Origin of the sequence: Mesorhizobium sp. M0500 (genome assembly GCF_040321165.1) — a bacterium.
Taxonomy (GTDB): domain Bacteria; phylum Pseudomonadota; class Alphaproteobacteria; order Rhizobiales; family Rhizobiaceae; genus Mesorhizobium.
The window spans coordinates 56,144-144,379 of sequence record NZ_JAMYRB010000014.1; the positions used below are offsets into that span (position 1 = coordinate 56,144).

The 88,236-nt window shown below is 62.9% G+C and carries 73 protein-coding genes, 1 tRNA gene and 1 riboswitch (1 of these 75 running past the window's edge); of the genes, 40 read left to right on the top strand and 34 right to left on the bottom strand.

Features of this window, described 5'->3' with window-relative positions:
- The 3 genes in view from NKI70_RS22655 to NKI70_RS22665 are tightly spaced (at most 29 nt apart) and all read left to right on the top strand, a layout consistent with a single transcriptional unit that may run on beyond the window.
- Positions 1-1,384, top strand: partial view of a TadA family conjugal transfer-associated ATPase gene (locus NKI70_RS22655; RefSeq protein ID WP_352455132.1) — the 3' portion only. Its footprint begins 125 nt before the window's first position; the window shows 1,384 of its 1,509 coding nt (coding positions 126-1,509); its start codon lies off the left edge, out of view; it ends in the stop codon at positions 1,382-1,384.
- 29 nt (positions 1,385-1,413) lie between these two features.
- Positions 1,414-2,427 (top strand): type II secretion system F family protein, encoded by a 1,014-nt coding sequence (locus tag NKI70_RS22660; RefSeq protein ID WP_023676935.1) that lies wholly within the window; start codon positions 1,414-1,416, stop codon positions 2,425-2,427.
- A gap of 9 nt (positions 2,428-2,436) precedes the next feature.
- Positions 2,437-3,453 (top strand): type II secretion system F family protein, encoded by a 1,017-nt coding sequence (locus NKI70_RS22665; protein WP_352698149.1) that lies wholly within the window; start codon positions 2,437-2,439, stop codon positions 3,451-3,453.
- Positions 3,454-3,569: 116 nt separating this feature from the next.
- On the opposite strand, the gene NKI70_RS22670 is transcribed toward NKI70_RS22665, so the two are convergent.
- Positions 3,570-4,391 (bottom strand): tetratricopeptide repeat protein, encoded by an 822-nt coding sequence (locus NKI70_RS22670; RefSeq protein WP_023676937.1) that lies wholly within the window; start codon positions 4,389-4,391, stop codon positions 3,570-3,572.
- Positions 4,392-4,513: 122 nt separating this feature from the next.
- Between NKI70_RS22670 and NKI70_RS22675 the strand changes: the two genes are divergently transcribed.
- The 5 genes from NKI70_RS22675 (at position 4,514) to pdeM (ending at position 10,475) form a co-directional block, all read left to right on the top strand.
- Positions 4,514-5,878 (top strand): leucyl aminopeptidase family protein, encoded by a 1,365-nt coding sequence (locus NKI70_RS22675; RefSeq protein ID WP_023676938.1) that lies wholly within the window; start codon positions 4,514-4,516, stop codon positions 5,876-5,878.
- A 69-nt stretch (positions 5,879-5,947) separates the two neighbouring features.
- Entirely contained in the window at positions 5,948-6,298 is a 351-nt protein-coding gene (locus NKI70_RS22680; RefSeq protein ID WP_023676939.1) for a MarR family winged helix-turn-helix transcriptional regulator, read from the top strand.
- On the top strand, positions 6,261-7,172 hold the full coding sequence (locus NKI70_RS22685; protein ID WP_084641121.1) for a C40 family peptidase: 912 nt from the start codon (positions 6,261-6,263) through the stop codon (positions 7,170-7,172). The genes NKI70_RS22680 and NKI70_RS22685 overlap by 38 nt, the downstream gene beginning before the upstream one ends.
- Before the next feature lie 67 nt (positions 7,173-7,239).
- A complete protein-coding gene (locus NKI70_RS22690) occupies positions 7,240-9,762 on the top strand; it encodes a ligase-associated DNA damage response DEXH box helicase (protein ID WP_023676941.1) in 2,523 nt (840 codons plus the stop codon).
- Positions 9,759-10,475, top strand: coding sequence for a ligase-associated DNA damage response endonuclease PdeM (gene pdeM / locus NKI70_RS22695; RefSeq protein WP_352680465.1), 717 nt, complete (start codon positions 9,759-9,761; stop codon positions 10,473-10,475). Before NKI70_RS22690 ends, pdeM begins: the two co-directional genes overlap by 4 nt.
- A 2-nt stretch (positions 10,476-10,477) precedes the next feature.
- Here pdeM and NKI70_RS22700 read toward each other — a convergent pair whose 3' ends face one another.
- Genes NKI70_RS22700 through NKI70_RS22710 form a run of 3 tightly spaced genes read right to left on the bottom strand, consistent with a single transcriptional unit; the run spans position 10,478 to position 15,086 of the window.
- On the bottom strand, positions 10,478-11,413 hold the full coding sequence (locus NKI70_RS22700) for a dimethyl sulfoxide reductase anchor subunit family protein (protein WP_023676943.1): 936 nt from the start codon (positions 11,411-11,413) through the stop codon (positions 10,478-10,480).
- A gap of 11 nt (positions 11,414-11,424) precedes the next feature.
- Complete coding sequence (locus tag NKI70_RS22705; protein ID WP_352455137.1) at positions 11,425-12,159, bottom strand: 4Fe-4S dicluster domain-containing protein; 735 nt, start codon at positions 12,157-12,159, stop codon at positions 11,425-11,427.
- Positions 12,156-15,086, bottom strand: coding sequence for a molybdopterin oxidoreductase family protein (locus tag NKI70_RS22710; protein ID WP_352698146.1), 2,931 nt, complete (start codon positions 15,084-15,086; stop codon positions 12,156-12,158). The genes NKI70_RS22705 and NKI70_RS22710 overlap by 4 nt, the downstream gene beginning before the upstream one ends.
- A 282-nt stretch (positions 15,087-15,368) precedes the next feature.
- Here NKI70_RS22710 and NKI70_RS22715 point away from each other — a divergent pair, with 282 nt between their 5' ends.
- Positions 15,369-16,271 carry a LysR substrate-binding domain-containing protein gene (locus tag NKI70_RS22715; protein WP_352698144.1) on the top strand — a complete coding sequence of 301 codons (903 nt, stop codon included), beginning with the start codon at positions 15,369-15,371 and terminating at the stop codon, positions 16,269-16,271.
- 5 nt (positions 16,272-16,276) lie between these two features.
- Here NKI70_RS22715 and NKI70_RS22720 read toward each other — a convergent pair whose 3' ends face one another.
- The 4 genes from NKI70_RS22720 to NKI70_RS22735 form a co-directional block, all read right to left on the bottom strand.
- Entirely contained in the window at positions 16,277-17,533 is a 1,257-nt protein-coding gene (locus tag NKI70_RS22720) for an Hsp70 family protein (protein WP_023676947.1), read from the bottom strand.
- A gap of 108 nt (positions 17,534-17,641) precedes the next feature.
- Positions 17,642-18,433: a TIGR02186 family protein gene (locus tag NKI70_RS22725; RefSeq protein WP_352589111.1), complete on the bottom strand. Its 792-nt coding sequence runs from the start codon at positions 18,431-18,433 to the stop codon at positions 17,642-17,644.
- Positions 18,433-19,356 (bottom strand): sulfite exporter TauE/SafE family protein, encoded by a 924-nt coding sequence (locus NKI70_RS22730; protein ID WP_023676949.1) that lies wholly within the window; start codon positions 19,354-19,356, stop codon positions 18,433-18,435. Before NKI70_RS22730 ends, NKI70_RS22725 begins: the two co-directional genes overlap by 1 nt.
- Before the next feature lie 192 nt (positions 19,357-19,548).
- A complete protein-coding gene (locus NKI70_RS22735; RefSeq protein ID WP_352724914.1) occupies positions 19,549-23,409 on the bottom strand; it encodes a peptidoglycan-binding protein in 3,861 nt (1,286 codons plus the stop codon).
- Between the two features lie 552 nt (positions 23,410-23,961).
- Here NKI70_RS22735 and NKI70_RS22740 point away from each other — a divergent pair.
- From NKI70_RS22740 to NKI70_RS22770, 7 genes are all read left to right on the top strand, one after another.
- Positions 23,962-24,423: a MerR family transcriptional regulator gene (locus NKI70_RS22740; RefSeq protein WP_023677331.1), complete on the top strand. Its 462-nt coding sequence runs from the start codon at positions 23,962-23,964 to the stop codon at positions 24,421-24,423.
- A gap of 230 nt (positions 24,424-24,653) precedes the next feature.
- Positions 24,654-26,450, top strand: coding sequence for an acyl-CoA dehydrogenase (locus NKI70_RS22745; RefSeq protein ID WP_352589117.1), 1,797 nt, complete (start codon positions 24,654-24,656; stop codon positions 26,448-26,450).
- Positions 26,451-26,688: 238 nt separating this feature from the next.
- Entirely contained in the window at positions 26,689-27,858 is a 1,170-nt protein-coding gene (locus NKI70_RS22750; RefSeq protein WP_023677334.1) for an acyl-CoA dehydrogenase family protein, read from the top strand.
- A 31-nt stretch (positions 27,859-27,889) separates the two neighbouring features.
- Positions 27,890-29,098 carry an acetyl-CoA C-acetyltransferase gene (locus tag NKI70_RS22755; RefSeq protein ID WP_352589120.1) on the top strand — a complete coding sequence of 403 codons (1,209 nt, stop codon included), beginning with the start codon at positions 27,890-27,892 and terminating at the stop codon, positions 29,096-29,098.
- Positions 29,099-29,110: 12 nt separating this feature from the next.
- Positions 29,111-31,330 (top strand): 3-hydroxyacyl-CoA dehydrogenase NAD-binding domain-containing protein, encoded by a 2,220-nt coding sequence (locus tag NKI70_RS22760; protein WP_352724915.1) that lies wholly within the window; start codon positions 29,111-29,113, stop codon positions 31,328-31,330.
- A gap of 82 nt (positions 31,331-31,412) precedes the next feature.
- A complete protein-coding gene (locus tag NKI70_RS22765; protein ID WP_352570363.1) occupies positions 31,413-32,057 on the top strand; it encodes a S24 family peptidase in 645 nt (214 codons plus the stop codon).
- A gap of 11 nt (positions 32,058-32,068) precedes the next feature.
- Positions 32,069-32,908: a thermonuclease family protein gene (locus NKI70_RS22770; RefSeq protein WP_352570364.1), complete on the top strand. Its 840-nt coding sequence runs from the start codon at positions 32,069-32,071 to the stop codon at positions 32,906-32,908.
- Here NKI70_RS22770 and NKI70_RS22775 read toward each other — a convergent pair.
- Complete coding sequence (locus NKI70_RS22775; RefSeq protein ID WP_352570365.1) at positions 32,871-34,526, bottom strand: lysine--tRNA ligase; 1,656 nt, start codon at positions 34,524-34,526, stop codon at positions 32,871-32,873. The genes NKI70_RS22770 and NKI70_RS22775 overlap by 38 nt on opposite strands.
- Before the next feature lie 246 nt (positions 34,527-34,772).
- On the opposite strand from NKI70_RS22775, the gene NKI70_RS22780 reads away from it, so the two are divergent.
- On the top strand, positions 34,773-35,183 hold the full coding sequence (locus NKI70_RS22780; RefSeq protein WP_023677339.1) for a tellurite resistance TerB family protein: 411 nt from the start codon (positions 34,773-34,775) through the stop codon (positions 35,181-35,183).
- A 14-nt stretch (positions 35,184-35,197) separates the two neighbouring features.
- Here the strand turns inward: NKI70_RS22780 and NKI70_RS22785 are convergent, their stop codons facing one another.
- Complete coding sequence (locus NKI70_RS22785) at positions 35,198-36,049, bottom strand: ABC transporter substrate-binding protein (RefSeq protein ID WP_352570366.1); 852 nt, start codon at positions 36,047-36,049, stop codon at positions 35,198-35,200.
- A 271-nt stretch (positions 36,050-36,320) separates the two neighbouring features.
- On the opposite strand from NKI70_RS22785, the gene NKI70_RS22790 reads away from it, so the two are divergent.
- The 3 genes from NKI70_RS22790 (at position 36,321) to NKI70_RS22800 (ending at position 38,553) form a co-directional block, all read left to right on the top strand.
- The gene (locus tag NKI70_RS22790; RefSeq protein WP_023677341.1) at positions 36,321-37,052 is read left to right on the top strand and encodes a helix-turn-helix transcriptional regulator; all 732 of its coding nucleotides are present in this window, start codon (positions 36,321-36,323) and stop codon (positions 37,050-37,052) included.
- A 97-nt stretch (positions 37,053-37,149) separates the two neighbouring features.
- Entirely contained in the window at positions 37,150-37,788 is a 639-nt protein-coding gene (locus tag NKI70_RS22795; protein ID WP_023677342.1) for an acyl-homoserine-lactone synthase, read from the top strand.
- A gap of 15 nt (positions 37,789-37,803) precedes the next feature.
- A complete protein-coding gene (locus NKI70_RS22800) occupies positions 37,804-38,553 on the top strand; it encodes an enoyl-CoA hydratase-related protein (protein WP_352570367.1) in 750 nt (249 codons plus the stop codon).
- A 24-nt stretch (positions 38,554-38,577) separates the two neighbouring features.
- Here the strand turns inward: NKI70_RS22800 and ppk2 are convergent, their stop codons facing one another.
- Entirely contained in the window at positions 38,578-39,480 is a 903-nt protein-coding gene (ppk2, locus tag NKI70_RS22805; RefSeq protein WP_352724916.1) for a polyphosphate kinase 2, read from the bottom strand.
- Between the two features lie 197 nt (positions 39,481-39,677).
- Here ppk2 and NKI70_RS22810 point away from each other — a divergent pair, with 197 nt between their 5' ends.
- The 3 genes from NKI70_RS22810 to NKI70_RS22820 all read left to right on the top strand — a co-directional run bounded on the left by NKI70_RS22810 (position 39,678) and on the right by NKI70_RS22820 (position 42,907).
- Positions 39,678-40,940, top strand: a complete 1,263-nt coding sequence (locus NKI70_RS22810; protein WP_352570369.1) for a sensor histidine kinase — start codon at positions 39,678-39,680, stop codon at positions 40,938-40,940.
- A 117-nt stretch (positions 40,941-41,057) separates the two neighbouring features.
- Entirely contained in the window at positions 41,058-41,783 is a 726-nt protein-coding gene (gene phoU / locus NKI70_RS22815) for a phosphate signaling complex protein PhoU (protein WP_023677346.1), read from the top strand.
- 116 nt (positions 41,784-41,899) lie between these two features.
- The gene (locus NKI70_RS22820; RefSeq protein ID WP_023677347.1) at positions 41,900-42,907 is read left to right on the top strand and encodes a magnesium and cobalt transport protein CorA; all 1,008 of its coding nucleotides are present in this window, start codon (positions 41,900-41,902) and stop codon (positions 42,905-42,907) included.
- Between the two features lie 126 nt (positions 42,908-43,033).
- Here the strand turns inward: NKI70_RS22820 and NKI70_RS22825 are convergent, their stop codons facing one another.
- Positions 43,034-43,558, bottom strand: coding sequence for a GcrA family cell cycle regulator (locus NKI70_RS22825; protein WP_023677348.1), 525 nt, complete (start codon positions 43,556-43,558; stop codon positions 43,034-43,036).
- Positions 43,559-43,913: 355 nt separating this feature from the next.
- Between NKI70_RS22825 and NKI70_RS22830 the strand changes: the two genes are divergently transcribed.
- From NKI70_RS22830 to NKI70_RS22840, 3 genes are all read left to right on the top strand, one after another.
- Positions 43,914-45,113 carry an aspartate aminotransferase family protein gene (locus tag NKI70_RS22830; RefSeq protein WP_023677349.1) on the top strand — a complete coding sequence of 400 codons (1,200 nt, stop codon included), beginning with the start codon at positions 43,914-43,916 and terminating at the stop codon, positions 45,111-45,113.
- A 14-nt stretch (positions 45,114-45,127) separates the two neighbouring features.
- Positions 45,128-46,039 (top strand): ornithine carbamoyltransferase, encoded by a 912-nt coding sequence (argF, locus tag NKI70_RS22835; protein WP_031211966.1) that lies wholly within the window; start codon positions 45,128-45,130, stop codon positions 46,037-46,039.
- Between the two features lie 162 nt (positions 46,040-46,201).
- Positions 46,202-47,212, top strand: a complete 1,011-nt coding sequence (locus NKI70_RS22840) for an Hsp33 family molecular chaperone (protein WP_023677351.1) — start codon at positions 46,202-46,204, stop codon at positions 47,210-47,212.
- 6 nt (positions 47,213-47,218) lie between these two features.
- Here NKI70_RS22840 and apaG read toward each other — a convergent pair whose 3' ends face one another.
- On the bottom strand, positions 47,219-47,611 hold the full coding sequence (apaG, locus tag NKI70_RS22845; protein ID WP_023677352.1) for a Co2+/Mg2+ efflux facilitator ApaG/CorD: 393 nt from the start codon (positions 47,609-47,611) through the stop codon (positions 47,219-47,221).
- 226 nt (positions 47,612-47,837) lie between these two features.
- On the opposite strand from apaG, the gene NKI70_RS22850 reads away from it, so the two are divergent.
- On the top strand, positions 47,838-48,992 hold the full coding sequence (locus tag NKI70_RS22850) for a glycosyltransferase (protein ID WP_352621865.1): 1,155 nt from the start codon (positions 47,838-47,840) through the stop codon (positions 48,990-48,992).
- Between the two features lie 36 nt (positions 48,993-49,028).
- Here the strand turns inward: NKI70_RS22850 and NKI70_RS22855 are convergent, their stop codons facing one another.
- Positions 49,029-50,219 carry an O-succinylhomoserine sulfhydrylase gene (locus NKI70_RS22855; RefSeq protein WP_352457731.1) on the bottom strand — a complete coding sequence of 397 codons (1,191 nt, stop codon included), beginning with the start codon at positions 50,217-50,219 and terminating at the stop codon, positions 49,029-49,031.
- 69 nt (positions 50,220-50,288) lie between these two features.
- A riboswitch (SAM riboswitch) is annotated at positions 50,289-50,366 on the bottom strand.
- 135 nt (positions 50,367-50,501) lie between these two features.
- Here NKI70_RS22855 and NKI70_RS22860 point away from each other — a divergent pair.
- On the top strand, positions 50,502-51,596 hold the full coding sequence (locus NKI70_RS22860) for a 2'-deoxycytidine 5'-triphosphate deaminase (RefSeq protein ID WP_352698137.1): 1,095 nt from the start codon (positions 50,502-50,504) through the stop codon (positions 51,594-51,596).
- A 16-nt stretch (positions 51,597-51,612) separates the two neighbouring features.
- On the opposite strand, the gene NKI70_RS22865 is transcribed toward NKI70_RS22860, so the two are convergent.
- The 5 genes from NKI70_RS22865 to chvE all read right to left on the bottom strand — a co-directional run bounded on the left by NKI70_RS22865 (position 51,613) and on the right by chvE (position 57,262).
- Positions 51,613-52,065 (bottom strand): hypothetical protein, encoded by a 453-nt coding sequence (locus NKI70_RS22865; RefSeq protein WP_352698135.1) that lies wholly within the window; start codon positions 52,063-52,065, stop codon positions 51,613-51,615.
- Between the two features lie 27 nt (positions 52,066-52,092).
- Entirely contained in the window at positions 52,093-53,085 is a 993-nt protein-coding gene (gene araD1 / locus NKI70_RS22870) for an AraD1 family protein (protein WP_292659523.1), read from the bottom strand.
- Between the two features lie 191 nt (positions 53,086-53,276).
- Positions 53,277-54,569, bottom strand: coding sequence for a multiple monosaccharide ABC transporter permease (mmsB, locus tag NKI70_RS22875; protein ID WP_352576990.1), 1,293 nt, complete (start codon positions 54,567-54,569; stop codon positions 53,277-53,279).
- Positions 54,566-56,098: a multiple monosaccharide ABC transporter ATP-binding protein gene (gene mmsA, locus NKI70_RS22880; protein ID WP_023677359.1), complete on the bottom strand. Its 1,533-nt coding sequence runs from the start codon at positions 56,096-56,098 to the stop codon at positions 54,566-54,568. The genes mmsB and mmsA overlap by 4 nt, the downstream gene beginning before the upstream one ends.
- Positions 56,099-56,197: 99 nt before the next feature.
- A complete protein-coding gene (chvE, locus tag NKI70_RS22885) occupies positions 56,198-57,262 on the bottom strand; it encodes a multiple monosaccharide ABC transporter substrate-binding protein (RefSeq protein WP_023677360.1) in 1,065 nt (354 codons plus the stop codon).
- 316 nt (positions 57,263-57,578) lie between these two features.
- Here chvE and NKI70_RS22890 point away from each other — a divergent pair, with 316 nt between their 5' ends.
- Complete coding sequence (locus NKI70_RS22890) at positions 57,579-58,568, top strand: LysR family transcriptional regulator (protein WP_352448650.1); 990 nt, start codon at positions 57,579-57,581, stop codon at positions 58,566-58,568.
- 312 nt (positions 58,569-58,880) lie between these two features.
- Here NKI70_RS22890 and NKI70_RS22895 read toward each other — a convergent pair.
- Positions 58,881-58,954: transfer RNA gene (locus NKI70_RS22895), tRNA-Gly, on the bottom strand.
- Between the two features lie 130 nt (positions 58,955-59,084).
- Between NKI70_RS22895 and NKI70_RS22900 the strand changes: the two genes are divergently transcribed.
- Positions 59,085-59,348 (top strand): DUF6460 domain-containing protein, encoded by a 264-nt coding sequence (locus NKI70_RS22900; protein ID WP_023677362.1) that lies wholly within the window; start codon positions 59,085-59,087, stop codon positions 59,346-59,348.
- 4 nt (positions 59,349-59,352) lie between these two features.
- Here the strand turns inward: NKI70_RS22900 and NKI70_RS22905 are convergent, their stop codons facing one another.
- Positions 59,353-60,255 (bottom strand): histone deacetylase family protein, encoded by a 903-nt coding sequence (locus NKI70_RS22905; protein WP_352698132.1) that lies wholly within the window; start codon positions 60,253-60,255, stop codon positions 59,353-59,355.
- Positions 60,256-60,305: 50 nt separating this feature from the next.
- Here NKI70_RS22905 and NKI70_RS22910 point away from each other — a divergent pair, with 50 nt between their 5' ends.
- Positions 60,306-61,730 carry an MATE family efflux transporter gene (locus NKI70_RS22910; protein WP_352698256.1) on the top strand — a complete coding sequence of 475 codons (1,425 nt, stop codon included), beginning with the start codon at positions 60,306-60,308 and terminating at the stop codon, positions 61,728-61,730.
- A 3-nt stretch (positions 61,731-61,733) separates the two neighbouring features.
- Here the strand turns inward: NKI70_RS22910 and NKI70_RS22915 are convergent, their stop codons facing one another.
- Both NKI70_RS22915 and NKI70_RS22920 read right to left on the bottom strand, forming a co-directional pair.
- On the bottom strand, positions 61,734-62,810 hold the full coding sequence (locus tag NKI70_RS22915; protein ID WP_352698130.1) for a quinone-dependent dihydroorotate dehydrogenase: 1,077 nt from the start codon (positions 62,808-62,810) through the stop codon (positions 61,734-61,736).
- Positions 62,807-63,157, bottom strand: a complete 351-nt coding sequence (locus tag NKI70_RS22920; RefSeq protein WP_352698129.1) for a DUF952 domain-containing protein — start codon at positions 63,155-63,157, stop codon at positions 62,807-62,809. Before NKI70_RS22920 ends, NKI70_RS22915 begins: the two co-directional genes overlap by 4 nt.
- Positions 63,158-63,283: 126 nt before the next feature.
- Between NKI70_RS22920 and NKI70_RS22925 the strand changes: the two genes are divergently transcribed.
- Both NKI70_RS22925 and NKI70_RS22930 read left to right on the top strand, forming a co-directional pair.
- Entirely contained in the window at positions 63,284-63,715 is a 432-nt protein-coding gene (locus NKI70_RS22925) for a hypothetical protein (protein ID WP_023677367.1), read from the top strand.
- Between the two features lie 118 nt (positions 63,716-63,833).
- Positions 63,834-64,496 (top strand): response regulator transcription factor, encoded by a 663-nt coding sequence (locus NKI70_RS22930; RefSeq protein WP_031211969.1) that lies wholly within the window; start codon positions 63,834-63,836, stop codon positions 64,494-64,496.
- Between the two features lie 3 nt (positions 64,497-64,499).
- Here NKI70_RS22930 and NKI70_RS22935 read toward each other — a convergent pair whose 3' ends face one another.
- Positions 64,500-67,988: a PAS domain-containing hybrid sensor histidine kinase/response regulator gene (locus NKI70_RS22935; protein ID WP_352698127.1), complete on the bottom strand. Its 3,489-nt coding sequence runs from the start codon at positions 67,986-67,988 to the stop codon at positions 64,500-64,502.
- 234 nt (positions 67,989-68,222) lie between these two features.
- Between NKI70_RS22935 and mscL the strand changes: the two genes are divergently transcribed.
- Together mscL and NKI70_RS22945 are read left to right on the top strand one after the other, a co-directional pair.
- On the top strand, positions 68,223-68,645 hold the full coding sequence (gene mscL / locus NKI70_RS22940) for a large conductance mechanosensitive channel protein MscL (protein WP_352635705.1): 423 nt from the start codon (positions 68,223-68,225) through the stop codon (positions 68,643-68,645).
- 111 nt (positions 68,646-68,756) lie between these two features.
- Positions 68,757-69,923: a pyridoxal phosphate-dependent aminotransferase gene (locus NKI70_RS22945; protein WP_352724917.1), complete on the top strand. Its 1,167-nt coding sequence runs from the start codon at positions 68,757-68,759 to the stop codon at positions 69,921-69,923.
- Between the two features lie 53 nt (positions 69,924-69,976).
- Here NKI70_RS22945 and hemA read toward each other — a convergent pair whose 3' ends face one another.
- Complete coding sequence (gene hemA / locus NKI70_RS22950; protein WP_352448656.1) at positions 69,977-71,254, bottom strand: 5-aminolevulinate synthase; 1,278 nt, start codon at positions 71,252-71,254, stop codon at positions 69,977-69,979.
- A 265-nt stretch (positions 71,255-71,519) separates the two neighbouring features.
- Here hemA and galE point away from each other — a divergent pair, with 265 nt between their 5' ends.
- Both galE and NKI70_RS22960 read left to right on the top strand, forming a co-directional pair.
- Positions 71,520-72,515 (top strand): UDP-glucose 4-epimerase GalE, encoded by a 996-nt coding sequence (gene galE, locus NKI70_RS22955; RefSeq protein ID WP_352724918.1) that lies wholly within the window; start codon positions 71,520-71,522, stop codon positions 72,513-72,515.
- A gap of 43 nt (positions 72,516-72,558) precedes the next feature.
- Positions 72,559-73,809: a D-amino acid dehydrogenase gene (locus tag NKI70_RS22960; RefSeq protein ID WP_352724919.1), complete on the top strand. Its 1,251-nt coding sequence runs from the start codon at positions 72,559-72,561 to the stop codon at positions 73,807-73,809.
- A gap of 36 nt (positions 73,810-73,845) precedes the next feature.
- On the opposite strand, the gene NKI70_RS22965 is transcribed toward NKI70_RS22960, so the two are convergent.
- The 7 genes from NKI70_RS22965 to NKI70_RS22995 all read right to left on the bottom strand — a co-directional run bounded on the left by NKI70_RS22965 (position 73,846) and on the right by NKI70_RS22995 (position 80,987).
- On the bottom strand, positions 73,846-75,216 hold the full coding sequence (locus tag NKI70_RS22965) for an FGGY-family carbohydrate kinase (protein ID WP_352724920.1): 1,371 nt from the start codon (positions 75,214-75,216) through the stop codon (positions 73,846-73,848).
- Positions 75,213-75,530, bottom strand: coding sequence for an L-rhamnose mutarotase (gene rhaM / locus NKI70_RS22970; protein WP_352724922.1), 318 nt, complete (start codon positions 75,528-75,530; stop codon positions 75,213-75,215). The genes NKI70_RS22965 and rhaM overlap by 4 nt, the downstream gene beginning before the upstream one ends.
- Positions 75,530-76,531 carry an ABC transporter permease gene (locus NKI70_RS22975; RefSeq protein WP_352448661.1) on the bottom strand — a complete coding sequence of 334 codons (1,002 nt, stop codon included), beginning with the start codon at positions 76,529-76,531 and terminating at the stop codon, positions 75,530-75,532. The genes rhaM and NKI70_RS22975 overlap by 1 nt, the downstream gene beginning before the upstream one ends.
- Positions 76,528-77,505, bottom strand: a complete 978-nt coding sequence (locus NKI70_RS22980) for an ABC transporter permease (protein ID WP_352572216.1) — start codon at positions 77,503-77,505, stop codon at positions 76,528-76,530. Before NKI70_RS22980 ends, NKI70_RS22975 begins: the two co-directional genes overlap by 4 nt.
- Positions 77,502-79,043 carry a sugar ABC transporter ATP-binding protein gene (locus NKI70_RS22985; protein ID WP_352724923.1) on the bottom strand — a complete coding sequence of 514 codons (1,542 nt, stop codon included), beginning with the start codon at positions 79,041-79,043 and terminating at the stop codon, positions 77,502-77,504. The genes NKI70_RS22980 and NKI70_RS22985 overlap by 4 nt, the downstream gene beginning before the upstream one ends.
- Positions 79,044-79,126: 83 nt before the next feature.
- Complete coding sequence (gene rhaS, locus NKI70_RS22990) at positions 79,127-80,122, bottom strand: rhamnose ABC transporter substrate-binding protein (RefSeq protein WP_352448664.1); 996 nt, start codon at positions 80,120-80,122, stop codon at positions 79,127-79,129.
- 55 nt (positions 80,123-80,177) lie between these two features.
- Positions 80,178-80,987, bottom strand: a complete 810-nt coding sequence (locus tag NKI70_RS22995; protein WP_023677380.1) for a DeoR/GlpR family DNA-binding transcription regulator — start codon at positions 80,985-80,987, stop codon at positions 80,178-80,180.
- Positions 80,988-81,174: 187 nt separating this feature from the next.
- Between NKI70_RS22995 and NKI70_RS23000 the strand changes: the two genes are divergently transcribed.
- The 3 genes from NKI70_RS23000 to ggt all read left to right on the top strand — a co-directional run bounded on the left by NKI70_RS23000 (position 81,175) and on the right by ggt (position 87,005).
- Complete coding sequence (locus NKI70_RS23000; RefSeq protein WP_352724924.1) at positions 81,175-83,277, top strand: bifunctional rhamnulose-1-phosphate aldolase/short-chain dehydrogenase; 2,103 nt, start codon at positions 81,175-81,177, stop codon at positions 83,275-83,277.
- Between the two features lie 125 nt (positions 83,278-83,402).
- Positions 83,403-84,695, top strand: a complete 1,293-nt coding sequence (gene rhaI, locus NKI70_RS23005) for an L-rhamnose catabolism isomerase (protein WP_352724925.1) — start codon at positions 83,403-83,405, stop codon at positions 84,693-84,695.
- 573 nt (positions 84,696-85,268) lie between these two features.
- Positions 85,269-87,005: a gamma-glutamyltransferase gene (ggt, locus tag NKI70_RS23010; protein ID WP_023677383.1), complete on the top strand. Its 1,737-nt coding sequence runs from the start codon at positions 85,269-85,271 to the stop codon at positions 87,003-87,005.
- Positions 87,006-87,069: 64 nt separating this feature from the next.
- Here ggt and NKI70_RS23015 read toward each other — a convergent pair whose 3' ends face one another.
- Both NKI70_RS23015 and NKI70_RS23020 read right to left on the bottom strand, forming a co-directional pair.
- Complete coding sequence (locus tag NKI70_RS23015; protein WP_292663955.1) at positions 87,070-87,411, bottom strand: hypothetical protein; 342 nt, start codon at positions 87,409-87,411, stop codon at positions 87,070-87,072.
- Between the two features lie 181 nt (positions 87,412-87,592).
- A complete protein-coding gene (locus NKI70_RS23020) occupies positions 87,593-88,042 on the bottom strand; it encodes a hypothetical protein (protein ID WP_352572214.1) in 450 nt (149 codons plus the stop codon).
- Between the last annotated feature and the right edge of the window lie 194 nt (positions 88,043-88,236).

Consider the following 88,236-nt stretch of genomic DNA (forward strand, 5'->3'; position numbering starts at 1 on the left):
GGCGCTGCCGCCATCCGGCGCGCCTGCCGCGCCGGCGGTTCGCCGTGCGGTCGAGCCGCCGCCATTGGCCCCGGAGCCGAAAAGTATCCAGCGCCAAAAGAGCGAAACCTACTACGACACCAAAAGCCAGGTCTTCGCCGCACTCATCGATACGATAGATCTGTCGCAGCTCGCCAAACTCGATCCCGAAAGCGCGCGCGAGGAAATCCGCGACATTGTCAACGACATCATCGCGATCAAGAATTTCGCGATGTCCATCGCCGAGCAGGAAGAGCTTCTCGAGGATATCTGCAACGACGTTTTGGGCTACGGGCCGCTGGAGCCACTGCTTGCCCGCGACGATATTGCCGACATCATGGTCAATGGCTCCAAGAACGTCTACATCGAAGTCAACGGCAAGGTCGAGCAGACCGGCATCCGTTTCCGCGACAACCAGCAGCTCCTCAACATCTGCCAGCGTATCGTCAGCCAGGTTGGCCGCCGCGTCGATGAATCAAGCCCGATCTGCGATGCGCGTCTTCCTGATGGCTCCCGTGTCAACGTCATCGCACCGCCCCTGGCTATCGACGGCACCGCACTTACCATCCGCAAGTTCAAGAAGGACAAGCTGACGCTCGACCAGCTGGTCAAGTTCGGCTCGATTTCTCCGCAAGGGGCCGAGATTCTCAAGATCATCGGGCGTGTCCGCTGCAACATTGTCATCTCGGGCGGTACCGGCTCAGGCAAGACGACGCTGCTCAATTGCCTGACCAACTATATCGACCGCGAAGAACGCGTCATCACCTGCGAGGACTCAGCTGAGCTGCAATTGCAGCAGCCGCATGTGGTGCGTCTCGAAACCCGTCCGCCCAACCTCGAAGGCGAGGGCGAAGTGACCATGCGCGACCTGGTCAAGAACTGTCTGCGCATGCGCCCCGAACGTATTATCGTCGGCGAAGTGCGCGGACCCGAAGTGTTCGACCTGCTGCAGGCGATGAACACCGGCCATGACGGCTCGATGGGAACGATCCACTCGAACAGCCCGCGCGAATGCCTCAACCGTATAGAGTCGATGATCGCCATGGGCGGCTATACGTTGCCGCAAAAAACCGTGCGCGAAATCGTCGTCGGCTCCGTCGACGTGATCATACAGGCTGCACGCCTGCGCGACGGATCGCGGCGTATCACCCACATCACCGAGGTGATCGGCATGGAAGGTGACGTCATCATCACCCAGGACATCGTTCTCTATAACATCAAGGGCGAGGACGCGAACGGCAGGCTGCTGGGCGAGCACGTGTCGACTGGGATCGGCCGTCCGCATTTCTGGGAGCGCGCCCGCTACTACGGTGAGGAGCAGCGCCTCGCGGTTGCGCTCGAGGCGATGGAGAAACGCGCTGATTGATCCGTCTGGAAGCGTGGGGGCCAGGGTCGATGTTCGGAATTGACGGCACCGTATTGGCATTCGTTGTGCTCGCCGGCTTCAGCGCCGGCGCTGTGGCCTATGCTTTCCTGTTCAACCGGATCAGCACCGAGAAGCAGGTCGGCAAGCGGCTTGAATCGATCAAGACCGCCGAGACGGATCGATCCGTCGTCAAGGCGTCGCGCGATCGCGTGGCGGAAGCGGCCAAGCGTCGCAAGTCCGTCCAGGATTCGCTGAAGGATCTCGATCAAAAGCAAAAGTCCAATCAGAGCCTGGTCAAGAAACCACCGCTGAAGATCCAAATCCGTCAGGCCGGCATGAAGATCTCGCTCGAGCGCTTCTATGTCTACTCGGCGGTCTGCGGCGTCGTCTTGACGGCTCTTGTTTATTTCATCGGCGCACCGCTGCTGGTCTTGCCGGCTGCGCTGCTGGTCGGCGTCTTGGGTCTGCCCCGCTGGTTCGTCTCGTTTCGCCGCGCGCACCGCGTCAAGGCGTTCCTCAACGAATTTCCGAACGCGCTCGATATCATCGTGCGTGCGGTAAAATCCGGCCTGCCGCTGAACGACGCCGTGCGCCTGATCGCCAACGAATCCCCCGAGCCGGTCAAGACCGAGTTCCGCCGCATAGTCGATTCGCAGCAAATGGGTTTGTCGATCCCCGACGCGGCCATGCGCATGCCAGAAACGATGCCGTGCACCGAGGCGAGCTTCTTCGGCATCGTCATCCAGATCCAGTCTCAGGCCGGCGGCAATCTTTCCGAAGCGCTGGGCAATCTTTCGCGCGTGCTTCGCGACCGCAAGAAAATGAAAGCCAAGGTCCAGGCATTGTCCATGGAAGCCAAGGCATCCGCCGTGATCATCGGCGCGTTGCCTTTCGTCGTCGCCTTTCTCGTCTATTTGACGAGCCCGAACTACATCATGCCCCTCTTCATCACCAGCACCGGCCATCTGATCCTCGGTTGTTCCGGCATCTGGATGTCGATGGGCGTCCTGGTAATGCGCAAGATGATGAATTTCGAAGTCTAGGACTCGCGTATGACCGATCACGTCATCAGAACTCTCACCGACCCGTCCCTGCTGATCGCACTGCTGGTCGGCATCGCGGTGTTTGCGACCGTCTTCACGCTGCTGCCCGCTTTTGGCGGGAACCAGCTCAAGGCGCGCATGAAATCCGTAGCGCTGGAGCGCGATGAGCTGCGCGCCAAGCAGCGCGCGCGGCTGGCAGTCGAAGCCGACCGCCGCCGCAGGGGCCTGCGCGAAGAACAGTCGGTCGGCATGCGCAATATTGTCGATCGCCTGGATCTCAGGCGTGCGCTGGCGGATGAAGGTACCTTGCAGAAATTGAAAGTGGCAGGTTTTCGCGGGCAAAATCCGCTGACGCGCTTCCTTTTCTTCCGTCTCGTCCTGCCCTTCATCGGCTTTGCATTGGCGGCGATGTATCTGTTCGTGCTCGGCGGATTGCCCGAGCAGCCGCTTTTCGTGAAGCTGTTCGTGTGCATCGTGGTAGCCTATGCGGGATTCTACGCGCCGGTGCTCTACGTCAACAACCGCGCTACCAAGCGCAAGCAATCGATTCAGATGGCGTGGCCGGACGCGCTCGACCTGTTGCTGATATGCGTCGAGTCCGGCATGTCGGTGGAAGCGGCGCTTCGCAAGGTCGCCGATGAGATCGGCGCGCAATCGGTGGCATTGGCGGAAGAATTCATCCTGACAAACGCCGAGCTTTCCTATCTGCAGGAGCGCAAGCAGGCCTATGAGAACCTTGCAAGCCGAACTGGCCTGGAATCCGTCAGGTCGGTGTCCCAGGCGTTGGTTCAGGCCGAGCGCTACGGCACGCCCGTGGCGCATGCGTTGCGGGTGCTTGCCAGTGAGAGCCGCGACATGCGCATGAATGCCGCCGAGAAGAAGGCGGCCGCGCTGCCGCCGAAGCTCACCGTGCCGATGATCCTGTTCTTCCTGCCGGTGCTGTTCGCCATCATTCTGGGTCCCGCCGGCATCCAGGTGAGCCAGCGCGGCATCTTTGGCGACCAGCCGAAATCCAGCAGCGAGTAGCGCCAGCGGCGTTGCCAGAAACGCTGATACGATTCAGAGCCACGCTGCCGGTGCAGCGCGGCTCTTTGCGTTAGACATGTTCCGGAATTCGCGCGCCGGTTCGGCGCTCGAAGCGGTCAGTTGGTGGCGGGCTTTGCCTTGTCCTGGTCCTTGAGCTGGCTCCAGGCATTCTGCTGCGCCAGCATCTGGCGAAGGTAAGCGACGTTAGCCTGCGCCTGATCCTGCGACAGCTCTTGCGAGGCGATCTTCTCAGCCTCGTCGAAACGGCCTTGCAGACCGACGACCAGCGCAAGGTTCTGGCGGACGCGGCTATCTGCATTCGGCTGCTGGGCGGCTGAGCGCATATAGGTTTCGGCCGTGCGCAAATCACCTTCCAGCACGTACGACATGCCGAGATTGGAAAGGATCGACGGTTCGTTCGGCCTGAGGTCAAGCGCCTTGCGATAGCCTTGGCGCGCCTCGTCCTTCTGGCCGAGCTGGTCGAGAATAGCAGCTTCCGCCGATACCAGTTTCCAGTCAGGATATTCGGGCGTCTGGGCGCGGCGCACGGCATCGAGAGCCGGTTCGAACTGTCCGTTGGCGGCAAGCGCCTTGCCATAGGCGGCGAGCACGTCGCGGTCCTTCGGCAGGGCGATCGCCAGCTTGCGCATCACCGCAAGCGATTGGTCTGCGTCGCCGTCCATCTGCAGCGCCGCGGCATAATTTGTCGCGATCCGCTTGTCGCTGGGGTTTTTCGAATAGGACTGGCCGAGCGCCATCGTAGCGTTGTGCAGTTCGCCCGCCGACATTGTTTCCAGCGGCTTGCCGCTTGGACGAGAAATCGAGCCAGTCGTCAATTTGCTGGTTCCGCAGCCGGCGACGCCTGCGGCAAGCGCCATCATCAACGCCGTGCTGATCAGCCTATTTGCGCTGGCGTTCATCCTGCGGTTGGTCGGCATCGGCACCAGGGCTCCGTTCATGCGCGTGACCATTTGCGAGGTCATCTTTCCTCCCGCAGAAATATTCTGTTAACCCTAACGGAGAGTTAAGAAACGCCGACTCGGAAGCCGGAGGCCAGCGAATGCCTGTCGAACTCGTCGAGAAAGAATTGAGCAATGCGCTGCCGGTCCATCTGGTGGCGAAGGATGCTCTGGCGGCGGCGGGCCTTGCGCCATCGTCGGTCGCCTGGGCCAAGGCCAACGGCTTTTCCGGCGAGGCTGGCAGGACGCTGATCGTGCCTGGCGACAACGGCGCGATTGCCGGAGCCCTGTTCGGCACCGGTGATGGCGAGGGCGCACTGGCCATCGGCGCACTAGCGAGAGCCTTGCCCGAAGGCGAGTGGCATTTTGCGTCCGCACCGGCCAAGCCGGAGCTTACGGCACTCGCCGTAGCGCTCGGCGGCTATGTCTTCACCCGCTACGGCAAGAAGCCAGGCAAGACGCTTCGCCTCGCGCTGCCGGCAGGCACCGACATTGCCCGCATCCGCCGCATCGCCAATGGAGTTTTCCTGGCGCGCGATCTGGTCAACACGCCGACCAGCGATATGGGCCCCGATCAGCTGGAAAAAGCCGCCCGAACCTTGGCCGCGACGCACAAGGCCGAATTATCGGTGACCAAAGGCGACGATCTTCTTACCGCCAACTTTCCGATGATCCACGCCGTCGGTCGGGCTTCTGCCGACGCGCCGCGCCTGATCGACATGATTTGGGGGCCGAACAATGCCCCCAGGATAACGCTGGTCGGCAAGGGCGTCTGCTTCGATACAGGCGGTCTCGACATCAAGCCGTCCTCGGGCATGCTTTTGATGAAGAAGGACATGGGCGGCGCTGCCAACGTGCTGGGCCTCGCTTCCATGATCATGGCCACCGGGCTGAAGGTCCGGCTTCGCGTGCTCATCCCGGCTGTCGAGAATTCGATAGCCGGCAACGCCTTCCGGCCAGGCGACGTGCTGGTGAGCCGCAAGGGCATCACCGTCGAAATCGGCAACACCGACGCCGAAGGACGGCTGGTGCTCGCCGATGCCTTGGCCTTGGCCGACGACGAAGAGCCGCAGATGCTGGTCGATATGGCGACGCTGACAGGCGCTGCCCGTGTTGCGCTCGGTCCCGACCTGCCGCCGTTCTACACCGGTGACGAGGCGCTTGCATCCGAGCTGGCGGACGCCTCCGTTGCGGTCGAGGATCCGCTATGGCGCATGCCGTTGTGGAAGCCCTATGACGCCAAGCTGGCGTCGAAGGTGGCCAACATCAACAACGTCACGTCGGACGGTTTCGCCGGCTCGATCACCGCGGCGCTTTTCCTGAAGCGCTTCGTGGAAAAGACCGCCGGCTGGGCGCATGTCGACATCTTCGCCTGGAACCCGTTCGACCGCCCGCACGGCCTTGCCGGTGGCGAAGCGCAAGGCATCCGGGCGCTGGAGCAGGTCATTTCGAACCGCTACGGCTGATTCTCGGGCATAGCCGACGAAGGTATTGACTGAAACGGAACCGAAACAATTTTCCGTCATGCTGGACGGATGTCGATTATCATGCGTCCAAGCCAGGCCTTGCGACTATGGCAACAGGTGGTGTTATCCGAGGTGCGTGACGACGCGCCCGATCTCACTATGCGCCAGACGGCGATCCTGTTCACCATCTATCTCGATCCGCCGCCGCACACGGTGCGGGGGTTAGCCGCCCGACTCAACGTCACCAAGCCGGTGATCACCCGTGCGCTCGATACGATGGGGGCGCTGAAACTGGTGTCGCGCCACCGCGACGAGCTCGACAAGCGCAACGTGCTGGTCAGGCGCACAGTCGAAGGCGCGCTCTTTGTCGAGCGCTTTGGCGATGTTATCATTGCCAGAGCCCAAGAGTTGCCCATTTGAACGAGTTGCCGATTTGACCGCCAGGGATGCCCGCCTCCATGCCTTCCGCTCCGATCTCGCCGACGCCAGGCTGACAGGCGAGGTCGCCGCCGACCGTTTCGTCGCCGGCCGGCCGGCTCGCATATCAGCCTCCGCGGCCGATGTCCGCAAGGCTCCGCGCCCGGATGCCGGCGTCGATACCCAGCTTCTGTTCGGCGAAGACGTCCTCGTCTTCGAGGACGTTGAGGGCTGGGCCTGGATACAGGCCGAGCGCGACGGCTATGTCGGCTATGTCGCCGACACTGTGCTGGGCGGTCGGGACCATGCACCCACGCATGTTGTCTCGGTGCCGCGCACTTTCCTCTATCCGGGACCGGATTTGCGGTTCCCGGTGAGCGGGGAGCTCTCGATGGGGTCAGCGGTAACAGTGAAAGGCGCGGCTGAAACACGCCGCACGTACTATGCTCTGCTGCCATCCGGCGAGGCGGTCATATCTGACCATCTCAGGCCTGTCGCCGAGGTTGCCCCCGACTACGTCGCGGTCGCCGAGGCGTTTCTCGGCACGCCCTATCTATGGGGCGGCGTTTCCGGCTTCGGCATCGATTGTTCCGGTCTCGTGCAACTTGCAATGCACATGGCTGGCAGGCAAGTGCTGCGCGACACCGACATGCAGGCGGCGACCGTCGGTGAACCGCTCGACCTCGGGCCGGATTTTGCCGGGTTGCGGCGCGGCGACCTGGTCTTCTGGAAAGGCCACGTCGCGATCATGACGGATCCGGAGACCATGATCCACGCCAACGGCCACACCATGCTGGTGTCGCGTGAAGGACTGAGGGAGGCGGTCGCCCGTATCGGCTATCTCTATGGCGGACCGACCGGGTTTCGCCGGCCGTAACGCGAATCGATCACCTTTTGTTCTGATTCTGCTTGGCGATTGCGCGCCGCCGCGCTACGTCTGGCGCGTGACAGAGCAGCCGCGCCTTGCCGAACAGAATGCCGCCGTCGTCCTGCCCGAGCCATTTGTCAAATGGTTTGAAGAAAAGGGCTGGTCGCCGCGCGCCCACCAGATCGATTTGCTGGCCAAAGCCCAGGGCGGCCGGTCGGTATTACTAATCGCCCCGACCGGCGCCGGCAAGACGCTGGCCGGGTTCTTGCCATCGCTGACCGAACTGGCCGGCCGGCCGAGGAGAAGGCCGGGGCAGGCGCATCGAGGCATCCACACACTCTACATCTCGCCGCTGAAGGCGCTGGCCGTCGACATCGAGCGCAATCTCGGCAAACCCGTCGCAGAAATCGGGCTGCCGGTCACCGTCGAGACGCGCACCGGCGACACGCCCGCACACAAGCGCCAGCGGCAGAAGCTGGCGCCGCCCGACATTCTCCTGACCACGCCCGAGCAATTGGCGCTGCTGATTGCCGCGCCCGATGCCAGGCGCTTCTTCGAGGACCTGCGCTATGTCGTGCTCGACGAATTGCATTCGCTGGTGACCTCGAAGCGCGGGCATCTCCTGTCGCTCGGGCTGGCCCGGCTGCGCTCGTTTATGCCCGCCCTGCAGACGATAGGCCTGTCGGCGACGGTCGCCGAGCCTGACGAATTGCGGCGCTGGCTGGTCAGCCAGAATCCACCGGGGCCGATGGCCGAACTGATCGTCGTCACTGGCGGCGCCAAGCCCGACATCTCCATTCTCGATTCGGAGGAGCGCGTGCCGTGGGCGGGACATTCGGCCCGCTACGCAACGCCGGAAATCTACAACGAGATCAAGCGCCACAAGACAACCCTGCTGTTCGTCAACACGCGCAGCCAGGCGGAGTTGCTGTTCCAGGAGTTGTGGCGGGTCAACGAGGAGACCTTGCCGATCGCGCTGCATCACGGCTCCCTCGACGTCGCGCAGCGCCGGCGTGTCGAAAAGGCAATGGGCGAGAACGCCCTGCGCGCCATCGTCGCCACGTCGACGCTCGACCTCGGCATCGACTGGGGCGATGTCGACCTGGTCGTCCATGTCGGCGCGCCGAAAGGTGCCAGCCGGCTGGCGCAGCGCATCGGCCGTGCCAACCACCGTATGGACGAGCCGTCCAAGGCGATCCTGATACCGGCCAACCGCTTCGAGGTGCTGGAATGCAGGGCGGCGCTCGACGCCAATTATCTCGGTGCCCAGGATACGCCGCCGCTGGTCGATGGCGGGCTCGACGTCCTGGCGCAGCACGTGCTGGGCTGTGCCTGCGGTGCGCCGTTCCATGCCGATGCGCTGTTCGAGGAGGTGCGGACGGCAGCACCCTATGCCGATCTCGATCGCCCGACATTCGATCGCGTCATCGATTTCGTCGCCACTGGCGGCTATGCGCTAAAGAACTACGAGCGCTATGCCCGCATCCGGTTGAACAAGGACGGACTGTGGCGGGTCTCAAATCCTCGCGTCGCCCAGCAATACCGGCTCAACGTCGGCACCATCATCGAAGTGCCGGCGCTCAACGTCCGCTACGTCCAGGCCGGCAGCAGAGGCGCGGCTTCGCGTGGCGGCCGGGTTCTGGGCAAGATCGAGGAGGCGTTCCTCGAAACGCTGACGCATGGCGACACCTTCATGTTCGCCGGCAAGGTGCTGCGCTTCGAAGGTATCCGCGAGAATGAGTGCTTTGTCTCGAATGCACCCGGCAGCGACGCCAAGGTGCCGTATTACGGTGGTGGCAAATTCCCGCTTTCGACGTACCTGGCCGAACAGGTCCGCGCCATGCTGGACGATCCGCAGCGCTGGAAGAAGCTGCCGGAGCAGGTCGCCGACTGGCTACGCTTCCAGGCCGACAAGTCGGTGCTGCCGAAACGCGACGATCTGCTGATCGAGACCTTTCAGCGCGGCAACCGCCACTATCTGGTGGCCTATCCGTTCGAGGGCAGGCTGGCGCACCAGACGCTCGGCATGCTGCTCACCCGCCGCCTCGACAGGGGGGGAGCCAAGCCGCTCGGCTTCGTCGCCACCGACTATGCGCTTGCCATATGGTCGCTGGCCGATATGGGCCATATGTTCAGGGCGAAGAAACCGTCGCTGGCTGCGCTATTCGATCAGGACATGCTGGGCGACGACCTCGAAGCCTGGCTCGCAGGCAGTTGGTTGTTGAAGCGCACCTTTCGCAATTGCGCGCTGATCTCGGGATTGATCGAGAAACGCCACCCGGGGCAGGAGAAGAGCGGCCGCCAGGTAACCGTGTCGACGGATCTCATCTACGACGTGCTGCGCAGCCACGAGCCCGACCATATCCTTTTGCAGGCGACGCGTGCCGATGCCGCGACCGGTCTCTTGGATGTCAGCAGACTTGCCGAGATGCTCTCGCGCGTCCAAGGTCGAATCATGCATAAGAACCTCGAGCAGATATCGCCGCTCGCCGTGCCGATCATGCTCGAGATCGGCAAAATGCCGGTGCACGGCGAGGCCGATGACACGCTGCTGATGGATGCAGCCACACTGGTCGAGGAGGCCATGGGGACGAAATGACTGTCGCGCTCGCCATGGCTGCGCCTCTGGCGGATGCGCGCGCTGTCCGTATCGCCGGCGAACGCGCGATCTGCGACCGTCGCGGCGTGCTCTATTTTCCCGAATTCCGGCTTCTGACCGTATCCGACCTGCATCTGGAAAAAGGCTCATCACTGGCCAGGCGCGGCACGCTGGTCCCACCTTACGACACCGGTGCGACGTTGCTCCGGCTACAGGCGGTGATCGCCGATTATCAGCCTGCGATCGTTATCAGCCTGGGCGACAGTTTTCACGATGGCGGCGGCGCCGCACGTATGCACGCGAGCTTTCGCCAAAGGCTGGAAGGGCTGATGGTCGGGCGCGACTGGTTCTGGGTCGCCGGCAATCATGATCCAGAAGCGCCGGCCGACTTGCCAGGCGAGACCGTGCGCGAGCTGGCCATAGGCTCGCTACTCTTCCGGCACGAGCCTTCGGCGGTGAGAGTGGAAGGCGAGATATCAGGCCACCTGCATCCTTGCGCCCGCATCGTGCAGCAAGGCCGTTCGGTGCGGCGTCGTTGCTTTGCCGGCGATGGCGGCCGCATGATCATGCCGGCTTTCGGCGCCTATACCGGCTCGCTCAACGTGCTCGATCGCGCCTATGCCGGGCTGTTCCGCCGCGAAACGCTGATGGCCTATATGCTTGGCACAGAGCGCATTTTCGCGATTTCCCACGCGATGCTCAGGCCGGGCTGAACCTACCTGCCGTAGTACAAAGTGACCGTGTGCTTGGCCTCGGCGAAGAACAGCCAGCGCTCGACCAGCATTCCGGCGAGTTGGGCGATTGCGGCGAGTATCGACAGTGCTGCCGCATAGGGCCACGGCAAGGCGAACGCCGCGACCAGCAGCAACGCGGGCAAAGCAAAGGCCAGCACCTGCGTGATCTGGCGGAGTTTAGCGCTGTGCTTGCGCGCAATGCGAAAGCCCATCTCCTTGAGCAGATAGTTTTCCTCGGTATGCGGCCATTCCAGCGACCGCACCGTGCCGCCGGAAAGCCCGGTTGCGGTGTTGGCATTGGTCGGGATCTCCAGCCTGTCATTGTATCGCCAGGTCGCCAGCTTCAAACCCCAGCCGAGCGCGGTCAGCAACAGGGCAGCCGCCAGAAGCATATTCGAGCCTGCGGCAAATCCCTGCAGCAGGGCGTTGAGCAGTACGCTGCCGGTCATCGCCGAAAAGACCAGGTAGGCGGGCAGGGTGAAGCGGCTGTGCCACTGGGCAATCGGCTTCAACGACGCGTAGATCATGCCGGTGGTGCAGACGGTTGCGACCGCGCCGATGGCAGCGAGCAGCCCGGCGACAGCCGCCCAGCCGCTCGTACGGCCGAGGACCACCCAGCCAATACCGAACAACCCCGCCGGCACGAAGGTGGCGACCGAGGCAACACCTTCGCGCGACAGCCATGAGCTACGCCATTGCGAGAAGGCACGCCAGGCGCGTTCGGGCCGGCCGAGATGGCCGGCCGACGACAGCAGGCCTGTCGAGATCAGGCCAAGCGCCAGCCCCATGCCGGTGAGGCCAAGCCAGAAATCGGGCGGGATAAAGCCCTGTCCGGCGAGCACGCCAAGCAGCGCGAGCAGGCCGTAACCGGCGCCCGTGGCCGTGGTGAAAAAGACGACGGAGAAGGCTGGATGCATGAAGGCACGGGTCAGTTCGAAAGCATGCGGTCGACCCAGCCGAGGAAGCCGCCTTCGGCCCGCACCGCTTCAAGCGCTGGCGCCGGCACCGATGCGGCGCGGGTGGTGTGGGCACGTGGCGGCAGATATTTGTTGGTCGGCTTATAGCCCATTTCCGGCATCAGATCGACACCGCCGCGCTCGGCCACCAGTTGCGAGATAGCGGATGCCGGATCGCCCAGATCGCCAAAATGCCGCGCGCTGGTCGGGCAAGCAGCGACGCAGGCCGGCACGCGATCTTCTTCCGCCAGATTGTCGTTGTAGATGCGGTCGACGCACAACGTGCATTTCTTCATCACGCCGACATTGGTGTCGAATTCGCGCGCTCCGTAGGGACAGGCCCAGCTGCACAGTTTGCAGCCGATGCATTTGTCCTCGTCGACCAGCACGATGCCATCCGACGCCCGCTTGTAGGAGGCGCCGGTCGGGCAGACCGTGACGCACGCCGGCGTCTCGCAGTGCAGGCAGGAGCGTGGGAAATTGACCGTGCGCCCACCCATCTCGGTCATGTGCTCATAACTGTGCACGCGGTTGAACCAGACGCCGTCGACATTGCCGCCATAGGGGTCGATGTCGGTTAGCGGCGCCATATGGCCGCCGGTGTTCCATTCTTTGCAGGCGGTAACGCAGGCCTGGCAGCCGACGCAGGTGTCGAGATCGATGACAAGGCCGAGCTTCTTGTCGGTATGGGTGGGAAGGCAAGTCATTTGGCAGCTTCTCTTTCCCGACGGAATTCGGCGCCGAAACTAAGCTTATCGGGCGGGGGCTCAAAATGCGGGGGCTGTCGGAACCGCTCGAACTGCGGTTCGGTGAAGCCTGCTTCCTCGTCTGCGCATTTGACGATGCGCACGCGCAGGTCGAACCATGCCGCCTGGCCGGTGACAGGATCGGAATTCGAATAGTGTTTGCCATTCGCATCGGCAGAGGTCTGGTCGCCGATGATGTGGTTGAGTAGAAAGCCGCGATTGGATTCGGCCGCATCATCCTTCAGCCCCCAGCTGCCGCGACGCTTGCCGATCGCATTCCACGTCCACACCGTATTGGCGTTGACGCCGTCGACCAGCTTGATCTGTCCTTTGACCTTGCCGTTGATGCTCTCGATCCACACCCAGTCGTCATCGACAAGCCCGAGGCTGGCGGCGGTCCGATCGTGCACGAACAGCCGGTTCTGGCTGGTGATCTGCCTTAGCCAGGCATTCTGCCCGCCCCAGGAATGGTACATGTGCATCGGCCGCTGCGTCAGCGCGTGCAGCGGATAGGCTTGGCTGTCGACCGCAGCCTCTTCGAAGGGCGCATACCAGAATGGCAGCGGATCCATATAGGTCTCGATGCGGCTGCGCTCCGCCTCCGGCGGCAGCACCCGGCCATGGCCGCGCGCCGCAAGGCGGAAGCGCTGCATCGGCTCCGAATAGAGTTGGAACACGATCGGCTCGGCTTTCGGGATGAAGCCCATGTTCTCGGCGAAGTCGAGATAGGAGCGGTTGGCCATCTTGTAGTAGCGCTGATCGGCGGCGAAGTCCTGGTGCCAGAAGCCGCCATTGTCGATGTAGCGCTGCAACTGGTCGGGATTGACGTCGCCCTTCCCGACCGAGGTCCCGTCCTCGCCGCGCCAGCCGGCGAGCGGACCGACACCTGGCGTGCGCTCGTGATTGACGATGTAGTCGGCATAGTCGCGGTATTTGGCGGAGCCGTCGTCGTCAACGAAGCCGGGCAGGCTGAGCCGCGCGCCGAGTTCGATCAGCACCGTCTGGAACGGCCTGACGTCGCGGTCCGGCTCGACGACGGGATGGCGGATGGCGTCGCCCGGCCCGTCGGCGTGGCTGATCGGCCGGTCGAGCAGACTGATACAGTCATGACGCTCGAGATAGGTCGTGTCCGGCAGCACCAGATCGGCAAAAGGCACGGTCTCGGAATAATAAGCGTCGGAATAGATGATGAACGGGATCTTGTATTCGCCCGATATGTCCGCGTCGGTCAGCATCGCCATCGTCTCGACGGTGTTCATCGACGAGTTCCAGGCCATGTTGGACATGTACATGAACAGCGTGTCGATCGTGTAGGGATCGCCGGCCCAGGCGTTACGAATGACCGTGTGCATGAGTCCGTGTGCGGCCAGCGGCGCATCCCAGGAATAGGCCTTGTCGATACGGATCGGTTTGCCGCCTCCGTCGATCAGCAGGTCTTCCGGCCCGCAGACGAAGCCGAGCGGCATGCCTTCGAGTGGTGTCATCGGCTTCACATTCTTGCCGGCGGGCTTTGGACCCGGCGGCGCGGACCGCGGATAAGGCGGTTTGAAGCGGAAGCCGCCCGGCACGTCCACCGTGCCGAGAAGCACCTGAAGCAGATGAATGGCGCGGCAAGTGTGAAATCCGTTCGAATGGGCCGAGATGCCGCGCATCGCATGCATCGACACCGGCCGACCCTTGATGGTCTCGTGCCGGCGGCCGGCCCAGTCCGTCCAGGCCACCGGCAGTTCGATTTGCTGTTCGAAGGCGACATGAGCGAGTTCTGCAGCAATGCGTCGGATGGTGTCGGCGGAGATGCCGCACCGGTCAGCGACGGCGTCGGGCGAATAGCACTCGTCCAGATAGCGGTCGGCGACGAGTTGGAAGACCGGCACGCATCGGCGGCCGTCGACGAGAACGCTGCCGGTCAGTGCGGGCTTTGCGTCGGTATCGCCGGCGTCGACAGGCATCTTCGCCACCCTGTCCCAAGCCAGCGGATTGCCGTCGCCATTGCGCATGAACAGCCCGTCATCGACAGCTCCAGGCTCCTGAACGACCAGGATGTGGGCATTGGTGTAGCGCAAGAGGTACTCGAGATCGATGCGGCCTGCCTTCAGCAATTCATGGATGAGGGCGAATACGAACAGGCCGTCGGTGCCGGGCCGGATGCCGATCCAGTCGTCGGCAATTGCATTATAGCCGGTGCGGCAGGGATTGATTGAAACCACCTTGGCGCCGCGCGCCTTGAGCTTGCCGAGGCCGATCTTGATCGGATTGGAATCATGGTCTTCGGCAACCCCGAACAGCATGAAATATTTGGTGTTGTCCCAGTCGGGCTCGCCGAACTCCCAGAACGAACCGCCAATCGTGTAGAGGCCGCCGGCCGCCATATTGACCGAGCAGAAGCCGCCATGGGCGGCAAAATTCGGCGTGCCGAACTGGCTCGCCCACCAGCCGGTCAGCGATTGCGACTGGTCGCGCCCGGTGAAGAAGGCAAGTTTCTTCGGATCGGTTCGGCGGATGTTCGAAAGCCGTTCTGTCGCGATCGACAAGGCTTCCTCCCACTCGATTTCGCGGAACTCACCCGAGCCGCGCGGGCCGGTTCGCAGTAGCGGCTTCTTCAGCCGGGCCGGGCTGTAATGCTGCATGATGCCGGCGCTGCCCTTGCCGCACAGCACACCGCGGTTGACCGGGTGATCCTTGTTGCCGTTGATGTAGCGGACCTTGCCGTCCTTGATATGGACGTCGATGCCGCAGCGGCAGGCGCACATATAGCAAGTCGTCTTGGCGACGCTGTCGGAGACATCGGGCGACGTATCGACGCCGTCGCCTTCAGCGGGCGGGCGGGTATCGGCGAGCGGCCGTTGGGATGGTGCTGAGTTGGCGCCGCGCAGCGGTCTGTTGGTCATGATCCGGCGATGTTTTTGCGTTCGGCGGCCTTGGCTCTCGTCTTCGGACCTGGGCCGCGCATGTAATGTTGTTCCGGACGATAGCGTTCACCGACGAGCCGCCACCGCAGGCTGCGGGACCAATGCGTGAACACCGATTTGAACAGCCTCACCAAATCTCTACCCTCGACTGTTCTGGCGCGACTTTTTTCCAATTTCGAGCCAAAATTTAGAACAAAGCAATCAATCTGTCTAACAAATTGCTCTTGTAATTCTAATCGGAGTTGCTTCTTAATTGCTGGCATGACTCTGGACCAATTGCGGATCTTCGTCGCCGTCGCCGAACGGGCGCACATGACCAAAGCGGCCGAGTTGCTGGGCATCTCACAGTCGGCCGCATCCGCCGCGATCCGCTCGCTCGAACTGCAGCATGGCGTCCAGTTGTTCAACCGCGTCGGCCGCAACATCGAGCTCGCCGAGACCGGACGCCGATTCTTGCCCGAAGCCAAGGCGGTCCTCGAGCGGGCTGCGGCGGCCCACAATGTGCTGGAGCATGTCTCGCAGACGATATCAGGCAGTCTCTCGATAGCTGCCAGCCAGACCATCGCCAGCTATTGGCTGCCGCGCCGGCTCGCCTCTTTCCACGAAGCCTATCCTGCCGTCAGGCTGAGTGTGAGCATTGGCAACACCAGGCAGGTCGAGACCAATGTACTTGATGGCGCAGCCGATTTTGGCCTGGTCGAGGGGCGCACCGAATCCGACATTTTGCGGCGTGCCAAGGTCGATATCGATCGCATGATGCTGGTCGTGGCGCGCTCGCACCCTGAGATCGCGGAAGTTTCGCCTGGACATCCCGACCTTGGCGGGCTTCGCTGGATCATTCGCGAAGGCGGGTCGGGCACACGCGAGGCGCTGGAGGACCTTGCCCGACGCGACGGGGTTTCGTTCGCGGACCTGCAGATATTCCTGGTATTGCCGAGCAATGAGGCTATTCGCCAGGCGGTCGAGGCCGGCGCCGGCGCCAGCATCATCTCGGAACTCGTCGTCGCCCGCGCGGTCGCCGAAGGCAGCCTGCGTTCTGTGCCGGTCGATCTGCCGAAGCGCGAATTTGCCATGATCACGCATCGCGACCGGCAGCCAAGCCTGGCCCAGATGGCGCTCAAGGCGCATCTTGGCGGCAAAGCTGAGAGATCCGCGCCGCTTTAAGCCGATCAGCCGAACTTCCGCTGCGCGTCGAGCGCCAGTCCAAGCCCGACCGAGCCGAACACATCGCCTTCGATTACCGACGCCTGCGGCACCAGCGCCAGGATCTGCTGCCTGGCCAGCGGGATCGCGGTCGATCCGCCGGTCAGGAACACCGCGGTGATGTCCGAGGCCTTCACCTGTGCGTCGCGGATGGTCTGCTCGACCGTAGCCGCAACACGCTCAATGTCCCTGACTATGGTGGCTTCGAGACCCTTGCGCGTGATTTCTGCCGTGAACCTCACCTCGGGCAGCGCGACCTCGACATCGGCCGACGATCGGTCCGTCAGCTCGATCTTGGCCTTTTCGACCAGCGCCGCCAGCGCATGGCCGTAACGATGCTCGACGATGTGGATGAAGCGCTCGACCAGGTCCGGGCGCTCCGCCTCGTAGCGGATCTGGCGCAGATGCGTCATCGCCCTCGCTGTGTAGACCAGGTTGATGCGCTGCCATGTCGCCAGCTCGATGAAGTAGCTCGCCGGCAGATTGCGCTTGCCGTCCTTGGTTGGCGTCAAATAACCGAGCTGCGGCATTACATGGGCGATGCTCAGCAGCCGGTCGAAATCGGTGCCGCCGATGTGGATGCCGCGGCTGGCCAGTATGTCGTCCTTGCGGTCGAGCGAGCGGGCGCGCTCGGGCGAGACCCGCACGATCGAGAAGTCGGACGTGCCGCCGCCCATGTCGACGATCAGCGCCAGTTCCTCGCGCGTCACCTTCTGTTCGTAATCGAGTGCCGCCGCGATCGGCTCGAATTGGAAGGCGATATGTTTGAAGCCTTGGGCGCGAGCGGCGTTTTCGAGTTGGTGCTCCGCCTTCGCATCGGCCTCGGCATCGTCGTCGACGAACTGCACGGGCCGTCCCAGCACGACGCTGTCGACCGCGTCATGGGCTTCTTCTTCCAGCTTCTTTTTCAGGTGGCCGACAAATAGGCCGACAATTTCCATGAAGCCGATCGAGCGCACCTTGATGCGCGTCTTTTCGTGAGCGAGCGAGCTGCCGAGCACGCTCTTCAGCGAGCGCATCAGGCGGCCTTCGATACTGTCCGTATAGTTGGCAATGGCGCGTCGCCCGAAATAGGTGAGGTTGTCCTCGAAATTGAAGAATACCGCACTGGGCAGCGTGACCTGGCCGTCTTCCAACGCCACCAGCCGCGGCTGCCCGTTCCTGACCACGCTCACGGTGGAATTCGAAGTGCCGAAGTCGATACCGGCAAATGCTGGTCGCATCGTGCGTTCCTGTAGTTCTGATTTGGGGAGCAGCAGCTCGTATCCGGTCGGGCCGGGGGTCGCGGTCTAACCCATACCCTCGGAAAGGGAAACCACTTTTACGAGAGTTCAGTCTTTCCTGAACACCAGTCTTCCGAGCCAGCCGGTCAGCATGGCCAGCGATACGGCAAAGACACCATAGAGGAAGGAATAGTCGTGCGCGACGCGGAAGATCGACTGTTCGAAACCGGACTTGCGGATTTCGAGCTGGGCGGAGCTTTCCTTGATGAACAAGCCGCTCTTGAACAGGAAGGCGCGGGCCTTATGGGTGCCGACCGGAACGTTTGGGGCGAGCCTGACGGTGGCGCGGAACAGGTTCTGCGACAGAAACTGCACACCGCCGACATTCTCGCTGTAGAGGCCGGTCGCCGCCTTGCGTTCGCGCAGCGCGGCGGTGAACTCCTCGATTGTCGCCGGGCTGTCCTCCGCGTCGGCGGGCTGCAAATAGAGGTTGGAGGCGCCAAGCGACAGCTGCTTGTAGCTGTTCGGATCGGTGACGTCCTGCAGCGGCCGCGTCGTCGCCACCGAATAGGAGACAGGTACGTTTTTGAAGGTCTCCGACTCCAGATTGACCCAGACGCCGAGCACCCGGTCCTTGCGGCGCACGACGACCGGCCGAGCCGGGCCTTCCAGCACGACGATCACGTCGTAGCGCCCTTGCCGCGCGACAAGCGGATCGGCATTTTCCAGCGAGCCGAAAATGGTCAGGTCGGCGCCGGAAAAGCCGGCGGTAATCGAGACATTGTCGGTGGAAAGGCCGATCTGGATGTTTTCGGTTAGTGGCGCCTGCGCCTTCGCCGATGGCGCAGCAGCCAGCAGCGACAGCAAGGCGGCGGCCGCGAGCGTCCTTAGGCCGGCCATCAGCTCAGGCCCACGCCGGACAGAGAATAGAGATTGGGCGGCGTGACGAAAAGATCGATGGCAAGCCGGATGGCTACCGCCAGCACGAGCAGCGCCAGCAGCGCCCTGAGTTGCTCGCCCCGCAGCCTCTGACCAGCCTTGGCGCCATATTGCGCGCCGGCGACGCCGCCTGCCATCAACAGGAAGGCGAGCATGACGTCGACCGTCTGGTTGGTGGTGGCGTGGACCAGCGTGGTGTAAGCCGAGGTGAAGATGATCTGGAACAGCGAGGTGCCGATGACGACGTTGGTCGGCACCTTCAAAAGGTAGATCAGGGCCGGCACCATGATGAAGCCGCCGCCGACGCCCATGATCGAGGACAGGAAGCCAATCGCCGCGCCCAGCCCAAGCACCGGAATGACGCTGACGAAGAGCTTCGAGGCCCTGAACCGCATCTTCAGCGGCAGGCGGTGGATCCAATTATGCTGGCCGGATTTCTTCAACACCGGTGCGGCGCCGCTGCGAGTGGCGCGCAGCGCATTGACGCTCTCGACCAGCATCAGTCCGCCGACGGTGCCGAGCAGCACGACGTAGAGCAGCGAGATGAACAGGTCGAGCTGGCCGAGCCGGCGCAGGAGCGCAAAGACATAGATACCACCGGTCGAGCCGACGATGCCGCCGGCTAAAAGCACGCCGCCGAGCTTGAAATCGAGCGTGCCGCGCTTCATGTGCGACAGGGCGCCGGAGAAGGAGGAAGCGATGACCTGGTTGGCGCCGGTGGCGACCGCGATTGCCGGCGGTATGTTGTAGAAGATCAGCAGCGGCGTAATGAGAAAGCCGCCGCCCACGCCGAACATGCCCGACAGGAAACCCACCGCCGCACCCATGGCCAGCAGCACGAAGATGTTGACGGAAATTTCCGCGATCGGGAGATAGATGCCCACCCGTCAGTCTCGATCAGTTTGCCTCCTGGCGAATGCAACCGTTGCGGGCATTTTTGCGTCAGAAGGCTATCTCGTTCTTGCGCCGGCCGGGCCGTGAAGTCAAACTTCGCAGCACCGCCGAAACAAAAAACAACTCAATCAGTTAACAGGCAAATCTGTGGCAAAGGCGTCGCGGAAACGACGCATCCGCCGTTATTTACGCGCAAGCAGCGCCTTGACCAGCTTTTCGTCGATCGCGCCGGTTGCCTTCATATCGTTGTCGGCCTGGAAGGCCATGATCGCGTTCTTGGTTTTCTGGCCCATCATGCCGTCGGGATTGCCGGCCTCGTAGCCGTTCTTGTTGAGAATGCGCTGGATGTTCTGGACCGCTTTCTTCATGTCGATGCCGGCGGTCGTCTGCGGTGTGCCGTCCTGCCACGATTCAGGAACGTCGGCCGAATTGGCGGCTGGATCGAGCGGCTTGGCCTTCCACAGTTCAGCCGCGGCCCGCGCACGCTCCAGCTGGTCGGGCCTCAGCGCCTTGGCGATCTCGTCGCGCTTGGCCGCCGCATCCTTGTCGCCGGTCTTGGCGACGAGTGCGAACCATTTGTAGCTCTCCTCGAGGTTCTGCTTCATGCCGACGCCCTTCGCCGCGAGGATGCCGAGATTGAACTGGCTATCCTTGACACCGAGATCCGCCGCCGCCTGGAACCAGCGCGCTGCCGATTCATTGTCGGTCACGCCATCCGTCGCCATCGCAAACAGCACGGCAAGATTGTGCATCGCGCTGGCATTGCCCTGCGCTGCGGCAAGCTGGTACCAGGTTTTCGCTTTCTTGATGTCGCGTGCGACGCCGACGCCCTTCTCGTAGAAATTGCCGATGCGGTATTCTGCCGGTACGAAACCGAGTTCGGCAGCTTTCTCATACCATTTGGCCGCCGCCGCCATGTCTTCTTTGACGCCGCGAGACTCGGCGTAGCGCGAGCCGATCTCGAACAGCGCCTTGGCGTCGCCGCCGGCCGCTGCATCGCGCAGGGCGGCCGGACCCGCATCGGCCGGAACGTCGATCTTGGCAACGCCTGCCGCGGCAGCATCCGCCGGCGGCACCGTGCCGGTCGTGTCCTGCGTCGCAGTGGTGGCTATAGCAGGCGCGGCAGCCATTGGCTCGGCGTCGCTGGCCGTCGCCGCTGCCGGCGCGGGCACTGCGGCCGCGGTGTCTTGCGCCGCCAGGTCAGCAGGCGCCGCGGAAGCCGAGGGCGCCGTCGATGTCTCGGCTGCCGGTGTAGCGGGGCCGGTTTGCGCCGCCGTGTCGTCCTTGGTCATCGATGCGGATGGCTCTGCCTGCCTGACGGTGGGCGACGGCGCGCTCTCCTGTGTTGTCGTCTGCGCGTCCGCCTTCGGCTCGCTGGCAACGCTGGCCAAAGCGGTTTCCACCGGCTGTACGGCCACGGCCGGTGCCGCCTCATTGTTGGTGACTTCGACCGGGTCGGAGAAGAAGGCTTTGCCCAGTTGCAGGCCGGCAAGCGCCAGCATGATGGCGATTGCCCCCATCAGGATCGGCTTGCGCCGCGCCTTGAGCAGGTCGCCGATCCTGAGTGCCTTGACCGGGCCTTTCATCGTCGACTGGCGCTTGAGGGCGTCCGCCTCGGCGGCCGCCGCTTGCGCAGCCCGTCTGGCTGCCGCGATGAAGTCCGATTTCGCCGCCTCAGCGCCGCCTTCCCGGGTCGGCTGCCCGCGCTCGTCGCGCACGCGCTTCATGATGGCGCTGAGGTCGGGTGCGCCGGAGCCGGGTTCCAGTGGCCGGTTGGCGAGCTTGGGGTCGAGGGGCTCGTCGAGATCGACGCTCGGTATCTCGGCGCTCTGCGCCGAGCCTGCAAGCGGCGGCATCTCGGCGTCCTTCTTGCCCTTCAAGGCGCGCGCCAGCCCGCCTAACATCGATTTCCTGCCGCCGCCTTGCTCGGTTTTTTCACGCGTCGTGTCTGAACCGAGAGCCGCCAGGGCTGCTGCGGCGGCGGCCTCGGCTGGCGTACGCGGACCTGGCTCGTCGCGCACGAGCGCCGCGGCGCGGCCGTCGAGATCGGCCATGCTGCCCGTCAACGGCAGCGGCTGGTCGAGGTCCATCGACGGTGCGTCCTGCACCGAGATCTTGGATGGCCGGCCGAAACGCTTGCTCAACTCCGCGCTTGCCGGTTCGCCCGTCTCCAATGAACCAAGCCTGTCAACGATCTTGAGCAGCGTATCGTGGATAGCCTCGAACGTTCTCGAATTGCGCTCGTCCGAACGGCGCGTCAGTGCCTCGAGCGTCTTCAGGTCCTGGGCGAGGCCGGTAACGGCCGCCGTGTTGGCGCTTGATCCGGCCAGTGAGCGGACGGCGCTCTCAGCCGCCTCGCGCGCCGCGCCGAGGATGGAATCGCGGGTTCCGGCCAGCGACTTCTCGATTTCGTTGAGACGCGGGCTGATGTCGTCGAATTCCGGCAGCGGCGTGCCGGGCTTGGAAAGATGCGCCGTCAGGCCGGCGACCTGCGCTTCAAGGCTGCGGATCAACGCCGGGTCGATGCTGGCGACCTGCGCCGCGGACGAATCCAGCCGGCTTGAGATGTCTTCGAGCCGGCTCTCCAGGCCACGGATCGCCGCCTCGTTGGCGGGATCTGGAACGCGCGTCTCAATCCGCTTGGCCAGCGCGGTGAAGCGGGCGTCGATAGCATCCATAATGCCGGCGCTATCGACCTGCGGCATGCGCTGGTCCAGCCTGTCGGCGACCTCGTCCAACCGGCGCTCAAGGTCGCGAAACAGCATGTTGCCTTGTTCGATTGCGTCGCCCTGGCGACGTTCCATCATGCTGGACAGCACGTCGAAGCGCTGCTCGAGCCCCTGGAAGATGTAGTCGGCGTCGGGCATGGCAGGCGCGTGGTCGATCTTGTCGGCAATAAGCGCGACTTGCCTGGCAAGGCGCTCCATCGCCTGTTCCGGCAGATTGGCTCGGCCGGCCAGTTCATCCACGCGGCTCGACAATGTGTTGAGACGGTCGATGACCTCCCGACCCGGACGATCCTGCGACACTTCTTCGATTTGCTGGGCCAGTGAATCGATCCGCTTCTCGATGCGTTCGAAGGGCTCGGGGTCGAACGAATTGGCTTGCGCGGCAACCGTCGAGGCGACGATCGCGCGGGAAATCTCGTCGAGCCGCTCGTCGATCTGACTGAATGTGTCGCCGCCGCGATTGTCCTGCTGGCGGGCGAAATGGTCGACCGCTCCGGCAAGCGTGCGGACCTTTTCCTCGAGCGAGCGCAGCGACAGCGATTCCGGCAGATTGCTGACGGCATTGCTGATCTGTTCGAGCCGCTCCGTCAGCGCCGACAGGCCGGGTGCATCGGAACGCTTGCGCTGATCGGCCTCGACGCGATCCTCGAAAGCGTTCCAGCGGCGGTCGAAATCGTCCCAGCGGCGTCCGACCGCCTGCACGCTCTCCTCGCGCGCCAGCGTATCGAGCGCGGCTTTGACCTGCTCAAGCTCGAGCCGCAGCATATTGACGCTTCTGTCGTCGCTTTTTTCGGCCAGTGTCTGGATGGCGCCGGAAAGCCGCTCGAATTCGACGCTGAGTTCGGCGCTGCCTTTGCCGCCGCCATTTGACTGGAAGGCTCGCCCAATATTCTTGCTTAGTACCTCGAACTCGCGTTGCAGGCCGGAGGTCATCTGCTGGCGCAAGTCTTCGCGCAGGCCGCGCAATTCCCCGGCGATCTTGCCGGCTAGGGCGACGCTGTCCTCCTGGCCGCGTACCCGGTCGATATCGCGGGCGATCGCCTGGTAATTCTGGTCGAAAGCCGCTGCTGGACCTTTCGGCCGCTGCGCGCGTGGATCCTCATACCGGCGCTGCTGGCCATAGGGTTGGGCGCTGGGATAGCGTGGTTCTGCCGCTGGTCGGCGCGGATCGGGGTGGCTTGCCGTCTCCTCGCGCGTCCGCTCCAGCCGCTGCTCCAGAGTTTCCAGGGAGCGGTTGAGCTCTTCAAGCGTCGTGTGCGGCCGGCGTTGCCTGCCGGCGTTGAGTGTATCGAGGTAGGACCGCTTGCTGTTCATCAATGCGCCCGTTTCAGAATTGCTGGCTTTCACCAGGTTCCCAAAGTCCTGCCGGGACGAAGGCGACTGCTTGGCTTGTTGCAGTGGAAGACGAGCTTCCCGGGTCTCATCCGCGCTCCGAAAAACCGTGAAAAATTCAGTACAGGATAGACACGGGTAACCGACATGCGCACATTTCGCCCCAACGTGGTAAACAACGCGTTAACCAAGCTTAAGAAGTTGCAACTTTGTCGGCTGGCCGCCGACGGCGCCGGGTGTCTTTTTTGGACGCGCAAAAGACGTTGTAGAATTTTGATCAGCCGCATGATCGCTCCCGAAATCGGCAACGACCTTTTAGGTTGTCCGCTGGTGCTGCGGCATAAAGTTGCAAGACCAGAACGCTCTTGCGTGGTGAGGCGGCTATCGATATAGAATTGACGTAAACGTAAATGAGCGGATTACGCCGTTTGCGATTTGTTTGTTGAAACCACGAGTGGAAGTACGCCCCCGCTTTCACTCAGGCGACGCAAGGTCCGCGACCGCGACGCCACCAGACGGGGAAAGCCAGTGACCATGAAACTTATTTCGCCCGGCCAAGCCGCGGCCAACACCAACGATATGTCGAGCGAAGCCGGTGAAGAGCTTGTCCGCATCGGCGAAATGGCCAAGAAATACGGAGTGACGCTGCGTACGCTGCGTTTCTATGAGGACAAGGGTCTGCTCAACCCGCAGCGCGACGGCTCGACCCGTCTCTATACACGCCGCGACAGGGCCCGGCTGAAGCTGATCCTGCTTGGCCGCAAGGTCGGGTTCTCGCTGCGCGACGTCAAGCAGATGATGGACCTCTATGATCCGAACGGCTCCAACACCAAGCAATTGCGGCTGGCGCTCGACAAGTCGGAGAAGCAGCTTGCCCGTCTGCAGAAGCAGCGGGCGCTGATCGACGACGCCATCAGCGAACTGAGTGCTTCGATGTCGACCGTCCGGCAAATGCTGATCGAGCGCTCGACGCCGCAGGCCAGCGTAGCGAGCTAAACTAAGCTTTCGATTTGTGACGAATAAGAGCCGCGTGGCTTTCGCTGCGCGGTTCTTCGTCGTTTGCCGTGCTTTGTCGTTTGTCGTCCTGGCGCGCGGGGGAAAATTTGACGCACCGCCGAATTGACGTTTACGCAAACGTCAATATTTGTTATCTCGACCACAACGTTGGTCCGTCTGCCATCCTCATATGCTGGGGCTGGGCCAAGACCGCATGGTGGAGGAAACGCATGCCGATCTACAGAGCGCCGGTCCGGGACACGCTGTTCGTGCTGAACGAAGTGCTGGGATATCGGCGTTATTCCAATCTTCCCGGATTTTCCGACGCGACGCCGGATGTGCTCGAGGCCATCCTTGCCGAGGGCGCGAAGCTCGCCGAAAACGTGATGCAGCCGCTGAACCGCGTTGGCGACGTGGAAGGCTGCATGCGCCATGACGACGGTTCGGTAACGACGCCGAAAGGCTTCAAGGAAGCTTTCGACCAGTATCGCGAAGGCGGCTGGATGGGGCTCGCGGCACCTGTCGAGTTTGGCGGGCAAGGCTTGCCCTACGCGGTGCACACTGCGGTTGCCGAATACATGGTGTCGGCCAATATGTCGCTGATGATGTATGCCGGCCTGACGCAAGGCGCGATCGCTGCGATCATCACCCATGGCACCAAAGAGCAGAAGGCAACATGGTTGCCGAAGCTGGTCGAGGGCGCCTGGACCGGCACCATGAACCTGACCGAGCCACACTGCGGAACCGATCTTGGCTTGCTGCGCACCAAGGCCGTCCCAAATGGCGACGGCACCTACAGGATCTCCGGTCAGAAGATCTTCATCTCGGCCGGCGAGCATGACATGTCGGACAATATCGTCCACCTGGTGCTGGCCCGTATCGAGGGCGCGCCGGATGGCGTGAAGGGCATCTCGCTGTTCATCGTGCCGAAGCTCAAGCTCGATGCCTCAGGCAATCCGGGCGAGAAGAACACCGTCTCCTGTGGCTCGATCGAGGAGAAGATGGGTATCCATGGCAACTCGACCTGCGTCATGAATTACGACGACGCTGAAGGCACGCTGCTCGGCGAGGCCAATGGCGGGCTGAAAGCAATGTTCACCATGATGAATGAGGCGCGGCTTGGCGTCGCCCTGCAGGGACTTTCGCTATCTGAGGTTGCCTACCAGAATGCGGTTTCCTACGCCAAGGATCGTCTGCAGGGCCGCTCGCTGTCAGGGCCGAAGGCGCCGGACAGGAAGGCCGATCCGATCATCGTCCATCCGGACATCCGCCGCAGCCTGATGACCATGAAGGCTTTCAACGAGGCCGGCCGCGCGCTGGCGCTGTGGACGGCGATCAAGTCCGACATCGCTCACCGCTCCGGTGACGACAAAGATCGCCAGGTCGCAGACGACTACACCGGCCTGATGACGCCGGTGGTCAAAGGCGTGCTCACCGACAAGGGGTTCGATCATGCGGTAATGGCGCAGCAGGTCTTCGGCGGCCACGGCTATATAGAAGAGCACGGCATGAGCCAGTTCGTCCGCGATGCGCGCATCGCCATGATCTATGAGGGTGCCAACGGCATCCAGGCGCTCGACCTCGTCGGCCGCAAGCTGGCCTTGAATGGCGGCCGCGCGGTCCAGGCTTTCTTTAAGGAAGTCGGAGAGTTCTGCGAGGAAAACCGCACCGACGAGACGATGGCGCCCTTCACCAAGGCGCTGAAGAAGGGCCTCAACGATCTGCAGACGGCGACGATGTGGCTGGTGCAGAACGGCATGGCCAAGCCCGATAACGCCGGTGCCGCCTCGACCGATTACATGCATCTCTTCGGCCTGGTGGCGCTGGGCTATATGTGGGCGCAGATGGCCAAGGTGGCCGCAGCGAAATTGGCGAACGGCGCCGACGGCGCTTCGTCCTTCTACGACAACAAGCTGGTGACGGCGCACTTCTTCATGGAGCGGATCATGCCGGAGACGTCGGCGCATCTTGCCCGCATCTCCAGCGGCGCCGACACATTGATGGCACTGCCGGCGGAAGCGTTCTAGGTTCGGCGTCTCCCTCCCGCTCGAGGGGATGGTGGCCCGAAGGGCCGGGAGGGGTCCTGCGTGCAGTGCGCCGACCTCCATTCTGGTGCATGCCTTGGAGGAAAATGATCGCAATGCCGTGGCACATGGCGCAGGTTGTAAAAGGTAAGGTCGAGCAAGTCATCGGCGACCCCACCCGGCCGCTTCGCGGCCACCCTCCCCTCGAGGGGGAGGGGAACGTCGGCGCGAGGGAGAAACCATGACCCACCCCGCCGAAATCCTTGGCCTTCCCAAGCCCGCCTGGGCGGCGGACGAGGTCGGCATGCTTTACGACATGGCGCACCGCTTCATGTCGGAAGAGATCGCGCCGCGTTACGACGAGTTCGAGAAGAACGAAATGGTCGACCGCGAGAGCTGGCTGAAGGCGGGTGCTGCCGGCCTGCTCTGCGCCTCTATGCCGGAGGAATATGGCGGATCGGGCGGCACCTTCGCGCATGAGAGCGCCATCATCGAGGCGATCGGCCATGTCGGCGTCGACGGGTTCGGCATTGGCCTGCACAATTCGATCGTTGCCCCCTACATCCTCCATTACGGCTCGGACGAGCAGAAGAAGAAATGGCTGCCGAGGCTGGCGACCGGCGAGCTGATCGGCGCCATCGCCATGACCGAGCCCGGTGCGGGCTCCGACCTTCAGAGCGTCAAGACGCGCGCCGAAAAGGACGGCAACCAGTACAAGCTCAACGGCTCGAAGACCTTTATCACCAACGGCCAGCTCGCCAATTTCATCATCGTCGTTGCCAAGACCGATCCTGAGAAGGGCGCCAAGGGCATCTCGCTGATCGTCGTCGAGACTGACGAGGTGGAAGGTTTCGAGCGCGGCCGCAACCTCGACAAGATCGGCCTCAAGGCCAACGACACGTCGGAACTGTTCTTCAACGACGTACGTGTGCCGACCTCGAACCTGCTCGGCAACGACGAAGGCCAGGGCTTCGTCCAGTTGATGCAACAATTGCCGCAGGAGCGGCTGCAGATCGGCACCACTGCTATCGCCATGGTCGAGCGGGCCTTGGCGCTTACCATCGACTACGTCAAGGAGCGCAAGGCCTTCGGCAAGCCCATCATCGAATTCCAGAACACCCAGTTCAAGCTTGCCGAATTGAAGACCGAGGCGACCATCGGCCGCGTCTTCTACAATGACTGCGTTGCCCGTCACATTAACGGCGGCCTCGACCCGGTGACCGCGTCTATGGCCAAATACTGGCTGTCGGACCTGCAAGGAAAAGTCGTCGACGAATGCCTTCAATTGCATGGCGGCTATGGCTACATGAATGAATATCCGATTGCGCGCATGTTCCGCGACGCCCGCGTCCAGCGCATCTACGGCGGCACCAACGAGATCATGAAATTGCTGATCGGGCGCTCGCTCTGAGCGAGTTTCAGCAAACCCAAGGAGCAGGAAAATGGCCGAAGCTTATGTCTATGATGCCGTGCGCACGCCGCGCGGCAGGGGCAAGAAGGATGGCTCGCTGCACGAAGTGCCGGCGGTGCGGCTCGGCGCCAAGGTGCTCGAGGCCATCCGCGACCGCAACGGGCTGGACACCGGCACCGTCGACGACATCATCTTCGGTTGTGTCGATCCGGTTGGCGAGGCGGGTGCGGTCATTCCACGTGCCGCCGCTTTCGAGGCCGGCTACGACACCAAGGCGCCTGGCATGCAGATATCGCGCTTCTGCGCCTCGGGCCTCGACGCCATCAATTTCGGCGCCGCCAAGATCGCGCAGGGCGCCGACGAGATCGTCATTGCCGGTGGCGTCGAATCGATGTCGCGCGTCGGCATGGGCGCCTCCGGCGGCGCCTGGTTCATGGACCCATCGGTCGGCCTGCCCGGCTGGTTCGTGCCGCAAGGAATCTCGGCCGACCTGATCGCCACCAAATACGGCTTTTCGCGCGACGACGTCGATGCCTACGCGGTCGAAAGCCAGAAGCGTGCCGCCAAGGCGTGGGGCGAGGGCCGCTTCAAGAATTCGGTGATCTCGGTCAAGGACCAGAACGGCCTGACCATCCTCGACCATGACGAACATATGCGGCCCTCGACCGACATGCAGTCGCTGGCCGCGCTCAACCCGTCCTTCGTCATGCCCGGCGAAATGGGCGGCTTCGACGCCGTCGCCGTGCAGAAGCATCCCGAGGTGGAACAGGTCAACCACGTCCACCATGCCGGCAATTCCTCCGGCATCGTCGATGGCGCGGCGGCCGTGCTGCTCGGCTCGAAAAAGGCGGGAAAGACGCTCGGCCTCAAGCCGCGCGCACGCATCCGTGCGTTCGCCAACATCGGCTCCGAACCGGTGCTGATGCTGACCGGCCCCGTCGACGTCACCGAGAAGCTGTTGAAGCGGGCGAAGATGAAGCTGTCGGACATCGACCTGTTCGAGCTCAACGAGGCCTTCGCTTCGGTGGTGCTGCGCTACATGCAGGCTTTCGACATTCCGCATGACCGGATCAACGTCAATGGTGGGGCCATCGCCATGGGCCATCCGCTCGGCGCCACCGGTGCGATGATCTTCGGTACGGTGCTGGACGAATTGGAACGCCGCGACCTCAACACCGCGCTGGTGACGCTTTGCATCGGCGCCGGCATGGGCACTGCAACGATCATCGAACGCGTCTGACGGAGAGAGATGATGAGCTACACCAATTTCACCCTCGACATCGACGCCGACGGCATTGCGCTGGTCACCTGGGACATGCCGGACCGTTCGATGAACGTCTTCACCGAAGAGGTGATGCTCGAACTGAATACCATCGTCGACAAAGTGGCGAGCGATGCAGCGATAAAGGGCGCGGTGATCACCTCCGGCAAGGATACGTTCTCGGGCGGCGCCGACATCACCATGCTGCAGAAGATGCTGGCGACCTTCGCCGCCGACAAGGCGAAGGACCCGGAGAAGGCGACCAAGGCGCTGTTCGACAATGCGGGCACCATGAACGGCCTGTTCCGTAAGCTGGAAACTTCGGGAAAGCCATGGGTTTCGGCGATCAACGGCACATGCATGGGTGGCGCGTTCGAATTGTCGCTCGCCTGCCATGGCCGTGTCGCGGCCGATTCAGACAAAGTGAGGATGGCGCTTCCCGAAGTGAAGATCGGCATTTTTCCGGGGGCCGGCGGCACCCAGCGCGTGCCACGGCTGACCGACCAGCAGCAGGCGCTGCAAATGCTGACGTCCGGCCAGACGCTGTCGCCTCAGAAGGCCAAGTCGATGGGCCTGATCCATGAGATTGCCGAGCCGGACAAGCTGGTCGAAACCGCCAAGGCGATGATCAGGAACGGCTTGAAACCGGTGGCGCCATGGGATGAAAAGGGCTTCAAGCTGCCCGGCGCCCCGATCTATTCGGTGGCCGGTGCCAATCTGTGGCCGCCGGCCATCGCCATTCTGCGCCGAGAGACCTATGGCAATTATCCCGCCGCTGCCGCCATCCTGAAATGCGTCTATGAGGGCCTGTTGGTACCGTTCGACACCGCCTTGCGGATCGAGCAACGCTATTTCACCGAGATTATGCAGACCAGGGAAGCGGCAGCGATGATCCGTTCGCTGTTCGTGTCGCTGCAGGAACTGAACAAGGGCGCGCGCCGCCCGGCCGGTGTGCCGGAAACGAAGTTCAAGAAGATCGGCGTACTCGGCGCCGGCTTCATGGGCGCCGGTATAGCCTATGTGACGGCCAAGGCCGGCATTCCGGTGGTGCTGCTCGACCGCGACATGGAGTCCGCCGCCAAGGGCAAGGCGCATTCCGACAACCTGATCTCGGATCAGGTAAAGAAGGGCCGTGCCAAGCCGCAGGACAAGTATCAGTTGCTGTCGCTAATCACGCCGACGGCCGACTATGCGGATCTCGCCGGCTGCGATCTTGTGGTCGAGGCGGTATTCGAGGATTCGGCCGTAAAGAAGGGTGCCACCGAACAGGCCGAGGCTGTGCTCAAGCCGTCGGCGATCTTCGCCTCGAATACGTCGACCATACCGATTACATCGCTGGCCAGGAATTCGGCGCGGCCGAAGAATTTCATCGGCATCCATTTCTTCTCGCCGGTCGACAAGATGATGCTGATCGAGATCATCCTCGGCAAGAAGACCGGCGACAAGGCGTTGGCAACCGCGATCGACTTTGTCCGTGCCATCAAGAAAACGCCGATTGTCGTCAACGATACGCGCGGCTTCTATGTTAATCGCTGCGTGCTGCGCTACATGTCGGAGGCCTACAAGATGCTGATCGAAGGTGTTCCGGCGCCAATGATCGAGAACGCGGCCAAGGCCGCCGGCATGCCGGTCGGTCCTTTGGCGTTGACCGACGAGACGGCGATCGACCTTGCCCAGAAGATCATGAAGCAGACCATGCGCGACCTCGGCGACAAGGCGGTCGATCCGAAGCAGATGGCGCTGATCAACACGATGGTCGACACGCATAGTCGCTTGGGCCGCAAGAACGGCAAGGGCTTCTATGACTATCCGGCAAAACCGGCCAAGAAGAAGCTGTGGCCAGGCCTCAGGGATCTCTACCCGCAGCTGGCGCCGGAGCAGGTCGATTATGAGGAACTGAAGCAGCGGCTGTTGGTCACCATCGCGCTTGAGGCGGTACGGGTGATGGAAGAGGGCATCGTTACCGACCCACGCGAGGCCGATGTCGGCTCGATCCTGGCCTTCGGCTTCGCGCCCTATACAGGCGGTGCACTGTCCTACATCGACGGCATCGGCGCGAAGAAATTCGTCAAACTCGCCAAGCGCCTGCAGAAGAAATACGGCACCGAGTTCAAGGCGCCGAAGCTGCTGCTTGATATGGCCGAGAAGGGCGAGACCTTCTACGAGCGCTTCGATCCCTATACCAGAGACGAGGCCAAGGAGGCAGCCTGACCCCGTCTTCGGCGGTGGACAAGATGGCGGCCAAGGGATAGAACAGGGAAGGTATTTTTTCCTGTTTCGAAGGAAGAGCAAGGTGCTCTCGCACGACCGCGTTTGGGCCGCCATCGACGCTCTTGCCGAGCGTTATTCGCTTTCGGCCTCTGGACTGGCCAGGCGCGCTGGCCTCGACTCGACCGCCTTCAACAAATCGAAGCGGCTGTCCTCAGATGGACGGCCGCGCTGGCCGTCGACCGAATCGCTGGCCAAGATCATCGAGGCAACCGGCGCCTCGCTGGATGAATTTGCGGGGCTGGTCGAGGGTCGGAGTCATTCCGGCGCACTACCCGTGCAGAGATCGTCGGTGCCGCTGCTCGGCTTCGCCCAGGCGGGCGCCGGTGGCTTCTTCGACGACGCCGGGTTTCCAGCGGGGCAGGGATGGGACCTGATCGAGCTTCCGGCACGGGCAACCGAAACCTCCTATGCCTTGAAGGTCCAGGGCGATTCCATGCTGCCGCTCTATCGCAATGGCGATGTCCTGATCGTCGAGCCAGGGGCTACCATACGAAAGGGTGATCGCGTCGTCGTCAAGACCAATGCCGGCGAGGTGATGGCCAAGGTGCTCGACGGCCAGACACCGAGGTCAATCGCGCTGGTCTCCCTCAATCCCGATCACCCGGACCGCGACATCCCCATGCGCGATGTCGAATGGGTGGCGCGGATTGTCTGGGCAAGCCAGTAGGCGCGGGGCCGGTGCGTCTGCCTCACCTTGCCTTGGCTGTTCTGGCGATCCCGGCGATGGCCACGGCAATTGTCGCCGCCGGCCGCGCCGTCCAGAGCGAAAGCGGCGGCCCCTGGGAGCAAATCCAGGTCGGCGTTGAACCGCAGCCCGCCGCGCCGGCTACGTCGGCCATCCCGAAGCCAGTGCCGGCCAAGCAGGCGGCGCATTCGAGGGCAATCGATCCAGAAATCGTGGTGCCGCCGCAGCTCGGTTCCAACGAGCTTGAACGGATAGAGCCGCGCGCCCCGTTGAGCGATCTGGCATTGGCCGGACCGCCCAAGCCGCCAAAAACGAAAATGCCCGACGACTGGAAAGGCACGAAACTATTCCAGCCAGTCGCGTCGGCCGCCGGGGTCATCGAAGTAAAGGGCTATTCGATTGCGGTTTCCGGTATCGACATCGTCAAGCAGGAGGAGACTTGCACCGACGGCGGCGAGTCCTGGAATTGCGGCATTCGGGCGCGAACGGCCTTCCGCGCCTTTCTCCGCAGTCGTGCGGTGGTCTGTGCCGTGCCGCCCGAAGGCGGTCGTGATCTGATCGCCGCCGAGTGCCGGATCGGCAATCAGGATATCGGCCAATGGCTGGTCGAAAATGGCTGGGCGCGCGCCGCCAAGGGCGGCCCTTACGCAGAAGCCGGCGAGAAGGCGCGTGCAGCAAAAAAAGGCGTCTTCGGGCCGCCGCCGAGCGTTTCAGGCCTGCCGCCGCTCCCGGCTGCTGCGTCGCGATCCGCGCCTGTAGCGCCTAGCTCGATCCTGGAGGAGCAAGACGGCGTCCTCATGCCGCCAGCTGACCAGCCAGCGCCCGCTGAATGAGCTCGCGCGTTTCGGCGATGCCGTAGAGCGCGGCGAAGGAGCCGAAGCGCGGCCCGCGTTCCTGACCTATCAGCACCTGATAGATCATCTGGAAGAAGGCGACGGAGACACCGGGTCCGCCCTCCGGGCTCTGCTTGGAATGATCCTGGTAGCGCTCGATCTTGCGCGCAACATTGAGGGCAGCGTTCTGGATTGCCTCGCTGTCGGCATCAGCCGGCAGCGCGGCGAGCGCTTCCGAAAGCTTGGTCAGCGCCTCGCGCTCGACCGCGTCGGCAGCACGGTACACTTTCGCCGGCTTCACGAAATCGTCGAAATAGCGGATGGCATATTCGGCCAGCCGGTCGAGCTCGGGATGGGTTGTCGGCGTCACACCCGGCGCGTGGCGCGAAATGAAACCCCACAGCACGTCCCTGTTCTGCGCATTCGAGGCGCTGACCAGGTTGAGCAGCAGCGAGAACGGAACCGGCAGGTCGACTGCCGGGGGATTGCCGTCATGCATGTGCCAGACCGGATTGCCCAGCCGCTCCTTCCAGTCCTGCCTCTGATAGGCAGAGAGGAACGTGTAATATTCGTCTACCGCCCTCGGGATGACGTCGAAATAAAGCTTCTTCGCGGTTCGCGGGCGCTGGAACATATAAAGGCTAAGGCTCTCGGTCGGCGCGTAAGTCAGCCACTCGTCGATGGTCAGCCCATTGCCCTTCGACTTCGAGATCTTCTGGCCGTTCTCATCGAGGAACAGCTCATAATTGAAGCCCTCCGGTGCCGGAGCATCGAGCGCGCGGCAAATCTGCCCGGCGAGCTTGACGGAATCGATCAGATCCTTGCCGGACATCTCGTAATCGACGCCGAGTGCTGCCCAGCGCATCGCCCAATCTGGCTTCCATTGCAGCTTGGCATGACCGCCGGTCACCGGCGTCTCGAAGCGCTCGCCGGTGTCCGGGTCGCGCCACACGATGGTGCCGGCGTCGAGCTTGCGCTCGTCGATCGCGACTTGCATGACGATGCCGGTCTTGGGATGGATCGGCAGGAAGGGCGAATAGCTCAGCGCCCGCTCCTCGCGCAGCGACGGCAGCATAATTGCCATCACCTTATCGAAGCGCTCGAGCATCTTGAGCAGCGTCGCGTCGAAGCGGCCGGAAGTATAATAGTCGGTCGAGGAAGCGAATTCGTAATCGAAGCCGAAACGGTCGAGGAAAGCGCGCAGCCGTGCGTTATTGGCGGCGCCGAAGGACGGATACTCATTGGAGAACGGGTCCGGTATCCTGGTCAGCGGCTTGCCGAGATAGGCGCGCAGCATGTCCTTGTTAGGCACATTGTCCGGCACCTTGCGCAATCCGTCCATGTCGTCGGAGAAGCACAGCAGCCGCGTCTTGACCTTGTCTTCAGTCAGCACGCGGAAGGCGTGGCGCACCATAGATGTGCGCGCCACCTCGCCGAACGTGCCGATGTGCGGCAGGCCGGACGGGCCGTAGCCGGTCTCGAACAGCACCGTTTCCGGGTAGCCGCTGCTCGCGTAGCGGGCGACGATCTTTTTCGCTTCCTCGAATGGCCACGCCTTGCTTTCGGCGGCGGCGGCGAGGACTTCCGGGCTGAGATCGATCGGCTGTTGTTCGGCCATGATGCTATTCCTGCAACTTTGCCAGCATCCATGCCGGCAGCCGCATGCTCTAGACCATGATCCCGAAAAGTGGAACCCGGTTTTCGGGCAGCACCGTGATCAGGCAAGAAGATTAAGAGCCCCCGTCCCGATAGTCAGGATGGATCAAGTTCCAAGGCGTGATCGGAGCGCCAACGATCGCGGCTGTTTTTCCTTGCGGCGCCGGTCCCTCGTTCCTAACTTCGGGACCGTCTCAAGGAGTTGTAAATGCCATTGTCGCCACACGAAGCCATGATCTACCTGATGGTCATCACCTCGGCGTCAGACCGCGACATGACCGACGTCGAACTGGCGCGGATCGGCGACGTCGTTCGATCCTGGCCGGTGTTTGAGGATTTCAACCAGGAGCGGCTGGTCGAGGTCGCCCAGGCCTGCCAGAAAATGCTGCATGAAAAGGATGGGCTGGAGGGCGTCCTGGCGCGCGTCGCCGAGGCGCTGCCCGAACGCCTGCGTGACACCGCCTATGCCGCCGCCTTCGAGGTCGCAGCTGTCGATCTCGAAATGCGCCTGGAGGAGGTGCGCGTCCTGCAGCTCGTCCGCCGGGAACTCGACCTCGATGCGCTGACGGTCGCCGCCATTGCGCGAGCCGCCAAGGCCCGCCTTCGCACGCTGACCTGAGCCGGCGGCCAAGCTCAGAAAAAACTGACGGGAAAATAGCGCAGATAGAACTCGGCGAACGTGCCTTTCACCGAGATTTCCTGCAGCGCGTAGTCGAAAGCGGCGGCCAGTGCCGGATCGTCGGCCCTGGTGGCGATTGCCATGCCTGAGCCGAGATATTCGGGCGCCAGATAGGGGCCGCCGGCAAAGCGGCAGCAGCCCGCTGCATCCGAACCGCCGAGCCAGAAGGCGAAACGCATGCCGTCGCCGAAGGCGGCGTCGATCTTGCCGGCTTTCAGCTCGCCATAAAGCTCCTCCGGCTTTGCGAACGGGACGATTTGGACGTCGCCGAAATAATCGCGCAGCATCCGCTCGTGCGCGGAGCCGGCGATCACGCCGACACGCTTGCTGCGCAGCTTGTCGAACATTGGTTCGGTCAGCGCCTGTGTCTTCAGCATGATGAAGCGTGCCGGAAATTGCAGGTAGGAGCGTGAAAATGCGTATTTCGACCGCGACTCCGGCGTCGCGGCGATGCCGGCAATGATCGCTTCGCCCTCGCCTTTCCCGAGCGCACCTTCGAGCTCGGCCCAGGGCAGCGCCTGGATCTGGCATTTTTCGGCAATGCCGAGCTCGGCGCAGATGGCGCGCGCCAGGTCGACATGGAAGCCCGACAGCCGGCCTGCCCCATCGAGGAAATTGAACGGCGGGAAATCCGTGGTGGTCAGGAATCGCAGCCGCGGCAGCATCGAAAGGTCCGGCTTTGGCAGCCGCTCCTTGGCGTCCCAGAACACCGGCACCTGCGGCTCCGCGGCGAGCGCAGCAGCCGCAAGCGATTGCGCTCCGATCAATATCAAGATCAATGAAATGGATATGCGCCGAAACGCCACGCGACGACTCCGTCCGGTCTTGCCCCGCCTTTCGTACGAAATAACACAGGTTTTTGTACGAAAAAAACACAGGTACGACGGTTTTTGGTTTCATCATTGCAATTTAGGGATATTGTTTAGTGAGTTTGCAAGTGACTGCGTGATGCCGGCTGAAGAGGAGCAGTAGGACGCACAGGGGAGGCAGCTTTGCAGTCCGGGGTTGATGGCGTGGTGCGGGTTGATCACTGCCATTGGCCTCAAGAGCGGAAGGCAACATGGGGTAGATGTTGCGATGGGTCATTTCGATCGTACGCTGGAGTTGATAGATCAGTTGCAGCACGCCGGCACAGCCGCCGCCGTCTGCGAAAAGCTGCTGGGGGTAACAAGCGGGTTCGGGCTGACGGCGCTGATGGCCGGGACGGTTCCGCAACCTGGCACGCCGAGAAACCAGCAAAAGGACCATGTGCTGCTCTGCGACTGGCCGGCTGAATGGCTTGAGCGCTACGTCGCGCGCAACTACGTCGATCACGACCCCGTCGTCAGCCACATGAAGCAGCTTCAAGCGCCATTCCAGTGGCGGGAAGCATCTCAGGGCATCCGCATCGGCAAGAGCGGCGGCGAGGTGATGGGCGATGCCGGCGAATTCAAGCTGCGCGACGGGTTGGCCTTCCCGCTAATCACGCTCGATGGCCAGATCGTCATGGTGTCGCTAGGCGGCGAGGCTGTCGAATTGTCGAGTGCCGAGTTCGGGTTGGTGTCGCTGGTCTCGACTTATGCGATTGGCCGCGCAATGCAGCTCCACACCATGGCGGGCAAAACCATCGATCATGTCGAATTAACGCCGCGTGAGCGCGAATGCCTGCAATGGGCTGCTGTTGGCAAGTCCGAATGGGAGATTTCACAAATTCTCGGCATTTCGGAACACACGTCAGAGAAACACCTTCTTAACGCCAAAAGCAAACTCGGTGCCGTCAACCGGGTCCAGGCCGTCGCGGAAGCGATAAGGCGCGGCTATATTAACTAGGTCGGCCGCGCCGGCCTAGAAATTCTTGCTTGCGTGATCGCGTAATTTTTTTGGGAAAGCACGGCCGTATCTTCCTATTGAAACTAGGAGACGGCAAATGCTTTTTTCCCTCACGACCCAGGAATTGATGGAACGGCCCGACCTCTGGGAGGCAGTTCATCGTTTGCGTTACAGAGTTTTCGTCGAAGAGATGGGATGGACCGATCTGCAGCGCCCTGATGGCCTCGAGATCGATCAATTCGACCACGACGAGGCAGTGCACCAGATCGTCATCCGCAATGGCGAGCTCGCCGGTTATCAGCGGATGTTGCCGACGACCCGGGCACATCTTCTAACCGATGTGCTGGCGGACCTTTATGAGGGAACCCCACCGTCGGGCCCGAATGTCTATGAACTGACCCGCTATGCGGTTGCGCCGGGATTCCGCGACGGTCGGCGCGGCGTGTCGACGGTCGGCACCGAGCTGATCGCCGGCTTCGTCGAGTGGGGTCTGAAGCGCAACGTCAATCAGGTGATCATCGAATTCGAGCCGATGTGGGTGCTTCGCGCGCTGCAGCTGCATTTCCTGGCAACGCCGCTCGGTTACCAGCGTACCTATGGCAACCAGCAGGTGGTTGCCACACTGCTCACCTTCAACGAGCACACGCTCGACGTGGTGCGTTCGCGCCGCAACCATTTTGCGCCGGTGCTGGCCAGAGGGTACCCGGACATGCTCGGACAGAGACGCGCCTCGTGAGATTGGAGAGAGGCCATGAACGTTCACGCAAAAGCAGAATTCCGCAATCACACGCTGATCGTCACGGTATCGTCGGGTGACGGCCGCCCGGTGCTGGACAGGCGGGCCTATGAAAGCCTGGCCAGGACATTCCACGAAGCCGCTGTCGACGACGACGTCCGCGTCGTGGTCCTGCGCGGCTTGGCCGGGTGCTTCTGCCTCGGTGCCGATTTCTCCGAATTTCTCGACGCCACCAAACATCGGCGACTGATCGCCGCCGTCACCGATATGTTCCGCACGCTGGCGACGTTCCCGAAACCGGTCCTTGCCTGTGTCGACGGCGACGCCGTCGGCGTCGGTTGCACCATCCTGTTCCACTGCGACATGGTGATCGCCTCGAGCAAGAGCACGTTTCGGGTGCCGTTCGTCGATTTCGGCCTGGTGCCGGACGCGGCGACCAGCATTCTGGCGCCGCAGAAGCTCGGCTATGCCGGGGCGTTCCGCTTCTTCTGCCTGGGCGACACGCTCGCCGCCGAAGATGCCAGGGCACTGGGCCTTGTCGGCGAGATCGTGACGGACGGCAGCGTCGAGGAAGCCACGTTGGCAAGAGCCAGGCAACTCGCCAAGAAGCCTGTCGCGGCGCTGCTACAGACGCGCGACCTGCTTAGGGGCGACACCGGCGCGCTCTGCGACCGCATCGACCAGGAGATCTCGCTTTTCCAGCAGGCGCTGCAGGACGACACCACGCTGAAGCGACTGCAGCGGATTGCCCGGCTGGCGGCATGAGAGCCGCGTATCGATGAGGTGAGCTTATTTTTCGAGGAAAGTCGGCCCTTCGCCGATGATCTTCTTGTCCTCCTTGCCGATGACGTCGAGGTCGCGGCCGTCATAGGGAAGCGAAAGGAGAATGCGCTGCATCACGGCCAGCCGCGCGCGCCGTTTGTCGTTCGCCCGCACAATGATCCAGGGCGCGAACTCCTTGTGCGTGCGCTCGACCATCAGGTCGCGCGCTTTGGTGTATTCGTCCCATTTGGTGATGCCGGCGATGTCGATTGGCGAAAACTTCCAGCTCTTCAGCGGGCTCCAGCGGCGGTCGTGGAATCGCTCGAGCTGCGTTTCCCGGCCGATGTTCAGCCAGAATTTGAAGAAATGTATGCCCTCGTTGCGGATCATCCGCTCGAAATGCGGAACCTCGTTCAGAAATTGCTCGTGCTGCTCGGGCGTGCAGAATCCCATCACCGGTTCAACGCCGGCGCGGTTATACCAGGAGCGGTCGAAGGTGACGAATTCGCCCGACGTCGGGAAGTGGTCGACGTAGCGCTGGAAGTACCATTGTCCAAGCTCGGTGGGCGTTGGCTTGGTCAGCGCCACGTTGCGCGCCGTGCGAGGGTTCAGATACTGGCGCAAAACGAAGATCGTGCCGCCCTTGCCGGCAGCGTCGCGCCCCTCGAACAGCGACATTGCCCGCTTGCCCGTCGACCGCAGCCACGCCTGCGCCTTGACCAGCTCGATCTGCAGCTTCTCTAGCCTCTCGTCATACTCCTCGCTCTTCATCTTCTTGTCGTAAGGGTAACCGCCGGCGGTGAGCTTGCGGTCCTCGACCCAGTCGGGAAGCGCGGGGGCCTCGATGTCGAACGCCCTCTCCTTGCCGTCGATCATGATCTTCAGCGGCCCCGATGAGGGTGCGGCGGGGCTTTCCTTAGCGTTTTTCATCGAGGCGAACCTTTCCAGCTTCCGGACTCGTGCTATTGGGAGCCTTACTGCATCGGCCCGAAAATCGGAATCGATTTTCGGAAAGAACGATGCAGCAGATAAAGTGGTAGAGCGTCCTTTGTGCGTCCAATTGGACGCACTGCGCTCTAGCGCCGGTCCAGCAAGAAGTTCTTGAAGTGGCCGCAGACGGAGCGCAAATGGCCGACATCGGCACAGAGCGGAGAGGCAGGGCGCAAGCCGTCGCCATGCGGCTGTGGAACAGCCGCTGGCTGCTGGCGGCCGGCCTCGTTGCAGTTCTGATGGTCTATGGTTTTGCCGGCATGTCTGGCTATGTGGTGCTGCTGGCTGGCGCCGTGCTGGTTGCCGCTGCGATGCTGCCGGCCGGCATCGCCCGCCAATCGACCGAAAATGCCGCGGCCATCGAGTCAAGCGTGCAACAACTTTCCGGCGAATATCTCGCGGCGGCGGTTGCCGATCCGCTGATCATTTTCGATCGCTCCGCCGCCATCGTCCACGCCAACGCCGCTGCCTTTGCCGCCTTCGGCGGGATTGCCCCCGGCATGTCGCTGTCGCTGAAATTCCGCGCGCCGGAAATGCAGGCCTTGCTGGATAGTATCTTGGCGGGCAACGTCGCTTCGGACAGCGTCGACTACATAGAAAAGCTGCCGGTCGAACGAGCCTATCGGGTGAGCGCGTCTTCAGTCGGCCATGCCACGGATCTCTACGTGCTGGTGTTCAAGGACCAGAGTGAGGCGCGCCGGATCGACAGAATGCGTGCCGACTTCATTGCCAATGCCAGCCACGAGCTGCGCACGCCTCTCGCCTCGATCGCCGGCTTCATCGAGACGCTGCGCGGGCCGGCCCGCAACGACCCCGCGGCGCGCGAGCAGTTCCTGCAGATCATGCAGAACCAGACCAGCCGCATGGCGCGCCTCATCGACGACCTTCTGTCGCTGTCGCGCTTGGAGATGAAGCCCTATCTCAAGCCGGGAACCGAGGTCGACCTGCGCCAGGCCATCGACAGCGTCATCGATTCGCTTGGGCCGCTCGCAAAGGAAAACGGCGTCGTCATCGAGCGTGATTTCGCGGAAGGGCCGCTCGACGTGCCCGGCGATCGGGACGAGCTTTTCCAGGTCTTCGAAAACCTGCTGGAAAACGCCTGCAAATATGGTCAGTCGGGCGGACGCGTCGTGGTGTCGATCATACGCAGCGACAGCGATCCCGAACCAGGCATCGACGTCACCATCAGGGATTTCGGCCCCGGCATCCCCGAAGAGCACATCCCGCGCATCACCGAGCGCTTCTACCGCATCGACGTCGAGAACAGCCGAACCCAGAAGGGCACCGGCCTTGGCCTGTCCATCGTCAAGCATATCCTGACCCGCCACAACGCCAGACTCTCCATCAGGTCGGAGGTCGGCAAGGGTGCGGCGTTCACGGTCCATTTGCCGGCTCGCTAACGTAGTACTATCTCTAGCACATAATGGGCCGTTTCTTTTTTCTGTCATCCGGCTAGCGTATCAGCGGGGATTCGAGGGAACGACTCAACCACGAGATCCCGGGAAGGCATTTCGTCCATGCAATCCGTGCATATCGTCAGCGCCTATGACGAGGAGCTGAAATATCTGTCGAAGCGCATCGCGGCGATGGGCGGGCATGCCGAGCGCATGGTCGAGCAGGCGGTCGCGGCGCTGGTCAATGCGGATCCGGGGCTTGCCCAGAAAGTCATTCGGGACGACCTGGTTCTGGATGAGGGACAGCGCGAGATCGACGACAAGGCGATCATCATCATCGCCAAACGCCAGCCGATGGCGACGGATCTGCGCGAGATCGTCGGCGCGATCCGCATCTCGGCTGACCTCGAACGGGTAGGCGACCTCGGCAAGAACGTCGCCAAGCGGGTGGTTGCCGTCGCAGACGGGCGCCAGCCGAACAGCCTGTTCCGCGGCCTCGAGGCTTTGGCCAATCTGGCACTGACCCAGCTCAAGGAAGTACTCGACGTCTACGCGTCGCGGTCGGTGGAGAAAATCGGTTTCGTGCGCGACCGCGACGACCAGATCGACGCCATGTACACCTCTCTGTTTCGCGAATTGCTGACCTACATGATGGAAGACCCACGCAACATCACGCCCTGCACACATCTCCTGTTTTGCGCCAAGAACATCGAGCGCATCGGCGACCACGCTACCAACATCGCCGAGACGATCTACTATATCGTCACCGGCGATCAGATGCCGGCCGATCGTCCGAAGGGCGACAAGACGGACAAGATTATTCTTCCCGCAACCCAACCAGCGAAGTGAGTTCTCTCAGAACTGATGCGAATTTCGGATTCGCCACCTGACAGAAAATTGCGCTAAGCTTTCGACGCGCCGACTTCTCAGTTCCGCGATGAAGGCCCCGCCTTCAGGAGGCTGCGATGGAATACGTCCGCGAGTTTGCTCCTGCGCCGCCGATGTCGGGTATAATCGCTTGCGGCGTCTATACGGCTGGGCGGCGCATCGCCGACATTCCGATCGAGGAAGCCGGCGAATGGGCCGGGAAGCCGGGCCACGTGGTCTGGATCGGACTGCTGGAGCCCGACCGCAATTTGTTGCTGCGCGTCCAGGCGCAATTCCATCTGCATGAGCTGGCGATCGAGGACGCCGAGCATCCGCACCAGCGACCGAAGATCGAGCAATATGGTGATGCCCTGTTCATAGTTGCCCGCACGGCGCAGCTGATCGACAGCCGCGTCACCTTCGGCGAGACGCATCTGTTCGTCGGCGCGGGCTACATTGTCAGCGTTAGGCATGGCCCGTCGACCTCCTACGCGGCCGTTCGCCAGCATTGGGAAAGCTGCCCGCATTCGCTTGCCAAGGGCGAGGATTTCGTCCTCTACGCCATTCTCGATTTCATCGTCGACAACTATATGCCGGTGCTTGAGCAGATCGAAAACGAGGTCGAGGCGATCGAGGACAAGGTTCTGCTGAAACCGATGACCGGCTCCGATATCGAACGGCTTTATATGCTGCGCCGCGATCTCTTGCGCCTGCGTAATGCGGCCCTGCCGCTGGTGGAGGTCTGCCGGCGGCTCACCAGCGCCGATCTGCCGCAAATCCACACAGCCATGCACCCGCTGTTTCGCGACGTCACCGACCACATCCGCACTGTCCAGGAAAAGATCGACAGCCTGCGTGAGGTTCTCGCCTTCGCCTTCGAGGCGAGCCTTCTGGTCGGTCAAAGCCAGGAGACGGCGATCTCCAAGAAGCTTGCCTCATGGGCCGCAATCTTGGCCGTGCCGACGGCATTCGCCGGCATTTACGGCATGAATTTCAGCGACATGCCGGAACTGAGGATGGAATATGGCTACCCGGCCGTCCTGGCGGCAATTGCCCTGATCTGCACGTTTCTTTACTGGCGGTTTCGCAAGAATGGGTGGCTTTGAAGCGAGGGCAGGAGGGCAGGAGGGCAGTAGGGCAGTAGGGCAGTAGGGCAGTAGGCTATCGCTTCGGGAGCGCGCTTCTCTACAATTCACCTACTGCCGTACTGCCTTACTCCCCTATTCCCCTAACTATCTGCTCCGCCGCCGCTCCGATGCCGGCTGGAACGCCACGCGGGCGTGGTACTTGCAGTAGGGGCCGGTTTCGGCGGCGTCGTTGCCGCAGAAATGGAAGTCTTCCGAAAGCGGATCGCCGTTCGGCCATTTGCAAGTGCGCTCGTTGAGTTCGACAAGTTGCAGATGCCGCGAGATCGGCACGACGACGTTCTCGACCGGGCGGATATAGTGGCGCGCCACCGGTTCGGCATCGAACTGCGCCTTGAGCGCGGTCGCACCGATCGACATCGAGGTGGTGGCATGGCGCGTGGCGCTTGCTGCCCGGGACACCGATTTCTGGATCGTCGATCCCTGCACCGTCTTCTTCTGGCGTGCCGGTGAGGCGGTCGTGCGTCCGCGACCGGACAGTTTCAGCCGGTGCACTTTGCCGATGACCGCATTGCGGCTGACCCCGCCAAGCTGTGCGGCGATCTGGCTGGCGCTGAGGCCCTCCGACCACAATTTTCTGAGAAGTTCGACTCGCTCGTCAGTCCAGTTCATGAGACCGCGCTCCTGCTGAAACGTGCGGCAATCGGAATCCATTCCCGACCCGGCTTCTGCCGGGCAGACACCACATATATCGGGTGATTAGGTCCGCCGCACGAAATCTAGTTATTTCTCTACTACAATTACCTTATGCGCTGACTCGGTGACAAGAGTCCCAAGGCCAACACGAATCGGTTTTTTCGGTTTTCCCCAACTTGCCCGGTCGCTTATGAGCCGGCGTTATGCTGGGGGGCTTGCCGCGCGACCTTGCGCGACCTTTTCGTTGACTTCACGGCCGAAAAACACGATAAGCCACAAGGGCCGCCGCTTTGGCGGCTTTTTGATTTTTCCGGTTCCGGAGACGCATATAATGAGCGGTTCGGCGCTTTTCGAGACCTTTGTTCGCGCACCCCTGGCTTTCGACCACGGTGAAGGCACCTGGCTGGTCACCGACAAGGGCGAGCGATATCTCGATTTCGCCGGCGGCATCGCCGTGAATTCGTTGGGCTACAGCCATCCGCATCTGGTCGCGGCCCTCACCGAGCAGGCCGCCAAGCTCTGGCACGTCTCCAATCTGTACGAGATTCCTGGACAGAGCCGGCTCGGCGAGCGGCTGGCCGACGCAAGCTTCGCCGACAAGGTGTTCTTCACCAATTCCGGCGCAGAGGCGCTCGAATGCGCCATCAAGACGGCGCGGCGCTACCACTTCGTCAAGGGCCATCCCGAGCGCTACCGCACAATCACCTTCGAAGGCGCCTTCCACGGCCGCACCCTGGCGACCATCGCCGCCGGCGGCCAGTACAAGTATCTGGAAGGTTTCGGCCCCAAGGTCGACGGCTTCGACCAGGTCGGCTTCGACGATGTGGATGCCGCCGAGAAGGCGATCACGCCTGAAACCGCGGCGATCCTGATCGAGCCGGTGCAAGGGGAGGGCGGCATCAGGCAAGTGCCGACGCAATCGCTGAAGCGGCTCAGGCAGCTCTGCGATCAGCACGGACTGCTCCTGATTTTCGACGAGGTCCAATGCGGCGTCGGCCGCACCGGAAAGCTGTTCGCGCATGAGTGGGCGGGTGTCACACCCGACCTCATGGCGGTGGCCAAAGGCATCGGCGGCGGCTTTCCGATGGGTGCCTGCCTCGCCACCGACGAGGCAGCGGTCGGCATGACCGCCGGCGTGCACGGCACCACCTTCGGCGGCAATCCGCTGGCAATGGCGGTCGGCAACGCCGTGCTCGACGTGGTGCTGGAAGACGGCTTTCTCGAAGACGTCCGGCGCAAGGCACTGCTGTTGAAGCAGGGGCTCGCTGGCGTCGCCGACGAATTTCCGGATGTTATCGAAAGCATCAGGGGCACCGGCCTGATGCTCGGGCTTAAATGCGCGATGCCCAACACCAAGGTCACGGTGGCACTGCGTGACCAGCATCTCTTGACGGTTCCGGCCGGCGACAACGTTATCCGCCTGCTACCGCCTCTCACCGTCACCGACGCCGAGATCCACGAAGCGCTCGAGCGCATTCGTGCCGGCGCCAAGAGCCTGGCAGATGCCATCGTCGCTGCCGCTGCGAAGTAATCCTGGAATTTCTGATGTCCCTTCGCCATTTCACCGATCTTTCCGCCGTTTCCGAAGGCGATCTGCGCTTCATGCTCGACGACGCAGCGGTGCGAAAGGCAAGGCTCAAGGCCGGCGAACGCAGCAAGCCGCTCGAAGGCAAGGTGCTGGCGATGATCTTCGACAAGCCGTCGACGCGCACGCGCGTGTCGTTCGACGTCGGTATGCGGCAGTTGGGTGGCGAGACGATCATGCTGACCGGCACCGAGATGCAGCTTGGCCGCTCGGAGACCATTGCCGACACGGCCAAGGTGCTGTCGCGCTATGTCGATGCCATCATGATCCGCACCACCTCGCATGACCGGCTGCTGGAACTGACGGAAAACGCTACGGTCCCCGTCATCAACGGGCTGACCGACGAGACCCATCCCTGCCAGCTGATGGCCGACATCATGACCTTCGAAGAGCACCGCGGTCCGGTGGCCGGTAAAACGATCGCCTGGACCGGCGACGGCAACAACGTGCTGCATTCGCTGCTGGAGGCATCCGCGCGGTTCCATTTCAAGCTGAACGTCGCCGTGCCCGAGGGCAGCGAACCGGCCCAGAAGCATGTCGACTGGTCGAAAGCCAATGGCGGCAAGCTGAAATTCAGCCGTTCGCCCGAGGAGGCCGTTCACGAGGCCGACTGCATCGTCACCGACTGCTGGGTGTCGATGGGCCAGGAGCACCGTGCCCGCGGCCACAATGTCTTCCTGCCCTATCAGGTCAATGCGGCACTGATGGCGAAAGCCAAGCCGGACGCGCTGTTCATGCACTGTCTACCGGCGCATCGCGGTGAGGAGGTTACCGACGAGGTCATCGACGGACCGCATTCGGTGGTGTTCGATGAGGCCGAGAACCGGCTCCATGCCCAGAAGGCGGTCTTGGCCTGGTGCCTGGGCGCTTGATACGAGCCGCGGTGATCCGGGCCGGCCTGATCTGCGCCGCCTTGATCTGGGCCGCCTTGATCCGGGAGTTGGTGGTGCCTATCTCAGGCGCATCACGCAAATCGAGCGCGTCTCGTCGCATGCGCCCCGGAGGGCGGCATCGCCGCGCCCCGGAGCTTTGTCATGTTGGAAACTCATCAATTGGCTGAACATAAACCCAAGCTCGGCGAATTCGGCTACGCCGGCGACGACCATGTCGTGCCGTTCGAGGTCGGCCCGCTCGACGTGCGCGGTCGCACCGTCCAGCTCGGGCCGATGCTCGATGCTATTCTCAGCCGCCACGACTATCCCGAGCCGGTCGCCCGGCTCCTGGCTGAAGCCTGTGTGTTGACGGTATTGCTCGGAACTTCGCTGAAGTTCGAGGGCAAGTTCATTCTGCAGACCCGCACCGACGGGCCGGTCGACATGCTGGTCGCGGATTTCTCCACGCCGCACGCGCTGCGCGCTTATGCCCGCTTCGATGCCGACCGGCTGCAGGCTTTGACTTCTGCCGGCGAGACGTCACCGCAGACGCTGCTCGGCAGCGGCGTCCTGGCGCTGACCATCGACCAGGGCGCTCACACACAACGCTACCAGGGCATCGTCCAGCTCGACGGCGTCACACTGGAAGATGCCGCACGCACTTATTTCCGCCAGTCGGAGCAGATTCCGACCGACCTCCGGCTTTCGGTTGCCAAGCTTCTGACGCCCGGCGTCGGCGGTGCCCGCGAGCAATGGCGGGCCGGTGGCCTGCTGGCACAATTCCTGCCGCAGTCGGCGGAGCGCATGCGCGTACCCGACCTTCCCGGTGGCGACGGCGATCCGCGTGAGGAAATCCACGACCCGACCGACAATTCCTGGCAGGAGCTGCTGGCGCTGGTTGGTACTATTGAACCGACCGAGCTGATCGATCCGACGATCGGCGCCGAACGGCTGCTTTACCGGCTTTTCCACGAGCATGGCGTCCGCGTGTTCGGCGGGGTGCCGGTCGCCGACCAGTGCTCATGCTCGAGGGAGAAGATCCACGGCATCCTCGAAGGCTTTTCCGCCGAGGAGATCAGGGACAGCACCGAGGATGGCAGCATTCACGTCGCCTGCGAATTCTGCTCGAAGCAATATGACTTCGACCCGGCGGAGTTTGCAGCGGCCGGATGACGGCCGTCAATTGACGGTGCGCCGCATTCCCGGCAAGTCGAGCGAGAAGGCGGGGATGGCGACGTCGAACGTCTCGCCCCGCTTGTTGCGCATGGTGTAGTGCCCGACCATGATGCCGGACGGCGTCGAGAGCGGGCATCCAGACGTATACTGATAGCTGTCGCCGGGGTTGAGTCCGGGTTGCTCGCCGACGACCCCGGGGCCGCGCACTTCCTCGACCTTGCCGGTGCCGTCGGTAATGTGCCAGTAGCGCGACAGAAGCTGCACGAACTCATCCGACTGATTGTCGATGGTCACCTGATATCCCCAGACATAGCGGTTTTGCGGCGGGTCGGAGTGATCCTCCAGATAGAACGGCCTGACCTGCACTTCGATGTTGCGGGTGACGGCGCTGTACATAAACTGCTCCAAAGCAATGTAGATGGAACTTCGACGCTCAGCGCAGTTTGATCAACGATGCGCGTCATCTCCTTGCCCGACTCGAGCGCAGGTGCCGAAAAACAATGTCATTTAAGTGACACATGACAATGATGGTGTGCAGGCTTGTGCCGGGCGACTCAGCGTTCTGTCGAATTGTTGAAAACGGCCGTCATGCGGCCGGCACTTCTGGAGTGACCAGATCTCGATGGAACCGACATTCGCAGCCGCCCTCCTTTCCATAGCCCTCCTTCTTTCAAATCTCGCCAGCATCCTGTTAGCTTCGCTGAAGCTGAAGCGACCAGGCAGGATCGCACCGCCCGCGGCCAACGCGCCGCCGGTATCGATCGTCATCCCGGCGCGCGGCGTCGAGCCGTTTGCCGAAGAGACGCTGGAGCGCGCCTTCTCACTCGACTGGCCGCGCTACGAACTCATCTTCTGCGTTGCCCATGCCGACGACCCGGTGGTCAAGCCGATCACCGCCGCAATGGCGCGCTTTCCAGCTATTCGCGCCCGCCTTCTAGTCGGTGACGACCGCATCAGCGGCAATCCAAAACTCAACAATTGCGTGAAGGGTTGGGAAGCGGCGCATTATAGCTGGGTCATCCTTGCCGATTCCAACGTGCTTATGCCGAGCGATTACGTCCAGCACCTGATGGCGGCGTGGCGGCACGACACTGGCCTCGTCTGCTCGACGCCGATCGGCTCGCGGCCGGACGGCTTCTGGGGGGAGGTCGAATGCGCCTTTCTCAACACGCTGCAGGCACGCTGGCAGTACGCCGGAGAGGCGCTCGGCCTCGGCTTCGCGCAGGGCAAGAGCATGTTGTGGAATAAGCCGATGCTCGACGCCAATGGCGGCATCTGCGCGCTTGCTGCCGAGATCGCCGAAGACGCCGCCGCGACCAAGCTGGTCAACGGGTTCGGACTGCGGGTCAATCTTGTCGCCTCGCCCTTCGAACAGCCGCTCGGCCGGCGCACGTTTGGCGAGATCTGGTCGCGGCAGGCGCGCTGGGCGCGGCTGCGCCGCGTCACCTTCGCGCTGTTCTTCGCCCCCGAGATCCTGATCGGCGCAGCGCCGCCGCTGGTGCTTGCGCTGATCGCGGCGGCTGACGCCGGCGTCAGCCTGCCGGCAACCGCCATCGCCGTGCTGGTCGCGGCCTACCTGCCGGAATGCGCCTTGGCCTCGGCCAAGGGATGGCACCTGTCGCTGCGCACCATCCTGGCGATGATGGCGCGAGACCTGATGCTTCCCGCCATTTGGGCGCGCGGATGGCTGAGCGGCGCCGTCGACTGGCGCGGCAATGTGATGACTATCCAGACCAAGGCCGTCGCGGAGCTGGAAGAGACCCCGTCCGGCGCCTGATCGGCGCGTCCCCGCTCGCCTCTGTTCGGCCAGCCCTTATCCGGCAACTCTCAGTGCCTGCTCGATGTCTTCGAGCAGGTCGTCGGCGTCCTCAAGGCCGACTGACAGCCTGAGCGTTCCCGGTCCGATGCCGAGCTCGGCGCGGGCTTCATCGGTCAGGTTCTTGTGTGTGGTCGTCGCCGGATGGGTGATCAGGCTCTTGGCGTCGCCGAGATTGTTGGAAATCAGCACGACGTCGAGTGCGTTCTGGAAGGCAAAGGCCGCCTGCTTGCCGCCCTTCACATCGAGGCAAATCAGCGTCGAGCCGCCCGACATCTGCTTCTGGACCACGGCCGCTTGCGGGTGGTCGGCGCGGCCGGGATAGATGACGCGGGCGATTTGCGGGCGCTCGGCCAGGAAATCCGCGATGCGGCCGGCACTTTCCGTCTGCTGGCGTACGCGTAGCGGCAGCGTCTCCAGGCCTTTCAGCAGCGTCCAGGCATTGAAGGGCGAGAGGCTTGGGCCGGTGTGGCGGAAATAGTCATGCAGGTTCTCGTCGATCCATTTCTTGTCCGACAGAACGATGCCGCCAAGACAGCGCCCCTGGCCGTCAATATGCTTCGTGGCCGAATAGACGACGATGTGGGCGCCGAGCTGCAGGGGTTTCTGCTGCAAGGGCGTAGCGAAGACATTGTCGACGATCAGCCTGGCGCCGATCGAATTGGCAAGTGCCGCGACGGCGGCAATGTCGACTACCTCCAGCGTTGGATTGGTAGGGCTTTCCAGGAAAAACAGTTTGGTGTTGGGCTTGACCGCCTTTTCCCAATTGGCGATGTCGGTGCCGTCGACCAGCGTTGCCTCAATGCCGTATTTCGGCGCCAGCGTCTCGACCACCCAGCGGCAGGAGCCGAACAGCGCGCGCGCCGCGACGATATGGTCGCCCGCCTTGGCGCTGCACAGCAGTGCTGCCGTCACCGCCGCCATGCCGGATGCCGTGGCGCGCGCGTCCTCGGCTCCTTCCAGCGCGCACATGCGTTTCTCAAACATGTCGACCGTCGGATTGGCATAGCGCGAATAGATGAAGCCCGGCTCCTCGCCCTTGAAGCGGGCCTCCGCCGCTTGCGCTGTCTCGTAGACATAGCCTTGGGTGAGATACATCGCCTCGGAGGTCTCGCCGAAGCCGGAACGCAGCGTCCCGGCATGCACGAGTGCGGTCTGAGGCTTCCAGTCGCGCTTCTTGGTCATCATTCCATCCAACACCAAAATTGGTCCAAACAACAAAAAACCGGTCGCGAAAGTCGCAACCGGTCCATATGGCCTTGCGGCCCGACGGTCCTTTAGCGACTTGTTTAACGTGGCTGCAAGCCGACCGGCCAAATCACCACGGGATAACGAGCTTTAGACCCGCGCCACGCTTGCGTCAATTGCCGGCATGATTAAGAGGGTTGTACCAAGCAGGTGCCAAAGGCGTCCACGGTCGGACCTGCGACAGAACAAGACCTCGCCCGGCGTTCGAACGGAGCCAGACCCTTGCGGCAGACAGGCATTCTTCCCGATCAGGATATTTCCGCGCTGTTCCAGACGGGCGCGCTGAAATCGCCGCGCACGCTCGATGCCGATCAGATCCAGCCGGCCAGCCTTGACCTCAGGCTCGGCGACAAGGCCTGGCGGGTGCGTGCTTCCTTCTTGCCCGGCCCGGACTACAGGGTTGTCGACAAGCTCGACCGGCTGAAGCTGCACGAGATCAACCTCGCCGAAGGTGCCGTGCTGGAAACCGGCTGCGTCTACATCGTGCCGCTGCTCGAAAGCCTGGCGCTGCCCGCGCATATTTCCGCCTCCGCCAACCCGAAAAGCTCGACCGGACGGCTCGATATCTTCACCCGGGTAATGACCGACCGTGGCCACGAGTTCGACAAGATCGCCGCCGGCTATGAAGGCCCGCTCTATCTGGAGGTCAGCCCGCGCACTTTCCCGATCGTCGTGCGGACCGGCTCGCGGCTGTCGCAGATCAGGTTCCGCACCGGCAATGCGCTCTTGTCGGAAAACGAGCTGCACGAGTTGCACCGCGCCGAAATGTTGGTCGCCACCGAACCACCCAACATCTCAGGCGGGGGCATCGCGCTATCGATCGACCTCGACGGCGACAAGGACGGGCTGGTCGGCTATCGCGGCAAGCACCACACCGGCCTGGTCGACGTCGACAAGCGCGCCGCGCAGGATGTCGTCGATTTCTGGGAGCCGCTCTACAAGAGCGGTGCCGGCGAGCTGGTGCTCGATCCGGACGAATTCTATATCCTGGTGTCGCGCGAGGCGGTGCATGTGCCGCCGCTCTACGCGGCCGAAATGACGCCCTTCGATCCGCTGGTCGGCGAGTTCCGCGTCCATTATGCCGGTTTCTTCGACCCGGGTTTCGGCCATTCGGCGTCGGGCGGCACCGGCAGCCGGGCGGTGCTCGAGGTGCGTAGCCACGAAGTGCCGTTCATCCTCGACCACGGCCAGATCGTCGGACGGTTGGTCTACGAGCACATGCTGAAACGGCCGCAGGCACTCTACGGAACAGATCTAGGCTCGAACTATCAGGCGCAGGGTCTGAAATTGTCCAAGCATTTCCGCGCCGCGCGCTGAGGTTGTTCGCAAGCCGTCAGCCGCGAAACAGATATTCTTTCGCGGCGCCAAGGCAGCCATGAAACTGACCGACAAAGAGCAGTTCTCGCACTGCCAATCGCTTCTTCCCCCAAAATCCTCTGGTTTGCTTCTCGTCGTCAAGTGAGGCGCTTGAGGTGGACTGCAAGGGGAACAACTGCTTGTCGATACATCCCAGCACATGGGCTCTGGCGGAGTCGACACCGCAGGCTCTGCCATTGTCGTTCAGTCTGTCAGCGCGGAGTGCGGACGTCATGCGATCCGCGTTGCGCATCAGAAAGCTCACTTGCGATTTCGAATAGCCGGTGGCCAGAAGCCGGTTAGTCATCGACATCCGGGCCTCGCGATAGGATTTTGCGCTGCATTGTCCGGCGCTGTAAGCCGCTGGGGAGAAATAGGCGAGGAACAGGACTAAACTTACGAACACGGTGCCAATCCGCAGGCCGTTCATTTCTCGCCCCTGAATTATGTCACCAGTTTACAACGCCTTCACCGCCACCTTCACCGGCTGCTCGATTTCAAGCGGGTTGCGCAGAGGCAGGCCGAAATCCTGCGCCTCGATTTCGAATACGTCGCCGGCCTCGGTCCTGATGCCGTCGGCGAAGGACAGCGTCGCCGTGCCGAACATGTGCACATGCACGTCGCCCGGCTGGCGGAAGGCCGAGTATTTGAAGTGGTGATGCTCGAGATTGCCAATGGTGTGCGACATGTTCGCCTCGCCCGACAGGAACGGCTTTTCCCAAAGCAGCTTGCCGTCGCGCAGGATGCGTGAAGCGCCGCGGATGTCGGACGGCAGGTCGCCGATCAGGATCTCCGGCCCGAACGAGGCGTTGCGCAGCTTGGAATGGGCGAGGAAGAGGTAGTTCACACGCTCGGTGACGTGGTCGGAAAACTCGTTCGACAGGGTGAAGCCGACACGGAACGGGGCGCCGTCGTCACCGATCACATAGATGCCGGCAATTTCCGGCTCCTCGCCGGCATCCTGAGCGAAGGCGGGCGACATAAGCGCCGCCCCGGGCGCTACTGCCATGGTGCCGTTGCCCTTGTAGAACCATTCCGGCTGCACGCCGGTCTGGCCTTTCGCCGGCTTGCCGCCCTCAAGCCCCATGCGGAACATCTTCATGGAATCGGTCAGCTGTTCCTCGCCGTCCGTGCTGAGCTTCTTGTGCATGGAATCGCGGGTCGCGGCGGAGCCGAGATGCGTCAGCCCGGTGCCGGTGAGATGGAGATGCGCCGGATCGGGATGGTTGATCGGCGACAGCAGCCGGCCCTTCTTGTAGGCTGCGTCGAGATCGACGGTTTCGCCGAAGCCCTTGCGCTCGATCAGGGCGACAAGCCCGCTGCCGGTACGCGCGGCTTCCATCGCCAGCGAATAGACGCTGCGGGCGCCGTTGATGACGCGGGTCTTGCCGCCGTTGCGGGCAACGACGCGGATCGTCTCGGCGTCGTCGAGGATTTGTGAGATCAGCATGGTAACCCTCTCTGAATTGTGGGCTGGCCTGCCCTTTCTCGGCAAACCCTGCCCCGCGCGGCCCGGACCCTGTCCGCGCCTCGGTTGAAATTCTTCGTCCGGATTGCGCTCGCGGATCAGGTCCCTCGGGGGGACTTCTTTGCGCCGCCCGGCAGCGCCGCGATGTGACCCGTATGCCTCCTGGTTGCCTCTCAAGCCTTGTTCTTATTGTAGACGTCGAAGACGACGGCGCCGAGCAGCACCAGGCCTTTGACCACCTGCTGCCAATCGACATTGACGCCCATGATCGACATGCCGTTGTTCATGACGCCCATGATGAAGCCGCCGACCACCGCGCCGATCACCTGGCCGACGCCGCCCATCGCCGAAGCGCCACCGATGAACACCGCGGCGATGACGTCGAGCTCGCTGCCGAGGCCGGCCGCCGGCACAGCCTGCCCCAGGCGCGCTGCGATAATCAGGCCGCCGAGTGCCGACAGCACGCCCATATTGACGAACACCATCAACGTCAGCCGTTCGGTCTTGATGCCCGATAGCTGGGCTGCCTTGGCATTGCCGCCCATCGCATAGATGCGACGGCCGATCGTCATGCGTTTGGTAACGAAGACGAACAACGCGATCAGCACGCCCATCACCATGAGAACGATGGGGAGGCCCCTATAGGTGGCGAATTGGTAGACGAGAAACAGCGCCAGCGCGCTGATCACCAGGGTCTTGACGACGAACAGCGAGAAGGGCTCGGCTTCGTAGCCATGCTTTTCGCGGGTGCGCCGTGCCCTGAGCCCGAAATAGGCATAGGCGAGCACGGCGACGAGGCCGATCACGATCGTCGTCAGGTGCAGCGTCAGGCCGCTGCCGACAATGGTTTTGCCGGCGGCGTTCACGGTTGGCGGTATCAGCGTCAATGGGCCGATCAGGTCCGGAATGAAGCCGGAACTGAGCGCCTTGAAGCCGACGGGAAGCGGCCCTACGGAAGACCCGCCACCCAGCAGCGCCTGGCAGATGCCGCGGAAGATCAGCATGCCCGCCAGCGTGACGATAAAGCTCGGTATTCGGTGATAGGCAATCCAGTAGCCTTGTGCCGCGCCGATCGCACCACCGACGATCAGGCAGATGATCGACACCACCAGCGGATTGCTCAATGGGCCAAGCGGCCAGATGACCATCATCATCGCCGCCAGTGCGCCGATGAAGCCGGCGACGGAGCCGACGCTGAGATCGATGTGACCCGAAACGATCACCAGAAGCATGCCCAGCGCCATCACGATGATGAAGCTGTTCTGCTGCACGAGATTGCTGAGGTTCACCGGCTTGAACAGCGTTCCGGACGTGGTGAACTGGAAGAACACCATGATTGCGATCAACGCCAGCACCAACCCGTATTCGCGCAGGTTGGTGACCAGCGCCGAGACGGCAATGCGAGGTCCCTGTTGTAGATCCTGGGCAACGCCGGTCTGCGGCCCGGGAGCGCTTTCGGTGCTCATGATGCTTTTCCTTCTCCGCGGACGATGGCGCGCATTATCTTTTCCTGGCTGGCGTCGCTTGCCGCCATTTCGCCGACGATGCGTCCTTCGTTCATGACGTAGATGCGGTCGGTGATGCCGAGCAGTTCGGGCATTTCCGACGAGATGACGATGATTGCCTTACCCTCGGAGGCGAGACGCGCGATGATCGTATAGATTTCATACTTGGCGCCGACGTCGATACCGCGTGTCGGCTCGTCGAGGATCAGCACTTCCGGATTGGCGAACAGCCATTTCGACAGCACCACCTTCTGCTGATTGCCGCCAGAAAGGTTGCCGGTCATCTGGTAGACGCTCGAGGCGCGGATATTGGTCCTGCCGCGATAATCGTTGGCGACCGAAAGCTCGCGCAAATCGTCGATCACGCCGTGGCGCGACACGCCGGGCAGGTTGGCCAGCGTGATGTTGTGCTTGATGTGGTCGATCAAGTTGAGACCGTAGGTCTTGCGGTCCTCGGTAACGTAGGCGATGCCGTGTTCCACCGCCTTGCTCACCGAAGAGACGTCGATCGGCTTGCCGTTGAGGAACACCTCGCCGGTGATGCGACGGCCATAGGAGCGGCCGAACAGGCTCATGGCAAACTCGGTCCGGCCGGCGCCCATGAGCCCGGCAATGCCGACCACTTCGCCCTTGCGGGCGTTGAGGTTGATACCCTTGATGACCTGCCGCTCGGCATGGATGGGGTGGTAGACCGACCAGTTTTTCACTTCGAGAACGGTCTCGCCGATCTTCGGCTCGCGCGGCGGATAGCGGTCGTCGAGCGAACGGCCGACCATCGAGGTAATGATGCGGTCCTCCGAGATGTCCTTCTTGGCCAGCGTCTCGATGGTCCGCCCGTCACGGATGATGGTGACCTTGTCGGCGACCCGGTTCACCTCGTTGAGCTTGTGCGAGATCAGGATCGAAGTGATGCCTTGCCGCTTGAATTCGAGCAGCAGATCGAGCAGCGCCTGGCTGTCCTTTTCGGACAGGCTCGCGGTCGGCTCGTCGAGAATGAGCAACTTCACTTCCTTGCTGAGCGCCTTGGCGATCTCGACCAGCTGCTGCTTGCCGACGCCGATATTGGTGATCAGCGTGTTGGGGTCTTCCTTGAGGCCGACCTTCTTGAGCAGGGCGCTGGTGCGCGCCTCATTGGCATTCCAGTCGATGACGCCGTATCTGGCGTGCTCGTTGCCGAGAAAGATGTTTTCGGCGATCGACAGCATCGGCACCAGCGCAAGCTCCTGGTGGATGATGACGATGCCCTTGCGCTCGCTGTCATGGATGCCTTTGAAATGGCACTCATCGCCGCGATAGATGATCTGGCCGTCATAGGTGCCGGACGGATACACACCCGACAGCACCTTCATCAGCGTCGACTTGCCGGCGCCGTTCTCGCCGACCACGGCATGGATCTCGCCTTCCTCGACCATGAGCTTGACGTTCGACAGCGCCTTGACGCCGGGAAACGTCTTGGTGATGTCGCGCATCTCCAAAATCGTCGATGCCATTGAGAATACCACTCCTGCGAGGTCCGCAAACAATACCGGGCTGGCTCGCCAACGAAAAGGGGCCCTGCCTGCGCAGGACCCCAGGCTTTGTAACCGCGATTACTTCAGCTCTTCGGCCTTGATGTAGCCGGAGTCGACCACCAGGGCCTGATAGTTCGACTTGTCGACGTCGTGCGGTGTCAACAGGATCGAGGGAACGACCTTGACGTCGTTGTTGTAGGTCGTGGTGTCGAGGCCTTCCGGCTTGCCGCCCGAGAGCACCTTGTCGACGAGTTCGACCGTCGCCTTGGCGAGTTCGCGGGTGTCCTTGAACACGGTCGAATACTGTTCGCCGGCGATGATCGCCTTGACCGAAGCGGTCTCGGCGTCCTGTCCGGTGACGATCGGCCATGGCTGATCGGCGGTGCCGTAGCCTACGGCGCGCAGCGAAGCGATGATGCCGCGCGACAGGCCGTCATAGGGCGAGAGCACGCCATCGACGCGGCTGCCGTCCGAGTAGTTGGCGGAGAGCAGATTGTCCATGCGGGCCTGGGCGGTTGCCGCCAACCAGCGCAGCGTGCCGACCTTGTCCATGCCCATCTGGCCGGACTTCACGACGAGGGTCTTGTCGTCGATCAGCGGCTGAAGAACCGACATGGCGCCGTTATAGAAGAAGAACGCATTGTTGTCGTCCGGCGAACCGCCGAACAGCTCGATGTTGAACGGGCCCTTCTTCTCGGGATAACCGAGACCCTTGAGCAGCGATTTGGCCTGGATGACGCCGACGCCGAAATTGTCGAAGGTGGTGTAGTAGTCGACATTTGGCGTCTTCTTGATCAGGCGGTCGTAAGCGACGACGACAACGCCGGCGTCATTCGCCTTCTGCAGCGCATCGCCCATCGTGGTGCCGTCGATCGAAGCGATGATCAGCGCCTTCGGGCCCTTGGTGATCTCGTTTTCCAGCTGGCTGAGCTGGTTCGGAATGTCGTCCTGCGCGTACTGCAGGTCGACAGTGTAGCCCAGAGCCTCGAGCTGGGACTTGACGGCGTCGCCGTCGTTGATCCAGCGCTGCGAGGTCTTGGTGGGCATCAGCACGCCGATCAGGCCTTCGCCCGCCTGCGCCGGCAGCGTCATGGCCGCGATGCCTAGGGCCGCGACGGCGGCCAGTGTCTTGACAATCTTCACATTAACTCTCCCTGGTTGATGGACGCGTACCCTTGGGTTTCGTGGGCCGCGCAATCGTGCAGGAGCGCCAAACGCGCCGCTGCCGTCAATCGATCTCCGGTATCCTCCCAATCGGCCCCGAGACTCTGGTTTCATCGATACGAGTTTTCCCTCGTCACCGACCGTCAAGCCTCAGGACGCGCGAAGGGTGTGTCGCTTTGCCATAACTGTCAAATGCGATCTTTGATGGTTGCTATATCGAGACTGATATGGCTTAGGCTAGTGACGACGCTGCCGGATTTTGCCGGGGCGCCGGGCGTAAGAGTAGGGAAGAATCATGGCGGCGCTGCGAAATCCTGACGGAATATCAGCCAGTTACGATGAAATTCCGGGTGATGGCGGAACCTTGCTGCGCAGCGGCTTGAGCCTGCGTCACATGCGCATGATCGCAGCCCTCGACGAGCACGGCCGGGTGAGCGCCGCGGCCCAGGTCATGAACATCTCGCAGCCGGCGGCCTCGCGCATGATCGCCGAGATGGAGGCCGTGCTCGACGTCAAGCTCTGCGAAAGGCTGCCGCGCGGCATCACGCTGACACCCTATGGCAAGGCGTTGGCACGGCGCGCGCGATCGATCCTGCTCGAGATGCGCGAGGTCGACCGCGAGATTTTCGAGCTCAAGGCGGGCAAAGGCGGCTCGGTGTTCCTGGGCGCGGTGACAGCACCGGCGATCGAGCTGGCGGTGCCGGCGATCCGCGAAATCCGGCGCCTTTATCCGCGCATCGAAATCACCATGCAGGTCGAGACCTCGAACGTCCTGGCGCGCGAGCTGATCGCCTCGCGCCACGATTTCATCATCGCCCGCATCCCCGACGACCTCAATCCGCGGCTGTTCGAAGCGCGCGTCATCGGCGTCGAGAAAGCCTGCCTGATCGTGCGCCGCGGCCACCCGCTGACCAAGGGCAAGGCGGTGCGGCTGGAAGACACCGCCGCCTATGACTGGGTTTTCCAGTCGGGCGGCTCGCCGCTGCGCCAGGCGATGGAGAGTAATTTCCTGAACCGAAACATCGCGCTGCCGGACCGCATCCTCAACACCAGCTCGCTGCTATTGACTCTGGTCATGGTCGCGCAATCCGACGCCATCGCGCCGGTGTCGATCCAGGTCGCGAAGTTCATCCAGAACCCCGAAGGCCTGGCCGGCGCTATCGATGTCGTCCAGACTGAATTCGACATCGAGGTCAGGCCCTACAGCCTGATCACGGTGAAGAACCGCGCGCTGTCACCGGCAGCCAAGATGCTGCACGATTTTATTTTGCGAGAGGTGGGCTGAGGGTTGGAGCGGGTAGCGGGCGCATCCCGTGGCCGGCCAGACGACCGGACAGGCCCGCCAGCAGCGGCGCCGATGCACGTCGGCCACTACTGCCTGATGCTCAAAAAAGCCCGCCAGCAGAAGCCAGCGGGCAAAGGGTAGACTTTCCGGTTGGGGTCATTCGAGGCCCCGCCGACCCTCAATGTGAGATATTCCACGAACTGGCACATCGGCCAAACAAATGAAAGACGGCCAGCCGGGCTGTAAAACTGCCTATAAATCCGCTGGTTTTCAGCTTGGCCAGAACAAGTGCAATGCACCGGGGCCAAAAGCTGGAGCGGGTAGCGGGAATCGAACCCGCGCGTTCAGCTTGGGAAGCTGACAAGCTACCATTACATCATACCCGCGCTGGTTCCTCCGATATCATGGCCCGGCGCCGATGCGCAATCCGATTTGAGGGCGCGGCTTGATGCAGCGCGACCAACTGCGTATTTCTGGGCATGTGCCGAATCGTGGCACCCGACCGTGGAGACAGGCTTGTCCGCACTGAACCGCTTTCTCGGCGATACGCCGCTCCGGGTGATCCTGAAGCTGCTTGTGGTGTCGTTCCTCGTCGGGCTGGTCATGAATGCCTTCGGCTGGTCGCCGATGGATGTGCTTTATGGCATTCGCAAATTCTTCATCGACCTGTGGAATTTGGGCTTCCACGCCATCGACCGCTTTCTCGGCTACATCCTGCTCGGTGCCGCGATCGTCGTGCCGGCCTTCATCCTGCTCAGGATCGCTAACTACCGGAAGTGAATTTTCAGGCGTAGCCCGCCGCCACCTCGAACAGGATGGCGTGCCGTGCAGCAAGTGCTGCGACATCCGTCGAATAGCCTCCGCCGATAACGCCGCATACCGGTATGCCAAGCGTGCGGAAATGGCGGATCACCATATCGTCGCGGGCGCGCAGCCCGTCATCCGTGAGCGACAACCTGCCGAGCCGGTCCTCGACATGGACATCGACGCCGGCATTGTAGAAGACGAGGTCCCAGCGCCTTCGCGCCGACAGCTCCGGCAGGATGGCGTCCAGCCGCTCCAGATAGGCTGCATCGCCGGCGCCGTCGGGCAGGGCGACATCGAAATCGGAGGCGATCTTGCGCGCGGGGTAGTTGCGGTCGCCATGCATGGAGAAGGTAAACACGCGCGGCTCGTCGTTCAGGATATCCGCCGTGCCGTCGCCCTGATGCACGTCGAGGTCGACGACCAGGATGTTTTGGACAGCAGCTTCGGCGAGCAGCACCAGCGCGGCAACGGCTACGTCGTTGAAGGTGCAGAAGCCGGCGCCTTGCGCGCGCCGTGCATGATGGCTGCCGCCGGCGGTGTTGCAGGCGATGCCGCTCAGCAACGCCAGCCGCGCTGCCAGCACCGTGCCGGCCGTTGCGAGCTGCGCCCTCAGCGAAACCCGCGGCCCCACGGGAAAGCCGATCTCGCGCTCGATCGCCACCGGCACTTCGCAGGCAAGCACCTGGTCGACATAGTCGACCGCGTGGGCAAGCTTCAGCCATGATGGCCGCGCCGCCTCCGGCATGTTGAGCGCTTCGGGCTGCGCCAGGCCGCGTGCCCGCAAGGCGTCCATCAGCAGCGGATATTTGCTCATCGGGAAGCGGTGGTTGACGGCGAAGCCGGCGTCGTAGTCGGGATGATGAACGATCTGCAAGGGCATGGGGCGGCCGGTGCGCCAGAGGCGGGTTTCGGTTGACCATAACGGGGTGGATGGTTGCGCGAGGTCCGCAAACTGGGGCACATCGGCTGGCCGATCAAGCCGCAACGGAAAGCAACACGCGTTTGGAGCAGGCTTTACCCACGGAAGCCCACGCCACCGAAGCCAGGGCCTTTGTCGTCACCAACCGCTCGGTGCTCGCCATCGCCGTGCCGATGACGCTTGCCTATCTGACGACACCGTTGCTCGGAATTGTCGACACGGCGGTGGTTGGGCAGTTCGGCGACGCCGCCCTTCTCGGCGGCCTGGCGGCCGGCGCCCTGATCTTCGACGTCGTTTTCACCACCTTCAATTTCCTGCGCTCCGGCACCACCGGCCTCGTCGCCCAGGCCTTCGGGCGCGGCGATGCGCTGGAGGAGCAGGCGGTGTTCTGGCGCGCCGTGCTGATCGCGGTCGTCGCCGGCGTCGTGCTTGCCGCGCTTGCGCCGCTGGTCTCCACCGCCGGGCAACGGTTCATAGGCGCCGAGCCGCGCGTCAGCGCGGCGATGGACGTCTATATCCGCATCAGGATGCTCGCAGCACCGTTCTCGCTGATCAATTACGCCATCCTTGGTTACGTGCTTGGGCGCGGCGAGGGCGGGCTCGGGCTGATGCTGCAGTTGATACTGAACGGCATCAACATCGCCCTCTGCTTCCTGCTTGGCCTGGAGCTCGGCTGGGGCGTCGCCGGCGTCGCCTGGGCGACGCTCACCGGCGAATTCGTCGCCATGCTGCTGGGTCTCGCCATCGTCGGCCGGCGCTTCTGGGCGGCGCCCAGGCTGCCGCGCCACCGCGTCCTCGATTTGCCGGCATTCCTGCGCATGATGTCGCTCAATCGCGATATCATGATCCGCTCCTTTTCGCTGCTCGCCGCCTTTGCGCTGTTCACGCGCCAAGGCGCGCAGTTCGGCACGCTGACGCTGGCCGCCAACGCCGTGCTGATGAACCTCTTCCTGGTTGCCGGCTATTTCCTCGATGGTTTCGCCACAGCCGCCGAGCAGCTCGCCGGCCGCGCCATCGGAGCGCGCGCCGCCACCGCCTTTAACCAGGCGGTGCGGCTAACGCTGCTTTGGGGGCTCGGGCTGGCGGGCGCGGCGACGCTCTTCTTCCTGCTGGAGGGCACCGATCTCGTCGCCCTGATCACAACCTCGACGGACGTCCGCGCCATTGCCAACATCTACCTGCCCTGGGCGGCGTTCACCGCGCTCAGCGGCGTGCTGGCTTTCCAGATGGACGGTGTCTTCATCGGCGCAACATGGTCGCGCGACATGCGCAACATGATGCTGTTGTCATTCCTGGCGTTCAGCGCCGCGCTGGTGATCCTGGCGCCGGCCTTCGGCAATCACGGCCTGTGGGCGGCGTTGCATGTCTTCCTGCTGGTACGCGGCTTCAGCCTGCTCGCCATATTGCGGCTGCGGGTGCGCACAGCCTTTAACTGAACGCTAAAGCGGTTTCGCCGCCCATTGATCGAGGCGGCTGTCGCGAAGCTCGCGCAGCGACTTCAGCCGTTGACTGTCCATGAAACGGACCATGCCGGAAAGAATACGCCCCGGCAGCGCAGGCCCGGCATAGATCATGCCGGTGTAGAGCTGCACGAGGTCGGCGCCGGCACGGATCTTTTCCAGCGCCGTCTCGGCGGAATCGACGCCGCCGACGCCGATGATGGTGGGATCCGGGCCAAGCAGTTTTCGCATCTTAGCCAGCATGATCGTCGAGCGTTCGAACAAGGGTTTCCCCGAAAGCCCGCCGGTCTCGCCGGCAAAGCCGGCGCTGCTCAGGCCGGCTCGCGCGATCGTGGTGTTGGAGACGATGACGCCGTCCATTTGCTTGTCGGTGATCTCGGCGGCGATGTCCTCAAGCTCGGGCTCGACCAGGTCCGGAGCGATCTTGAGGAAGACGGGCGGTTTTGCCGGTGTCGCCGCACGCGCAGCCATGACCCGCGACAGGAGCTCTCCAAGCTGGTCGCGCGCCTGCATGTTGCGCAGGCCCGGCGTGTTCGGCGAGGAGATATTGATCGTCAGATAGCCGGCATATCGCGCGAACCGGATCACGCCGCGCTCATAATCACTGACGCGGTCGGCGCTGTCCTTGTTGGCGCCGATGTTGATCCCGACGATGCCGGGGCGGCCCTTGCGGGCGGCAAGGCGCTTCTCCGCGGCGGCGTGGCCCTCATTGTTGAAGCCCAGCCGATTGATCACCGCCCCCTCCGAAGGCAGCCGGAAGATGCGTGGCTTTGGATTGCCCGTCTGCGGCAGCGGCGTGATCGTGCCGACCTCGGCGAAGCCGAAGCCGAGGCCGAGCAGCGCGTCCGGCACTTCGGCATTCTTGTCGTAACCCGCGGCCATGCCGAGCGGGTTCGGGAAATCGAGCCCGCAACGGCTGATCTTTAACCTGTTGTCCTGCGGCGGACGACCGGCGACCGGCAGCCCGCATCTCAGCGCGGCGATCGACAGTCCATGCGCGGTTTCCGGATCGAGCGTGAACAGCAGTTTCTGGCCGATCCGGTCGAACGCGCTCATTCGGCCTCCAGCGCCGGGAATTCATGCCGGCCGTCAACGCCGAGCGGCAATGCCTGCACCGAAACGACCGCATCGAGGCCGAGCCCGCCATAGAGATGCGGGAACAGGGCGCCGCCGCGCGAGACCTCATATTTCAGCGCATCGCCGAGGCGCCCGCTATCGACGGCGACCAGCAGCAACCGGCTTTGGCCGGCGAAATGTTTGACCGCCGTTTCCCGAACCTGCCCGGCGGTAGACAAATGGATGAAGCCGTCGGCGACGTCGATCGGCGCGCCGGTGAAGCCGCCTTCTCTTTCAGCCTCGCGCCACAGCGCCTCGGGAACTATCTTGTAGATGATCTCGGACATCGTTGCGCTATAGTCCGAACCGACCACGCGGGGAAGGGCAGGCCCGTGTTCTTCCCCATTTCAGGTTCATCCCCATTTCAGGCGCAAACTGTGATAGATTGCGCTGACTGGCTCATGGAGGAAAACATGCGTCTGAAACACGTCTTGATCCCCGCAGCACTGGTGTCGCTTGTCGCGGCGTCGGCCTTTTCCGAGGAAGCCGATCGCTACCGGTTGGAGAAATCGGCCAATGGCTATGTCCGCATGGATACGCAAACCGGCGCCATGTCGCTCTGCGAGGAACGCTCCGGCCAGCTCGTCTGCAAGACGGCGGCCGACGAACGTGCCGCCCTACAAGATGAGGTCGACCGGCTGCAAAGTTCGGTGAAGGCGCTCGACGAACGCGTCGCCAAGCTCGAAAATTCGCTTGCCGCCCGTTTCGAATCGACTTTGCCCAGCGAGGAGGATTTCAACAAGACGATGGGCTACATGGAGCGCTTCCTGCGCAGCTTCATGGATATCGTCAAGGACATGGACAAGGACGACGACGGCGCCAAGCTCAATTCGCAAAAGACCTAGGCAATTCGCAAAAGACCTGGGGCGGGAATAGCAAGCCGCCCACGCCGGACGGCAGGCGTAGCGTTACAATCGTTCAGATCCTGCAAGGCGGAACATCGCCAACGGGATTCGGGGAGGGATATCACCGTTGGGCTACACATTCGTCATTGCCGATGATCACCCGCTTTTTCGCGGTGCATTGAGGGAGGCACTCGCGGGTATCGGAGATGTTGCCGCCATTCACGAGGCTGGCGATTTCGAAAGCGCCAAGGCGCTTGTCCTGGCCAATGAGGATGTCGATCTGGTGCTGCTCGATCTCTCGATGCCGGGGGCAAGCGGTCTTTCCGGCCTGATTTCGCTGCGCGGCATCCATCCGGCGGTGCCGATGATGGTGGTCTCGGCGCATGACGATCCGGTGACGATCCGGCGCGCGCTCGATCTCGGCGCCTCCGGCTTCATCTCCAAATCGGCCAGCATGGAGGAGATCCGCAATGCGGTGCAGTCGGTGCTCGCAGGCGATATCGCGGCTCCCGTCGGCATCGATCTCGGCGTCGAGCGCGATCCCGAGATTTCCGACCTGATCAAGCGGCTGCAGGCGCTGACCCCGCAGCAGACGCGCGTGCTCGGCATGCTGGCTGAGGGACTGCTCAACAAGCAGATCGCCTATGAGCTCGGGGTCTCCGAAGCGACGATCAAAGCGCATGTCTCGGCCATCCTGCAGAAGCTCGGCGTCGACAGCCGCACGCAGGCGGTCATCCTTTTGTCCAAAATCGGCAGCGACCCGCTGCAGACGGCCGGCTGATTCCTATTCGGCCGCCGGCGCCAGCGGCCTGACCCTGGCCATCATCGAGCGCAGCATCGCCGGTTTCAGTGGTTTGCTGATCACCGGCACGTCGAGCCTGCCGGCGGCGGCGCGAACCTCGCTGGAGCGGTCGGCGGTGACCAGCACGGCCGGCAGGTCCTCGCCATGGATCGCACGCAACTGGGCGATCAATTCGAGGCCGGTCCTGTTGTCGAGATGATAGTCGGCAAGCACGATGTCCGGCCGATGCATGCCGGATCTGTCGAGATCCTCCGCGCCGGAAAGCGTGTCGACGCTGCAGCCCCAGCCCTCGAGCAGCAGCCGCATGCCGTCGAGGATGCGGGCGTCGTTGTCGATGCAGAGCACATGGAGCCCGGCAAGCGAGGCCGCGGCACGGGCAGGCGGCTTCGCCTCGGCCTCGCGCCGCGGTGCCTGCACGGCCACCACCGGCAGCAACACGGAAAAGCGTGTGCCCTTGCCTGGGTTGGAGAAGATCCGGATTTCGAGGCGCAGGACGCGGGCGATGCGGTCGACAATGGAGAGCCCAAGGCCGAGGCCTTCCGCCTCGCGTGCGCCCTCGTCGAGCCGGGTGAATTCACGGAACACGGTGTTGAGCTCGTCGCCGGCAATGCCGATGCCGGTGTCGATAACCTGGATCTCGGCCAGTTCGCCGCGCCGCCGCACGCCGACCAGGATGCGGCCACGGCGCGTATACTTGATGGCGTTGGAAACCAGGTTCTGGATCAGCCGGCGCAGCAGATTGCGGTCCGTCATGACGCTGAGCGACGACGGCATGATCGAGAGTTCGAGCTTCTTTTCGGCGGCAAGCGGCCGGAAGTCGTTGCCGATCTGGCGCAGCAGCCCGTCGAGGCCGAAGCTCGTATCGTCCGGCTTCATCGCGCCGGCATCGAGGCGCGAAATGTCGAGCACCGCGCCGAGGATGGTCTCGACCGATTCCAGCGACGATTCGATGTTCATCGCCGCCTTGCCGGCAGGTCCCTTGCCGGTCTTCTCGATCAGCGACGAGCAATAGAGGCGGGCGGCGTTCAGCGGCTGCAGGATGTCGTGGCCGGCGGCAGCGAGGAAGCGGGTCTTGCCGAGATTGGCCTCCTCGGCCAGCATCTGCGCCTGAGCCAGCTCCTCATTGACGCGGGTGAGCTCGGCGGTGCGGCTCTTCACTCGCTGTTCCAGGGATTCGTTGGCGCGCTTCAGCGCCAGATCCTGCTCGACACGTCCGGAAATGTCGGCGTAGGTGGCGACGATGCCGCCGTCCGGCATCGGATTGGAGCGCAATTCCAGGATGCGCCCGCTTGTCTTCAGCTCCATCTGCCATGGACTGACGAAGCTGGTCAGGCGGTTGAGCATGGTGACGCGCTGGTCTGCCGGTATGTCACCGCGCTCGGCAAGGTGGCGCAGGATACGATCGAGTGAGACGCCGACCTGGCCCATCTCGTCGGGCAGGTCGAACAGCGCCCGGTACTGGCGGTTCCAGCAAATCAACCGGAAATCGCGGTCGAAGACAGTGATGCCCTGTTCCATCTGGTCGAGTGCGATCTGCAGCAGATCGCGATTGTGCTGCAGCGCCTCGGTGGCATCGTCGAGCAGGCGGAAGGCGTCCTTGGATTCGCGGTCGTTGCGGCGCAGCAGCAGCGACAGGATCAGCCGCGCCGAGGATGAGCCGACGGCACTGGCCAGAAGCTGCTCGGAGAAGCGGATGACATCCATGCTGGCCTGTTCGTTGCCGAGCAGTGAAGTGCCGCTGCTCTTTTCGAACGACTGAAAGGACCGCTCGGTCCGTTCGACACCGAGATAGCGCGCGATCGTGTCCTTGAGGTCGTTGACGGTAATGGTGGTGCGGAAGCGGCGCAGGCTGGGCAGCGGACCCGCTTCGCGCGGCACGAAGATCGACGCCTGGATGCGTTCCAGCGGCACAGAGGCGCGCGACAGCGAGCCGAACACAAAAAAGAGCGTGTTGATCGATAGGCTCCACAGCACGCCATGGTTCAGCGGCTCGGCGACGGTGCCGAAAAGAGCCTGCGGCCGCAATGCATCGAAGCCGAACAGGCCGTGGACGAGGATGCCGGTATCGGGCGCGACGAGCGAGGGAAGCAGCAGCGTATAGCTCCAGACGACGATGCCGGCGACCATGCCAAGCGCCGCACCCCGGCCGTTGGCGCCGCGCCAGACCAGGCCGCCGATCATTGCCGGCGCGAACTGTGCGATCGCGGCGAACGACATCAGGCCGATCGAGGACAGCCGCGCGCTGTTGGTGCTCTCGCGGTAGTAGAGAAAGGCGATGAACAGCATGATGAAGATCGCCGCCCGCCGTACATTGAGGATGAGCGTCGACCAGTCCTCGTTCTCGGATGTCGTGGTCCGCAGAAGCCGGCGCACGAACAGCGGAATGACCAGGTCGTTGGAGATCATGATCGACAGCGCGACGCTTTCGACGATCACCATTGCGGTCGCCGCCGACAGCCCGCCGATGAAGGCGGCCATGGCCAGCACGTCGTGGCCGCTGAACAGCGGCAGCGACAGCACGTAAAGGTCGCTGCTGGTCCTGGGGCCGACCAGTTCCAGGCCGGCCAATGCGATCGGCAGCACGAACAGGTTGATTGCCACCAGATAGAGCGGAAACACCCATGTCGCGGTGCGCAGCTCGGCCTCGCTGCGGTTTTCGACGATGGTGACGTAGAACTGGCGCGGCAGCATGAGGATGGCAAAGCCGCTCAGGCATGTCAGCACCAGCCAGGTGGCGAGCGAGGTGTTGTAGCCCATCGCCTGGCGCACCTGCGTGTTTTCGGCGAGCTGGTCGAACATATCGCCTGGCCCGCCGAAGATCAGGAACGTGACCATCAGGCCGATCGCCAGGAAGGCGGCGAGCTTGACCACGGTCTCGACCGCCACAGCCAGCACCAGCCCGTCCTGGTGCTCGGTGGCATCGGCATGGCGCGTGCCGAACAGCACCGCAAACAGCGCCAGCAGCATGGCCACGACCAGCGAGATGTCACTGACGAACGGATCGAAGGACGGCGGCGAGCCGGTATAGTGCTCGACCATCAGGCTGACCGAGCCGGAGATCGCCTTCAATTGCAGCGCGATGTAGGGCACGGCGCCGATGGTCGCGATCAGCGTAGCGATCGCCGCAACAGCGAAGCTCTTGCCGTAGCGGGCACCGAGAAAGTCGGCGATCGAGGTGATCTTCTCGGTCTTGGCCAGCCTGACGATGCGCTGCAGCAGCGGAAAGCCGAACACGAACACCAGAACAGGCCCGATATAGATGCCGAGGAACTCCAGGCCGCGCTCGGAGGACAGCCCGACCGAGCCGAAGAAAGTCCAGGAGGTGCAGTAGATGGCGAGGCTGAGCGCATAGATGAAGGGCCGGGCGCGGCCAGGCCCCGATGACGTCGAGCGCCGGTCGCCCAGGCTGGCGATAGCAAACAGCAACGTCACATAGGCGATCGCGATGATGACGATGAACCAGCCCTGCACGCCTCGAACTTCCTCCCTGCGCCGGTTTTTTCATCCAGCCTTCCAGACGCAATCACAGCTTGGCGATCAAGTCCATCGCGGCTTTCGGCGTATTATATCGGCTGCGTCGGGCAATCGTGACCGGCTGAAACCAGCTTTTGATCCTGTTGCAACCGCAGGTTTTTGCTATTCTGCCCGCCGGTCGATGCCGAAGGGTGGACGGCAGCACGGCCGGTCAGGACAAGGAGGCGTCGAATGCTGAAAGAATTTCAGGAATTCATTTCCAGGGGCAATGTGATGGACCTGGCCGTCGCCGTCATCATTGGCGCTGCCTTCGGCAAGATCGTCACCTCGCTGGTCGACGACATCATCATGCCGGTCATCGGGGCGATTTTGGGCGGATTGGACTTCAACAACTACTTTCTGCCCTTGTCCTCGGCCGTTAACGCCACATCGCTGGCTGAGGCAAAGAAACAGGGCGCGGTCTTCGCCTATGGCAGCTTCATCACCGTGGCACTGAATTTTCTCATTCTCGCCTTCATCATCTTCCTGATGGTCAAGGCGGTGAACAATCTGCGCAAACGGCTAGAGCGTGAGAAGCCAGCTGCGCCGGCCGCTCCGCCACCGGCCGACGTCGCCCTCCTCACCGAAATTCGCGATCTCCTCGCCAGGAAATAGTTCGAAGACAGATTCCCTGGACCAAAACCCCGGCCGCAAGCGACCGGGGTTTTCTGTTTTCGTCCGCCCTGAAACACGCTAGCAGTCGAGCAAACGAAAACGGACCCATCCATGACCCTGATCGATACTCTGCGCGCCGAAGCGCGGGCGGCGCCTGAAAGCGGCATTGTCGCCGTCATGAACCGCGGCCGCGGCCGCGACGGCATGATCCCGCTCTGGGCCGGCGAGGGCGACCTGCCGACGCCTGCCTTCATCACCGATGCAGCCGCCAAGGCACTCGCCGGCGGCGAGACCTTCTACACCTGGCAGCGGGGCATTCCCGAACTCAGGCAGGCGCTCGCCCGCTACTACACCAGGCATTTCGGCAAGACTTTCGCCAACGAGGAATTCATCGTCACCGGCTCCGGCATGCACGCCATCCAGATGGCCATCGATGCGGTGGCCGGCAAGGGCGACGAACTCGTCTACCTGTCGCCGGCATGGCCGAACTTCGCCGCCGCCGCCGGCGTCGCGGGCGCTGTTCCAGTCGCGGTCACGCTCGACGAGTCGGGCAATGGCTGGTCTTGCGATGTCGACAAGATCGCAGCGGCGATCACGCCACGGACCAAGGCGCTGTTCGTCAACACGCCGTCCAACCCGACCGGCTGGACCGCCGACAAGGAGACGCTGCAGGCGATCCTCGATCTTGCCCGTGAAAGGGGCCTGTGGATCATCGCCGACGAGATCTACTCGCTGTTTCATTACGGCCATGGCCGCGCGCCGTCCTTCATCGACATCATGGCCGATGAGGACCGCATCCTGTTCGTCAATTCCTTTTCCAAGAACTGGGCGATGACCGGCTGGCGCATCGGCTGGATCAAGATTCATCCCGCCTTGCAGCAGGTGTTTGAGAACCTGGTCCAGTATTCGACTTCCGGCGTTGCGCAGTTCATGCAGCGCGGCGCCGTCGTTGCCCTGGATGAGGGCGACGCCTTCATCGTCGAGCAGGTGGAGCGGGCGAGGGCGGCACGCGACCTGGTCTGCGGCATTCTCGCCGAAACCGGCAGGGCGCGGTTCACCGTGCCGCAGGGCGCATTCTATCTGTTCTTCGCGGTCGATGGCATCTCCGATTCCCGCGCTGCCGCCTTCGACATGGTCGACCGCGCCAATGTCGGCCTGGCTCCCGGCACCGCCTTCGGCCCCGGCGGCGAAGCCTTCCTCAGGCTGTGCTTCCACCGCCGCCTCGACCAGCTCGAGGAAGCGGCAAATAGGCTGGCGAAATGGATGAAGACTGTCTGAGCGACTTCGCTCTGACGACCAAATGGTTCTCGGCGTAGAGTTTTAAACGACCTTCAGCCGCCCGACTTCGGCACCAGCAGCGGAATGACGCGGTCGCTCTTGGCGACCGACGGTCGGCCCGCCGAACCGTAGGGAATCCCCAACGCATCCCATGTCTCGACCAGCGCGTCCTGCAGGGACGCAATCAACGCGTCCGAATGGAACGGTGTAGGCGTGATGCGCAGCCGCTCGGTGCCGCGCGGCACTGTCGGGTAGTTGATCGGCTGGATGTAGATGCCGTGCACACCGAGCAGGCGGTCGCTGGCCATCTTGCAGAGCTCGGGATCGCCGACCAGAAGGGGCACGATGTGGGTAGGCGACTCCATCACCGGCAGGCCGGCCGCGGCCAGCACTTGCTTGGTCCGTGTCGCCTGACGCAGCTGCGCATCGCGCTCGGCCTGCGAGCGCTTGAGATGGCGGATCGAGGTGGTTGCCGCGGCGGCGATCGCCGGCGGCAACGCCGTGGTGAAGATGAAGCCCGGCGCATAGGAGCGCACCGCGTCGATCACCGCAGTGTTGCCGGCGATGTAGCCGCCAAGCGTGCCGAACGCCTTGGCCAGTGTGCCCTCGATGATGTCGATGCGGTCGGCCAGCCCTTCGCGCTCGGTGATGCCGCCGCCGCGCGGCCCGTACATGCCGACGGCGTGGACCTCGTCGATATAGGTCATGGCGTTGTAGCGCTCGGCGAGATCGACGATCTGCTTGATCGGCGCGATGTCGCCGTCCATTGAATAGACGCTCTCGAAGACAATCAGCTTGGCGCGCTCGCGGCCGGCTGTCTGCAGCAGGCTTTCGAGATGCGCGACGTCGTTATGGCGGAAGATCTTCTTCTCGGCGCCCGAGCGCCGCACGCCCTCGATCATCGAAGCGTGGTTGAGCTCGTCCGAGATGATCAGGCAATTGGGAAGCAGCTTTGCAATGGTCGAGATCGACGCCTCGTTGGAAACGAAGCCGGAGGTGAAAACCAGTGCGGCTTCCTTGTCGTGCAGGTCGGCCAGCTCCAGTTCGAGCTCGACCAGCGGGTTGCTGGTGCCGGAGATGTTGCGGGTGCCGCCGGCCCCCGACCCCATCTTGCCTGCCGCCTTCTGGAACGCGGCAATGACGTCGGGATGCTGGCCCATGCCGAGATAGTCGTTGGAGCACCAGACGGTGATTTCCTCGGCGCGGCCATTGGCGCGCCAGATGGCGCGCGGGAATTTCCCGACGATACGCTCAAGGTCGGCGAAGACGCGGTAGCGACGCTCCGCATGGAGCTGGTCGATCGCTTCCTCGAAAAACCGCTGATAGTTCATGTCGCCTTCCCAGTTTTGCGCGGGATCATAGTCATTGGCCCATTCGTCGTCCACCTGGCCTTTTTGGTCAAAATGCCACGCCCCGAGCCTGTTCCTAACGACCACGGAACGTGGCCTATTCCCTTGATGTGGATCAATCTTGTTTCACGACAATGCCACGCGCCGATGAGACCGGTTACCGCAGGTTCTCATGGCCTGGCGGCAGGTTTTCCAGTAAGGCGGCGTTTGAGACAGTTCCGACAAATCATGAATAGCGAGGATGCGGATGACGGTTTTGGTGACAGGCGGGGCCGGCTATATCGGTAGCCATATGGTCTGGGAATTGCTGGACACGGGCGACAGCGTCGTCGTCCTCGACCGGCTTTCTACCGGCTTTGAATGGGCGGTGGCCCCGGAAGCAAAGCTCGTCGTCGGCGACGTCGCCGACAGGGAACTGGTCGCCTCGATCATTCGCGACAATAAGGTCGACGCGATCATCCATTTCGCCGGCTCGATCGTGGTCCCCGAATCGGTCGCCGACCCGCTTGCCTATTACGAGAACAACACCTGCAAGACGCGCTCCCTGATCGAGACCGCGGTGCGCGAAGGCGTGCCCAATTTCATCTTTTCCTCGACCGCCGCCGTCTATGGCGGCGCCGGCCTGGAGCCGGTGCGCGAGGATGCCCGGCTTGCGCCGGAATCGCCCTATGGCCTGTCCAAGCTGATGAGCGAATGGATGCTGCGCGACGCGGCAATTGCCCATGGGTTGCGCTATACGGCGCTGCGCTATTTCAACGTCGCCGGCGCCGATCCGAAGGGCCGCACCGGCCAGTCGACGCCCGGTGCCACGCATCTGATCAAGGTCGCTTGCGAGACGGCGCTCGGCAAGCGCCCCTTCATGCAGGTGTTCGGCATCGACTATCCGACGCCGGACGGCACCTGCATGCGCGACTATATCCACGTCAGCGACCTGGCGGCGGCGCATCGGCTGGCGCTTCAGCGGCTGCGTGCCGGCGGATCGAGCCTGGTCGCCAATTGTGGTTACAGCCACGGCTATTCGGTGCTCGAGGTCATCGACAGCGTCCGCCGCGTCTTCGGCCATGATTTCGAGGTACGGATGGGCGATCGCCGCGCCGGCGACGCCGCCGCGGTCGTCGCCAATTCGGAGCTGGCGCGCGGCGAGCTCGGCTGGACCCCACAGCGCGACAACCTCGACCAGATCGTTGCCGATGCGCTTGCCTGGGAGCGCATCCTGACCAGCAAGAATTCGGCTCTGGGGTGAAGTGGGCTCTCCGCAAAGGTTGGCTCAGCGCGCTGGGGGCGGAATGAAAATCCTGGTGCTTGGGGCCGGCGTCGTCGGTACGGCGGCGGCCTATTATCTGGCCAGCGACGGCCATGAGGTGACGGTGATCGAGCGCCATCCGGCGGCGGCACGCGGCACCAGCCAGTCGAATGCCGGCCTGGTGTCGCCCGGAGACGCCACCGCCTGGGCCTCGCCAGCCGCGCTGAAGACGTTCCTGCGCGGCCTCTACAACCACGATCTCGGCATCAAGGTGCGGCTGCGCTTCGATCCGTATTTTTTCGCCTGGAGCCTGCGCTTCCTGCGCCAGTGCACGCATAAGCGCATGCGCGCCAACACCGACGTCAAGCTGCGTCTGGCGCTCTATTCGCGCGACTGCATCAACGCCGTCTCCGCCGAAACCGGCATCCACTATGACGAGCGCAAGAAAGGCATTCTCTATTTCTTCCGCTCGCAGCAGAGCTTCGATACCGGCACCGACAATTATCGCTATCTCGGCGAACACGGCCTGCCGATCGAGATCGTCGGCCGCGACCGGCTGGTCGAGCTCGAGCCCGGCCTTGCCGGCGCCAAGGACAAGATAGCCGGCGGCGTCTATTCGCCGATCGACCAGACCGGCGACTCCAGCCAATTCACGCAGCGCCTCGCTGCCTATGCCGCCGAGAAACTCGGCGTCCAATTCCTCTACGGCACCACGGTCGAAGGCCTCGACATCGACGGCGACCGGGTGCGCGCCGTGATGACCTCGGCCGGCCCGGTCGCCGGTGACGCGGTGGTCATTTCCATGGGGCCGGAGAGCGGTCTGCTCGGCCGCCGCTACGGCATCGATCTGCCCGTCTATCCCGTGAAGGGCTATACCGTGACTGTTCCGCTGGAAGATGAAAGCAAGGGGCCGATCATGGGCGGCGCCGACGAGGACCGGCTGATCGGCTATTCCAGGCTGGCAAATCGGCTGCGGATGTCCTCGACGGCGGAGTTCACCGGGTTCGACCGCAGGTTCAAGCCACGCGATTTCAACTCGATCCTGAACACCGGCAAGGACCTGTTCCCCGGCGCTTTCGACGAGAGCAAGGCCGAGGTCTGGGCTGGACTTCGGCCGATGATGCCGAACTCCGTGCCGGTCATCGGCCGGGCGCGGTACGACAATCTCTACCTCGACACCGGCCACGGCCATCTCGGCTGGACCATGGCCTGCGGTTCGGGAAAATTCCTTGCTGACGTGGTCGCCGGCCGCAAGCCGGAGATCGATCCGCAAGGGCTGGTCTACAGGAACTAGGCATCTCCAGACATCAGGGCGTCATGAGCTCGGCGGTCAGGCTCGTTCGTCGACCGCCGAACGCCAGGAGCGCACGTAACTTGTCCAGAGTGGATCGGCCGACGGTTCGGTCCTTTCGCCTCTGCCTTGCGGTGTCCCCTGGTCCGACGCCAGCAAGGCGGCGCCGATGCTGGTGCCTGTCGCAGCCTCGGAGGCAATGACGGCGCGCGCCGCCGCCGCAGCCAGCATGCGGGTGAACAGCCGGTTGCGGGCGAAGGGTCCTTCGACGATGGTGGGACCGTCCGCGCCGATCAGGTCGAGGCAGGTCGCGGTCATCAGCGCCAGGTAGAACGAGATGGCGACAAAGCGCTGGCCGACGCTCATACCGTCCGCGTTAAGCCATGATGCGGCGTGATGCGGAAACGGCCCCGAACCCTGTTGGGTCGAGGGCAATAGGGACGTCTTGCGCGCTAGCACCGTGGCAACATCGTCTTCCGTCCAGTTCTCCGATTGGCCCTCGGTCAGCAGGGAGAACTCGCGGCCACCCATGAAGCGCGCCGACGGCACGGGATCGCCGAGCGCGTTGACATTGACCAGCGTATCGCGTGCCGGGTCGAGCGCGATCTTGTTGCCTCCGACTGCCATCGACACCACCCAGGTGCCGGTCGAGACCACGGAGAAAGGCGGTCTGTCGGACAGGAGATGCGGCAGCAGCGAGGCGTTGGAATCGTGCAGGCCGCAAAACACCGGCGTTTGCGGGTCGAGCCCGGTCCGTGTCGCAAGCGCGGGCAGGATCGGCCCGAGGCGGTCCTTCGCCGGCCGTACCGGCGCCATTAGCCGGCGCCATTGCAGCCGGTCGACCAGCGACGAAAAATCCGCTTTCCACGGGTTCCACAGATCGGTGTGGCAGCCGAGCGAAGTCGCCTCGCTGGCGGCGACGCCGGTCAGGCGCAAGGCCCAGTATTGCGGATACATCAGGATCGCGGCGGTTCTGGCGAAATCCGCCGGAAAGCGCTTCTGCTGCCAGAACAGCTGCGCGCCGAGATTGAGGCCGGCCGGCAGGCGCGGCGTGCCGGTCTCGGAGAACGCCGGACGGATCGTGTCATAGTCCCCGGCAAGGGCATCCGGCCCGTCGAATTCGTAGTCGAGCACCGGCAGCGCCAGTTCGCCTGATGCGTCGACCAGCACGCCCGTTGCGCCATGGGTGGTGATCGATATCGCATCGATGCGCTGCTCGCGATCGATCTCGGTCAGGCTGCCAAGGATAAACGCCCATAACCGCTCGACGTCATGGTGCGGGTATGGGCCTTGCCGAAGCGGCTCGTTCACCATCCTGCGCAGCGCGACTTCGCTTGCTGCGGCAAGATCGACCAGCGCCACCTTGGCGTTGGTCTTGCCGATATCGATGACGGCGACGTGGCGGGTCATTCCATATGGAACATTGTTTCCAGCCGCACCGCCACCGGCTCGTTGTTCGGCTTGGTCTCCATGATGTCCGCCATCTCGGCCCACCAACGCTGCATCACCGGATGCTTCGGCAATTCGTCCATGCCATGGTCGTCACGGCGCCACAGCACGCCGAACAAGATGTTGGTCTCTTCGTCGAGATGGATCGAGTAATCGGAGATACCGGCCTGCTTGAGCAGCGCGACCAGCGACGGCCAGATGTCGTCGTGGCGCCTCTTGTATTCGGCCTTCATGCCCGGATTGAGCTTCATCTTGAACGCGTATTTCTCCGGCATCAGGCAAAGCGCTCCCGCCGCACGCGCCGCCACAGGATCGGCAGCGCGATGACGATGATCAGCAGCAGGCCGATGAAGATCGACATTACGATCCCCGGCACGTTGAGCAGGCCGAGGCCGAAGGTCACCAGTCCCATGATGAAGGCGGCCAGCACCACACCCAGAATGCTGCCGGCGCCGCCCAGGATGCTGACGCCGCCGAGCACCACCATGGTGATGACTTCCAGCTCGTAGCCCTGTGCGATGGACGGCCGGGTCGAGCCGAGCCGCGATGTGATCAGCACCGAGGCGATGCCCGCCATCAGGCCGGTCAGGCAAAACAGGATGAATTTGATACGGCCGACGCGTACGCCGGAAAACTGCGCCGCGACCGGGTTGTTACCGATGGCAAAGACCCGGCGGCCGAAGCTCGTCCGGTGCAGAAGGAACCAGTAGACGACTGCCGCGATCAGGAAAAGCGTCAGTTCGAACGACACCACCCACCAGACATAGCCCTGGCCGAAGAAGGCGAAGCTCGCGGGATAGCCCTTGTAGGCCTGGTCGCCGAGGATGATGAAGGCGATGCCGCGAAACAGGCTCATCGTACCGATGGTGACGACGATCGACGGCAAGCCGAGCCTGGTGACGAGCAGTCCGTTGAAGGCGCCGCAGCCGAGCCCGACGACGAGGCCGATTGCCACCAGTTCAGGCATGCCGGCGCCGGCCTGCACCGCCATGCCCATCATTGTTGACGCCAGCGCGATGATGGCGGCCACCGACAGGTCGATTTCACCGGAGATGATCAGCAGCGCCATGGCCAGCGCGATCAGCGCCTTTTCCGTGAAGTTGAAGGTTAGGTCCGACAACGACCACGCGTCGAGGAAGTAGGGCGAGGCAAAGCTGTTGACGGCAAAGATGGCAACCGCAACGACGACCAGCAGCGCCTCCCATGAGAAGATCGCCGACGTCAGCGGCTTGTCGAGCCGGTCGGGAATATGGCGTGGGGCAGGGGTGTCGGTCATGCCGCTTCCGCCTTCTTGAGGATGATGCGGCCTTGCCGGCGTTCGCCGCGCGCGTTGAGCACCACGGCCAGGATGATGGCGCTGCCTGAAATCGCCATCTGCCAGAAGGGTGAGATGTTGATCACCGGCAGCGCGTTGGAGATGATGCCGAGGAACAGCGCGCCGAGCACCGCGCCGCCGACCGAACCGATGCCGCCGGCAATCGAAATGCCGCCGATGACGCAGGCGGCGATGATATTGAGCTCATAGCCATTCGCGACCTCGACCGAGGCGATGACGTAGCGCGAAATCCAGAGATAGCCGCAGAGGCCGCCGATCATCCCCGAAATGCAGAAGACGGTGAATTTCGTCCGGCCGACATCGATGCCGGCATAGACCGATGCGGTCGGGTTGACGCCGATGGCATAGATCGAGCGGCCGAGCGCGGTGCGCGTCATCACGAGGAAGAACAGCGCAATAACCAGCACGGCGATCCACGACAGTACCGGAATGCCGAGGAAAGCCGCGCGCTGCAACCCGATGAAATCAGCGCTCATCTGGTCGGCGTTGACCCAGGCGCCGCCTGAAATGACGAACGTGGCGCCGCGGTAGATGGTGAGGGTGCCGAGCGTTACCACGATCGAGGGAATGTTCAGCCGCCATACCAGCAGGCCGTTGATGGCGCCGAGCACCAGGCCGACCAGAAGTGCGATGACGATCAGCAGCGGGATCGGGATCGCCGGATGCGCGGCGTTCAGCATTGCCACCACCATGCCGGTGAAGCAGAGATTTGAAGCCATCGACAGGTCGATCGAGCGGGTCAGGATGACGACCATCTGGCCGAGCGCCAGGATCATCAGGATCGACGTGTCGTTGAACACCTGGCGCAGGTTGGCCGGATCGGCAAAACCTGGAAATCGCGTGGAGATCAGCCCGATCAGCACGACGATTGCCGCCAGCAGCCAGACCTCGCGGTATTTGAGAAGAGCCTTCATGCCGCGATCCCCGCTGCCGTCCTGACCAAGGTTTCGGCGTCGAGCCCTTTATTGTCGTAGACCGCGGCAATGCGGCCCTCGCGCATAACGACGACGCGGTCCGACATGCCGAGGATTTCCGGCAATTCGGACGACACCATGATCACCGACAGGCCTTGCGCGACGAGCTCGGCCATGAAGCCGTGCACGGCGGCCTTCGAGCCGATGTCGATGCCCTTGGTCGGCTCGTCCAGGATGATCACCTTGGGCGCGGTCGCCAGCCATTTGGCGATGACGATCTTCTGCTGGTTGCCGCCCGACAGCGTGCCGACGTCCTGGCTGAGCGAGGAGGCGCGCAGATCGAGCCGCTCGGTGTAGGAGCGGGCCAGCGCGAACTCTTCGGCCAGCCGCAATATGCCGGATTTGGATGTCCGTTTGAGCGAGGGCAGCGAGACATTCTGGAAGATCGGCAGGCCGATCACCACGCCTTGCTTGCCGCGCTCCTCCGGCACATAGACGATGCCGGCGTCGATCGAATCCGCCGCCGATTTCGGCGCGATTGCCTTACCCTCCAGCGTGATCGTGCCGCCGCTGGTGCGGGTGATGCCTGATATCGCCTGCATCACCTCGCTGCGCCCGGCGCCGACAAGGCCGTAGAAGCCGAGGATTTCGCCCCTGTGCAGCTCGAAGCCTATGTCGTCGAACTCGGTCGGGTGCGACAGGCCGGAGACGGCCAGCACCGGCGCGCCGATCTCGGCCTTGCGCTGCGGAAAGATGTGATCGACCGAGCGGCCGACCATCATGCGCACGATCTGGCTCTGGCCGGCGTCCTTGATCAGGCCTTCGCCGACCATCTCGCCGTCGCGGAACACGGTATAGCGGTCGGCGATGCGGTAGATCTCATCGAATTTGTGGCTGATGAACAGGATCGCCTTGCCGTCGCTCTTGAGGAATTCGATCAGCAGGAAAAGCTCTTCGATCTCCTTCATCGAAAGCGCTGCCGTCGGCTCGTCCATGATGACGATCCGCGCGTCGATGGACATGGCGCGGGCAACCGCGACTAGGTGCTTGTTGGCAATGCCGAGATCCTTCAGCCTGGCGTCGGCGTCGATATGGCCGGCGCCCATCGTGTCGAGCACCTCGCGGGCATTCTTGCGCATGGTGCGCCAGTCGATGGTTTTGAAACGCGTGCGCGGCGCATGGCCGAGGAAGATGTTTTCGGTCACCGTCAGGTCGTCGAACAGCACGGTTTCCTGGTGGATGGCGGTGATGCCATGCCCGAACGCGGCGTGGGCGCTGGGCAATGTGACCGGCTGGCCGTCGATGCTGATCGTGCCAGCATCCGGCTGGTAGATGCCGGTCATGATCTTGACCAGCGTCGACTTGCCGGCACCGTTTTCGCCGATCAGCGCGGTTACGAGGCCGGGATAGAGCGACAGGCCGACATTGTGCAGCGCCCGCACGCCGGGAAAGCTTTTCGAGATGCCGGACAGCGTCAGGCGCGGTCCGGATGACAAAGGCGCTTCATTTGCCACTTCGTGCTGGGCTGTCGTGTCCATAATCGTATCAAGCCCTGTAGCAAGGTTCGTTTGAAAGCGCGGCGGAACCTGAGCCCCGCCGCACCGTTTCGAAGGTTCCAGGATCAATAGATCTTGGAGAACTTTTCGATGTTCGACTTGTCGAACTGGAAGGGCGGAGCCATCGCAGCCGAGTTGGTGTCGTCGAGTGTGACCTTGCCGACGCGGCCGATCGACAGCGTAGCACCGGGCTTGGCCTCTTCCTTCTTCACCGCCAGATCGTGGGCGAGGTAGACGGCGGAGTAGCCGAGATCGATCGGGTTCCACAGCGCAACCGCCTGGCTGGCGCCATTGTCGATGAACTTCTTGAACTCCGACGGCAGCGCCAGGCCGGTGACGTTGACCTTGCCGATCAGGCCTTCATCGGTCACCACCTGCGCGGCGGCAACGACGCCGACCGTGGTCGGTGCGATGATCGCCTTGAGGTTCGGATAGGACTTCAGCAGGCCCTTGGCTTCGTCCGTGCTCTTGGCCGAGTCGTCGTCGCCATAGACGGTGGCGACGAGCTTGATCTTGGGGAACTTCTCCGGCAGCACCTTCTTGGCCGCGTCGATCCAGGCATTCTGGTTGGTCGCGGTCGAAGAAGCCGACAGGATGGCGACATCGCCGCCTTCCGGCAGGTAGTCGGCGGCCAGCTTGATGATGGTCTCACCGATCAGGTTGGTATCGGAGGGGTTGAGGTGAAGCTGGCGTCCTTCCGGCGCGACGCCTGAATCCCACGAGATGACGGTAATGCCGCGCTGCATCGCCTTCTTCAGCACTGGCACCAGCGCGTCGGCGTCGTTCGCCGAAATGGCGATGGCATTGACCTTCTGGGCGATCAGCGAATTGACCACTTCGATCTGCGCTTCGGCGGTCGCCTTGGTCGGGCCGGTGTAGATGATGTCGACATCGCCGAGCTCCTTGGCCGCCTCTTCGGCGCCCTTGTTGGCGGCGTCGAAGAAGCCGTTGCCGAGCGACTTCACCACCAGCGCGATCTTGACGTTTTCGGCGTAGGCGGCATTCACGAACATGGCGGCGGAGAACGCCGCCGTAACCATCAATTTCTTCAGAAAGCTCATCGAATATCCTCCCTTGAGCGTTGCATTCCATCGCCGCTGCGGGCGTGAGTGGTTCTCAGGCCTGCAGCGAAGATTCTTCCTTGTTGGTTGCCGTTGTGCGGGCGATGATCAGCGTCACGCCGGCGGTCTCCAGCATCTTGGCTTCGCGATCCTCGATGGCGTCGTCGGTGATCACCGTGGCGATGCGCGACAGGCCGCACAGGATCAGGCTCGAGCGTTTGCGGAACTTCGAGGAATCGACCAGCACCACCAATTCGTCTGCCTGGTCGATCAGTTTCTGCTCGGCCTGGATCAGCAGCGGGTCGCCTTCCATAAGACCGAGCGGCCCCAGCCCTTGCGCACCCATGAACATGCGGCGCGCGTAGAAATTGCGCGTCACGTCATTGTCGAACGGCGACAGGATGATGTTCTGCTCGCGGTAGATGGTGCCGCCCGACAGCATCACCGTGTTCTTGGAGTGCCTGAGCAAGTGCTCCGCGATCGGGAAGGAATTGGTGAAGATCGGCATGCGGCGGCCGGTCAGGAAATGCACCATCTGGAAGGTGGTGGTGCCGCCATTGATGATGATCGGCTCGCCGTCCTTGCACAGATCCACGGCTTCCCGCGCGATTGCCCGCTTCTGCGAAGCGTTGATGGTCTCGTTGACGGAAAAGGGCCGGCCGGCAAGGCCGATGAACTGCGGCGGCGAAAGCGCCTCGGCGCCGCCGCGCACCCGGCGCAGCCGTTTTTGCACATGCAATGCCGCGATGTCGCGCCGGATCGTCGCCTCCGACGACTCCGTCAGGTCGACCATCTCCTGCACCGTCACCACAGGCTTTTCCTGGACGGCGGACAGAATGATCCTGTGGCGCTCTTTCTCGTGCATGGTTCCTCCCTGCCTGAGCATCTAGGCACCCAAAGCGCGCAGTGTCAATCATTTCCGATCATATAATTTCATTGTGCAATGCAATATGATTGATGTTGATCGTTTGTGATTGACAAGACAGCCGCTTGCGTAGAAATTCGCACAAAAGGGACCGGCGCCGTTTGCGTGTCCCAAAGGGAGGATACCTATGCTCGACAAGCGCTCCGGCACGCGCCTCGCCAATCTTTGGGATGAGGCCAAAGCCCAGGCAATGAGCGAGCCGGAACGTCTGGTCTATCGCTCGAACGTTCTTGGCTCCGACAAGCGCGTCACCAATTATGGCGGCGGCAACACCTCCTCCAAGATCTGGCAAAAGGATCCGCTTACCGGCGAGAGCGTGGAAGTGCTGTGGGTCAAGGGCTCGGGCGGCGACAGCGCCTCGATCAAGCTCGACGGCTTCGCCACGCTCTACATGGACAAATTGCGCGCGCTGAAAGGTCTCTATCGCGGCCTCGAACATGAAGACGAGATGGTCGGCTATCTGCCCCATTGCACCTTCAACCTCAACCCGCGCGCAGCTTCCATCGACACGCCGCTGCATGCCTTCGTGCCGAAGCCTTATGTCGACCATATGCATCCCGATGCCATCATCGCCATTGCCGCCGCCAAGGATTCGCAGGCGCTGACCAAAGAGATCTTCGGCAACACGATCGGCTGGCTGCCATGGAAACGTCCGGGCTTCGAGCTCGGCCTGTGGCTGGAGAAATTCTGCCGCGAAAACCCCGAAGCCAAGGGTGTCGTACTGGCCAGTCATGGCCTGTTCAGCTGGGGCGACACGCCGAAGGAATGCTACGAGACGACGATCTCGGTGATCAACCAGGCGATCGACTGGTTCGAGCGCAAGAGCCATGGCAAGCCGATTTTCGGCGGCGAAGTCGTCAAATCCCTCGATGCGCCTGCGCGTCGCGCCGTGGCCGCAAAACTGATGCCGAGGATCCGTGGCCTGATCTCGGAGAACAGCCACAAGCTCGGCCATTTCGACGATTCCCCTGCCGTGCTCGAATTCGTCAATTCCCGGGATTTGCGGCCGCTGGCGGCACTCGGCACGTCCTGCCCGGACCACTTCCTGCGCACCAAGATCCGGCCGCTGGTCATCGAGTTCGACCCCCAAAATCCCGACGTCGATGCCGTCATTGCCCGTCTTGCCGATGATGTGGCGGAGTATCGCGTCGGCTATCAGGCCTATTATGACCGCTGCAAGCACGCGGATTCGCCACCGGTGCGCGATCCGAACGCCGTCGTCTATCTGATGCCCGGCGTTGGCATGTTCACCTTCGCCGGCGACAAGGCGACGGCGCGCATATCGGGCGAATTCTACGTCAACGCCATCAACGTCATGCGCGGTGCCTCGACGGTCTCGACCTATGTTGGCCTGCCCGACCAGGAAGCCTTCGACATCGAATACTGGCTGCTCGAAGAGGCAAAGCTGCAGCGCCTGCCGAAACCAAAGGCTCTTGCCGGCCAGATTGCGCTGGTCACCGGCGGCGCCGGCGGCATCGGCCGGGCCACCGCCAGCCGGCTGCTGCGCGAGGGCGCGTGCGTCGTGCTGGCCGATATCGACGAAGCAGCCCTTGCCAGCGCCAATGACGAGCTTGCCAAGGCCTATGGCAAGGATTTCGTGCGGCCCGTAGTCATCAACGTCACGTCCGAGGATCAGGTGATCTCCGGCTTTGCCGAAACGGCGGTCGAATTCGGCGGCATCGATATTCTGGTCTCCAATGCCGGCCTGGCCTCCTCGGCGCCGATCGAGGACACCACGCTGACGCTGTGGAACAAGAACATGGACATCCTGTCGACCGGCTATTTCCTGGTTTCGCGGGAGGCGTTCCGGCTGTTTCGGGCGCAGAAGATCGGCGGCAACGTCGTCTTCGTCGCCTCCAAGAATGGGCTTGCCGCATCGCCAAACGCCGCCGCCTATTGCACTGCCAAGGCCGCCGAAATCCATCTGGCACGCTGCCTGGCGCTGGAAGGCGCGGAAGCGCAGATCAGGGTCAATGTCGTCAACCCCGACGCTGTGCTGCGCGGCTCGAAGATCTGGACCGGCGAATGGAAGGAACAGCGCGCCGCCGCCTACAAGATGTCGACCGACGATCTCGAGGAGCACTACCGCTCGCGTTCGATGCTGAAGCGGTCGGTGTTCCCCGAAGACATCGCCGAGGCGATCTATTTCTTCGCCTCCGATATGTCGGCCAAATCGACCGGCAACATCATCAACGTCGACGCCGGCAACGCACAGAGTTTTACGCGATAAGCAGTCGTTTGACGGTTGGCGCCGACGCCGGAGCTTTACCCTTCTCCCCGTCACTATACGGGGAGAAGGTGCCGGCAGGCGGATGAGGGGCAGCGCCAACCGAACGCATTTGGGAGGAAACTTTAGTGTCCGAAACCATCATCTCCGCCGATGTTGTCGAGAAAGACAATGCCGCGCGCAACGCCAATCTCAAGCGCGATTACGAGTCTCTCGGCGAGCGCCTCGACCGCCGCGGCATCGCCATCGACGCCATCCGCGACAAGGTCGAGAAATTCGCCGTCGCCATCCCGTCCTGGGGCGTCGGCACCGGCGGCACCCGCTTTGCCCGCTTTCCCGGCGCCGGAGAGCCGCGTGACATTTTCGACAAGATCGAGGACTGCGCCGTCATCCGGCAATTGACGCAGGCGACGCCGACCGTCTCGCTGCATATTCCCTGGGACAAGGCCGATCCGAACCGGCTGAAGCAGGCGGCATCCCGCTTCGGCCTCGGCTTCGACGCCATCAACTCCAACACCTTCTCCGACGCCAGGGACCAAAAACTTTCCTATAAATTCGGCTCGCTGTCGCATGCCGATGCAGCAACACGCCGGCAGGCGGTCGAGCACAATCTCGAATGCATCGAGATCGGCAGGACGCTGGGCTCCAAGGCGCTGACGGTGTGGATCGGCGACGGCTCGAACTTTCCCGGCCAGGTCAATTTCGCCAAGGCATTCGAGCGCTATCTCGACGCGATGAAGGAGATCTATGCCGGACTGCCGGACGGCTGGAAACTGTTCACCGAGCACAAGATGTACGAGCCGGCCTTCTATTCGACCGTCGTGCAGGATTGGGGCACCAATTACATCATCGCCAAAGAGCTTGGCGACAAGGCGTTCTGTCTGGTCGACCTTGGCCATCACGCCCCCAACGTCAACATCGAGATGATCGTGTCGCGACTGATCCAGTTCAAGAAACTTGGCGGCTTCCATTTCAACGATTCGAAATATGGCGACGACGATCTCGACGCCGGCTCGATCGATCCCTACCGGCTGTTCCTCGTCTTCAATGAACTGGTCGATGCCGAGCTTGCCGGTGCCGAAGGTTTCGATCCGGCCCACATGCTCGACCAGAGCCATAACGTCACCGATCCGATAGAAAGCCTGATGTTGTCTGCGGTCGAGGTGCAGCGCGCCTATGCCCAGGCGCTGCTGGTCGACCGCAAGGCGCTCGAAGGCTTCCAGGACGCCAATGACGCGCTGATGGCGACGCAGACGCTGAAGACAGCCTATCGCACCGACGTCGAGCCGATCCTTGCCACGGCGCGGCTGAAGACCGGCGGCGCCATCGATCCGGTCGCCGCCTACCGCGCCGCCGGCTACCGAGCGAAGGTCGCAGCCGAACGGCCGGCGGTGGCGAGCGTCGGCGGCGGGATTGTTTGATGTTGGGGGTGAAAATGAAAAACCCGCCACGAAGGGCGGGTCGTTGGAGCCAATTAGCACCACACTCAAATTAGTAGCATAGCTTCCGGCACAAAGCAAGAACAAAATTGCTGTAACGTGAAAATTCTGGGAGCCGCGATGAAGCGTGGCCTTGTTTCCAACGCTGCGGCGCTCAGAAGTAACGGCATGGATCCTAGGGTCTCCGCGACGTCGCTTCGCTCCTGCTCCGCCCTAGGATGACGAAGGCGTGAGGGCCTACAGCTAATCGCAGATGTTGGGGATTGGCGGCTGATGGCAATGGCAAACGTTGCAGGCTGGCGGCTGCTGGCAAATCGCAAACTTTCGGGATTAGCCGATCCCTCCCTCCCTTCGTCATCCTAGGGCGGAGCAGGAGCGAAGCGACGTAGCGGAGACCCTAGGATCCATGCCGTTGCAGTCGCCGAAGATTGCAACGGCGGTTGCGAGGCGAACCGGCACAGGCGTGCGAACCCTCCCGATTCTTTCGATCTTCGCAGTAGACTCAACCGCTCCAAGCGCGTTTCCTAGGCCTACCCCACGCCTCGGAGTACGGCCATGCACAACACCCGCCGAACCCTAATCGCCGTAAGCCTTTCCCTCACCCTGACCTTCGTACCCTTCCTCGCCTATGCCGCCTCGCCGCAGCCGGCGAAGGGCGAGCACGGCATGGTGGTGACCGCCCAGCACCTTGCGTCTGAGGTCGGCGTCGAGGTGCTGAAGCAGGGCGGCAACGCGGTCGATGCCGCCGTCGCCGTCGGCTATGCGCTGGCCGTGGTCTATCCGACCGCCGGCAATATCGGCGGTGGCGGCTTCATGACCATCCGCTTCAAGGACGGCCGCTCGACCTTCCTCGATTTTCGCGAGCGCGCGCCGCTGGCCGCGACCAAAACCATGTATCTCGACAAGGACGGCAAGCCGGTAAAAGGCGCCAGTCTCGACGGCTATCTGGCGGTCGGCGTGCCGGGCTCGGTCGCTGGTTTCGAAATGGCGCGGGAGAAATACGGCACGCTGTCGCGGCAGGACTTGCTGGCGCCGGCCATCCGCTTTGCCAAAGAAGGCTTCGTGCTGGAGCAGGGCGATGCGGCCTCGCTCCAGGGCGGCGCGGAGCGGTTGGCCAGGGACCCAGCGGCGGCGGCCATTTTCCTCAAGCCGGACGGCAAGCCTTATGCTGTCGGCGAGCGCCTTGTTCAGCCCGATCTCGCGGCTTCGCTTGCCGCCATTTCCGAACGCGGGGCGGATGCCTTCTACAAAGGCGCGACCGCCGACGCCATCGTCAAGGCGAGTGGCGAGAAGGGCGGCATTCTGGCCAGGGCTGATTTCGAAAACTATGCGGTGCGCGAGCTCAAGCCGGCGACCTGCAATTACCGCGGCTACGAGATCATTTCCTCGCCGCCGCCGAGCTCCGGCGGCGTCATCATCTGCGAGATCCTCAACGTGCTTGAGTTCTATCCGTTGTCCTATCTCGGCGCCGGTTCGGCCGAGACGGTTCACGTCATGGTCGAGGCGATGCGCCACGCCTATGTCGACCGCAATTCGGCGCTCGGCGATCCCGGCTTCATCGACAATCCGGTCGCAAAACTGCTCGACAAGAATTACGCCAGGGAAATTCGCGAAAAGATCGATCCGTTCCGGGCCGGCGTCTCGCAGGAATTGATGCCGAAGGGCTTTGGCGAGAGCAACGAGACGACGCATTTTTCGATCATCGACAATGACGGCAATGCCGTCGCGGTAACCTACACGCTGAACGGCTCTTTCGGCGCCGGCGTTGTCGCCGCCGGCACCGGCATCCTGCTCAACAACGAGATGGACGATTTCACCCAGAAACCCGGCGTGCCCAATCTCTATGGCCTCGTCCAGGGCGAGGCGAATGCGATTGCGCCGAAAAAGACGCCGCTGTCGTCGATGAGCCCCACCATCCTCGCCAAAGACGGCAAGCCGTTCATGGTCATCGGCAGCCCCGGCGGTTCACGCATCATCACCATCACGCTGGAGGCGATCGTCAACGTCGTCGATCACGGCATGAACATCCAGGAGGCCATCGACGCACCGCGCATCCATCACCAGTGGCTGCCTGACACGGTCTATATCGAACCCTTCGGCCTGTCGCCCGATACCGAAAAGCTGCTTACCGGCATGGGCTACCGCCTCGATCTTGCCGACACGACCTGGGGCCAGGCGGCCGGCATCCTGGTCGGCGGCAAGAGCCTGGCGGAAATCGAGAAGGGTGGCGGCGCCCGCTACAATGGCGCCATCGACAGCCGCGCCGCAGCCGGCAAGGCTATCGGGTATTAAACCCCAAAAAGTGGGAACCGGTTTTCGGATAAGATCATGGTCAACAAGAAGATTGCGCCTTGCTTCAGGTGACCAGCGCGATCGTCGACGCTATCAGCATCAGCGCCGCGATGCCGACGAACAGGGCGTAGATGCGCGGCCGGTCGAGCAGAAGTGCATTGCCGGATATCCATGCCGCGGTGGCGCCACCAAGCGCGAAAAAGAAGGTGCTGCGGCGCCCGAAGCTCAAGCCGGCAGCCATCAGGCCACCGATGATCAGGGCGCCGAACACGATGATCACGGCGACTGCGTATTTTTCGAAATCGTTGCTGCCGGCGCTCGGGCCGATTGCGTTCAACCTCGACAGATCGTCCGGATCGAACGGGCTGGTCGACCCATATTCGTCTTGACCGACAGGCTCATGCATTATTCGTTCTCCGCAAACCGACAGCAAATCATCAAGCCTCGCCGAGCGCAACCGCTCGCCGAATGTGATCGGCACGGTGTTCAACACTTTCTGGCGGCGGCTTGCCAGAGATTTTTGAATTCGCGCTTGGATCGCCGCCCCGCTGCGCGGCCTGGTCAAGCGCTTTGCCCGAGCTGAATCTTCATGCCGCCCTGGCCAAAGACCGCGTCGCCTGAACGGAAGCCCCAAGCACCGCCTGTGCGGTGTCGGCCTGCCTTTCATCGACATGCGCCAGCACCAGGATCACACCTTGTGCGGCATCCGGCTGGCCTAGCTGCTTGCCGGTACCGGACAATGTGTCGAAAAGTCTGCCGGCAACGCAGCCCAAGGCTGCACCGACGAAGGCCGATGCCAGCCATCCCGCGCCGAGGGGATCGATGCCGGGGATATCAAAGGCGCCGAGGCCGGCCAACAAACCCGCCGCCGCGCCAAGGGCGGCACCGGTGCCTGGACCGCGCAAGACGGCGCCGATTTCGTCATCGTAGGGTCCGATGACACTGATTTCGTGGCGGGCGATCCCTGCCGCCTGAAGTGCTTCGACGGCTCGCGCCGCCTGGTCATGGGAATCAAAAAGTCTGCTGATTGTTCGCATTGAAACTGCCTGTGAGGCCCCCCGGCCCTCGACGGTACGGCGGGTTCCTGCTGAGCGACGACGCCGAGGAACCGCCTAACGCATACGTCGCCCCCCCCGCAATTGCGCGCGGCGGGGGCCTAATGCCCGCGCTTTGACGGCACGCGGTGATCTTGTCGATCTTGGGCGGGGCTGGGTGTGTGGGGTTTACAACA

What these genes read in the sequence shown, in the direction of transcription:
- NKI70_RS22660 (WP_023676935.1), top strand. Translation starts at nt 1,414, where the DNA reads ATGTTCGGAATTGACGGCACCGTATTGGCATTCGTTGTGCTCGCCGGC.
- NKI70_RS22665 (WP_352698149.1), top strand. Translation starts at nt 2,437, where the DNA reads ATGACCGATCACGTCATCAGAACTCTCACCGACCCGTCCCTGCTGATC.
- NKI70_RS22670 (WP_023676937.1), bottom strand. Translation starts at nt 4,391, where the DNA reads ATGCCGACCAACCGCAGGATGAACGCCAGCGCAAATAGGCTGATCAGC.
- NKI70_RS22675 (WP_023676938.1), top strand. Translation starts at nt 4,514, where the DNA reads ATGCCTGTCGAACTCGTCGAGAAAGAATTGAGCAATGCGCTGCCGGTC.
- NKI70_RS22680 (WP_023676939.1), top strand. Translation starts at nt 5,948, where the DNA reads ATGTCGATTATCATGCGTCCAAGCCAGGCCTTGCGACTATGGCAACAG.
- NKI70_RS22685 (WP_084641121.1), top strand. Translation starts at nt 6,261, where the DNA reads ATGTTATCATTGCCAGAGCCCAAGAGTTGCCCATTTGAACGAGTTGCC.
- pdeM (WP_352680465.1), top strand. Translation starts at nt 9,759, where the DNA reads ATGACTGTCGCGCTCGCCATGGCTGCGCCTCTGGCGGATGCGCGCGCT.
- NKI70_RS22700 (WP_023676943.1), bottom strand. Translation starts at nt 11,413, where the DNA reads ATGCATCCAGCCTTCTCCGTCGTCTTTTTCACCACGGCCACGGGCGCC.
- NKI70_RS22705 (WP_352455137.1), bottom strand. Translation starts at nt 12,159, where the DNA reads ATGACTTGCCTTCCCACCCATACCGACAAGAAGCTCGGCCTTGTCATC.
- NKI70_RS22710 (WP_352698146.1), bottom strand. Translation starts at nt 15,086, where the DNA reads ATGACCAACAGACCGCTGCGCGGCGCCAACTCAGCACCATCCCAACGG.
- NKI70_RS22715 (WP_352698144.1), top strand. Translation starts at nt 15,369, where the DNA reads ATGACTCTGGACCAATTGCGGATCTTCGTCGCCGTCGCCGAACGGGCG.
- NKI70_RS22720 (WP_023676947.1), bottom strand. Translation starts at nt 17,533, where the DNA reads ATGCGACCAGCATTTGCCGGTATCGACTTCGGCACTTCGAATTCCACC.
- NKI70_RS22725 (WP_352589111.1), bottom strand. Translation starts at nt 18,433, where the DNA reads ATGGCCGGCCTAAGGACGCTCGCGGCCGCCGCCTTGCTGTCGCTGCTG.
- NKI70_RS22735 (WP_352724914.1), bottom strand. Translation starts at nt 23,409, where the DNA reads ATGAACAGCAAGCGGTCCTACCTCGATACACTCAACGCCGGCAGGCAA.
- NKI70_RS22740 (WP_023677331.1), top strand. Translation starts at nt 23,962, where the DNA reads ATGAAACTTATTTCGCCCGGCCAAGCCGCGGCCAACACCAACGATATG.
- NKI70_RS22745 (WP_352589117.1), top strand. Translation starts at nt 24,654, where the DNA reads ATGCCGATCTACAGAGCGCCGGTCCGGGACACGCTGTTCGTGCTGAAC.
- NKI70_RS22750 (WP_023677334.1), top strand. Translation starts at nt 26,689, where the DNA reads ATGACCCACCCCGCCGAAATCCTTGGCCTTCCCAAGCCCGCCTGGGCG.
- NKI70_RS22755 (WP_352589120.1), top strand. Translation starts at nt 27,890, where the DNA reads ATGGCCGAAGCTTATGTCTATGATGCCGTGCGCACGCCGCGCGGCAGG.
- NKI70_RS22760 (WP_352724915.1), top strand. Translation starts at nt 29,111, where the DNA reads ATGAGCTACACCAATTTCACCCTCGACATCGACGCCGACGGCATTGCG.
- NKI70_RS22775 (WP_352570365.1), bottom strand. Translation starts at nt 34,526, where the DNA reads ATGGCCGAACAACAGCCGATCGATCTCAGCCCGGAAGTCCTCGCCGCC.
- NKI70_RS22780 (WP_023677339.1), top strand. Translation starts at nt 34,773, where the DNA reads ATGCCATTGTCGCCACACGAAGCCATGATCTACCTGATGGTCATCACC.
- NKI70_RS22790 (WP_023677341.1), top strand. Translation starts at nt 36,321, where the DNA reads ATGGGTCATTTCGATCGTACGCTGGAGTTGATAGATCAGTTGCAGCAC.
- NKI70_RS22795 (WP_023677342.1), top strand. Translation starts at nt 37,150, where the DNA reads ATGCTTTTTTCCCTCACGACCCAGGAATTGATGGAACGGCCCGACCTC.
- NKI70_RS22800 (WP_352570367.1), top strand. Translation starts at nt 37,804, where the DNA reads ATGAACGTTCACGCAAAAGCAGAATTCCGCAATCACACGCTGATCGTC.
- ppk2 (WP_352724916.1), bottom strand. Translation starts at nt 39,480, where the DNA reads ATGAAAAACGCTAAGGAAAGCCCCGCCGCACCCTCATCGGGGCCGCTG.
- NKI70_RS22810 (WP_352570369.1), top strand. Translation starts at nt 39,678, where the DNA reads ATGGCCGACATCGGCACAGAGCGGAGAGGCAGGGCGCAAGCCGTCGCC.
- phoU (WP_023677346.1), top strand. Translation starts at nt 41,058, where the DNA reads ATGCAATCCGTGCATATCGTCAGCGCCTATGACGAGGAGCTGAAATAT.
- NKI70_RS22820 (WP_023677347.1), top strand. Translation starts at nt 41,900, where the DNA reads ATGGAATACGTCCGCGAGTTTGCTCCTGCGCCGCCGATGTCGGGTATA.
- NKI70_RS22825 (WP_023677348.1), bottom strand. Translation starts at nt 43,558, where the DNA reads ATGAACTGGACTGACGAGCGAGTCGAACTTCTCAGAAAATTGTGGTCG.
- NKI70_RS22830 (WP_023677349.1), top strand. Translation starts at nt 43,914, where the DNA reads ATGAGCGGTTCGGCGCTTTTCGAGACCTTTGTTCGCGCACCCCTGGCT.
- argF (WP_031211966.1), top strand. Translation starts at nt 45,128, where the DNA reads ATGTCCCTTCGCCATTTCACCGATCTTTCCGCCGTTTCCGAAGGCGAT.
- NKI70_RS22840 (WP_023677351.1), top strand. Translation starts at nt 46,202, where the DNA reads ATGTTGGAAACTCATCAATTGGCTGAACATAAACCCAAGCTCGGCGAA.
- apaG (WP_023677352.1), bottom strand. Translation starts at nt 47,611, where the DNA reads ATGTACAGCGCCGTCACCCGCAACATCGAAGTGCAGGTCAGGCCGTTC.
- NKI70_RS22850 (WP_352621865.1), top strand. Translation starts at nt 47,838, where the DNA reads ATGGAACCGACATTCGCAGCCGCCCTCCTTTCCATAGCCCTCCTTCTT.
- NKI70_RS22855 (WP_352457731.1), bottom strand. Translation starts at nt 50,219, where the DNA reads ATGATGACCAAGAAGCGCGACTGGAAGCCTCAGACCGCACTCGTGCAT.
- NKI70_RS22865 (WP_352698135.1), bottom strand. Translation starts at nt 52,065, where the DNA reads ATGAACGGCCTGCGGATTGGCACCGTGTTCGTAAGTTTAGTCCTGTTC.
- araD1 (WP_292659523.1), bottom strand. Translation starts at nt 53,085, where the DNA reads ATGCTGATCTCACAAATCCTCGACGACGCCGAGACGATCCGCGTCGTT.
- mmsB (WP_352576990.1), bottom strand. Translation starts at nt 54,569, where the DNA reads ATGAGCACCGAAAGCGCTCCCGGGCCGCAGACCGGCGTTGCCCAGGAT.
- mmsA (WP_023677359.1), bottom strand. Translation starts at nt 56,098, where the DNA reads ATGGCATCGACGATTTTGGAGATGCGCGACATCACCAAGACGTTTCCC.
- NKI70_RS22890 (WP_352448650.1), top strand. Translation starts at nt 57,579, where the DNA reads ATGGCGGCGCTGCGAAATCCTGACGGAATATCAGCCAGTTACGATGAA.
- NKI70_RS22905 (WP_352698132.1), bottom strand. Translation starts at nt 60,255, where the DNA reads ATGCCCTTGCAGATCGTTCATCATCCCGACTACGACGCCGGCTTCGCC.
- NKI70_RS22910 (WP_352698256.1), top strand. Translation starts at nt 60,306, where the DNA reads ATGGTTGCGCGAGGTCCGCAAACTGGGGCACATCGGCTGGCCGATCAA.
- NKI70_RS22915 (WP_352698130.1), bottom strand. Translation starts at nt 62,810, where the DNA reads ATGAGCGCGTTCGACCGGATCGGCCAGAAACTGCTGTTCACGCTCGAT.
- NKI70_RS22920 (WP_352698129.1), bottom strand. Translation starts at nt 63,157, where the DNA reads ATGTCCGAGATCATCTACAAGATAGTTCCCGAGGCGCTGTGGCGCGAG.
- NKI70_RS22925 (WP_023677367.1), top strand. Translation starts at nt 63,284, where the DNA reads ATGCGTCTGAAACACGTCTTGATCCCCGCAGCACTGGTGTCGCTTGTC.
- mscL (WP_352635705.1), top strand. Translation starts at nt 68,223, where the DNA reads ATGCTGAAAGAATTTCAGGAATTCATTTCCAGGGGCAATGTGATGGAC.
- NKI70_RS22945 (WP_352724917.1), top strand. Translation starts at nt 68,757, where the DNA reads ATGACCCTGATCGATACTCTGCGCGCCGAAGCGCGGGCGGCGCCTGAA.
- hemA (WP_352448656.1), bottom strand. Translation starts at nt 71,254, where the DNA reads ATGAACTATCAGCGGTTTTTCGAGGAAGCGATCGACCAGCTCCATGCG.
- galE (WP_352724918.1), top strand. Translation starts at nt 71,520, where the DNA reads ATGACGGTTTTGGTGACAGGCGGGGCCGGCTATATCGGTAGCCATATG.
- NKI70_RS22960 (WP_352724919.1), top strand. Translation starts at nt 72,559, where the DNA reads ATGAAAATCCTGGTGCTTGGGGCCGGCGTCGTCGGTACGGCGGCGGCC.
- NKI70_RS22965 (WP_352724920.1), bottom strand. Translation starts at nt 75,216, where the DNA reads ATGACCCGCCACGTCGCCGTCATCGATATCGGCAAGACCAACGCCAAG.
- rhaM (WP_352724922.1), bottom strand. Translation starts at nt 75,530, where the DNA reads ATGCCGGAGAAATACGCGTTCAAGATGAAGCTCAATCCGGGCATGAAG.
- NKI70_RS22975 (WP_352448661.1), bottom strand. Translation starts at nt 76,531, where the DNA reads ATGACCGACACCCCTGCCCCACGCCATATTCCCGACCGGCTCGACAAG.
- NKI70_RS22980 (WP_352572216.1), bottom strand. Translation starts at nt 77,505, where the DNA reads ATGAAGGCTCTTCTCAAATACCGCGAGGTCTGGCTGCTGGCGGCAATC.
- NKI70_RS22985 (WP_352724923.1), bottom strand. Translation starts at nt 79,043, where the DNA reads ATGGACACGACAGCCCAGCACGAAGTGGCAAATGAAGCGCCTTTGTCA.
- rhaS (WP_352448664.1), bottom strand. Translation starts at nt 80,122, where the DNA reads ATGAGCTTTCTGAAGAAATTGATGGTTACGGCGGCGTTCTCCGCCGCC.
- NKI70_RS22995 (WP_023677380.1), bottom strand. Translation starts at nt 80,987, where the DNA reads ATGCACGAGAAAGAGCGCCACAGGATCATTCTGTCCGCCGTCCAGGAA.
- NKI70_RS23000 (WP_352724924.1), top strand. Translation starts at nt 81,175, where the DNA reads ATGCTCGACAAGCGCTCCGGCACGCGCCTCGCCAATCTTTGGGATGAG.
- ggt (WP_023677383.1), top strand. Translation starts at nt 85,269, where the DNA reads ATGCACAACACCCGCCGAACCCTAATCGCCGTAAGCCTTTCCCTCACC.
- NKI70_RS23015 (WP_292663955.1), bottom strand. Translation starts at nt 87,411, where the DNA reads ATGCATGAGCCTGTCGGTCAAGACGAATATGGGTCGACCAGCCCGTTC.
- NKI70_RS23020 (WP_352572214.1), bottom strand. Translation starts at nt 88,042, where the DNA reads ATGCGAACAATCAGCAGACTTTTTGATTCCCATGACCAGGCGGCGCGA.